This is a genomic window from Aurantimonas coralicida DSM 14790 (assembly GCF_000421645.1).
Classification (GTDB): Bacteria; Pseudomonadota; Alphaproteobacteria; order Rhizobiales; family Rhizobiaceae; genus Aurantimonas; species Aurantimonas coralicida.
In genome coordinates this window covers 56,704-140,304 of sequence record NZ_ATXK01000012.1, presented here as the reverse complement: position 1 = coordinate 140,304, position 83,601 = coordinate 56,704, and the positions used below count along the sequence as shown (strand labels likewise).

The following is an 83,601-nucleotide window of genomic DNA, read 5'->3' as shown; positions in this document are numbered from 1 at the left end:
GGTGATGTCGGGTCTGGCCTTCACCTTCTCGACGATGGCGAGCCGATGCGGCCCGAGCTTGCCAGATCCAGCAGGACGACCCTGTTTGGCCGGCTCCACGGAACCCGTGCGGGCGTAACGGGCCTGAACTCTCACCGCGGTCGATGGCGCAACCTGAAGCCGCGCCGCCGCCGCACGCCGCGTCTCGCCAGCCGCAACACCACGAACTATCCGAAGCCGCAAGTCCGATGAAACCGATCTTCCCATGGTGCGTATCCTCCCGCACGCAAGGAATCAGAATACGCGGCCAAGCGGAACCATCCGATTCACACTTATTACCGGACGCTCTAACGGCCTTCGGACCCTTGCCGCGCTTGTCCGGCTCGGTGTCGTAGGAGACCTTCTGGTTCTCCTCGAGCCCCGGCAGGCCGGAGGCCTGAACGGCGGAGATATGGACGAAGATGTCCGCGCCGCCATCGTCGGGCTTAATGAAGCCGAAGCCCTTTTCGGTATTGAAGAACTTGACCGTACCGGTCTGTGCCATCGTCGGTATCCCTTATCCTGGCATTACGAGTCGCCGTTTGGCGGTGGCAGGCAAGTCTTGACTAGGAAAGGAACCGATACATCGTGGCCTGAAATTGTACCGCAGACCACCCGGAGGATGCGCCTCCGATACGCAGTTCGTCCATGACCCTTGTTCGCGAGATTGCCCGAAGCCTCCTTCATTGCTATCCCGTTTCCGGCCCGACGAGCGACGTATTCAGGGCGCGTGTCGCGTGCCATTTCGGGACAGGCAATACAGCTTCCACCATCCAAAACCCGCTGTAAAGACGGATCGACGCCGCGATCGGCGGGCTCTTCCCAAGGCATTCATCTCAAATGAAAATACTCGTTTGCGGATTTTCCTCCTTCCCCGGTGCGCCCCACAATCCGACGGAAGCGATGGTGCGAACCCTCGAATCCGACCCGCGCCACGGTGAAGCGTTTCGCGCCGCCGTCCTGCCGGTGGAGTGGGAAACGAGCTGGCCGCGCCTGCGAACCCTGATCGAGACCCTGGCACCGACCAGCGTCGTCCTGTTCGGTCTGCACAAGCGGGCCGAGCGGCTGCGCATCGAACGGGTCGCCCACAACCGCCGCAAGCTCGGACAGGCCGATGCGACAGGCGCGTTTCCCGCCGGGCCGGCGGTGCTCGACGGACCGGAGGCGCTCGCCTGCCGGATGCCATGGGAGACCGTGACATCGGCACTGCGCGGCGCCAGCGTGTCCTTCGAATGGTCGTCGGATGCGGGCGGCTATCTCTGCAACGACACGCTCTACCGCTTGGCCTTCAACGCCGATGCGCTCGGGGTGCGCAATTTCGGCTTCTTCCATGTGCCGCTGAGCGACGAGGCGGCGGCGCAGGCCGACGAGATCGACGGGATGCCGGAGATCTTCTGCAGCATGCCGGCGGCGCGGATTGCCGCCGCGGCGCTGGCCCTCGTGAACGAACTGGGCAGCGGCACGGCCGCCGTCTGATCCACAGAGCCATGCGGGTCGGCTGTCGCCGGCCTAAACTTTGCCCTAAGAGGCACCGCGACACCCATAGGAGCGGCAATGAGCGACACCCCCATCGACGAGGCGGCCCTGGCCGAAGCCTATGAAGAGGCGCTGGCGCTGGAGAAGGCCGGCGACCGCACTGCTGCGGCCGACGCGTATCGCCGCTGCCTGGCGCTCGATCCGGACGACCATGCCGGCGCCGCCGTGCGGATGGCGGCGATGGGCGAGGGCGAGACGCCGGCCTCGGCGGGCGACGCCTATGTGGCGACGCTGTTCGACCAGCATGCCGACGATTTCGAGGACATCCTGGTGCGCCAGCTCGGCTATGGCGTGCCGGGCCTCATCGCCGAGCGGCTGGCGGCGGTCGCGCCGGGACCCTATGAGCGGGCGCTGGATCTCGGCTGCGGAACGGGTCTGGCCGGCGAGGCGCTGCGGGACCGGATTGCGACGCTGATCGGCGTCGATCTGTCGGAAGGCATGATCGAGACCTGCTTCGACAAGGGTGTCTATGATCATCTCTATATCGGCGAGGCGGTCGGCTTCCTGGCGGAATTCGACGAGCCCGAGCCCTTCGATCTCGTCGTGGCGACCGACGTGCTGCCCTATCTTGGCGGGCTCGATCCGCTGTTTGCCGCGACCTCGGCGCGAATGAGCGGCGGCGGCATCTTCGGCTTCTCGACCGAGACCATGCCGGACGCGACTTTTGGCGCACGGGACTTCATGGTCGGGCCGCACCAGCGCTTTCACCACAAGGAGAGCTACGTGCGCGACCGGCTGGCGGCACATGGCTTCGAGACGCTGGAGGCGACGTCGATCGTCGTGCGTCGGCAGGAGGGCGAACCGGCGCCCGGACATCTGGTGCTCGCCCGCAAGCGCTGAGGGCGCCGTTCACGCAGGCGTGCGTCACATCGCGGCAACTCCGGCGGGGCCGGACCGTTCTGCGAGCAGATCCAACCTGCCGGAGACCGTCATGCGAAGAATTCTTACCATCACCACCGCCTGCGTGCTTCTGGTCGCGGCCGGCTGTCAGGGCACGCGCTCGGCCAACAGCTCCGCCGATCGCGGGACGCCGTCGGGCGGGATCGTGCCGGGGCAGATCTCCGACTGATGGCCTGCAACGCGGATGGCCGCTTGCGCGTTGTGGCCGGTATCGAAACAGGAAGGACTCCCACTATGCGCCGCATGCTTGCCGCTCTCCTTGCCACCGCGCTCATGACACCGGTGCTGCCGGCCGCCGCCCAGGAGCCGGTGGGCGTGCGCCTGTCGGAGCGCGAGAAGCAGCAGTCGCGCCGTGTCGTGCTGCCGGACGGGCGCGTCGTGCTGCGGCCCTACAGCCCCGGCTTGCCGTGGCTCTACGGTGTGGGCAGCGTTTACGGCAAGGCATCGGCTCAGCCGCTGGTGAACGGCGTGACGCCCTCGGTGATGGCTGACACGCCGGCCGGCGGCATCGTGCCGGGACAGAACCCGCACTGACCGGGGCGCCGCCGCCGATGCTGCTGGACAGGGGCAGGGCGCCGGGCGAGATTGCGCGACATTCCTCCTTCGGACCGCCCCGATGACCGCATCCGCCTGCTTCCTCCGCCTCCTCTCGGCGCTCACAATCCTCGCCCCGGCCTTGCCCGCCGCCGCCGATCCCGGCGCCGAGGCGGCGGGGCGCGCCTTCTATACGCCGCCCTTCGACGCCGAGCGCGAGTCGGACCGTTTCACCGGCGCCGCGCGGGAGACCCTGGAGCGGCACGAAGCCGAGGCGGCCGGTGGCGACATCGGATGCCTCGACTTCTCCTTCGTCATCGACGGGCAGGATTTCGTCGACACCGAAGTGACCGAGACGCTGACGCTCGCAAGTACTCCGACCGGCGATGACGCGGTGGAGGTGACGGCGCGGTTCAGCAATTTCGGACAGGCGCAGGCGATTGTCTGGACCGTGACCGAGACACCGGCCGGCTGGAAGATCGCCGACGTGGCGAGTCCGGCCGGCGGCTGGCATCTCGCCGAACTCTGCCGATAGTTTTCCTTCAGGAGCCGACCCGATGAAATTCCTTCCCCTTCTTGCCCTGTTGATGCTGGGCGCCTGCGCGACGCCGTCCGACGAGGTGCGCAGCGCCCGCTGGGAGAACAATGCCGCGATGATGGACGGCGCCGTTCCGCGCTGACGGCCGGTGGTGCCGTCGTCAGCGTTGGCGGCGGTGGTGAGGGTTTGGCATGGGTCCCCGGGTCAGGCCCCGGGGATGACGCCGGAGGGGGACTGCTTCCGGGACGCTTCGAGCGGCCGGTTTCGGGCGTTCAGGCGGTTGAAACGGCGGCTGGTCCGTGCGAGGGGCGCGCCCAACTTCCCTGACGACACCGCCATGGAGCCGCCCGTGTCCGACCTTGCCCTTCGCGCCAATGCGCCCTTCGACCTGGCACCGCTCGCCCGGCTGCTGGTCGAGGCCGACGACCTCGCCCTGGTCAATCCCAACGCCAAGCATCCGTTCGACCCGCTGGAATGGCGGGAGAAATGGCTGAACGAGGCCGACGACGCCTCCTTCTACCTGGTCGACGCGACCGGCCGCGAGGTCGGCTTCTTCGCCCTGCGGGTCGGCATCGGGCCGGAGGTGCGCCACCTCGTCTATGTCTTCGTCGAGGAGGCGGCCCGCGGCGGCGCCGGGGCGCAGCTGGCGGCGCTGGCCGAACAGGCCGCCCGCGATCTCGGCGCCATCTCGGTGACGCTGAAGGTCGAGCTCGACAACGAGCCGGCCTTGCGGGTCTACGAGGCCGCCGGCTACGAGGAACTCGGCCGCCGCAACGGCATGGCCACCATGCGCCGCGACTGGGGCTAGGGGGGCGCTCCCATTCCTTTGCAGTAGCCCCTCATCCTGAGCCTGTCGAAGGGCGAGGGGCGCTTGGCGCTGTGTTCGGCTGGAGGTGTGATCCCCGATCCTTCGACAGGCTCAGGATGAGGGATCAGGGGGCCGTGGGCCCGTCGCCGTCCTACCGCCCCGGGCGGCCGGTCTTGCCGGGCCGGCGCTTGCGCTTCTGGTCGGCGGGGTCCTCGTAGGAGCCGCGGCCGATGCGTTCGCGGCGGATGGGGGCGGCGTCACCTGAGGTGGTGCGTGGTTCGACAGGCTCACCATGAGGGGCGTTGGGGCCCGTGCCCCTGCCCATGCCCGGACCCGTGCCGGAGCCGGTGTCCGCCGCGGGTGAGGCTGTGTCCGTAGGCTTGCGGGTCGCCGGCTTTTTCGGGGCGGGCTTGCCGACCGGCTTTTCGGTGCGACCGACGGTCATTTCGTCCAGCGAGTTCTTGCGGAACAGGCCCGGCCGGTCGGGACGCGCCGTGTCGGTGCCCGGGCCCATGTCGTCGAGGGACGGCTTCTGGAAATACGAGCCGGCAGTCGTGTCGCCGCCCGGCTGGCCCGACGGGCCGTCGGTCGGCGCGCTGGCGTCATGGCCGGCGGGGGAGGCGGCGGCGTCGCCGGGCCTGGGCGGGCGGGCCAGCGGCGCCGGGCGGCGGTCGGAGCCTTCGCCGCGGGGTTTCAGCGGTTCGCCGCGCGGGCCGAACCGTTCGCCGCCGGCAGGCTGGCGGTCGCGCTTGGTCTTGCGGCCGTATTTGGAGCGGCCGGTGACCGGGGAGATCGCCTCCTCCTCCAGTTCGGCGGCCATCGCCATGGGGTCGGCGGCGTCGATGACATTGCCGCCGCCCTTGGCCTTCTTGCCGCCGGAGCCGGAATCGCCGCCGGGCAGGCCGCCGAATTCCAGCTCCTTGGCCTGCAGCCGCTTGATCTCGTCGCGCAGCCGGGCGGCGGTCTCGAAGTCGAGATCGGCGGCGGCGTCGCGCATCTGCTTTTCCAGATGCTCGAGATGGCTCTTGAGATTGTTGCCGACCATGGCGCCTTCCTTGGCGCCCGGGCCGACATCGACCCGCACATGGTCCTTTTCGTAATAGCTGTCGAGAATGTCGGCGATCTGCGCCTTCACCGAGGCCGGGGTGATGCCGTGATCGGCATTGTAGGCCTCCTGCTTCTCGCGGCGCCGGTTGGTCTCGGCGATGGCCCGCTCCATCGAGCCGGTGGTGCGGTCGGCATAGAGCACGACCTTGCCGTCGACATTGCGCGCGGCGCGGCCGATGGTCTGGATCAGCGAGGTCTCGGAGCGCAGGAACCCCTCCTTGTCGGCGTCGAGAATGGCGACGAGACCGCATTCGGGAATGTCGAGGCCCTCGCGCAAAAGGTTGATGCCGACCAGCACGTCGAAGGCGCCGAGGCGGAGATCGCGGATGATCTCGATGCGCTCCAGCGTGTCGATGTCCGAATGCATGTAGCGGACGCGGATGCCCTGCTCGTGGAGATATTCGGTGAGGTCCTCGGCCATGCGCTTGGTCAGCACCGTGGCGAGGACGCGGTAGCCCTTGTCGACGGTGTCGCGGATCTCGCCGACGAGGTCGTCGACCTGGCTGCGGGCCGGGCGGATCTCCACCGGCGGGTCGATCAGGCCGGTGGGGCGGATGACCTGTTCGGCGAAGACGCCGCCGGCCTCCTCCATTTCCCACGAGCCGGGGGTGGCCGAGACCGCGACGGTCTGCGGCCGCATAGCGTTCCACTCCTCGAAGCGCAGCGGCCGGTTGTCCATGCAGGAGGGCAGGCGGAAGCCGTATTCGGCCAGCGTCGCCTTGCGGCGGAAGTCGCCGCGATACATGGCGCCGATCTGCGGCACGGTGACGTGGCTCTCGTCGATGAAGACCAGGGCGTTGTCGGGCAGGTATTCGAACAGGGTCGGCGGCGGGTGGCCGGGCTGGCGGCCGGTGAGGTAGCGCGAATAGTTCTCGATGCCGGGGCACGAGCCGGTGGCCTCGATCATCTCGATGTCGAAGCGGGTACGCTGCTCGAGCCGCTGGGCTTCCAGCAGGCGGCCGGCCTTTTCCAGCTCGACGAGGCGGTGGCGCAGCTCCTCCTTGATGAGGCGCACGGCCTGGTTCAGCGTCGGCCGCGGCGTGACATAGTGGGAGTTGGCGTAGATCTTCACCGACTTGAGGTCGTCGGTCTTCTGGCCGGTCAGCGGGTCGAATTCCTGGATCGACTCGATCTCGTCGCCGAACAGCGAGATGCGCCAGGCCCGGTCTTCCAGATGGGCCGGGAAGATCTCGATCGTGTCGCCGCGCACCCGGAAGGAGCCGCGCTGGAAATCCATGTCGCGGCGCTTGTACTGCTGGGCGACCAGGTCGGCGAGGAGCTGGCGCTGGTCGAGCCGGTCGCCGATCGACATCTGGAACGTCATCGCCGTGTAGGTCTCGACCGAGCCGATACCGTAGATGCAGGAGACCGAGGCGACGATGATGACGTCGTCGCGCTCCAGGAGGGCGCGGGTGGCGGCGTGGCGCATCCGGTCGATCTGCTCGTTGATCGAGGATTCCTTCTCGATGAAGGTGTCGGAGCGCGGCACGTAGGCTTCCGGCTGGTAATAATCGTAATAGGAGACGAAATACTCGACGGCATTGTCCGGGAAGAACGCCTTGAACTCGCCGTAGAGCTGCGCCGCCAGGGTCTTGTTAGGGGCAAGGATCAGCGCCGGGCGCTGGGTCTTCTCGATGACATTGGCGACGCTGAAGGTCTTGCCCGAGCCGGTGACGCCGAGCAGCACCTGGGTCTGGTCCTGGTCTGTGATGCCGGAGACGAGGTCGGCGATGGCGGTCGGCTGGTCGCCCTGGGGCGTGTAGTCCGAGGCGATGCGGAACGGCACGCCGCCCTCGGACTTGTCGGGCCGGGCCGGGCGGTGGGGCACCCAGATCTCGCCGTTCTTCAGCAGCGGATTGCCCTCGGAGATCAGCTTGGTGAGGGCGTCGACCGTGGCGGTGACGCCGCCCTCGGGCAGGCCCTTGGCGTCCTCGAGGCTGAGATCCATGCCGGCGACCGGATTGAGCCCGGCGGCGGCGCGCTGCTTGGGATCGCTGGTGCCGCCCATCGAGGTGCCGCGCGACGTCTTGCCGGGCCGCGCGCCGGCGTTGGCCGCCGTCTTGCCGGACTTGGCGGCGGGCTTCGCCTTGGCCTTCGCGGGCTCGGGCTCGGCGGGTGCTTCGCCGTCGGCGACATGCTCGGCCGTGGTCTCCAGCCCCTGGGCGATCTCGTCGGCCCAGCCGGAGACCGGCCCGGCAAATTCCTGCGCCGCCGCGAAATCGGCCTGCGGGGCTTCCGCGAAGCCGCCGCGCCGCGCCGGCGCGCCCGGATCGAAGGGCGCCTCGTCCTCGGCGGTGTCGGAGGCGGGACGCGAGCGGGTGGTGCGGGATCTGGAAGCCATGGCGGAACATATAGGGACCGGCCCCCGGGGTTGGAAGCCGGGCGAACGGGGCAAATTGCGGCGGCGTGCCGGCGTCTACGCGGCGCGCTGCCGCAGCAGCCAGGCGCGGACCTCTTCGACCGCCGCCGACTGGCGGGCGCGCGGCGTGACGACGTGGAAATCGCTGTCGCCGCGCAGCGATTGCGGCACGGCGAGGACAAGGCGCCCGGCGGCCAGATCCTGCGCGACCAGGAAGCGGCTGGCGAGGGCGACGCCCTGTCCGGCGATGGCGGCGTCGATGGCCAGGGCGGTCTGGTTGAAGCGTACGTGCCGGGCAGTGTCGGGCAGGCGGGTTCGCAGGATCGTGTCGGCGAATTGCGGCCACAGATCATGGGCGTCGTCGAGCAGCACCATTCCGTCGAGCGGTGCGGTGCCGGAAGACGCGGCCAGCGCCGTCGCCAAGGCCAGGGCACAGACCGCGACGATCTCCTGGGCGAACAGCGGATCGGCGCGCAGGCCCGGCCCGAAGGGCGGGCGCCCCTGCCGCACGGCGAGATCGACGCCGTCGGACTGGAAGTTCGCGAGGCGGTCCGAGGCGGAAATCCGCAACTCGATGTCGGGATGGGCGACCGCGAAATCCGGCAGGCGCGGGATCAGCCATTTCGCCGCGAAGGTCGGCGTGACGCTGATGGTCAGATGGCGCGGCGCCGATTTGAGGGCGGCCGTCGCGTCGGCCATCAACTCGAAGGCCCGTCCGAGCTGGGCGGCATAGGCCCGGCCCTGGTCGGTCAGCGCCAGGCCGCGCGGCAGGCGGTCGAACAGCGACAGGCCGAGTTCGGCTTCGAGCCCGCGCACCTGCTGGGCGACGGCGCCCTGCGAGACGCGGAGCTCCTCGGCCGCCTGCCGGAAATTGCCATGGCGGGCGGCGACCGCGAAGGCGCGCAGGCCGTTCAGCGGCGGCAGGCGGGGAGAGCGTCCGTGCATCCAGTAGATTTCCTGCAGTGTGACAGCCGAACTTCTGCATAGTCCCGATCGGAGGGCGGTGCCAGAATTGCCCGATCGAAGCCCCGCCGCCCGGCGCGGGCCGAACGGAAAGGCATCCAGATGACCCAGAAGGTAGCGATCGTCACGGCCGGTGGCAGCGGCATGGGTGCGGCGACGGCGCGACGCCTGGCGGCGGATGGTTTTCGCGTCGCGATCCTGTCGTCCTCCGGCAAGGGCGCGGCGCTGGCCGAGGAACTGGGCGGCTTCGGCGTGACCGGGTCGAACCGCTCGCCGGACGATTTGCAGCGGCTGGTCGACGGGACGATGGATCGCTGGGGCCGCATCGACGCGCTGGTCAACAGCGCCGGCCACGGCCCGCGCGGGCCGGTGCTGGATCTCACCGACGACGACTGGCACGAGGGCATGGAGGTGTATTTCCTCGGCGCGGTCCGGCCGATCCGGCTGGTGACGCCGATCATGGTCGCCCAGAAGGCCGGCGCCATCGTCAACATCTCGACCTTCGCGGCCTTCGAGCCGGATCCGGTGTTCCCGACCTCCGGCGTCTTCCGGGCCGGGCTGGCCGGCTTCGCCAAGCTCTTCGCCGACCGCTACGCCGCCGACAATGTGCGCATGAACAACGTCCTGCCGGGCTTCATCGACAGCCTGCCGGAGACCGACGCGCGCCGCCAGCGGGTGCCGATGGGCCGCTACGGCACCAGCGCCGAGATTGCCGCGACGGTGGCGTTCCTCGTCTCGGAGGGCGGCGGCTACATCACCGGCCAGAATTTGCGCGTCGACGGCGGCATCACGCGGTCCGTCTGAGGGGCTGTTCGCTGAATTCGATCGGAAGAACCGGGGGCCGTAACCGCCGTCGCGCCGCGCGCGAGGCGGCCTCGCGGGCGGCGGGTTGCAATGCGCGATCGGTGCACGGCTAAGTTATGTAAGGTCTTGGTAACCATGAGAATTAGCACGTCGGATATAATCTAAGGCGCACTTATAGTTCAAGGCAGGGCGGGAGAGAAAGTCATCTCGCAGACATGATGTCGTCCTGTCTTTCCGGGGAGCCGGAATGTCCCTTCAAACCTGTTATGCGTATGGGACTTCGAACAGATGACCTCGATCAATACCAATACATCGGCCATGACGGCGCTGCAGAGCCTGTCGATGATCAACAGCAACCTCGACCAGACCCAGAACCGGATCTCGACCGGTTACCGGGTGGGCGCAGCCTCCGACAATGCCGCCTACTGGTCGATCGCGACCACGATGCGGTCCGACAACAAGGCGCTGGGCGCCGTCGAGGACGCCCTCGGCCTCGGCCAGGCCAAGGTCGACACCGCCTATACCGGCATGAACGCCGCCATCGACGTGGTCGACGAGATCAAGGTCAAGCTGGTCGCGGCCAAGGAGCCCGGCGTCGACCGCAACAAGATCCAGTCGGAGATCGGCGAGCTGCAGAAGCAGCTGGCCTCGATCGCCACCTCGGCCTCCTTCTCCGGCGAGAACTGGCTGAGCTTCAACGACGTCGAAGGCACCTCGAAGAGCGTCGTCGCCTCCTTCAACCGCTCGTCGGCCGGGGCCGTCAGCGTCGGCACCATCGACATCGACACGTCAGGGCTCAAGCTCTTCGGTGACAATTCGAGTGCTGTCCCGGCGACCCTCTACAAGAACGGCATCCTCGACGTCCGCACCCTGGGCACGACGATCCTGGACAATGACGGCAATGAAGCGACGTTGGGAGATCAGTTGATCCTCAACGTCTCCGGCCTGGATATCTCGACCACGGCGCTGAACCAGGCGAAGGTGAACGCCGCCACGGGCGAGGCTGTCGCTGGCCAGCCCAACTACCTCTCGGTCGATGACGTGCTCAGCAAGATGATCACCAATGTCGAGACTGCGCTCGGCAAGATGACCACCGCCGCTTCCAACCTCGGCGCCGCCAAGAGCCGCATGGATATCCAGTCGGAGTTCGTCTCGAACCTGCGCGATTCCATCGAGAAGGGCGTCGGTACGCTGGTGGATGCGGACATGACCGAAGAGTCGACCCGCCTGAAGGCGCTGCAGACCCAGCAGCAGCTGGGCGTCCAAGCCCTGTCCATCGCCAACAATTCCTCGCAGTCGCTGCTGTCGCTCTTCCGTTAAAAGGCGGCAACCGGACGCTGAGATTGACGGGTCCGGCCGCAAGGCCGGGCCCGTTTTTGTGTGCGGGGCGGGCAGGACCAACAGCCGTCAACTTGGGCGGCTTCGGGCGATATCGTCGTTCACCACTGCGGTATGCGCTGTCCGCTTCAAGCCGAAAGCCGACCGGCAGCTCTGGGGGGGCGCCGAGCAGCTGCCCTTCCGCTTCCGACCACAGCTGACATGGATCCGATCCGCGAACTCCCATACGGGCCCGCAGCATGGCGCTGCATCATGAGGCCGGACAGATGGCAGCGCCCGACTACGCCAATACCCACTTTGCCTCTTGCTTCTTCGGGGGCGTCCACAGATGTCATTCTGCAAATCCTTCGCGCGTCTTACTCCGTTTGATCGCCGGCTCCCGCAGCCGAATACCGGATTTCCCTACGGTGCCGCGCTGGCCTGACGACGTCACCACCCACCTCGCCGCAATGTGGCAACGGAATGGCGTTCGGGCCGTTTGTCCTGCGAATGGACGAACCAAGGAGCGCAATTGATGACGAGTGATACCCGGAACGCGGCGGGGCGGGCCGACCAGGCGGGCAGGGGGCGCGGGGCCGTGCGGCCGTCGCAGATTCCCGCCGCGGGCTGGAAGGACGTGGCCTGGCGGGTCTTTGCCGAGATCAGCGACGACCGGGTGATGCTCGTGGCGGCCGGCGTGACCTATTACCTGCTGCTGGCCTTCGTCCCGGCCCTGTCGGCGCTCGTCTCGGTCTATGGCCTGTTCGCCGATCCCGCCACGGTGCAGGAGCACGCCGCGATGCTGCAGGCGCTGATCCCCGGCGGCGGCATGGAGATCATCAACGAACAGCTGACGCGGCTGGCCTCGCAGGGCAACACCACGCTGGGCTTCACCTTCGTCATCTCGCTGGCCATCGCTTTGTGGAGCGCCAATGCCGGCATGAAGGCGCTGTTCGAGGCGATGAACGTCGCCTATGACGAGGCGGAAAAGCGCAGCTTCGTCACGCTGACCCTGACCTCCTTCGTCTTCACGCTGGGGGCGATCGTCGCGGCGATCCTGTTCATCGGCCTCGTCGTCGGCCTGCCGCTGGCGCTTGACCTCCTGGGCATCGGCACCGACACGAAATGGCTGGTCAGCATCGCCAGCTATGCCGCGATCTTCCTGCTGGTGTCCTTCGGCATTGCGGCGCTGTACCATTGGGGCCCGAGCCGCACCCGCGCCAAATGGCGCTGGATCACCCCGGGCACCGTGCTGACGGTGGTGGTGATCGTCGTCGTCTCGCTGCTGTTCTCCTGGTACGTCGCCAATTTCGGCTCCTACAACGCCACCTACGGCTCGCTGGGCGCGCTGATCGGCTTCATGACCTGGATCTGGATCTCCACCACGATCCTGATCGTCGGCGGCGAGGTGAATGCCGAGATGGAGCACCAGACCGCCCGCGACACGACCCGCGCGCCGGCGCAGCCGCTGGGCTCGCGCGGCGCCACCATGGCCGACACGGTTGGCCGGGCGTCGGTGTCGCTGGAGGAGCCGGACCTGCCGACCCGGCGCGAGGAACTGGAAGACTTCCTGCACCGGCGGCGCGGCACGGCGAAGATCGTGGCCGTGGCGCTGCCGACCGCCCTGTTCCTGACCTGGATCATGCGCAACCGCGAGCGCGCCTGAGGCATGCCGGCCGCGGCGGCGCGGCCGGATGACGGTCAAACGTGGGGGATCGGCTCCGTCCCGGCCCGCCCGGACGCCGGCCTGGCGCCCGCGGCCAGCGATGCGGGCGTCAGGCGGCGCTGTAGCGCTTGCGATAGGCGGCGAAATCGTCGCTGCGATATAGCGCGTCGACCTCGTCCATGGTCAGGGAGGTCTCGTCGGTGTCGATCGAGACGCTGTAGCGGGGCGTGTCCTGGTCTTCCATCGCGCTGCAGATCGCCTCGGCCAGCGTGTCGAAGCGCTTGTGCGAGACGCCGCCGCGCGGGCTGACGCGGCGCGCCGACTTGGCCCAGAAGAAATCGGCGGGCAGATCGAAATTCAGGGAAGACATACGTCAGCTCCGTTGGTTGGACGCCGCGCGCGCCCGTCGGGCGCTGCGTCCCCCTCATATAGGGCGCCGGTTCGCATTGACCTGTAAATGGCCGGCCGGCGCCGCGCCGTTCAGCCGAGGTTCAGCCGCCTGCCACCATGCTGGCGGCCATGATCACCATTCGTCATCGCCCCGCTTCGGCTCCAGACCGCCGGTCGCTCCGCCCTTCGCGGACCGCACCGGGCCGGTCGGTCGCGCCGTCCTCCGGCGAGCGCTGCGGGGCGGCCGGGGGCGTGCCCGGGCCGCTCTCCGCCGAACCGCCCATGGCCCGCGCCGCCCGGCGGCTGCGCCAGGCCGAGGCCGGCTGGCTGGCCACCGCGCTGCGCGACGACGGCCGCGCCTGACCCGCCGCGTCGGCCGCTTGCGGGCGGGCCGCGCTGTTCCATCCCGGCACAAAGCGCCGCCTGTTCATTCTTCGCTTACCAAACCCGGCTAGCTTTCGGCTGTCCGCTCGAGTTTCGCGGAAGACGAAAGGCCATCGCATGGTATCGCGTATTCGCGAATGGCGCTTCGCTGCGCTCGCCGTCGCCTGTATCGTGACGGCGAGCCTTTCCTCGCAGCATGCCGCCGCCCAGACAGGCTTCGCGCCCCCGGTCCCGCCCGGCGACATTCCGCAATCGGGCGGCATGGTCTGGGGTGGCCACGTTCCGTCGGCCGGCGAGGGCTACCGGCCGAGCGTCGCACGGCCGGATGGCGTCGCCGCCGCGCCGCCGGCGGCCCCCGAACCGCTTGCCGCGACCCAGCCGATCGTCCGCGCCGCGCCGGCAGCCCCAGCCGCCGCCGCGTCGTCGGCCTCGACGACGAGCTCGCTCTATCAGGATCTTCTCGGCCGCCGCGCCAGCGTGCCCGCCGCCGCGCCGCTGCAGCCGGCCGGCAATGGCGCCCTGCCGCCGCTGGACGCGCCCCGCAGCGTCGGCGGCGAGACAAGCTCAGCCGCGCCGGCCGCCGATCCCTGGACCGGCCTAAAGGCGGTGACCGCCGCACCGCCGCCGCAGCGGCGCGACGCGCCGGCGACCCCGAAGATCGTGCCGCAGCGCAGCGTCGTCGCCTCGCTGGGGGAGGCGCGCAAGCCGGCCCCCCAGAGCCCGGTGCCGGGTCGCGGCGCGCTGGAGAACCAGACGCCGAGCGGCTACCGCGCCATGCCGCGCTCAGAAGCCATGTGCCGGACGGCCCTGCGCAAGATGGGCGTGAGCTTCGTCGACATCGATCCGGTCAGCAGGGGCAAGTCCTGCGGCATCGCCCATCCGGTGAAGATCACCGCGATCGCCAAGGGCGTCGCCATGAAGCCGGCCGCGACGATGAACTGCGCCGCCGCCGCGCGGATCTCGCAATGGGTCGAGGACGAGGTGAAGTCCGCCGCGCGTTGGAAATTGTGGAAGCGGCCGACGGCGGTGCTCAACGCCTCCTCCTATCGCTGCTCGCGCATTGCCGGTTCGCGCACCGTCTCCGAGCACGCCAAGGGCAACGCCCTCGACGTGCGCGGCTTCGCCTTTTCCGACGGCTCGGTGGTGGCCGTGGAGAAGAAAGGCTTCTTCTCCTTCCGCGAGAAGGGTTTCCAGAAGGCCGTGCGGCTTTCGGCCTGCCGCTATTTCGGCACGGTGCTGGGGCCGGGCTACAATTACGACCACCGCGACCATCTGCATCTCGACGCCAAGAACCGCCGCCGCGTCGTCTGCAAATAGGCGCCGGGACGGGTTGCGGCGGCGCCGGCCCGGATCGTAGGGTCGCCTGACTTTATGAACCTGCAACCGGACGAGACATGCCGGGAGGCATCATGGCCGATGATTTTCCGCAGGGGACGGTCCACCGGGCCGGCGAGGACATGCAGGCGGCGCTGACGGCGGAGCCGGAGGTGCTGGGTCTGTGGCAGAAGCTGACGCCGCTCGGGCGCAACGAGTTCATCTGCTGGGTCGAGGACGCCAAGCAGGCAAAGACGCGGCAGCGGCGCATCGAACGCACCATCGACGAATTGCGCGAGGGCCGGAAGCGGCCCTGCTGCTGGGCCGGCTGCATCCACCGCACGGACAAGGCGCCGAGCCCGTGGCAGCAGGCGGTGCTGATCGACGGGAAGACACGCAAGGGGTGATCCGGGCGGCGAAGGGCTGCGGCAGGCCGGCTTGGCGGACGGCGCCTCGGGCTAGCCCGCGTCGGCTGCGCGCTTGTCGCGGCGCTTTTCCTTCGCCTCGTAGATCGTCTTGGCGAGTTCGCCGAGGGAGCCGAGGAACATGCCGGTGGAGCCGGCAACGAACATCCAGACGGCCAGCGTGTACCACTCCTCGAAGGCCTTGAAGAACAGCACCGAGCCGATGACGAAGAGGAGATTGCCGACGAGGCCGATACCGAGATGGATGTAGCCGAAGTCGCGAACGAGAATTTGCAGCATGTTGGACCTTCGGAATGCGTGGCGTCTGTGCGGTGACGACGGCAGGGCGACACCCGCTGGCTTGCCTGTCTGAGGCGGCCGGCGCGCCGATCCCTGCCGGTACGGCATAACGGTCCCTGCCACGACAAGGCAACCGGGCGGCGGTGTCCTTGCTGCGGGATCGACCACCAGGAAGGGGTCGCCGGCTTGTCCGGGTGATGCTGCGCCGTGCAGGGCAGGCGGCTTGCCGGCCGACGCGGCGGTGACATCCCTGCAGCCGTCGCGGTCTCGCGGTTGCGGGCGGCTTGCCGCTGATGCAATGCGTCTGGGTCGCGCAGCGCCGAGCCGAGCTGGGCCGCGTTCCGCGCTAGGGGAGATCCGATGACGCCCGCATTCACCGCCGTCACCTATGTCGCGGCCGCGCTGGCCGAGATCGCCGGCTGCTTCGCCATGTGGTCATGGCTACGGTCCGGTGCCTCGGCGCTCTGGCTGGTGCCGGGTCTGGCCAGCCTGGCGCTGTTCGCCTTCCTCCTGACGCTGGTGCCGGTGGAGGCGGCGGGACGGGCCTATGCGGCCTATGGCGGCGTTTATATCGCCGCCTCGCTCGGCTGGCTGTGGCTGGTGGAGGGCAGCCGACCGGACCGCTGGGACATGGCCGGCGCCGGGCTCTGCCTCGTCGGCGCGGCGATCATCCTGTGGGCGCCGCGCGGTGCCTGACAGCGGGGCTCAGTCGGCGATGGTCTCGGCCGGCACGGCGGTCGGGCGGCCCTCGTCGTCGATCGCCACCATGACGAAGGTGCCCTCGGTGACCTTGGTGCGCTCGTGGCGGGCGCGGCCCTTGGCCCAGGCCTCGATGGACAGGGTGATCGAGGTGCGGCCGACCTTGTCGATGGTCGAATAGACGCAGAGCGTGTCGCCGATCTTCACCGGCTTCTTGAAGATCAGCGTGTTGACCGCGATGGTGGCGACGCGGCCGCGGGCCCGCTCGGCGGCGCGGATGCCGGCGGCCAGATCCATCTGCGACATCACCCAACCGCCGAAGATGTCGCCATTGGCATTGGCGTCGGCCGGCATGGCCGGCAGCCGGATGGTCAGTTCGCCCCGGGGCTGTTCGTCGGTCTCGTCCATCGCGCGTCTCCTCATTGGCCCGAATGGCATAGCAGACGCGGCGGGACTTGGCAGCGGTGACGGACGGATCGCGCGGGGGTGCGGGCGAAGCGGCATCCTGGCCGAGCCTGCGGCGGCGTTCGGCCGCGATCAGCTCTGGCAGGGCGGGGCGCCGCTCTCCGGCTCTTCCGGGACCAGATGCCCGTCGGGCTGGCGGATCAGCACCCGGCGCTGGCCGCGATAGCGGAAGACTAGCCGGTGGCGCCCGGCATCGGCGCCGACGCCGCGCTCGACCGTGCCGCGGACATTGCCGCGGCGCAGCTCGGTCCGGAAGAAGGCCACCGGCAGGCCGAAGGCGGCGGCCACCGCCGTGCTGTCGACCTCGACGTCACCGCTGTCGTCCTGGGGAGCGTGGTCGGCCATCAGGCGCGCGCCGCCACGCGCGGCGCATTGCCCGCCTCGGCCAGCGGGAACAGCGACAGGATGTCGATCTCGCGTTTCGGCAGGTCGGCGAAGCTGTAGCGGTCGAGGACGGCGAGGAAGGCGGTGACCGCTTCGGCGAGGACGCCGCTCATGCCGCAGGCCGGCTGGATGATGCAGCGGCCGCAATCGGCGAGGTCGAACCCGTCCTCGGTCGCCCGCACCAGCTCGCCGACGGAGATCTGCGACGCGGGACGGGCAAGGCGGATGCCACCGGCGCGCCCGCGCAGGGTCGTGACATAGCCGGCCTTGCCCAGTTCGTGGACCACCTTGGTCAAATGGTTGCGCGAAATGCCGTAGGCCTCGGAAATGTCGGCCACCGAGGAGAGGCCGTCGGGCCGCGCGGCGAGGTAGATCACGACGCGCAGCGCATAGTCGGTGTAGCGGGTAAGGCGCATGCGCCGGGCTCCCTTTCGCTGTGCCGATAAAACATATATCAGAAATACATATTTAGCCAGCGGCGTCGTCCGCCGGCCTGCCGCGAGGTCGCCCCATGTCCGAGGACCGCATTGTTTCGCCGATCGTCGACGAGGATTCGCTGCGCCTGCTGGTCGCTGATTTCTATGACCGGGTGCGCGCCGACCCGGTGCTGGGGCCGGTGTTCGAGGGGGCGGTGACGGACTGGCCGGCGCATCTGGAGCGGCTGACGGCCTTCTGGTCGTCGGTGATGCTCACCTCGGGCCGCTACAAGGGCAATCCCTTCGCCGTCCACCACCGCCATCGCGGCGAGATCGATCTCGCCATGTTCGACCGCTGGCTCGGCCTGTGGCGCGAGACGACCAGCCGGCGCTTTCCGGCGGCGACGGCCGCGGTGTTCCACGAGAAGGCGGAGCGGATCGCTGACAGCCTGAAGGCCGGGCTGTTCTTCCGGCCGGAGCTCGCCGATCTGCGGCCGGCCCATCCGCGCAGCCAGTGACCGTCAGTCGGTGTTTTGACGGGTCTGCCGCTCTAGGGCGTCGTCGTCGCTGTCGCAGCGATTGATCGCCTGCCAGTACCAGCCATCGCTCTGGACCAGCGACAGGAGCAGGCGGCGATCGACCGATCCGGCATGGCCGGCGGGCACCCCGTCCATGCCGGCGGCCGGCGCGGGGCGGGCGGCATCGTCGCCATGCAGCCGCGGCGGCTCCTCACGCGACAGCTTGATGTGGCCGGAGCGCAGCGACCAAAGGAACGAGGTGATCGCCGACTGGCAGCGGATCATCGACAGCCGGTCGGGCTGGCGGTCGGCGGGAACGGTGGCGGCGATGCTGTCGATGGCCTCGCTGAGCGCGGCGAGGCGCAGCGGCAGCGCCGCCGCCGCTTCGCCCGAGTGGAAGTAATGCAGCGCCGGATAGGCCAGATGCTGCTGGCCGAGGGTGATGATGTTCGGGGACAGCGTATCGAGGATGCTGGCGAGCCGCCCATAGCCGTCGCCGTCCCGGCACTGGCTCAGAATTCCGTCCGGCGTGCTGCCGAGGCCGTGAATGGTGATCGCCAGCTGGCGCTTGGCGACCGCCGCCGAGATCACCGGCACGAGATAGGTGACCGACAGGGTCAGGGCGAGAAGGCCGTTGGCGGCGCAGAGCGCGGTGAGCAGCTGCCACAGCGCGCCCGACGGCTGGAAATCGCCGAGGCCGAGGGTCGTCAGCGTGTAGCCGGCGACATAGAGCATTTCCACCGCATCGGCCGGCGCCTTGGTCTGGGCGTTGACGATGCCGTCGCCGCCGCCGAGGAAGATCAGCCACCAGCCGAGCCACAGGCCGACAAACCAGACCAGCGCCGAGCCGGCGAGAATGAGCGGGCCGGCGGCCGACAGGAGCCGATGGCCGCGCTCGCCGCCATCGGAAATCCGGAGCGCCAGCCGCCACGCCCCCTGCATGGACCAGGCGGTGAGCGGGCCGGCGCCGCGGGCCGTCAGGGTGGTCAGGCCGATTTCGATGATGGTCCAGGCGACGAGGGCCGCGCCGAGAAGCGAGAGAAGGATCATGGCGAGTGTTCCGGATCGGGGCCGTGAGGGAAGCGGTGAAGAGGACGCGTCCAGCGCCAACGCGGCACGCTGCGATCCGATCCCGAAAACGTGAAGCGGGTTGAGGCGGCAGCGGCGGGAAGGCGGTGCGCTGCGCCGATCGCGGCAATCCTGCATGGCTGCCTTGCACGCGGCCCGGTGCCACGTGCCCCCGGCGCGGCCTATCTGTTGCATTGCAACATGAAACAGACCGGAGACCCATCATGGCCCCTCAGACTTCTCCCAGCCGTCCCCGCCGCTTCCACCAGCGCGTTGCCGGCTTCTTCGTCGAGGCTGCCGCGGTTATCGAGGATGCCCGCCGCATGCGCGACGAGTATCGCCGCAACCATCGCGGCATGATCGAGTAGGCAGGATCGACACCGGCGCCGTCTGGCGCCGGGCGGACAATCGCGGCTGAGACAACGCCGCGCGATGCCGAGCCGTGTGCCGTCAGGCTTCGGCGTGCCGCGCTTTACCCCAGCGCCGCATTGACGACATCCGCAAAGCTGTGTCGCCTCGGCCTGCAAGTGCCTGATCCAGAGCCAAACTTCCCCGTGGCGATTCCCAAAATCTCATAGTTGTGTCGCCAGCGAAGGAATGGTGCAGGTGATGTTTCCGGTCGGCAGACGACTTATATCGCGATAGGCGAGGTCAAGCCACCAGCCGGTGCCTATCGTGATCGCTCCGAGAACCTCCATCCACAGGCCGAAATGATCGGAATTGGACAGATTGCGCTGGTTATTCGATCCATTTAGAATATCGCGCAGATACCGTCGCGAACAAGCTTTAAGTCTCCATCCGCACTGTCGTATAGATTACCCAAGTCAGCCGCAAAACCCACCGCGTCGGATCTGTAGCGGTTGATCGTGAAATAGCCATAAAAATTTCCAGAGTCATCGACCAAAACCGGGACATCTTTGCTGGATGTGTACTCATTCCAAGGGCTTTTTGAGCTGTACTGACTACCGTAGCTGCCATATTCATTAAAAAGACCGCCACTGGAATACTCACTACCATGCGACCCATATTCATTACAGAGAGAGTCAGGAGAATATTCCGAACAATCTAGACAACCGAGATAATCATCATGCCCAACTCCGCCAAAAAGCATCATTTTAGCTTGAGGTGGTGAAATCGCACCGAACATAACGATAAATGTAATTACGATTCTCAATATGTTCATAGGTTGTACGCCCGTTTACAGAGGTGCCAAAATCTCCTCCCATGCATAGTACATGATTCGCTCATCGTGTTACCGCTGGATTTTCGGTCTTGATGCGTTTCGCTCTACAAGCGGCTGGTACATCGCACTATCGGCGTGCTGTCTTGCCCCATGCAGCCTGTCCGTTCCCAACCTCTGATGGCGTTCTCTAGGCGCTCACCTCGGCTGGTATACGGAAAGCTCGATGCAGCCTCCTCGGCACCGGTTCCGATAGGCGCCACGTGACGGTTATGGGGCTCTCCCCTTCCCAGCGCTCGAAGGCGACGGGTCCGCAGTAGACGAAAGGTGCCGCCTTATTGTCTGGCCCCAGTTTCTTTTCCCGCACGAAGAGTTCGACCGTGTTCCCTGTCCCAGCCCTTCTGAGCATCTGGCCAATCAGGGACGCCATCTTGGTCCTGGTCTGACTGTGCCAGCTCATCGTTTGGGCATCGAGGAACTTGTCTGCATATGCGGTGCCAGCTGCCATGTTTCTTTTGTCGATCGTGACCAGCAGGATGAGCCGATCGTCGACCCGGACGACACCGACATTCCAGGATTGGGCATTGAAGACCGCTCCAACGAGTTCTGCGATCCGTTCCTTCTTGTAGGCCTCCCAGAGAACCAATTCGTCAGAGACCTCGGATGGAAGCTGCGACCTGAATTCGGCACGCCGCCATTCGGCGACCTCGGCGATCATGCGGCGCACCGAGATCGTGAACCGCTTCGGCACGCCCGTCAGGCCAATTCTGGCGTCCCTGACTTCGAAGCCGGCGAGGGCACCGATCGTCTCGAGGGCCTGCGCAAAGCGATGCGGATCCAACTCCCTTTCGTTGGGGCGGGCATCCGGATCGCTTCCGATCATCTTCACGACGGACTTCAGGCCGGTCACGCCGGAAAGCGCCGCGACGAGGAGCGCAAAAGTGTCGATGTCTCCGAATTTGGCCTCGGAAAGCTTCCGGATGAGGCCGCGGCACACTAGCAGGGCGTCGCCATCCACCTGCTCCCCCATGGCGTCCAGGAAGCCGAACCACCCGCCGAATCCGACGGCCCGGGGGTTCTCGCCCGCCTCGAACGCCTCGCGGGCGGTCGGGCGGCGTTCTTCCTTGCGCCGGAAATCGAGAAACCACTCTTCCAGGGTCTGGTCGGGCTCGGTCTTTTTCAGGAGGCCCGCCAGAAGGTCGATGACCTCCAGATCGATGTTCACGGAGCAGCCGGCCGGTAACTGCCTGGTTCCGGACCGGACCTGATCGACGGCGATCGAGAGTGTCGCCGGCGAATCCCCGACGCCAAGAAGCGCAGCGATCCCCTTGAGGAACGAGCGGTGGTTTCCGATCCAGTCGATCACGACCAGTCGATCCTTGCCCTCGTATATCCGCAAGCCGCGACCGACCTGCTGGAGCCACACGATGATGCTTTCCGTGGGCCGGAGCAGCATGACCGTTCCGACCACGGGGATGTCGACCCCTTCGTTGAACATGTCGACGACGAACAGGACGTCAATGCGACGCTCCTCGAAGTCCAGGATCGACGCGGTCCGCGGCGCCGATGTCTTCTTGTCGGAGTGAACCGCGACAGCTGTGATCCCCCGCCGCCGGAAATACTCCGCCATGAAGTCGGCGTGCCTGGTTGACGAACAGAAGCCGATGGTGGGCCCGACGGCGCGCTCCCGATATCGCTCCAGGACATCAGATGCCCGGGCGTCGGTCGAAAGGGCTTCGGTCAGCAAGGCCTCGTCGAAATGATCCCGCCGCCATGGAATCCGGTCGTACTGAACCTTGTCGGGGACGCCCCAATACTCGAAGGGCGAGAGCAGTCCCTCGGCGATCCCGCGGCCCATATCGCATCGATAGGCAAGGTTGCCGTCACACAGCGCGACCACGTCCTGTTCGTCCGGGCGGTCTGGTGTCGCGGTCAGAGCGAGAAGGAATTGAGGCCGGAAGTACGAGAGGATCTGCCTGTAGGTCTCGGCAGCGGCATGGTGGAACTCGTCGATCACGACGTAGTCGAATTCGGTCGGGTCGAAGCGCTGCAGGTGCTCAAGGCGACCGATCGTGGCCACCGAGGCGAAGACGACGCTCCCCTCCGTATCCTTGGAATTTCCGTCATAGCGCCCGAAGGTCTCGTTCGGTCGGAGCCGCCGGAACACCGCGGTCGCCTGAGAGAGTATCTCCTCTCGGTGGGCGATGAAGAGAACACGCCGGGCGCGGGCGCTGTCGAAGGCCGCCAGCCACGTCTTGCCCAGGCCGGTCGCGAGGACCACCAGAGCGATGATCGCGCCGTTGTCCCGGATTTCGCGCAGCCCAGCGAGGGCCTCCATCTGGATGATGTGGGGATTGGGGACCTCGGCGGGCGGATCACTGCGGACGATCTGCTCAGCCTGTGGTGATAGGGGCGAACTGGCTCGCCGTTCTGCGTAGGACTCGATCCAAGCCTCGTCGAGGGGGCGGACCTGGCTGGCCTTCAGCAGATCATCGAATGCCGCTCCCACCTCGCGCCAGCCATTGCCGTTCGGTTCGGTTGCGAGGTTCCATTCGATCCCCTCGCGGAGGGCTGTCCTGGAGAGGTTCGAACTTCCAACGATCGCTCTTCCCGAGCCGTCCTCGGCGCGGAAGACCCACCCCTTGGGATGAAAGCTGCTTTTTGCTGTCTCATAGACGTGGCGCTCTACGTCGCCATTCAGATCCATCAGGGAATGGAGTGCCTCCGGCTCCGTGACGTCAAGGTAGTCTCCGACGATCAGCCGGAGGCGCCCCTGGCGGTCCAGTAGATCCTGTAGGTGCGGTCGCAGTATCTCGACACCGCTGACCAGCGCGAAGGCGACTGCCAGATCGACCTGCATCGCGTTGGCGATATGCCGGATCAGATGGCTGAAGAAATGATCGTCGCCTCCACGCGCCAGGAGGCGCTCGTTGGGAAGGGCGATGACCGAAGGCGCTTCCGCTACACGGACGACCAGATGACCATCCTGGGTGGTGACCGTGATGTCCGTGGCGCGATGACCCTTCGCCAGTTCGACGCCGATCTCGGACAGCAGGGCGAGCGCTTCCGCAGGTGCGAGGTGCGACCACCCTTCGACATGCCGGGCAGGCGCGAACGTCGCGCCTTGATCGACAGACAGTCGCAATACGGTTCGACCATCTCCCGTCGCGTCGAACTCTCGGCAGATCAGGCACGACCCGCCGTCTTCAAGGAAATCCATTCAGGCACTCGGCTTCGATTGAATTCCTGCCAGGAGGATGCTCCTGGCGATTCGAGTCAATCACTGGCCAACGGGATCTCATTCTCAAGAAGGATATTGAATGCTCGACCAGACGAAGAATGAGACACCTCTATCCTTGCCGGAACGGATCAGAGGCGAGATCCTCGGCATTCCAGCAAGGAGCTGGCCCGGGGTTTCGGTACGTGATGCCGAATCGATTCGTCTAAGGTACTCTCACACCAACACCAGATGAATTCGAGCGTGGAAGTGCGTGCGCAGGATGAACACCGGAAGCTTTCGAAACGTCCTACACGACGCTCCTTCATCTGAAGACGAGTTTACGGGCAGAGGACACAAGCGCACCGCTGACGCTCTAGTCGAAACGATTACCCGCGCAAGAGACAGCGATATAGCCATCGGCTTAGACGGGCCTTGGGGCAGCGGAAAATCCACAGTTGTGGAGATCGCCCAGCGGGTACTCGCTGACCCTAACAAAGATCGCGACGTCGAACACAAATTTTTCACCTTCGATATCTGGCAATCCCAAGGATCATCATTCCGACGCTCATTCCTTGAGCGCTTCATCGCATGGTGCCACCTTAAGTACCCCAACAAGTACGAGGATCTTCGGGGAGTCGACAAAAAAATAAAAGGGAAAGAGAGACATGTTGAATCGAGTAATCGTCACATTCTCGACGTCTGGGGCATTTGTGTAATATCCATACTTCCATTCCTTCCAATATATTATTTTTGGGCTAAACACGAGTTTGACGCCGCAGGAGGGTCATCCGACTATTTCTCTGCAACATCGTTTAAGATCTTAGTAATATTTATTCTTATCACGGCCTATTGGTCCATATATCGCTGTCGTGGCGTGCTAAAGTCTCCTTTGTGGAGGAATCGATTTCACAACATCGAAAAAATCAGGGAGTCTCTATCTGGAACCCTGTTGATTTCTTCAAAGCAATTTGAAGATCAAAAAGTTACTCAATTTATAAGAGAAATTGACCCAAACGATTTCGAATTCCAGTCCACCCTAAGGGAGATACTGAGCATAGTTCAGTCGGACAAATCCCGAGTGGTTATCGTCCTTGACAATATAGACCGCCTTCCGGCCGAAGAGATAAGCGATTATTGGGCTCAAGTTAGAGCGGTTTTTTCACACGGATCTAATATCGATTCTATCACTGGTTATCATTCCGTGACGGTAATTGTCCCCTATGATCGGCATTTGGTCGACGGTGCCGACCGTAAAATCCCGCACGATTCCGGTTCGACGATCAGTAAATCAACTTTAATATCCCCGATCGCTTCTCGCGAGATTTTTGCGAAGACGTTTGACGAGATATTATCTGTTTCTCCCCCAGTGCTATCAAACTCACGCGATTTCTTCATGAAGAAGGTCCGTGAGGCTCTAACTTGCGATCTTAATTCGGATGACGTTTTCCGGTGTTATCTCATCTTCAACAGGATACTGAAGGAGGACGGGAGAGCTGCTACGCCTCGAGAGATTATTGCGTTTCTGAATGAACTGAGCGGCATCTATGCCCTTCATAAACGGCAGTTCAGCCTGACCACAATTGCCGTCTACATCTGCTACCGCGACGCCCTTGAATCGCGTCCTGAGACGTTGAATACGGATGATTGGCTCGATCCCAAGTTACGGTCTTTGGCGACGGACCCGCACCTGGAACGTAACCTTGCAGCGATAATCTTCAACGTCGACGCCGAACTGGCCTTCCAGATCCTCCTCGACGATCGCATCCGAGACGCTGCGGTGGGTGAGGCAAGCGAACTCATCGAGATCGCGAAGGCGCCAGGATTCGATGATCGGGTGAATGATGTCATCGAAGGTAAAGCGCAAGAGTGGCAAAGCTCTGCGGAGTTCGATGTCGTCGTCGCAAATTTCGCGGCGCTCTCGAAATCTCACACGGGTCATTCGAGGAATCTGTATGCCCGTTCCTTGGTTCGAGCCTTCCTCAGCGTTTCGGAAATTGCGTTGGAGCCTGCGGTCTATGATCGGCTTTTCTCGATCTTTGCCTTCGCCGAAAACAATGACATTTCGCTGCTTGTCGAACGGTTCATTCGCTCCGGATACGAATCTTTTGAAGATACGCCTGAGAACCTGATGGAGCTTGGCCAAAATTGGTCCAATTATCTCATAGCAGTACACCAACAGCTGGCGACGATGGGACATCCAGAGGCTATCAATCACAAAAATATCGTGCTGCCGTTTTATCAAGCTCCGGAGTTTATATTTGGGCTCGCTTCGGGACTGGAGGGGACAGGTCTAGAGTTGTCAGACCTGATAGTCGACGAGGAATATATGAACGATGATGGCGGGGTCCTACCATCGCTGGCTGTTAATTATCCCACACGTTCGGTTGCAACCTTCAACCACCTTCATCGTAATCGGTTCGTTAGTGATGAGCAGTGGACCGCCATAGGCAATGCCGTCGTCACCGCATTGCGCGAGCCGACAGATAAAGCAGCAACGCTTTTCGGACCGTACATCACTCTTCTGACTAGCATCGTCGGCCATACCGACAAGGATCATCGGTCAAAAATTGAATTGGACGAACTTTATGCGGAAGAGGTATTCTTCGAGAGATTAAAAGCTGCGGCAGGCGCGTCAGATAGGGTAGTCGCTCTCGCTGTCTTTATGGCGATCGACCGGTTTGGACCGGAAGGTTTGCCGGTTGTGTACCGCACTCAACCCAATCCGCAAAGAAGACAGATAACTTCTGAAAATTTTACGTGGTTTCATAATATATATAGTGGCGACACTGACATGAATCCGGAATTCTACATGTCATTTTCAGAGATGGTGATTAAATCACGGCTCGTCACCAAATTCACTGAACTTGGAGAATCGGCCGATAACAATCGAATTCTGATTCGTGTTACGAAAGAAATATTCTCTTCAAGAGATTTGCCACGGTTCAATATACGATTTGTGGTAGATCACTTCAATTACATAGCCGCATGCGTAGGTGGTGAATTTAGGACAACGGTGGCTGAATACTCTTTGCGCGGAAATAGGTCTGAGTTGGATGACTTAGCAGTCAGAGACATCCCCGCAGAGCTGATAGAATATACGGCTGCGCATGCGGATGGCAATTGGTCCGTTCTGCACGAACACGTTGATGCAATGCTTGATGCCGTGCCTCCGGAAGATTGGCTCGGACATATGTCCGCTGGGGATAATCACGCCAAGCTTCTATTGGTCAAAATTCAGTTCACTGGCTTTAGCCCGAGTAGCCCTGGTTTCCGTGAGGCACTCAAAAAATTCCTTCTTGGGGTATTGGGGGGCGAAGTTGAAATCGTTGATCATGCGCTCAATTACGACCTGGTACTGAAGGCCATCGATCCTGCCTATCACGCAGACATGTTCAGGGAACTGAGGGAAGAAATAAAGGGCGTCAGCCCCGCAAGCCTTGCGGCGGCCACAAGCATTTTTCCAACGATTGTCCAAGATTTGATGAGCGCGGATCGCCTCTCGCACACTGAGAAGGACAATATTGTCAGGTTCATTCTCTGTCCGGCGCTCGAGGGGAACAACGAGGCCGTCCTGGCGAACTTCGAACAGATCGGGAGACGCAAGGTCCGAGATTACAGAAATAATTCTCAGGAGAGCACTCGCGGTAAGCTTGCTGGAGCATACGAGGCTTACGCAAAAAGTGGTGTTGGTAGGGAACGGGTCAGAGCAATCGGCGACCTGTTCAATGAAAAGAAAAGCACATCAAGCCTCATTGAGTTCTGGTTTGGCGGCTCAAAAGAGGCTGAAGAAGATTAGTTCGATCGCATAAATTTTTCAAGATCCTATCACCTTCCGTTTCAACGCCTGCTTGTCATATCGCCAGAATTCGGGGTTCTCCTTCGCCGCCGACTCGACGTCCGCCCGGCGATAGAAGACGCTCCAGAACTCCGCGACGCCGAACACCTCTTCGATCCCATGTGCACGCATGATCAGCCCGACCTGGCTCCGGTGTAGGCCGGTGTCCTGGCACATCTCGCCCAGGGAAATGTAGATGTCACGGAAGGCCTGGACGCTCTCGACGGAGATCGTGCGGTGGGTGGTGCCGGTGACGGGATGCTTCTCCTTCGACGCCTTGAGGTAGCCTCGCTCGACGAAGATCGGGATCGACTTCCTGTCCATGCCCCGAATGATGTCACGGACGCCGTCGGCCAGGAGCCCCTTCATCTCTGCACCCTTGGGCACATTGGCGCGGACCTCGTCGACATCGACGAGCAAGGCACCGTAGTCGTGACGATCGGCGAGGCGTCCTTTCCATGTCAGCCGGCCATCGAAGACGACCCGTAGCACCTCTTCCATGGAGCAGAGGGCCACCTGACGGGCGAAATCGAGAGTGACCTGATGCGGTTCCGGTTCGTCGACCGGCTCCGCGCCCGCGAAGAATGCCTGGAACATCGCATCGACATCTTCCTGGCCGACGCGGTGCTTGGCGAAGGCGACATTGGCGGATTTCGAGCGGGTCTTGAGCCACCCGTTCGCGATCATGGTGTCGAGCGTCCGCTTTTCGATGCCGGTCATCCTGGCGACGGCTGGCACGGTCATGGCGCCCTTGTAGCCGCTCACGATATCGGCGGCGATCTCCGTGGTCACGGTCAGGCGATTGTCGCTGACATCGGACTGGCCAGAATCCGGGTGCCGGCGCTCCAGGATGGTGCGAAGTGTCCGCTTGTGGATGCCGGCCGTGCGGGCAAGGGAATAGAGAGTGTGGACCTGCTGATCCTCGATGATCTCGCCGAGGACGACCGTGCCGGCCGACAGAGGCATGGTCTCGACGGCAGCCTTTCGGATGATGGCTCTGATCTCGGCGAACTCCGGTCGGTCTTTGGTCCTCTCCAGGAAATGGTAGCACCAGCCATAGGTATCGCGGGGCGTCCAGTAGCCGCGGCGATCGACCTCCCGGGCATTGAGGCGATCGAGAAGGGCACGGATGGAATCCGGTCCTTCTGACGCAATAGCAAAGCCCTCTTCCGCAGCGTCGGCCCAATCTGCCTCCAACAGCGATGAAATCTGGACCTTCGGATCTTGCAGGGCGGAGACGCCCAGCGCCTCGCAGAAATCCGCCGCGGCATCGAGGGGCAGGGCGTCGAGCCAGTTCGGATCGGCAGTGTCGCCATCGAGCCGGCGCATGAACCAGGCCTGGAACGCGGACGCAGGCCACATGCCGACGTCCTGCGCCTCGCGTTCAACGTTCTCCAGGAGCGGCCGCATGGTCTCGATGAAGTCGAAGGGCGCGAAAGGGCGCCGCGTCGGATGGGTGACGACGAACGGCATGCCGTGGCGATCACAGGATCGGATCCATGAGAGCGTCCACTCGAGACGCAGCCAAGGGCGGACGTGGCGGGGTCCGTCGAACTCGTTCAGGTCCTCGAGGATGCAACAAGGGCAATAGCGAAAATAGGTCCGGCTGATCGCCTGGCGGGAGACGTTCCGGCCGGCGACCGCCCACGTCTTCTGCGTGATCTTCCGCGGGCTGTAGAAGAGCAGCGGATCCGCCTCCGCCGAACCGAGATAGGCGATCTCCCGGATCGCCTTTTCGTCGCCCTGGTCGATCATGCGGGGATGGATCGCCATGTCCCGAAGGAGCGCATCGACCGGGCGGCCGTTCAACCAGGCGAGGCGGGACGCGAAGCCGGCCACCGTCTCGCGGTGCTGCAGGGCATGAGCGAAGCCCAGTCGAGCTGCCTTGGACTGCTCGAGAACACTCATCGGGACTTCTCCTTGTCCGGAAAATAGAGTCCGGGCGGCAGGCTCCGGAAGTCATCGGCGAGAAAGGGGTTCTTCTCGTCTATTTCGTAGGCATGACAGGCATTCCTGAAGGCCTCGGCGAAGTGATCGCGATCGAGGCAAGCGGCTTCCTCGCTCACGGCGACATGGATTGCATCGACGACGACCTGGCAGACGCGGCCAAACCGATAATTGGCGGCATGGGCGATACGCTCGAGCATGGCCGGCGTATCGATGTCCTCGCAGTCGAGTTCGCCGGCCCTGCACAGCTGCCGGAGGACCTTTCCGACGAGAGGAAGTTCGTGGGGAGCGCGCAGCGGCGGCAACTCGACGAGGCTGCACCGGCGTTCGATCTGCTCGTCCCGGGCAAGTTTTGCGGCGATGGGCATGCCGGACAGGATGAAGCTGATCGGCCAGGGCTCGTAGTTCATGACGTCCTTGATGGCGTCGGCGAGGTCCTTGCGGGCTTTCTCCTTGGCGGTCTCGCGGATGATGTGCTGGACCTCGTCGATGTGGACAAGGAAGATCCGGCGGTGATGCAATTGCTCGGGCAGCATGTCCCAGAGGTCGCCCTGATCGATGTTGCGACGGAAGGGGTAACCCGCCTGGTCGAGGATGCGCTTGCCCACCAGCTTGAGTGTCGTAGGGCCCTGCAGTCTGATCGACACGAATGGCCGGACTTCGCCGAAGGAGGTCTGGACGGGGGCGACCTGGGGCAGCCGCGATAGGGCGCGGGCGATGGAGGAGGACTTCCCAACCCCACTCTCTCCCGAGAAGATCAGGGCGCCGCCTTCCTGTCGCTCGCCGGTCTTCCTCGATAGGACGTGCCGCAGAAACATCGTGATGGCTTCCGTTACCCGGCGATCCTTTCCGGAGGCGACATACTCCGCCTTGACGGCATCGAGACGCCGCATCGTGTGCTGGTCGGTCTCCGAGAAGCGCCCACGGATCATGTCGAGGAAGTCGTCGCTGCTTTCCTCCAGATGCGTCGTCGCAGGTTCGCTCCGGACGACTGTCTCGTGCGGGCGCCTGTCGGTTCTCCTTCGCTGGGTCATTCGTCATCCTCCCCGATCATATTCGTCCATCGCTGACGGGGCGGCCGGCCTTTCGGACTGTGTGGCTTCCTGTTGGCGGCGGGCTTCGCCCGACGGATCGGGGAAGATGGTTTCTCGATGGTTGCCGGGACGCCCTCTTCGGGGTCGGCAGCGAAATCGATCAGCTGATCGGTGCTGGCGGGGGCATCCGCCTGGACGGATTCGTCGGTCGTCACGAGGAAGCCAATCGCGTCCTCGCTCATGTCCATCGCCTCGGCGGCGTGGTTGACCTTCCCGGCCGATGCCCGCTCGCTTCTTTCAATCTCGTCGATCGCCCGCTGGATCTGATCGGGCGTTGCCCCTCCAAGCGGGATATGCAGCCTTGCCGCGGAAACGTTGCCGAGATCGTAGAGGTCGCGGTGAGCCGCCATCCGCGTCGCCAGGCCGTCTTCTTCCGCCGACTGCGCCTCGATCCGCTCAAGGCGATACCGGGAGACGACCTGCGCCATCATGGTCTCGCCCTCGTCGAGGTTCATGCAGGGCACCGCCAGATAGTGCCGGCTGCCGAAGATGGCCGGATGCCGGTGCTCCTTCGGGATGAGGACGTACGCGGTCGTGACGTCGAAGGGATCGATCCGGACCTTGACCTTGCCACCACCGATCATCCGGTCGAGACGGGATAGCTCTTCCGACCAGTAGCGCAGGTTCATCACCCGAACGCCGGCCTGGTCGAGAGTGGCTTCCCTGCGGATGCCGAAGGCGACGGCCAGGGTTTCGGGGGAGGGCGTGTCGGCGAACCCGGGCGAACGCGAACACTCCCGAAGCCATGCTTCGTAGGGGGTCAGTCCGCGGAGTCCGGAATGGGGGCGTTGGTGGTAGATGTCGACGATCCACCGGATCAGCGCCTTGTGGAACTCCTCGACGGTGAGGCTGGCATAGAGTTCCGACGGGTAGTCCCCGCGCTCGATGACGTTCGAGAACGACCGCCCGGCGAAATAGGCGCAGACCTGGCGAAGCCCCTTGAAGAAGGATTCGACATGGCCCCGCTTGCGAGGGTTCTTCTCCGGAATGCTATGGCCCATCCCGATCCCTCTGAGGACGTCCTCCACCTTTCCGCGCATGGCCGGGCCGCCGTCAGTGATGAGGCGGGTGAACGGGCCATACATGTCCCATTCCGATTCTGCCCCGGCCCACGCCGCGATCTCCGTCTTGTCGCTGAGGATGGTGCGGATAGCAGTGCTGGTCGTGGTCGAAGAAGGGGAGACCGGCGCGACCGCAAGTCCGACGACGCAGCGTGTGCAAATGTCGATGGCGACCGTGACGTTGAGGCGCACACGGGGAATGAGGCTGCGTTCCTTTTTCGACATGTGCCGAAGCACCTTGCTCTGGCGCATCAGGGCAAAGAGATCGGCCTCCCAGTCATCGAGCATTACGTACTGGAGCGGGCGGGTGGCGGTGAGGCCCTTGCCGCTGCCAGCATAGCGCATGCGGGCGGCATCCCGTCCGAAGCGGCCGAGTTCGCGAATGTAGGGAGCGGTCTTCCTGATGCGGCGGCGAACCGCCGATCGGCTGACCTTCATCTTCTGGGGAAGCTTGCGGTCGGCGTCGGCCGGCGCCTTGGCAATGGCGGAGCGGTTACGTCGATCGAGATCGCAGGCGACATCCATGTAGATGTGCTCCATCGTCGGCTGCTCCAGAGCGCAATACCGTTTCACATGCTGGTCGACGATTTCAGCGACGATGGGCGAGAGCTGGTGCCTGTTTCCGCATCGATCGGTCTGAGGCGCCAAGGCCTCGAGCCGGCATTCGCCGCTTTCGAAGTCGTTCATCCACTTTCGCAACGCGGAGGCCGAGGGCCAGTCGAACGTCTTGCGCTCTCGGTCCTTGTACGCTCGGCCCGGCGGCCGAGGTTCGCCGATTTTCTCGATGTACCAGCGATGGACTGCTTCGCGATTTTCCTCGATGAAGATCTGCATGTCCTCGTTGCGGAAGCGGGGAGACCACTCACCCGTGCTGTCGCAGTGGGCTTTCAGGAAGCGGGATATCCATTCGGCTTTCCAGAGCACCGTTCGCGCCTGGTCGGGCCGCAGGTCATCGAGGACGCCGCTCTGGATCCGGAATCGAAGCTCGTTGCGTGCCCGTGAGAAGAAGCCCTCCTCGACCTGGAGGGTCCGCGACTTGACCTTCTGGGTGATCTCCTCGTCGGAGAATGCGCGGGCGAAATCCTCGATACTGCCATCGATGACCCGCTGGAACACATGCCTGCCGGCCTCGCTCCTGACATGGACGTAATAGCTGGCATCGATCCGGATGCGGTCGTTGGCCTTGAAGCGCCAGCGGCGGCCGGGCCCTGAATTGGGTCGTGGGACATGGATGTTCATGACGCTCTCTGCACTAATCCCGGACCCTATCCGGTGTCATGGCTGGACAAGGCTTGGGATGCCGGGTCTGCCCCGACATCCCGTCACATGTTTCCGAAGAAACGGTTGAGCCGCAGGTTGTAATCTGCCTGCAGCACCACCTCCGCATCGACGCCGATCCGGCTGTTGCTGTCCGCGAGGGACAGCGCCCCGGTGCCGAGCATGCCGACGGCGACCTGGTAGCCGGCGTTGTCGAGGTCCTCCCGCCGGGCCAGATCGCCCAGCCTGACGGAGCCGGCTTTTCCGATGATGTCCCGCACCACCAGCTGGCAACGCCGGACCGAGAGTGTTCCCGCACAGGAGATGATCTCCTCTGCGTTCTCGTACTGCTGCAGACTGAAGCTCTCTTCGGTCAGAAGCCCGTATGCGCCGGCGTAGCCCTGTGCGTACCGCCTGAGGTCGTGGAGCCGCCGCTGAATGCCGCTTTTCTCGACCTCTTCCCGATACTTCATTTCCAGTGCCAGCCTGGCACCGCTCCACCAGATCGTCAGCGCGTCGAGCCGAACGGTGCTCTTTCCGCCGGGGGCGAGAAGCGTGACGTTCTGCTGCTCACGGATTTCCCTGATGTCCGGGTTGACGATCATGAGGGCGAGGCACTGACGCTCGAGCCCGCTGTTGTAGATTACCTTCCGCCGGCGAAACCGGTCGCTCCAGTACCCGACTTCGGACCCACGGTTCCTGGGAGCGAAGCCGACATCAGCAACACTTTCCTCAATGTGAACGGCATGCCGCTCCGCCTGGGCGAGAGGCCTTGCAGCCGACAGATATTTTAGACCTCCGTCCTTCGGCGTTGCCGCGACGGCCGGAGATGGAGTGATGGATATGGCCGCGTTCGGCGGCGCTCTTAGACTGAGCGTGAATCATGGAAAGCCTTCTCGACAACACGTTGAGCACAGACAGCAGCAAAGCTGTCAGAGCTACCGACACAGCAGGGATTTGGCTTTGGAAACTGGCAGGTCAGGTTGCCGGATGGCGTTCCCGTTACTGCAAGACCAGAGCACTTAACATGCCGACTGGCAGGGCGGCTTGCATTAGTGCGTCGCGGTTGGTCTTAGTCAGGAACACAGTCATCTGCTCGTCTTTCGCGCCTGGCCCACACGGCCATTCGAGGAGGTCATAGTAACCATAAAAAGCTTATGGCCCATTGAATGCGGCAGGCTGCTTTTTAATCAACAAGCAATCTGTCCGCGTCACTCAGAATTGTGGCGGAACGTCAATATGAAAAGAGCAGCAGATCAAGCTTCTCAGTAACATGGTTAATTAGTGCTGAATGGTAGCTTGTAGAGCAGAGCCGGCGCTGGGGTTCCTCGGAGTATGTACAAGCTACCCCGAGGCCCGTAATTACGGGAGTTTACCTGAGCAGGGAGCCACCGCAGGCACAACTTTGGCTTATTGAGTCACAGCTTTGCGACTCTGATCACGCATCGGCACCAGTTCGACCGCCAGCATGGCGGTAAAGATCAGGGCGCAGCCGACGAGGCCGATGGCCGCGATGCGCTCGCCGAGGATGATCGCGCCGAACAGCGCCGCGAACAGCGATTCCGACGACAGGAAGATCGCCGCCTGCGCCGCCGTCGTGTGACGCTGGCCGATGATCTGCAGGGTGAAGGCGAGCCCGGTCGACAGGACGCCGCCATAGACGATTTCCGGCCAGGCCTGCCACAGGCCGGCAAGGGTCGGCGCCTCGAAGGCCAAAGTGCCGAGGCCGGCGAGGATCGCGGTGACGGCGAACTGCACGAAGGACAGCGTGTAGGGTCGGCCGCTCGGACCGGCGAACAGCCCGACGAAGACGATCTGCAGCGCCCAGAACACGGCGCAGACCAGCATCCACACATCCCCGACATTCAGCGCCGCCAGGCTGCCGCCGCCCAGAAGGGCGATGCCGGTCAGGGCGGTGAGTGCCGCCGGCCAGACCACCCAGTGCGGCCGGCTGCGCAGCAGGGCGAGGCCGAGGATCGGCGTCAGCACCACATAGAGACCGGTGAGGAAGCCGGCATTGGTCACGGTCGTGGTGACCATGCCGATCTGCTGGGTGATGGCGGCGAGAAACAGCAGCGCGCCGATGCCGACGAAGCCGATCCTTGTGCCCGGCGGCACCGGCACCGCCGCGCGGCGGCCTTCGGCGATGGCGAAGGGCACGAGGGTCAGCGCCGCGATGCCGAACTTCGCCGCGGTGAAGGTCCAGGGACCGACCGCGGCCATCGCCGTCGACTGGGCGACGAAGCCCATGCCCCAGACGGCACCGGCGAGAAGCAGCAGGCAATTGGCGCGAAGGCGTGTCATGGCGACCGGAGGCAGGATGGGAGAGAGGTTCGCGAAGGCCGATGGAGCGCCGCGAACCGATCGCCTTGCTGACTATCGGAGCCGGTGGGGCGAGGCAAGGCAGGCACCGTGCGCCGCACCGGCGATCGGCGCGGGCGGGATCAGCGGGCGGCGTTTGCCAGGAGCTCCGCCCAGCGGCTCAGGCGCCTGGTGTTGGCGCCGAGATCGGAACGGCCGAGCAGCGCGCGCGCATAGATCCGCATTAGCGTGCCCTCCGGTGCGCCGAAGGCATCCACGTCGATCGTGTCGGGAAAACGCAGGACGGCGCTGCGCGCGACATAGCGGCGGTAGTTCGGCGTCTGGCCGTGATCGACCCGCACGACGTCGCCATCCTCGGCGAGGGCCGCGTCGAGACGGGCGAGGAGGGCCTGCGGCGGGATCGCGAAGACCGGCAGGGCGACATCGACCCGTGCCGCGGTGGCGCCGGGCGACGCCGCGACGCTGTCGTTTGGCACGGAGCGCCGCGTCAGCTTCGCCAGATCGACCGGTCCCTGGTCGGCGGGCCCGCCCAGCCGTGTCCAGAGCGCCTCGAGAAGATGGGCCATGCCTTGCCTTTCCGTACCAATGCCTGCGGGCAGCCGGCGCGCTCACGCCTGGCTGATCAGAGCGGAACGATCGCCGCCGGGCGGTCGTTGCGGGGGGACGACACTAAGGCCTGCGGACCAAATCTGGCGCGGGCCTGCGCAACCGGAAGGAACCGTCCCATGCTTCGCATCGCGACACTCGCTCTTGCCACCTCCGCCCTGTTCGCCGTTCCGGCGATGGCGCAGGATTCGACGCCGACCCCGACCGACAAGCCGGCCAACGCGCCGTCCGACGGCATGAATGCCGGCATGCAGAACGATATGGAGCCGATCACCGTCGAGATGAAGGGCGCCGATGGCGGCTCGGCCGGCACGGTCACGGTGACCCCGACGCCGCACGGCCTCCTGCTGTTGGCCGATCTCGCCAATCTCGCCGATGGCGACCATGCCTTCCACGTCCACGAGACCGGCGTCTGCGAAGGCGATTTCTCCTCGGCCGGCGGCCATTACAACCCGACCGACAAGGAGCATGGCTACAAGGTCGAGGGCGGCCATCATGCCGGCGACCTGCCGAACTTCACCACCACCGACGGCTCGGCCAGCTTCGAGAGCTTCGCGCCGGCGCTGACGCTGACCGGCGGCGAGGCGCCGCTGAACGATGCCGACGGCTCGGCGATCGTCGTGCATGGCGGCACCGACGATTATTCCTCGCAGCCCTCGGGCGACGCCGGCGACCGCATTGCCTGCGGCGTCGTCTATTCGGGCCAGTAAGCCGTCCGCTGACAGAACGGGTTGCCGGCATGGGCCGGCAGCCGGTGAAGATTGAGTCCGGCGCTCAGGCGCCGGGCAGCCAGCCGATCGGCCGGTAGTCGGGAAGCGCTTCGATCCGCGTGAGCCAGGCCCGGATGACGGGATAATCCGTCAGCTCGAATCCGCCTTCGCCGGCCCGGTAGGTATAGGCATAGAGCGCGATGTCGGCGAGGCTCGGCGCGTCGCCCACCAGCCATTGCGCCCCGGACAGGCGCTGCTCCATCACCGCCAGGGCCTTGTGACCGCCGGCCAGTGTGTCGGCCAGACGCTGCGGCGTTGCGGCCTCGCGCATCTGCGGATAGACCAGCAGCGAGCGCCGCACAGCGATGTGCGGCTCGTGGCTGTATTGCTCGAAGAACATCCAGCCAAGCATCTCGGCGCGCGCGAAGCGGTCGTCCGGCACGAAGCGTGTGCCGTCGCCGAGATAGCAGAGGATGGCGTTGGATTCCGGCAGGGTGCGGCCGTCTTCCAGTTCAAGCAGCGGCACCTTGCCGTTGGGATTGGCGGCGAGGAACGCGGGCTGCTTGGTGCCGCCGTCGAGCGTGCTCACCTCGACATGGCGAAACGGGCGGCCGAGCAGCGCCATCAGCAGCCGGGGTTTGTAGCAATTGCCGGAATCGGCCATCCCGTGGATCGTCAACATCGCGTGCCTTCTGTGCCGCTTGCCTGAAGGCGCAGCATAGCATTGGCCACCGCCGGCAATGAAGGCGTGGTGCGGACCGTCGAGCACGGGCCGGGCGTATCGTCCGCTCGTATCGAGAGGGCTCAGTTCGGCCCGGCAATGCGCTTGGTGAAGCGGGGGCGGACGGCTGCTACCGAACTGTGGGTCATGCCCTTCAGCCGGACCACGTCGAACATGGCGTTCTGGGGGATCATCGTCTCGGTGACGAGGATCGAGTCGCCGATGGCAACCGACGGCAGGAGGTCGACGGGGATTGGGCGGTCCGCGAAGGCGGGCGAGGCGTCCGGCGGGTAGCTCCAGTCGGTGTCGAAGCCGCGCGACGAGCGGGTCAGGCTGGAGATCCGGACTTCCAGCGCGCCGTCGGGTTGCGGCACCAGCGCCTTCAGCGTGGCGATGATGCGGTTGTCGAGCACCGATCTCGGCAGTTCGGTCTGGCGGGACATGTAGTCGCTCATCGAGGCGGTGGCGCGTTCGAGCGCCAGGCTTTCCCGGTAGAAGTCGAAGAGCGTGACCGTGCCGAGCAGGACGAGGACGAGTAGCGGCGCGATCAGCGCGAACTCGACCGCCGCGACGCCGGACCGGTCGCCGAGGAGGCGGCGATGGCGAGCGGGCGGCGGTGCGCCATCTGTGGGGGCAGAATCGGCCATCATTGCGGCTCGTTGACGAAGGCGGCGTAGGAATTGATGCCGTAGGCGCCGGTGTCGCCGTCGGGCAGTGCCACGGCGAGGCCGAGCATTGGCGTCATTGGCCGCACCGAGGTGCAGACCCGGACGAACATCAGCTCCGAGCGTTCGCCCGGCCGATAGGCCGGCACGGTGCCGCGATGGACGCAGCGCGCGACGGTCTCCGGGATCGTGTCGGAGGCATTGCTGAGGGCAATCAGCTCGACCGTCGTGTTCGCCGCGCAATCGGTAAAGACCATCGCCTGGGCGCAGATCCGTTGCTTGAGGTCGTCGGCCGAGATCGCCGCATTGTCGGCGATGCGCAGCTGCCGCACGATCCGGTTCAGCGCGCCGTCCTGCATGATCGTCTGGGTCATCAGCCAGCCGGCCTCGAAGATCGAGAAGACCATGGCGAGGAACAGCGGCACCACCAGCGCGAACTCGACGGCGGTCGCGCCGCGCCGGTCGCGGGCAAGGCGCAGCGGAGCCTTCAGGATCGGCAGGGGGCGTGTCATCCGATCAGCTTGATCTTCTGGATCGCCGTGGCGATCGACTTGAACGCGTCCTGGATGTCGAGGGCGTTGACCCGGTAGAAGCGCTCCGCGCCGCTGGCGCAGTTCGACATCTGCTTGGCCGCTGTGTCGTTCACGTCGAAGCCGATGGTGAAGACGATGACGTTCTTCTGCTTGGCCGCGGTGCACAGGGCCGCGGCGAAGCGTTCGGCGTCGCCGACGGTATAGAGGTCGGTGTTGAGACTGCCATTGTTGTAGTACTGGACCGGCTTGCTCGCATCCTTGGGAATGCGCTGGCTGCTGATCGCGCCGTCGGTCATCAGCACGAGGAACTTCATCGTGTCGGGATCGGTGAAGCTGGCCGGCCGGTTGCTGAAGCGTGCGTCGATGTCGAGTTCGTCGGACAGGGCCCGGTAGCGCGCCGCCTCGCGCAGCATCGGCTGGATCGCCGGATCGAGCAGCAGCAGCCCCCATTTCAGCGCGATCGGCGTGCCGGTGCCGTCATAGAGCTTGTAGTTGTCGATCTGCCGCTTGAGATATTCGCGGTCGTTGGAGAGGAACGAGACGCTGGTCCGGTCGGTGTCCTTGCCTTCGCCCGCGACGAAATCGTGCGTCGTGCCCGGCCGCGGATCGTGGGGATCGTCCGGGCACCACCAGGGTTCGGTGATCTGCGCCTCGCCGGCCTTCTTCAGCGCGTCGTGATGGTTCGCCTGGGTAAAGTGCTGGGTTTGGGGAAGATTGGCGAAATCCGGCACGCCGAGGGTGAAGTCGCTGCGCCCGAACTGGAAGCAGGACGAACGGTCGTGCTGGCGACGGTTGCGGGTCAGGGCGTCGAACAGCACCGGGCCGATGCTGACCTGGCCGGCATAGGGCACGATGCTGACGGTGGTGTAGTCCTCCGCGCCGTCGGCCAGCACCATGTCCATGAAGGATTTGGCGGCCGGGCGCAGGTAGTTGATGCGCATGGCGCCGCTGGGGCCGGGATAGCTGCCGGACTTGTCGAAGCGCATGGAGCCGGACATGTCGAGCAGCAGCGAGATCTCGATGTTCTTGCGCTTCTCCTCGGCCTCCGCATGGGCCACCACGGTGAGCTGGTCGATGCCGATCAGCCGCAGGAAGGCCGTGTCGGTGACGGCGGTGGCACTGGCCTCGACCCGCTTGGCGTTGCTGAGCTCGTCGGCCTTCACGTCGAGGGCGTAGCTGCCCTTCGTCACGGCCGCCTTGAGGAAGCTCTCGATGGTCTCGCGCGGCGGGCGCGTCTGGGTGAGGGAGGCCGCCGCCAGCACGCCGCGATCGAGACCGTCCTGCAGCACCGAACGCAGCCGTTCATGGGCGATGAGGTCGATGGCGCCGCCGGAGATGACGATCATCGGCACCAGCATCAGGGCCGTCATGACGGGGATGCTGCCGGCTTTGGCGCGCAGGAATCTGGACCGAAAGGCGGAGGGTTTCATCGAGCGCCAATGCATGGACTATAGGGCTGTCTTATTATTGAGCCGATGAGATTTAAAACGCCTTAAAAATAAGCGCTTATAGCGAGGCATCGGAAAATATTCCGCAGCCATGGCGTCCCGGATCAGCGCGGCACGGCAGGCAAGGGCCGGGCGGCGGGCGGTCTCGCCGCCATCGTCGCGGCGACGGTCGTGGCCGGTGAATAGCGACGGGCTCGCGCGGGGCCCGGCTTGCAGCCCGACGCGGCTGGCATTAGGGTCCGCGCGCCCGCAGGGGCCTTCCCGCAGCTACGATCGGAGTTCAGCACCCATGGCATTTCTTGCCGCCGCCCTCGACCGCGTAAAGCCGTCAGCGACCATCGCCGTCACCCAGAAGGCGCGCGAGCTGAAAGCGCAGGGGCGCGACGTCATCGGCCTGGGCGCCGGCGAGCCGGATTTCGACACGCCGGACAACATCAAGCAGGCGGCCATCGAGGCGATCAACCGGGGCGAGACCAAATACACGCCGGTCTCGGGCATTCCCGAGCTGCGCCAGGCGATCGCCGCCAAGTTCAAGCGCGAGAACGGCCTCGACTACAAGCCCGAGCAGGTGATCGTCGGCACCGGCGGCAAGCAGATCCTGTTCAACGCCTTCATGGCGACGATGAACCCGGGCGACGAGGTGATCATCCCGGCGCCCTACTGGGTCAGCTATCCGGAGATGGTGGCGATCTGCGGCGGCACGCCGGTCTTCGTGCCGGCCGGCATCGAGACCAATTTCAAGCTGACGCCGGAAGCGCTGGAAGCGGCGATCACGCCGCAGACCAAGTGGTTCCTGTTCAACTCGCCGTCCAACCCGTCTGGCGCCGCCTATACGCGCGACGAGCTGAAGGCGCTGACCGACGTCCTGATGCGCCACGAGCATGTCTGGGTGCTGACCGACGACATGTACGAGCACCTGGTCTATGGCGACTTCACCTTCACCACGCCCGCCCAGGTCGAGCCGGCGCTCTACGAGCGCACGCTGACCATGAACGGCGTGTCGAAGGCCTATGCCATGACCGGCTGGCGCATCGGCTATGCCGGCGGCCCGGTGCAGCTGATCAAGGCCATGGACATGATCCAGGGCCAGCAGACCTCCGGCGCCTGCTCGATCTCGCAATGGGCGGCGGTCGAGGCACTGAACGGTCCGCAGGACTTCATCGACACCAACCGCGCGATCTTCCAGGGCCGGCGCGACCTCGTCGTGTCGATGCTGAACCAGGCCAGCGGCATCGACTGCCCGACGCCGGAAGGCGCCTTCTACGTCTATCCGTCCTGCCAGGGCCTGATCGGCCGCAAGACCGAAGCCGGCACGGTGATCGACAGCGACGAGACCTTCGTCTCCGAACTGCTGCAGGCCGAGGGCGTGGCGGTGGTGCATGGCTCGGCCTTCGGCCTCGGCCCGAACTTCCGCATCTCCTATGCGACGTCGGAAGAGGCGCTTGAGGAAGCCTGCAAGCGGATCCAGCGATTCTGCGCCAGCCTCAAGGCCTGACATTCCGAGACATGATTGCGTGATGAAAGGCGGCTCCCGGAGCCGCCTTTTTTCGTGGGCGGTGGTCAGAAGCGCAGGTGCGGGCAAAGCCCGGACAGAAAAAAGCCGGGTTCGCGAGAACCCGGCTGAATTAGGAAGGATTCCGAAAAACCCTTGGGAGGAAACAGCCAGTGCCAAACGGCGGGAGGAGGTGCCGTCGGCGGCTGACTGCGGTGGAACATAGTCATCGGCGGATTCGGCACCACGTCCAATTCGGTATGTGAGCCATGCGTTTGATGCATGACTTGTCGCGGGCGCTCTGCTTGGTCGTCATAGCAAAACCCGATCGGTCGATCGGCAAAACCGATGGAGCTCGGCGCGGCGGTTAACCGCATGCGCAGCTTTCGGCGGCACCCGGCTACCCGCCAACATGCGATAGCCCTAATGTCGGGTTAACAACGCTGAGCGGCTCGACCCGCATCGACGAATGTCTGAAGGGCCAGGGGCCGATGAGCGCATCGCAATCCTATACGCTGCGCGGGCAGTTGACCCGCCTCGACACGACAACCCGCATCACGCTGGCGGTGCTGGCGCTGGCCAGCGGCGTCTACACCTATCTCGGCGTGCGCGAGCTGCTCGACGGCACCGCGACGACGGTGTTCCTCGGCGCCATCGTCTATTCCTCGGCGGTCTCCGTCGCGATCTACGCCTTCTGGTCCTATCTGATGCGGTTCATGCCGCATGTGCGCCAGCCGGGCAGCCGGCGGATGCTCTATGTCGCGATGGGCCTCGGCGCGGCGATGATCATCGCCATGTCGTCCTGGCTGAACGCCGCGGCGCTGGCCGGCGCGGCGGCGCTGGAGCAGCATCTGGCGGTCACGACCGAGGAGTATCAGGGGAAGCTGAACGAGGCGCATGAGAACGCGCTGGCGGCCCAGAGCCTTCTGCCCGACATCCAGCTCGCCTCGCAGCGCTTTGCCCGGCTCTCCGAACAGGAGGCCCGCTCGGGCATCCTCACCGGCACGTCGGGCTCGGGCACGGTGGTGCAGCTGCTGCGCCAGATGTCGAACCAGCTCACCGGCCTGCAGGGCGAGATCACCGCCTCGCGCGAAGACGTCAAGACGCTGTTCGGGGAGGGCGGCGAGCGGCTGTCGGCGATGCGCCAGCTGGTGTCCTCGCAGGGGCCGATCGCCGACCGCGCGAATGCCTATGCCGAGCAGGCGGTCGCCCTGTCCGGGCTGATCACCGCCTTGCAGCAGACCTCGGTGGCGCCGACCGTGCGCCGCGCGGCGGAGGATCTCGGCCGCACCTTCATCGCGCCGATCGCCGACGGCGCCGACGACGATCTGCGCACCCGCCAGAGCGAGGTCGTGGGCCGGGTCGAGACCGCGGTGCAGGCCCAGAGCCAGGCCCTGGCGGCGGCCGCCGACGAGATCCTGGCGCGGCCGGTGGTGGTGCCGGTGCGCTTCACGCCGCTGTCCTCGCCCGAAGCTGTCATCCGCTACGCCCGCGACTTCCTGCCGTCCTGGGCCGGCGCGATCTCCATCGACCTGTTGCCGGCGGTGCTGATCTTCATCCTGTGCATCGTCCAGGACGTGATCCGCCGCGAGGACGGCGAGGAGATGGAGACCGGCGACATGAGCGCGGCGGAACTGATGCGGGCGATCCGCATCCAGAAGAAGCTGCGCACGGCCGAAACCGACGAGGCGCTGCCGGCGGCGGCGCGCGCCGAGATGGCGGCCCACGATCCGCGGGAGGTGCCGGACGACGACATCGTCCAGGCCAACACCGCCGGCGGGCCGACGCCGTTTCCCAAGACCGTGGTGCGCTGAACCGCGATGATCGGCGAGGAGGCATCACCGGGACGCGTCGAACGGCTGATCCGGGCGATCCCTGAGGGCGCGGTCCTGCGCGGCGTCTTCGTGGCGCTGCTCGTCATCGCCGGCTCGATCGCCTTCCTCGACTACCGGCAACTGGCCGAGGCATCGGCCGACCGCGAGCGGATCAGCCGCACCGAACCGATGCCGCTGGCGCGTCCCGAGCCGGGTGACCAGGTTCGCCCCTATCTGCCCAGGACGATCCCTGTGGCGCCCGACCGGGGCGTGCCGAGCCTGCCGGGCTGGGACGGTCCGGTGGACGGCGAGGCGATGGCCGAGCGCATGCGCTTCGTGGCCGGGCCGGACGGCGCGATCAGCGCGATCGGGCGGATCGAGATCGGCACGGCGGGCGATTTCCGCGATTTCCTGGCGAGCCCCGAGGCGGCCGGAGCCCGCACGCTCTACCTGCATTCGCCGGGCGGCGCTGTGGACGATGCGATGTTCATGGCGCGCGAGCTGCGCGAGCGGCGGCTGTCCACCATGGTGCCGGCCGACGGCTATTGCGCCTCGGCCTGTCCGCTGGTGCTGGCCGGCGGCCTGACGCGCAAGGCGGGGCAGGGTGCCTGGGTGGGCGTCCACCAGGTCTATGCGCTGCCGCTTTCGGACGTGTCGCGCGACATCGACCGGTCGATCGCCGGGGTGCAGGAGACCATTGCCCGGTGCCAGGAGCTGCTGGTGGCGATGGGCGTCGATCCGGCGGTGTGGATCAAGGCGATGCAGACCCCGGCGGACAGTCTCTACGTGCTGACGCGGGACGAGCTGATCGCCTTTCGCATGGTGCGTCCGTTCCCCGACGACGCCAGCTTCATCGGCCCGCCGGCGCCGCCGGCCTTGCCGGTTTCGACCTTGTCGGTGGCGGGTGACGGGGCGGCGGACCCGGCCGCACCGGACAGCTCCGGCTGACGCGGCGGCGTCTTCGCTCAGCTAACCTGACGAATCGGCGACCGTGACATGCAGCGGAAGCTGCTGTTTGCGCTTCGCATTCGGTGAAGAAACCGTTAATTCTTGCGTTCAGTGATTCGCGAAACGAAGCGGCGACGGGGCACGCATGGATTCGGAGTTCTTTGCGCTGGTCATGGACCACGATCCCAACCTCGTCTTCGTGAAGGACGAGAACAGCGTCATTCTCTACGCGAACCGCGCCTTTCTCGAAGTCTTCCCCCCGCAAAAGCGGGCCGGCATCATCGGCACCACCACCATCGAGGATTTCCAGCCCGACGAGGCGGCGCTGTTCCTCGCCGAGGACCGCCGCGCCATGGCGCTCGGGCGCAGCGAGATCGTCGAGGACGTGAGCGACTATACCGGGCGCAAGCGCGTGCTTCTGACCCGCAAGATCGCCTTTACCTGCGTCACCGGCGCGCCGCGGCTTCTGGCGATCTCCACCGACATCACCGAACTGGCCGAGCGCGAGCGGCATCTGGCCGAGGCCAACGACCGGCTGGCCCAGTTCTCGGCCTTCGCGGCGCATGACCTGCGCTCGCCGATCAGCAGCATCGTCAGCGCGCTGGACATGATCCGCCACGACCGGGAGACCACGCTCAGTCCGCGCGCCGAGAGTTATGTCGACCTGATGATGAAGAGCGGCCACGGCCTGGCCCGGCAGGTCACCTCGCTGCTGGAATCGGCCAAGGCAGAGAACCGGGCGGAGCTGGCGACCCGCGAGACCGACCTGAACCTCCTGATGAACGAGATCCGTTTCAATCTCTCGTCGCAGCTGGAGGCCGCCGGCGCGACGCTGCACAGCGCGCGTCTGCCCAATCTCGACGTCGAGCCGCATCTGTTCCGGCAATTGCTGCAGAACCTCATCGAGAACGCGCTCGCCCATCATGGCGACCGCCTGCCCATGGTGATCGTGCGGCACGAGGAGACCGGGGCCGAGCACATCATCTCGGTGGAGGACAACGGCATCGGCATCGCGCCCGGCGAGATGGAGAGCGTCTTCGAGGAGTTCGAGCAGGGCGAGCGCGCCGAGGGCGGCACCGGCATCGGCCTCGCGCTCTGCCGCCGCGTCGTCGGCCTGCATCAAGGGCGGATCAGCATCGATCCGGCCTATCGGGACGGCTGCCGGGTGGTGGTGGCGCTGCCCAAGGAGGCGGTGGCCGCGGGAGCGCTGCGCAACGTCGCCTGAGGGCGGGGTCGCGAACGCCTATTCCAGATGCTTGACGACCCGCAGGATGATCAGCGTCATGACGACGGCGATCACCGCGAGGAGATATTCGCCGAGGCCGCAGGCGAGACCCACCGCACCGGCCAGCCAGAGCGAGGCACCGGTGGTCAGCCCCTTCACCCGGCCGCGCGCCTGGATGATGACGCCGGCCGCCAGGAAGGCGATGCCGCTGGTCACCGCCTCGACGATGCGGATCGGGTCGGCCCGGGTCGAGTCGCTGTCGAAGCGGTCGATCAGCACGACCATCAGTAGGGTGAAGAGGCAGGCGCCGATCGCCACCAGCATGTGGGTGCGCAGGCCCGCGGCATGTTCGCCGCTCTCGCGCTCGTAGCCGACGATGCCACCGAGAAACGCCGCCGCGAAAAGTCGCGCGGTCTGCTGGAGGACCTCCCGAAGGGCCGGCTCGCTGAAGAGATCGGTCATGGCATTCTCCCCGCTGTCGCGACCCCCCGGCGCGCGCCGGACATGAGGTCGCGATGACGAATTCCTACATGCAGAGGAGAATGCGACGGGCATGCGCGCCGGCAAGGGGCAGCGCGCAGACGGCGTGCGTTCAGGCGGGCCGGGGCGCGGTGTCGCCGGCCGGCACGATCCGGTCGAACCAGGCGAAAAGCCCGGCCAGGGCCGGGTCGCGATAGAGCGGCACCTCGTTCAGCGTCTCGTGGCGGGCCCCCTCGACGATCTGAAGGGTGACGTCCCTGACGCCGGCGAGGCGCAACCGTCCGGCCAGCACCGTGACCGCTTCGCCCTTGTCCGTCGCCGGGTCGGCGGTGCCGCCGAGGCAGTGGACGGGGAGCTCGGCCGGCAGCATCGCCAGCCCGGCCTCCGACCCGCCCTGGAAGATCAGCGCCATGACGTCCTCCATCATCGACAGGGTCGGCGCAAAGCCGCAGAGCGGATCGGCGATGAAGGCGTCGACCGCCGCCGGATCGTGGGACAGCCAGTCCTGCATGGTGCGGCGGGGCGAGATCGCCTTGCCCCAGGCCTCGAAGGTGGCGCGCTGCAGGATGCCGCTGGGCACGTCGGAACCCTTCAGCGCCTTCTCCACCTTGAGCGCCAGCCGGCCGACGCGCTCCTCCAGTCCGGCGGTGAAATTGGCGTTCCAGACGGCGACGCCGGCCAGGTCGCGGCCATGGCGCTCGGCGTAATTGAGGGCGATGAGGCCGCCCATGGAATGGCCGAAGACGATCACCGGCAGGCCCGGATGGCGGGCGATTGCGTCCAGATGCACGGCGCGGCAGTCGGTCAGCACCTTCTCGGCGCCGTTGCGGCGGGCGAAGCGGCGCAGCGGCGCATCCGCCGCCGTGGTCGAGCCATGGCCGCGATGATCATGGGCAAGGACGTGACAGCCCTTCGCGGCGAGCGCCGCAGCGAATGCGCCGTAGCGGCCGGCATGTTCGGACAGGCCGTGATGGACGAGCACGATGGCGCGGGCGGGGGCCGTTGCCCGCGCATGATGGACATGGAGCGCGGCGCCGGTCTTGGTGTCGAGTGTGTAGCTGCCGTCGAACATGTCGTCTCTCCGCGTCGCAATGCCGGACGATAGCCGGATTCGCCGGGTCGCGCACGGCGATCGGGGGCGCAATGGAGGCGGGAATGGGCGGCCGGTCCGTTGCGCGCGGGCGATGCCGGGCGACGATGCGGGTTTCGCCTTTCGTCCGCCGCGGTTCCGCTCTATCGCCGGGACCATGACACGCACGGTTCTCGCCACCCTCCTTCTTCTCGCGACCTTGCCGGTTGTCGCGCAGACGCCCGTGACCGGCCGCTTCATCGCCGAGGCGCGCTGTCCGGCGCTGGCCTCGCTGACCGATCCGTCCAATCCCGGGACCGTCGCCACCGAGCCCGGCAAGGCCTATGCGCTGATCGCGCGCAGCGGCGCGCCGGCGACCCATTATCTCGTCCGCATTCAGGGCGCCGAGCCGGACCGGCGCTGGGTCGCGGTCGGCTGCGGCCGGATCGAGGCCGCCGCCGACAACGCGGCGTCCTGACCGCAAGCCGCCAGGCATGTGTCGCGGACCCTGCGGTGGTTGGCCGATCGCCGTCCGGCGTGCACAATCAGGCTCGGGCTGGAGGGGAGAAGGACGCCGCATGAACGGCTTCGCACGGAACGGCATGATCGCAATGGGGCTCGCGCTGATCCTGGCATGGCCCGGGACGAGCGGCGCGCGCGCGCAGGAGCCGCTGGAGGGCTTCGTCATCGCCCGCGAGGCCTGCGACGCGACCTTGTCCATCCGCGGTGGTCCCGACCGGCAGAGAGAGCGGCTGGTCGTCGACCGGGCCTACAAGCTGATCGGCGAGAACCGCCGCGACGGCAGCCATTATCAGGTGGAAATTCCGGGCGCCGATCCGGCGCAGCGCTGGATTGCCAAGACCTGCGGCGAGCGTGTGCGCCGCGTCGAGTCGGCGGGCGAAGGAGCCGCGCCGGCCCGCCGGCGGGATTCGGATGCCGGGCGCAATGCCCATCGCGATCTGGTGCTGGCGATCAGCTGGCAGCCGGCCTTCTGCGAGACCCGGCCGGGGCGGCCCGAATGCCGGTCGCAACGCCCGGGCCGCTTCGATGCCGACAATTTCTCCCTGCACGGCCTGTGGCCGCAGCCGCGCGGCACCGAATATTGCGGCGTCGCACCGGCGCAGCAGCGGCTCGACAAGGCCGGGCGCTGGTCCGACCTCGCCCCGTTGCCGCTGGAGCCCGACACCGCGGCGGCGCTGGCCGAGGCGATGCCCGGCGCCCGCTCCGCCCTCGACCGCCACGAATGGCTTCGCCACGGCACCTGCTACCGGGCCGATGCCGAGGAATATTTCGCCGACTCGCTCATCGTGCTTGGCGCGATCAACGCCTCGCCGGTGCGCCGGCTGTTTGCCGGGGCGATCGGGCGGGAGGTGAGGGCGGCCGAGATCCGGGACGCCTTCGACGCGGCGTTCGGCCGCGGCGCCGGCCAGCGGGTGCGGGTCGGCTGCGTCAATGACGGCGGCCGCCGGATCGTGCGGGAACTGATCGTCGGCCTGAAGGGCGAGATCACGCCGGAGGCGGATGTCGGCGCGCTGATCCGGGCGGCGCCACGCATGCGGGGCGGCTGTGCCGCCGGGATCGTCGACCCCGTCGGCCTGCAATGAGAGGCGCGCGACCGCGTCGCCGGAACGGACCGTGTGCTTGCGTCACTATTACTGAGACGCCATGATCGCGAGCGGAGCGGGATACCGGCGCAGCAGGAAAGTTGCTTGAAGCGTGCAGACTGATTTGCAGAAAGACGTCGACGCGATCGGCAGGATTCCGGCGGTCCCGACGATTCTCGAGGTCCTGGCGCGCGTGACGGGCATGCGCTTCGTCGCCGTGGCCCGGGTCACGGGCGAGCGCTGGGTCACCTGCAGCGCCCTCGACCGGATCGGCTTCGGCCTCACCCCCGGCGACGAATTGCAGGTGGAGACCACGATCTGCCACGAGATCGAGGAAAGCCGTCAGGCTGTCATCATCGACGACGTCGAGCAGGACGGCATCTACTGCAATCATCCGACGCCGAAGATGTACGGCTTCCGCAGCTATATCTCGGTGCCGATCATCCGCGCCGACGGGGCGTTCTTCGGCACGCTCTGCGCCATCGATCCGCTGCCGGCGACCCTCAAGGATGAGACGACCGCCGGCATGTTCACGCTGTTTGCCGACCTGATCGCCTCGCATCTCGACGGCCAGGAGAAGCTGGCGACGAGCGAGGCGGAACTGGCCAATGCGCGGGAACTGGCCCATCTGCGCGAGCAGTTCATCGCGGTTCTCGGCCACGATCTGCGCAACCCGCTCGCCTCCATCGACGCCGGCGTCAGCATGCTGGCGAAGCGGCCGCTGGACGAGCGCGCCCGGAACATCGTCGGGCTGATGCGCGGCAGCGTCGTGCGCATGGGCGGCATCATCGACAACGTGCTCGATCTCGCCCGGGCGCGGCTCGGCGGCGGCCTCAGCCTGTCTCGCGACGCCGATGTGCCGATCGAGGAGACGCTGCGCCAGGTAGTCGACGAATTGCGCTCCATCCGGCCGGATGCCCGGGTCGAGGTGGATCTGACGATCGACCGCCCGGTGCCCTGCGACCGCTCGCGGGTCGGCCAGCTCCTGTCGAACCTTCTCGGCAACGCCTTGACCCACGGCGCCGAGGACCGGCCGATCATGGTCGAGGCACGCACCGACGACGGCGGATTCGAGCTGTCGGTGCGCAATCACGGCGCGCCGATCCCAGACGCGGCGATGGGCAATCTGTTCCAGCCGTTCTTTCGCGCCGACACGCGTCCGAGCCAGCAGGGACTGGGCCTCGGCCTCTACATCGCCTCGCAGATTGCCGAGGCCCATGACGGCACGCTGGACGCCGCCTCGACGCCGGACGAGACCCGCTTCACCTTCCGCATGCCGATCTGAGAACGCCCCTCGGGCAATCTGCCAGCGATGCCGGTCCGCGGGGACGAAAGCACGCTCGGCATTTGATCGATAGCCGGGTGTGGAACCCGCCCGGCCTGCCTCTTGCGTCGTCCGACATTCTGTGACCGATAAGCGGGATCGAAGCGGCCGCTCGAGACGGCCTGCGGAACACACGATCCGGACAATTCGCGCCTCTCGGCTCTCCCAGCCGTCGCTCCCGCCCTTCGGCAAGGACGGTGAGGGGGGGCGGGGATGGCGGATTCGGCCACGGGCACTAACTGGTGGCCGGGGTGAGCAGAGGCGATGTTAAGAGCATGACAGATCAGCAGGTTGGCGACGCCTCTTCGGCCATTCCGGCATTTCTGGCCGGCGGCGGCGCGACGGGCGAATGCCTGCGCACATTCCCTTGGGCCGAAACGCCGCTCGGGCCGCCGCGCCACTGGCCGCCGGCGCTGAAGACGCTGGTCGGCGTCATGCTGTCGTCCAACCAGGCCATGTTCATCGCCTGGGGGCCGGACCGCACGCTGCTCTACAACGATGCCTATTCCGAGATCCTCGCATCGAAGCACTCCGCAGCGCTCGGCCGCGATTTCCTTGACGTGTGGCAGGAGATCCGCGCCGATCTCGTGCCGATCGTCGACCAGGCCTATGCGGGCGAGCCGGTCCACATGGACGACATCACGCTGCACATGCAGCGCCGGGGCTATCTCGAGGAGACGCATTTCAGCTTCTCCTACACCCCCGTGCGCGACGAGACCGGCACCATCGCCGGCTTTTTCTGTCCCTGCAACGAGATCACCGGCCAGGTGCTGGCTGAACGCCGCCTGCGCGAGAGCGAGGCCCGCGCCAAGGGCGTTCTCGACGGAATGGGCGAGGGCTTCGCGCTGCTCGACCGCGAGTTCCGGGTGATCGACTTCAATGTCGAGGCCGAGCGTCTGGAAAGCCGCCCGCGCGAGGAACTGATCGGGCGCTCGCACTGGGAGCTCTATCCGGGGACCGAGGACGGCGAACTCGGCCGGCTCTACAAGAAGGCGATGAGCGAGCGGGTCCCGGTCGCGCTGGAGCATCGCTATGTCTGGCCCGACGGCCGGGCGATCTGGGTCGAGGCGCGGGCCTATCCGGTCGAGGACGGGCTCGCCGTGTTCTTCCGCGACGTAACCGAGCAGAAGCAGACCGAGGCCGTGGCGCGGGAAACCGCCGAGCGCTACCGCCTGGCGATCCGCGCCACCAACGACGCGATCTGGGACTGGCACTTCGCCACCAATCACGTGCTCTGGAACGAGGCGCTGGAGACCGCCTATGGTCACAAGCCGGACGATGTCGAGCCGACCGGCGAATGGTGGATCGGCCATATTCACCCGGAGGACCGTGCGCGGGTCGACGCCAGCATCCATGCGGCGATCGACGGGACGGAGACCAGCTGGGTCGACGAATACCGCTTCCTGCGCGCCGATGGCAGCTATGCGGATGTGCTCGACCGCGGTCATGTGATCCGCGACGAGACCGGCCAGGCGGTGCGGATGCTCGGGGCGATGCTGGATCTGACCGAGCAGCGCCGCAACCAGGCGGCGCTCCGCGAGAGCGAGGCGCGGTTCCGGACCTTCGCCGAAGCGCTGCCGCTGGTGCTGTTCACCACGGACGCCGACGGGCGCTACGACTACACCAACCCGTTCCTGCAGGCCTTTACCGGCATGTCGGCCGAGGCGCTGGCGGGCTTCGGCTGGAGCGAGGCGCTGCATCCGGACGACAGCGCCCGGGCGCTGGCCGTCTGGGCCGAGCGGCGCGCCGCCGAGGAGCCGTTCGAGATCGAGTATCGCCTGCGCCGCGAGGACGGCGTCTATCGCTGGTTCCTCGGCCGCTGCGTGCCGGCCCGTGCCGCGCAGGCGGGGGCGGCCTTGCGCTGGATCGGCACCTGCGTCGACATGCAGGACATCGTCGAGGCGCGCGATGCCAAGGCGCGGCAAAGCGAGGATCTGGAACGTCTGGTGGCCGAGCGCACGGCGGACCGCGACCGCATGTGGCGTCTGTCGACCGACCTGATGCTGGTGGCGCGGTTCGACGGCACCATCCTTGCCACCAACCCGGCCTGGACGACGCTGCTCGGCTGGGACGAGGCGGACCTCGTCGGCACCTCCTTCCTCGACCTGATCCATCCCGACGATACCGAAGCCACGAAGGCCGAGGCCGGCCGGCTTTCCGACGGTCTTTCGACCCTGCGCTTCGAGAACCGCTACCGGACCCGCGACGGCAGCTATGTCTGGCTGTCCTGGACGGCGGTGCCCGACGAGCAGTTCATCCACGCGGTCGCCCGCGACGTGAACGCCGAGAAGGACGCCGCCGCCGAACTGGAGCGGGCGCAGGAAGCCCTGCGCCAGTCGCAGAAGATGGAAGCCGTCGGCCAGCTCACCGGCGGGCTGGCCCATGATTTCAACAATCTCCTGGCCGGCATTTCCGGTTCGCTGGACCTGATGGGAACGCGCCTGGCGCAGGGGCGGCTGAGCGAAGCCGACCGCTATCTCGTCGCCGCCCAGGGGGCGGCCAAGCGCGCCGCAGCCCTGACGCACCGGCTGCTCGCCTTCTCGCGGCGCCAGACGCTCGATCCCAAGCCGACCAACACCGGTACGCTGATCAGCGGCATGGAGGAGCTGATCCGGCGCACGGTCGGCCCGGCGATCGGCGTCGAGAGCGTCGTCGGCGGCGGCGTGTGGAGTGTTCTCGTCGATCCCAACCAGCTGGAAAACGCGCTGCTGAACCTGTGCATCAATGCGCGCGACGCCATGCCCGACGGCGGCAAGATCACCATCGAGACGGCGAACCGCTGGCTCGACGGCCGCGCGGCGCGGGAGCGCGATCTCGCCCCCGGCCAGTACATCTCGCTCTGCGTCAGCGACAATGGCTCGGGCATGACGCCGGACGTGGTGGAAAAGGCCTTCGACCCGTTCTTCACCACCAAGCCGATCGGCATGGGCACCGGCCTCGGCCTGTCGATGATCTACGGTTTTGCCCGCCAGTCGGGCGGCCAGGTGCGGATCTATTCCGAGCTCGGCCAGGGGACGATGGTGTGCATCTACCTGCCGCGCTATCTCGGCACCAAGGACGACAGCGAGGACGCGGCGCTGCCGGTGCCGGCGGTCGCGCCGACCGAGACCGGCAGGACGGTGCTGGTCATCGACGACGAGCCGCTGGTGCGCATGCTGGTCGTCGACGTTCTGGAGGAACTCGGCTACACCGCGCTGGAGGCCGGCGACGGTCCCTCGGGCATGAAGGTGATCGAATCCGAGGCCCGCATCGACCTGCTGATCACCGATGTCGGCCTGCCGAACGGCATGAACGGGCGGCAGGTGGCCGAAGCGGCGCGGCAGGTACGCGCCGGCCTGAAGGTGCTGTTCATCACCGGCTATGCCGAGAACGCCGTCCTCAACCACGGCCATCTGGAACACGGCATGCAGGTGGTGACCAAGCCCTTCGACATGGGCGACCTGACCCGGCGCATCCAGACGATCATCGCCGACGACTGAGCCCGCGCGGCGGAGCCGATGTTTCCCGCCACGCGACGCCGGGTGATCGGGTGCGGACGCCCGGACGTGCAATCCGGACGCCGGGGCATGGTCACGCCCTGCCGGACGCGCCACTCATGGCGGGACGCCGGCACTGATCCGGCGTCACGCACAGGAGTTCAGGGCGATGCTGCGATCCGCGACGATCTCGGGAGTGGTGCTGGCCATGCTGGCCGTCGGGGCGGGCACCGCGCCTGCCAATGCCGCCGAAGTGTGCGGCCTCGATCCCAATGGCGACTATTACCTGTCGGTCCGGGAAGGCCCGGGCTCGCGCTATCCGGAACTGACCCGGCTGGGGCAGCGGACCTATGTCGACATCATCGATTCAAATGACGACGGGTCCTGGTACGTCGTCGAGGCCGATGGCGAGCCGACCGGCTGGGTCTATGCCGGCTATATCTGCCAGTAGGCGCCGGTTCCCGGGCTCAGCAACAAGCGCCCGTCGGATTGATCGCGACAAGCCGGCCCAGCAGCGCCCGCCGAGAGGGGCGCTGCAGGGGCAGGGCATTACACCACGCGCAGGTCGTCGTAGGACACCATGACGTGCTCGCGATAGGCCGGGCGCTCGGTGAGGCCGGCGTAGTAGCGTTCGATGGCGGGGTGCGACGGCCGGTCGATGGGCAGGTCGTAATAGCGGTAGAGCAGGTGTCCGAACTGCAGGTCGGCGAGGGTGAAGTCCTTGCCGGCGATGTAGCCGTGTTCGGTGATGCGCGCCTCGGCGATGTCGAAGCGCGGCTTGAGCGCCTGTACCGCCGCGGCGATGGCGGCGGCGTTGCGGTCGGCCTCCGGAACCCGGACGATCTGCCAGAACACCGGGCCGCTGAAATTCAGCCAGATGTTGAGCTTGGCCCATTCGGCCCATTTGTCGATCTGGGCGCGGGCCGAGACGTCGTCCGGCCAGAACGGCGCGGCACCGTAGCGGCTGGCGAGATAGCGCAGGATCACGGCGGATTCGAACAGCGGCTCGTCGTCGCCATCCTTCAGCACCGGCACGAGACCATTGGGGTTCATCGCCCGGTATTCCGGCGTGTCGGTGCCGCCGTATTTGTGGCCGGCATCGTGGCGCGTGGCTTGGAGCCCGAGTTCGGCGATGCCCCACATCACCACCTGGACATTCGACGAATTCCGGCGTCCCCATACGGTCAGCATGTGTCTTCCCCTCGCTTGCGATCCCTCGTGGCGCCAGTGATGCGGCAGGGCGTCGCGCTTGGCAACCGCGATGCCGGGGACGGCGCGCCCGGTGCCTCGGCGCGCGCCTGCCGCGGTCAGAAGCGCTCGACGAAGGGGCGCAGCTCGATCTCCCAGCTCCAGGCCGAGCGATGCTGGTCGATGAGCGCCAGATAGGTCCCGGCGATCGCGTCGGGATCGAGCATGGAATCGGGCTGGTCGGCCGGCTCGCTGCGACCCGGATTACGGATCGCGCCGTCGATGACGACGTGGCCGACATGGACGTTCTGCGGATGCAGCTCGCGGGCCATGGACTGGGCGAGACCGCGCAGGGCGAACTTGCCCATGGCGAAGGGGGCCGACCGGGCAAAGCCCTTCACGCCGGCCGAGGCGCCGGTGAACAGGATGGTGCCGTGGCCCTGTGCGAGCATGCGCCGGGCAGCGGCCTGGGCGACGAGGAAGGCGCCATAGGCGGTGACGTCCAGCGCCCGGCGGACCTCGGCGGGATCGAGATCGACCAGCGGGCCGCGCACCCGCGCCGACGGATTGTAGATCGCCACCGCGAGGTCGCCGTCGATGCCGTCCACCTGTTCGAACAGCCGGGACACGGCGGCCGGATCGGCGGCGTCGCAGGTGGCGGTCGTCGCACCCGTCTCGGCTTCGAGATCGGCGAGCTTGTCGGTGTTCCGGGCGGCCAGCACCAGATGATGCCCGTGGGCGGCGAGCTGGCGGGCGAGCGAGGCGGAAAGGCCGTCGCCGACCCCCACGATCAGGGCGATGGACATGGGCTGGCTCCTCGGCAGCGTTGCGGCTGGCGACAAGGATAGGCGAGCGGTGCGCTGTTGCGAGGGAGCGTCTGCCGCGCCTCTTCGCGTCGCGGCCGTTGCTCCGCCTGCTCCGATGGCTTACGTACGGCGCAACTTCTCTTTCCATCTCGATACGGAGCGGCAGCGCGCAATGGCACGCCAGTTCATCTATCACATGTCCGGACTTTCGAAGGCCTACGGCAACAAGAAGGTCCTCGAGAACATCCATCTCTCCTTCTACCCCGACGCCAAGATCGGCATTCTCGGCCCGAACGGCGCCGGCAAGTCGACGCTGCTCAAGATCATGGCCGGCGAGGACAAGGACTTCACCGGCGAGGCCTGGGCCGCCGAGGGCGCGACCGTCGGCTACCTGCCGCAGGAGCCGCATCTCGACGAGTCGAAGACGGTGTTCGAGAACGTCATGCTCGGCGTCGCCGACAAGCAGGCGATCCTCGACCGCTACAACGAACTGATGATGAACTACTCCGAGGAGACCGCGGAGGAGGGCGCCAAGCTCCAGGACGTCATCGACGCCCAGAATTTGTGGGATCTGGAGAACCAGGTGGAGATGGCGATGGACGCGCTGCGCTGCCCGCCGCCGGACGCCGAGATCGCGCCGCTGTCGGGCGGTGAGAAGCGCCGCGTCGCGCTGTGCCAGCTGCTCCTATCGAAGCCCGACATCCTGCTGCTCGACGAGCCGACCAACCATCTCGATGCCGAGACGATCCTGTGGCTGGAAAAGCACCTGCGCGAGTACGAGGGCTCGGTGCTGATGATCACCCATGATCGCTACTTCCTCGACAACGTCACCGGCTGGATTCTCGAGCTCGATCGCGGCCATGGCGTGCCCTACGAGGGCAACTACTCGGTCTATCTGGAGAAGAAGCAGAAGCGCATGCAGCAGGAGGGCCGCGAGGACGACGCCCGCATGCGTGCCATCACCCGCGAGCGCGAGTGGATCCAGCAGGGCGCCAAGGCCCGCCAGACCAAGTCGAAGGCGCGTATCCGCGCCTATAACGAGCTGGTCGAGGCCGCCGAGAACCGCAAGCCGGCCGACGGCAAGATCGTCATCCCGACCGGCGAGCGCCTCGGCAACCGGGTGATCGAGGTCGAGAACCTGACCAAGAGCTACGGCGACCGGGTGCTGATCGAGAACCTCTCCTTCAAGCTGCCGGCCGGCGGCATCGTCGGCATCATCGGCCCGAACGGCGCCGGCAAGTCGACGCTGTTCAAGATGCTCACCGGCCAGGAGAAGCCCGACAGCGGCGAGATCAAGATCGGCGAGACCGTCGATCTCGGCTATGTCGATCAGAGCCGCGACGACCTGACGCCGAACAACACCGTCTGGGAGGAAATCTCCGGCGGCGTCGACATCATGAAGCTCGGCAAATACGAGATGAACAGCCGCGCCTATGTCGGCAACTTCAACTTCAAGGGCCCGAACCAGCAGCAGAAGGTCGGCACCCTGTCGGGCGGCCAGCGCAACCGCGTGCACCTCGCCAAGATGCTGAAGTCCGGTTCCAACGTCATCCTGCTCGACGAGCCGACCAACGATCTCGACACCGAGACGCTGACGGCGCTGGAAGATGCGCTGGAGGAATACGCCGGCTGCGCCGTGGTCATCAGCCATGACCGCATGTTCCTCGACCGGCTGGCGACGCACATCCTCGCCTTCGAGGGCGACAGCCATGTCGAATGGTTCGAGGGCAATTTCGAGGATTACGAGCAGGACAAGATCCGCCGCCTCGGCCCCGAGTCGGTCAATCCGAAGCGTCCGACCTACAAGCGCCTGACGCGCTGACGGGTTCGCGCCGGTCCGGTTTCCGGAAGGGAGCCGGACCGGCGTACGGGACCGGACGGTTAACAGGGTGTTAGCCGGCTATCGGTCGCGGTTGTGTCCTGCTATTTTGTCCTCGCGCAATGGGCGCGAGGGAGGCAGCCGTGATGAACAGACGTCTATCCACGATCGCGACCCTCGCCGGAGCGGGGCTTCTGATCCTCGGCCATGCGGGTGCGCAGGCTAAGCCCGCCGACTGCTACAGCTCCGACGACGGCTATTTCGACTGCGACTTCCAGATGACCGATTCGGCCGGCAGCTTCACCATCACCGGGCCGGACGTAACCTATATCCTCGTCATCGACAGCCCGGGCTACGCCTCGGGCTTCGTCAATCTGGGCCATCGCAACGTTCCCCTGCCGGGCACCTATGTGCGCGAGCGCGGCGACCCGGCCTGCTGGTCGAGCGCCGCGACCGATACGCGCATCTGCGCCTGGTAAGGTTTTGTTCGCGCTGTCGCTTCCCTGTGAAGATTCATCATGGCATCAGCAACCAAATGGCAGGGATGGCATTTTAGGATGACGGGGGACGAGGGGTGGAATAACGGTGCATTGCGGCGCCGGTGTCCGTCCGGCCTCCATTGAAGACGAGACGAATTCGCACGGCGCCGGCCTCCCGGGTTGCCTGCCGTCAACAAGGGCGCGGATGTGCCGACAGACAAGCCGAACCCTACCAAGGTGTCCGCCCGATACCGTCCGACATCTCCTCACGATCCGGCCGGACCGGGGCGCGGACCCGACGGGATGACGGGCATGGATCGCAGGTCCTCCGCGCTGGCATGAACGATCTCGTCTTCGCCCATATCTTCGACGTGCTTCCCAGCCCCTACATGGTGCTGGACCGGGAGCTGCGATACGTCTCGGTCAACCGCGCCTATGAGCAGGCCGTGCTGAAGCAGCGCGAGGAACTCGTCGGCCGGCAGCTGTTCGACCTGTTTCCCAATGAGGGCGAGAGCGGCCGGCGGCTGCGGGCGTCCTTCGCCGAGGTCCTGGAGACCGGCGAACCCGACACGATCGCCTTCATTCCCTACGAGATTCCGCGGCCGCAATCGGAAGGCGGCGGCGTCGAGGAACGCTACTGGACCGCCACGCACACGCCGATCCTGGACGATGACGGCGCGGTCGCCTTCATCGTGCAGAACACCGTCGACGTGACCGAGATCGTGCGGCTGAAACAGGCGAGCACCGTGCCGAGCGCCGCCGTGCCGGGCGAACTGGCGCTGCTGCGCAATGCCCGCGAGGTCGAGGAGGCCTATCAGGAGACCCGCTCCGAGAGCGAGGAGTTCCGCCGGCTGTTCCGGCAGGCGCCGGGCATGATCGCGGTGCTGCAGGGACCCGACCATGTCGCCGTCTTCGCCAATGACAGCTATGCCCGCTTCGTCGGCCATCGCGACGTGATCGGCCTGCCGATCCGGGAGGCGCTGCCCGAAGTGGCGGGGCAGGGCTTCTTCGAGATGCTCGATGCGGTCTATGCCGACGGCAAGTCCTTCACCGGCGAGGGCGTGCGCCTGCTCATCCACGGCGAGGGCGACGAGGGGCTGAGCGAGACCTTCATCGATTTCACCTACAATCCGATCCGCGATGCCGAAGGCCGCGTGACCGGCGTCTTCGTGCAGGGTGCCGACCGGACCGACGCGATCCGCGCCGCCGATCGCCAGCGGCTCTTGATCGACGAGCTCAATCACCGGGTGAAGAACACGCTCTCCACCGTCCAGTCCATGGCGCGCCAGAGCTTCCGCAAGCTGCCGCAGGCCCAGGAGGCGCGGGCCGCCTTCGACGCGCGCATCCTGGCGCTGAGCCACGCCCACAATGTACTGGCCGAGCGGCGCTGGGAGGCCGCGGGGCTCCGCGTGCTGCTGCGCCAGGAGCTGTCGCCGTTCCCGCGCAGCCAGGTCACCATGTCCGGGCCGGAGGTGCATCTGACCGCCCGCTCGGCGATCGCGCTGAGCATGGTGTTCCACGAGCTGGCCGCCAATGCGGCCGCCTACGGCGCGCTGTCCAGCGACGAGGGCGAGCTGGTGGTGAGCTGGCAGGTCGCCGGCGAAGGCGCCGGCCGCCATCTGTCCATCGCCTGGACGGAGACGGCCGGAGCGCCGGTTTCCGCGAACCCGCTCGTCGAGGGGTTCGGCATGCGCATGCTGCACCGTGTGGTCGAAGGCGAACTATCCGGTACGCTGTCCCTTGACCTTGCCTCCGGCGGCCTCATCTGCCGTATCGAACTGGCCCTGTCCGAGGTGGAGGAATTTGCAAGCACAGCCGCATAACACTGCTCGTGACGTCGCCGGACTGAAGGTGTTCGTGGTCGAGGACGAGAGCCTCGTCGCCATGCAACTGGAAGACATGCTGTTCGACCTCGGCTGCAAGGTTGTCGGACTGGCCATGCGGCTGAAGCGCGCCCATGACATGCTGGATTCCGGCATGGCGATCGACGTGGCCATTCTCGACGTCAATATCGGCGGCGAGAAGATCTATCCGGTCGCCACGCGGCTGCGGGAGGCCGGCATTCCGATCGTCTTCGCCACCGGCTACGGCCGCGAGGGGCTGGAGACCGAATGGCGGGTTTGCCCGGTGCTGCAGAAGCCCTACAGCGCCAGCCAGATCGAGCATTCCATCCTGGCCGTCACCGACTGAAAACAACCGGTTCGCGTCCAGGCGGGCGCCAAGGGCGAAGGCGGGAGCCATGCGCTCCCGTGCCGTGTCCTGTCAGGAGCTGCTCCCCGAGCCTGCGAGCTCAGTGGGCGTTTCGCCATATTCCGCAAAGGCTTGGCGCAGGATCGTGACAGACGAGGTGAGGAACAGGCCGGCCATGACCGCGGCAACCGCGAGGTCGGGCCAGGCCGAGCCCGAACCCCAGACGCCGAGGGCGGCGACCATCACCACTACATTGCCGATCGCGTCGTTGCGCGAGCACAGCCAGACCGAGCGCACATTGGCGTCGCCGTCCTTGTAGCGCATCAGGAGGCCGACCGAGGCCAGGTTGGCGGCGAGCGCCAGCAGCCCGATCAGCCCCATGATCTGGGCGCTGGGAACGCCGAGCACCAGCACCTGATAGGCCGTCGAGCCGAACACCCACAGCGCCATCAGGCTGAGCGAGACGCCCTTGAACAGGGCCGCCGAGGCGCGGATCTTCAGGCTCGCGCCGATGACCGCCAGGCTGAGGCCGTAGGTCAGCGTGTCGCCGAGGAAGTCCAGCGCATCGGCCATGAGCGCCTGCGACCCGGCGATGCGGCCGGCGCCCATCTCGACGAGGAACATCGCGCCATTGATGGCGATGACCGTCCACAGGATGCGCTTGTAGCGCGGATCGACGCCGTCGAAGACGGGCACGCCGCCCGAGCAGCCGCAGGCGGCGGTCGGTGCCGGTTCGGCCGCGGCGGGCTCGGTCGGGGCGGCGGGTGTGGCGGTGCTGGCGCAGCAATGGTCGGCCATCGCGGGGCTCCTTTTCATGCGTTCGGCGCGACCCTACAATCTCCAGTGACTAGAGAAGCAAGGGTGAAATCCGATGAATCTCGCAATCGGCGACTTGTCGCGCCGCACCGGGGTGAAGATCCCGACGATCCGCTACTACGAGGAGATCGACCTGCTGCCGGCGCCGCCGCGCAGTGCCGGCAACCGGCGGCTTTATGGCGAGGCGCATCTGCGCCGCCTCGGCTTCGTGCGCCATGCGCGCGAACTCGGCTTCGACATCGAGGCGATCCGCGAGCTTCTCGACCTGGCCGGTCATCCGACGCGGCCCTGCGCCAAGGCGGACGAGATCGCCACCGAGCACCTCGCCGACATCGACCGAAAGATCGCGCGGCTGACCGCGCTGCGGGCCGAGGTCGCGCGCATGACCCGCTGCCGGAACGAGACGGTCGAGCAATGCCGGGTGATCGAGGTGCTGGCCGATCACGACCAGTGCCTGGCGGACAGCCATCCGGCCCCCTGACGCGGGCGGCTGGCGGAACTGGGCCGGGCAGCAGGGCGCCGCGATTGTTTGGGGCCTCTGGCGGGAAGGCGCGCGGCCTATTCGTCGGCGGTGCCGGTCAGCAGCATGACGAACTGGCGTTCGCCGAGGTCGAGGCCGGCGACGCGGGCGCCGGGATGGCGGGCCCGCAGCGCGGCGTGCCGTGCGGGCTCGGCCAGCAGCATCAGATGCAGGCCCGCGGCCGCGAACTGCGCGTGCAGGGCCTCGTCGATGCTGGCCTCGCCGGGCAGGGCGACCACCGCGAGGACGAAGGCGCGGCGCAGCATGCGGTCGCGCGCCGCCTCCACGCTGGCGACGCGGCTTGCGCGGGCTCCGGCGGCGTCGAGCGCATTGGCGGTGCGAAGGCCCCGCGCCGCGTCGGGGTCGAGGACAAGCACGTCCCGGCCGGCGAGGAGGTTCGCCCAGCTGAAGTCGTCGAATGTGTCGAGACCGGTCGTCATCCGGCCATGAGATCACTCCCCTAGCGTACCGGCAAGCGCGGCGGCTTACGCCCGGCAGACGGCCGCCTGCCGCATGCGGGGCGGAACCCGAAACGCCATGCGGGGCTTTCTGCACGGTGAACGGCGCCCTGCGCGGCGAGACTGAACGGAGACGACATGGACGCCTTTGTCCGCAGCATGATGGAAACGCTCGGCCCCTTCGGCATCGCGCTCCTGATGTTCCTGGAAAACGTCTTTCCGCCGATCCCCTCCGAACTGATCATGCCACTGGCTGGCTACCAGTCGGCGAGCGGGCAGATGTCGCTGGTCACGGTGATCCTCGCCGGCACGGTCGGGTCGCTCCTCGGCGTCATCCCCTGGTACTATGCCGGCCGCTTCGTCGGCGAGCGCCGGCTGAAGCGCTTCACCGAGCGCCACGGCCGCTGGCTGACCATGGCCCCGGAGGATGTCGATGCCGCCGACCGCTGGTTCCGCAAATACGGCATCGCCGCCGTGCTGTTCGGTCGCCTGGTTCCGGCGGTGCGCACGCTGATCTCGGTGCCGGCCGGCATCGCGAAGATGTCCTTCCTCACCTTCCTGGTCTTCTCCGCCATCGGCAGCGCCGCCTGGACGACGCTTCTTGCCTATGCGGGCTATGCGCTCGGCCAGAATTACGAGGCGGTGGAATCCTATGTCGGGCCGGTTTCCAACGCCGTGCTCATCGCCATTGTCGGCTTCTACATCTATCGTGTCGCCACCTTCGACCGCAGCCACACGCGGGCGGAGACCACCGACGATTCGCCGCGCTAGGCGGGCCGTCTCCGCCAACACGATGCCGGACGACACCGACGGATGCAGATGCAACGCACGCGGGCGCGCAAGCTCGCCGCCACGATCGACGGTCTCTTCCGCACACAGGGTGATGGGTTCGCCACCGTGCCGGTCGATCATCTCGACCTCGGCTTCGACGGCATCGACGGCGACCGCCATGGCGGGATGACGCGGCGCTCAGGGGGACGCGAGCCCTGGTATCCGCGCGGCACGCGGATGCGCAACGAGCGCCAGCTCTCGCTGCTGGCTGCCGACGAACTGGCCGAGGCCGCCGCAGCGCTGGACATTCCCAAGATCCGGCCGGAATGGATCGGCGGCAATCTGCTCGTCGGCGGCATTGCGCGTCTCACCTGGCTGCCGCCGCGCACGCTTTTGATGTTCGCCGGCGGCGTGACCCTGCGGATCGACGGCGACAACCGCCCCTGCCGGTCCTCCGGTGCGGCGATCGCGGCGCATTACCCGGATCGCGGCGACATAGAGCTGGGTTTCGTGAAGGCGGCCATGCACCGCCGCGGCCTCGTCGCCTGGGTGGAAAAGCCCGGCCGCATCACGGTCGGCGAGGCCGTCGAGGCGCGCATTCCCGAGCAGTGGATCTACGCCTGAACTTCATTCGTCGTCCGTCTCGTCGGCTTCGTCGGCCACGGCGCCGGCATAAGGCTCTTCATCGATGGCGTCGGGGTCGAGATGGCGGGTGGCGCCCCAGCCGTCAAGCACCGCATTGGTGTCGTCGAGGACGAAGAAGCGTGCCGCGTCCTTGTCGTAGCCGTCGTCCATGAGTTCGTCATAGTCGGTATGGGCGTGGCGGATATGGGCGACCGCGGCGAGCCAGACGGCGCGTTCGGGCGGCAGGGAGCGCATGTGCCGGGCGCGCGCCGCCTCGCGGATCGCCTCGGCGTCAATGAAGGGCGCGCGGGGGATCAGGGCGGTGAGGGCGCGGGCAACTCTCTTCTGGCGTTCGGTGGCCAAGGCAGGGTCGGTCCCGTCAGGCCGGCGGCGCGTCGACCGACGCGAGATAGGGCTTGATGTCGAGGAGCGGCGTGCCGTCGAGGACGTCGATGGCATCGATGCCGATGATCCCGGTCTCGCGGTCGAGGGCGACGATCTGCACGAGATGCAGGCCGACCGGATTGGGCCGGACCGGCGAGCGCAGCGAGAAGGTGCCGCGCGGCGCGTCGGCATGGCGCGGCATCTGCAAGGCGAGATCGCGATCCGCCTGGTCGAGCCAGGTCAGGAGCAGCACCCATTGCCCGGCGCCCAGACCCGCAAGGCCCTCGCGCCAGCGCGGTTCGAGCCGGATTTCGGCGGGTTGGCCCGCCTCGCGGGCGCGGCCGACATTCTTCGGGCATTGCGATCGCTCGGTCCAGGGCGAGCAGATGCGGCCGATGAAGACCAGTCCGGCATCGTCATAGGCCGGCGTGGGCCCCTCGAAGCGGCGCTCGCCGGGCCGCGCGACGGTGGCGTCCGGGGCGGCCGAGGAAACGGGAGGCGGCGTCATGGCGCTGCGACGGCCATCGGGGCGGGGCGGGCGCTCCGACCATTCGTCAGCGGCGCATGGTATCGCTTGCATCGGTCCGTATTTTCACATAAAGATATCTTTATATCGAAATCGAGACGGAACATGCTGGACATTCAGAAGCTCTCCTTCGGCCGACTGGTCGATGCCCTCAAGGCGGTCGCCGAGCCGACCCGCCTGCGGCTCGTCCTGCTTCTGGCGCGAAGCGATCTGACGGTCAGCGACCTTACCGCGATTCTCGGCCAGTCACAGCCACGCATCTCGCGGCACCTGAAGCTCCTGGTCGAATCCGGCGTCCTGACCCGCTACCAGGAAGGCGCCTGGGCCTATTTCCGCCTGTCGGAGGAGGCGAGTGTCTCCGGTCTCGTCCATGCCGTTCTGAACTGGGCCGACGAGGCCGATCCGGTGGTGGAGCGCGACAGCGAGCGGCTCGATGCCGTCCGGGTCGAGCGCGCCCGCCGCGCCGCGGACTATTTCGCCCGCAATGCCGGAAGCTGGGACACGATCCGGGCGCTGCATGCCTCGGACGCCGAAGTCGAGCAGGCGCTTCTCGCCGCGCTCGGCAACAAGCGCATCGGCACGCTGCTCGATGTCGGCACCGGCACCGGCCGCATGCTGGAGGTGCTGGCGCCGCGCTGCGAGCGCGCGGTCGGCATCGACGCCTCGCGCGAGATGCTGGCGATCGCCCGGGCCAAGCTCGACAGTGCCGGGATCGGCAATGCCGTCGTGCGCCAGGGCGAGGCCTATCACCTGCCGGTCGAGCGTCAGGCCTACGACCTCGTCACCATCCACCAGGTGCTGCATTACCTGGAAGACCCGCAGGCCGCCGTGGCCGAGGCGGCCCGGGCCGTCGCGCCGGGCGGCCGCCTGGCGATCATCGACTTTGCGCCGCACGAGCTGGAATTCCTGCGCGCCGAGCATGCGCATCTGCGCCTGGGCTTTTCCGACGACACGCTGGCCGGCTATCTGGACGATGCCGGCCTCGAACTGGTGTCCCTCGACCATCTCGTCTCCAGCGGATGCGAGACCGGCGAACTCACCGTGACCATCTGCATCGCCCGGGACCCCCGCCTGCTCGTGGCAGGCGACGGCCCGAACCGCACAACCCTCGTCAGCTGATAGAGAGCCCCGTCATGAGCCAGACCCCGCCGCTTGCCGGTTCCGGACTTCGCGTATCCTTCGAGTTCTTCCCGCCGAAGACCGAGAAGATGGAAGAGAATCTCTGGCGTTCGATCGAGCGCCTCGCGCCGCTCGGCCCCAGCTTCGTCTCGGTGACCTACGGTGCCGGCGGCTCGACCCGCGAGCGCACCCACCAGACGATCGAGCGGATCCTTAAGGAGACCACGCTGACCCCGGCCGCGCATCTGACCTGCGTCGATGCCTCCCGGGAAGAGGTCGACGAGGTGGTGCGCCAGTACTGGGAGACCGGCGTGCGCCATTTCGTGGCGCTGCGCGGCGACGGGCAGAACGGCGTCGGCGGCAAATATGTCCCGCGCGAGGACGGCTATCGCAACGCCGTCGAGCTGGTCGCCGGGCTGAAGGCCTTCGCCGATTTCGAGATCTCCGTCGCGGCTTATCCGGAGAAGCATCCGGAAAGCCCGGACTTCGCTACCGACATCGACCTGTTGAAGCGCAAGGTCGACAATGGCGCGACCCGTGCGATCACCCAGTTCTTCTTCGATAACGACGTCTTCGAGCGCTACGTCGAGCGGGTGCGCCGGGCCGGCATCTACATTCCGATCGTCCCGGGCATCGTGCCGATCCACGACTTCGTCAAGGTCGCGCGCTTCTCCAACGCCACCGGCGCCAAGATCCCGTCCTGGCTGGCCGAGCGTTTCGACGGGCTGGAGGAAGATCCGCAGACCCGCAGCCACGTGGCGGCAGCGGTCTGTGCCGAGCAGGTGCTGGACCTGCAGAAGCGCGGCCTGTCGGACTTCCATTTCTACACGATGAACCGGGCCGACCTGGTCTATTCGATCTGCCACATCCTCGGCATGCGGGCCGGAACGGCCGCCGCTCCCAAGAGCGAGGCCGCCGCGGCCTGAGCAGCCGCGGCCGAAAGACATCGACCGAAACGAGAAAAGCCGGGGCAGGGCCCCGGCTTTTTTGTCGATGGGGCACCGTCAGGCGCCCGTCGGACGGATGGGATCAGGGCACGACGCCGATCACCATGGCTCCGACGAATGCAAACGCGGCACAGATCATCAGCAAATTCAGCGGACGCGTCAGTTCCATTTGCATTGCCTCCTCGTTGACGGACAACACGAAGAGTAACGGCGTGACACAGTGGGTAAATGCGAATTCGTCGCTGCACTGCGGCAGCGCGGCGCGCCAAATCCCCGCAGCCCCTATGGGCGCGGCGATGCACTGCGCCATCCGGCCTGTGTTTTTTTGGGACAGTGGCGAAGGCGCGAGCCGCTGCGTGTAGCCGGGTCGGGCCTTCCGGGGAGGGTCTGAGCCAAAGGAAGGCCAGCGTGATCAGGCGATTGGCGCCGGTCGCGGCCTCACGGCACAGCGAAGCGGCGCGCGGGCCCCAAACGGGGCGAATGTGGCGAAGCTGCCAGATTTGGGAATAGTCCCGATCGGAGACGCCGCCGGGGGACAGCGGCGTCGCGACGATCAGGGAAAGAGGACGATCGCGCCGACGGTGGTGATGCCGCCGAGCATTCCGAAGAACACGACGGTGCCGAAGATGGTGACCAGAGTCTCGATCCGCATGTGGCGTTCCCCTCGTTGATATGCGGGGTGTGAACGGCACTGCAGCACTTCGGTTCCCGTATTTGCGGACGGTCGGTGGGTTCGTGGTGAATCCTCAGATCGCCAGCCGCTCGCCCAGCATGGCGGCGATGGCGAGCGCCCGCGCGTCGCGCCCGAAACGCGTGACGATGGTTAGGCCCACCGGCAAGCCGTTGGCGGCGTGCAGGCCCGGCACGTTGACGCAGGGATTGCCGGTGATGGTCCACAGCTTGTTGAACATCGCGTCGCCGGTCGAGCGGAGGCTGTGTGGTGCCGCGCCGATCGCGGAGGGCACCAGCAGGGCGTCGGCATTCTCGAACAGGGTGGTGGCGGCCTTGCGGCCGATCCGGGCCGTGCGCCGCGCATTGTCGTATTCTTCCGGCGTCACGCTCGCGCCGTGGTCGAGCTGTTCCAGCACCTTCGGGCCCATCAGGGCGCGGTGCCGGGTGCGCTCGTGGAACAGCGCCTGCGCCGCCTCGAAATTCTGCAGCGGCGCGTGGATCTCGCGGGCCGCCGAGAGCGAGGCCGGCTCGGCGATCTCGATCAGCTTCGCCCCGGCCGCCTCGATGACGCGGGCGGCCGTGTCCCAGGCGGCGGCCATGTCGGGCTCGAGCAGGTCGTCGACGGCCGAGCGGTAAAGGCCGATGGTGAGCCCCAAGGCGTCGGCGGGCGGCGTGTCGGCCAGCGGCCGGCCGCTGATCAGCGCGGCGAGCAGCGCGACGTCGGGCACCGTGGCGGCGAAGAAGCCGACCGTGTCGAGCGACCAGGAATAGGTCTTCACGCCGACCGTCGGGAACAGGCGGAAGCTCGGCTTGTAGCCGGCGACGCCGCAGAAGGAGGCCGGGCGGATGACCGAGCCGCCGGTCTGGGTGCCGCAGGCGCCGGCGAGGTAGCCGGCGGCAACCCCCGCCGCCGAGCCGGAGGAGGAGCCGCCCGGCGTGTGGTCCTGATTGTGCGGATTGCGGGTCGGGGTCGGATCGAGCGAGGCGAATTCGGTGGTCGCGGTCTTGCCGACGATGGCCGCGCCCTGGGCCCGCGCCAGCGCGATGACCGGGGCATCGGCGGCCGGCTGGTGGCCGCGATAGATCGCCGAGCCGTGCTCGGTCGGCATGTCGAAACTGTCGAAGACATCCTTGGCGCCGAAGGGCACGCCGGCCAGCGGACCTTTGGTCGCCGCCGCCTCGGCGCGCGAGGCTTCGGGTGCGCGGTGGGTGAACACCCCGAGCGTGCCGTCGCCCGCGTCGATCCGCTCGTTGGTCGCGGCCAGCACCGCCTGCGGCGTCGTGCGCCCGGTCTCAATGTCGCGGACGATGTCGGTCAGGCGAAGCGGGGCGGCGGGCATGGCGATGGTTCCTATTGGCGGGTGTCCCTGTTTAGAGCGCTGTCCGGCTGTCGGACAAGCGCCCCTGTGAGTGGGCGGGCGAGCCGGCTGTCCGCCGCCGGAATGGCCGGTCTTGTGGGCCGGTCCGCAGGCCGGCCACGGGCAGGGGCGCTGACAACGCCGATCCATGCTCTAGTTGCGCCGCGATGACGGGCAGTGCGGGTGATTCCCTTATCCGCAGTTCGTCCGACCCGTCCCGTGACCCGAGCGTCACCCGTGGAGAACCGCCTGTTGCAGACCTTCAAGTCCGCCAAGGATGCCGCCCTGACGCTTCGGCCCGACGTGCCGGTCTATTGCTTCCGTCCCGCCGTCCTGACCGCCGATGCGGAGCGCTTCATGGCGGCGTTTCCCGGCGACACCGCCTATGCGGTGAAGACCAATGGCGAGCCGATGGTGCTGGAGACGCTGAGCCGGGCCGGCGTGCGCATCTTCGACGTCGCCTCGCCCGGCGAGTTCGAGGCCGTGCGCGCCGCCCAGCCGGATGCCGAGATGCTCTACATGCATCCGGTGAAGGCCCAGTCCGACATCCGCCTGGCGCTGGAGACCTACGGTATCCGGGTGATGTCCCTCGACCACGAGGACGAGGTGGTGAAGATCCTGCGCGTCGTGCGGGCGCTGGATCTCGATCCCGGCAAGATCACCCTGTTCATCCGCATCCAGACCAAGGGCAGCGCCGCCTACGAGCTGTCGAAGAAGTTCGGCGCGGCGCCGGCCCATGCGGTGGAGCTCCTGCAGCGCTGCCACCGGATCGGCTTCAAGGTCGGCATCTGCTTCCATGTCGGCTCGCAGATCGAGGACCCGGACACCTACGAGCGGGCGCTCGCCTCGGCCGACTGGGTGCGCAACCGGGCCGACGTGCCGCTGGCCGGCATCGATGTCGGCGGCGGCTTTCCGGCCGAATACGGCCACGACCCGCGCCGCAAGAAGAAGGAGATGCCGGGTTTCGGTCAGATCATGTCACGCCTGACCTCCGACATGGAGGAATGGGGCTTTTCGGACATGCCGATGGTCGCCGAGCCGGGCCGGGTGGTCGTCGCGCGGGCCTTCTCGCTCATCGTGCGGGTGCTGCTGCGCAAGGGCAAGCGGCTCTACATCAATGACGGCATCTGGGCGTCGCTGTCGGATTCCTGGACCGGCAAGATCACCCTGCCGGCGCGCTTCATCCCCGATCCGGCCCGCCAGAGCCGCAATGGCGACCCGGCGAACATCCAGGCCTTCAAGGTCTGCGGCGCCACCTGCGACAGCGTCGACATCCTGTCGCGGCCGTTCTGGCTGCCGGAAACCGTCGACACCGGCGACTGGATCGAGATCGGCCATATTGGGGCCTATTCCCTCTCCCTGCGCACCCGCTTCAACGGCTTTTACCCCGACACCTTCGTCGAGGTGGAAACGCCCTTCGACCATGGCGACGCGGCCGAGAGCTACGCCAGCCTGGAGACCATGGCTGACTGACTGATCAATCAAGAGGGGCGGCGCGAGGGAATTCTTAAGTGTCGCGCTCTAGAAATGTGGCGTGATCGCGACCGAGGAACCGTGACCCGCCATGCCGACTGACGTGCCGAGCCTGCCCAGCGTCGAAACCGCCGCGACAGATCCGGCGGCGTGCGGGGCGTGTGCTACGGTGCGGCGCCCGATGCCGGGCGGGGAGGCGCCCCGATGATCTATCGCGGGAACAGCAGCGCGCGCATCGCGCGCCTGTCTTCGGCGCTCGAGGCCACCTCGCGCCTGTTGCGCCAGAAGAACACCCAGCTCGCGCACATGACCAAGATCTTCGACCGGGCGTCCGAGGCGGCGCGGATGGGCGTGTGGGAATGCGCCTTGCCGCAGAACACGCTGCGCTGGACCGACGTCGTCTACGATCTCTACGACTTGCCGCGCGGCGCGCCGCTCGACCGCGACACGATCCTCAAATGCTATCCGGAAAAGTCCCTGCGGATCCTCGAGGAGATCCGCAGCGAGGCGATCGCCACGCGCGGCGGTTTCGGCCTCGACGTCGAGATCACCACCGCCACCGGTCGCCACCGCTGGATCCGCATCACCGCCTCGGTGGAGTGCGAGAACGGCGAGCCGGTCCGCATCTTCGGCTTCAAGCAGGACATCACCGAAGAGAAGCTGCTGGCCGACAAGATGCGCTATCTGGCCGAATATGACGTGATGACGGGGCTCGCCAATCGCAGCCAGTTCCAGAGCCGGCTGGTCGATCTGGCGGGCACGACGGCCGGCGACCGTGCCGTCGGCGCGCTGCTGCTGATCGATCTCGACGGCTTCAAGGCGATCAACGACACCTATGGCCACGCGTTCGGGGACGAGTGCCTGAAGGCGACGGCGGCCCGGCTGCGGCAGGTCTGCGACGATGCCGAACTGGTCGCCCGCGTCGGCGGCGACGAGTTCGCCGTGCTGCTCGGCAGCCATCTCGATGCGGCCGCCGCCGAAACCCTCGCCGCGACCATCGTCGACCTCCTCAACGGTCCTGTCGCCGACGCCACGGCGTCCGATCTCGGCGCCTCGGTCGGCATTGCCATGGCCGAAGCCGGGATGGAGCCGGACACGCTGTTCTGCCGCGCCGATTCGGCCCTTTACGCCGCCAAGGCGTCCGGCCGGAAGACCTACCGGATGTTCAGCCAGACCATGCAGAACCCGCTGCGCTCGCGGGCGGCCTGACCGGCCCGGCGCTCTCGTGAGCGCCTCATCCCCATCACATCCCACCGCATGCCTGAGCCAGCCCGCCATGTGCTGCCCGGCCGAAGCCCGGCCGCAGGGCCTCGTGCCGGGCCGCGCGGCGCCCCATATGCAGAGCCGGCGACGAAACCAACGGAGACGACCATGTCGATGAAGCGCGATTTCCCGGACCTTCCGCCGGTCTGGGCCTCCGGCTTCCTCATCGCCGAGGTCGTGGCGGCATCGGTGCTGCCGATCGCCGTCTTCGTGTCGGCGCCCGCGACGCTGATCGGCATCGCGCTGATCGTGGCGGGCGTCCTCCTCGCGGCATGGTCGGCCCTGTGGTTCCGGCGCAAGCGCACCTCGATCGAGCCGCGGGACGTGCCGAAGGCGCTGATCGTCGAGGGCCCGTTCAGGATCAACCGCAACCCGATCTATACGGGCATGGCGCTGGTGCTCGTCGGGCTCGCGTTCTGGATCGGCGCCCTGTCCGCCGTGGCGATCGCCCTCGTCTTTCCCTTCGTGATCACCGACCGCTTCATTCGCGGCGAGGAGGCGGCCCTGCGGTCGGCCTTCGGCGCCGAGGCGGAGGCCTATATCGCTCGCACCAGGCGGTGGTGACACCGGTGCGGCGTCAGGCAGCGGCGGTCTCGGCGATGCGATTGCGGCCGCCGTTCTTGGCCCGGTAGAGGTTGGCGTCGGCCGCACGCATCAGCCGGTCGAAGCTGGCTTCGCCTTCGGCGGAATGGGCGATGCCGGCACTGAGCGTCAGCCCGAAGCTGCCGTCATCCGCCGCAATCCGCGCGGCCGCGACGGTGGCCCGCACCCGGTCCGTCAGCATGAAGGCCTCGGTCGGGGTGACACCAGGCAGGATGGCCGCGAATTCCTCGCCGCCGATCCGCGCAACGAAGTCCTGCTGGCGGAGCACCGAGGGGCAGATGTGGGCGCAGCGCTTCAGCCCCGCGTCGCCGGCGGCATGGCCGTAGCGGTCGTTGATGCTCTTGAAATGATCAAGATCAAAGACAACCAGCGCGAAATGGCTGCGGTCCCGCAGCGCCTTCTCCAGCCGCTGCTCGAAGGCGCGGCGATTGGGCAGTCCGGTCAGGGCATCGTGCATTGCCGCGTGGCGCAGGTCCCTCGCCATCCGCTCATAAGCGATCGACAGGACGAAGGCGCCGCTGGCGGTGGTGTGGATCACCGCGATCAGCAGATGGATCTGCAGCACGCTGTCGAAGACCAGATGTGCAGTCTCTGCGGTATGGGCGTTGATGCCCTGCGCGATGCGACCGGCGAAGGATAGCGCCATGACGCCATAGGCGATGAGCAGGCCGTAGCGTGAAGGGAGGCCAGTCTCGCGATCGGTGTAAAACTCCCAAGCCGTCGCGGCGGCGAACAGCATCAGAATGGCATTTACGGTGTAATAGGCCACGGGATAGTCGAACCAGCCGGGAAGGGCGAACATGGTCGCAACGACCAGTGGCGGCAGGACGAGCAGGGACCAGTAGACCCGACGCCGGGCGAACAGGCGGGCCGCCGTCCAGCGCAGCCCGAAGCCGATGACCAGCAGGCTGTTGGGCAGCGCGAGGCCGAAGCTCGGCTCTTCGCCGGGAAAGGCCATGTAGGAGAACAGCGAGGCGGCGATGACGAAGTTCGCGCCGATCCAGGCCGGCCAGTAGGTTTCGTCCGGCTGCTTGCGCCAGGCCGCGTAGAAGGCGAGGCCCATGACGATGAGGATCATGGCATTGGTCAGGAACAGCGTCTGAACATCGACGCCGATATCCATGTCGACCCGCGAATTCATCCCCATCCCCCCACCGGCATCGCGCCCACGCCTGCTCTCGATGGTGACAAGAATGCCATGGGTCGCTTAAGGGATTGCTATGATCCGATCACGGCTTCGTTGACGTTGCTGTGGGCTAGGCGATGGCGATGCTGGCGAGGGCGCAGGCGAGGACCACCGTCCAGGGCGGCGCCTTCCAGACGACCAGCGCCACGAAGCCGGCCAGCGCCAGGGCGAAATCGGCGGGCCCGCGCACGGCGTTGACGAAGACCGGATCGTAGAGCGCCGCGCCGAGAATGCCGACGACGGCGGCATTGGCGCCGCGCATGGCGGCCTGCGCCGTGACGCGGCGGCGAAATTCGTCCCAGAAGGGCAGCGCCGCCACGACGAGCAGCAGGCCGGGCAGCGAGATCGCCACCAGCCCGATGACCGCCCCCGGCAGGCCGTAGCCCTGCGGCGAGGCGATGGCGCCAAGATAGGCGGCGAAGGTGAAGAGCGGGCCGGGCACGGCCTGGGCGGCGCCGTAACCGGCGAGGAAGGCGTCGTCGCTCGCCCATCCCGGCTCGACGACGAAGGCCTGCAGGAGCGGCAGGACGACATGGCCGCCGCCGAAGACCAGTGCGCCGGCCCGGTAGAAGGCGTCGAACAGCGCGACGGGACCGGCACCGGTCGCCGCCGGGTCCATGGCGGCGAAGACCGGCAGCAGGATCAGGAGGACGGCGAAGACGGCGAGGGCGACGAGCCCGGCGGTGCGCGAGACGGGGACCATGGGGATCGGCGGCAGAACCGCCGCCTCAGTGCGGCAGAACCAGAGGCCGGCGAGCCCGCCCATGACAATGGCTGCGATCTGGCCGAGCGAACCGGCCAGGGCGACGACCGCCACGACGGCGACGACCGCGATGGTCGCGCGCGTGCGATCGGGGCAGAGGCTGCGCGCCATGCCGAAGACCGCCTGCGCCACCACGGCGACCGCGACGATCTTCAGGCCATGGACGATCGCCGCGCCGATGCCGCTGTCGAAGGCGGAGGCGCCGGCCGCAAAGAGGATCAGCAGGATGGCCGAGGGCAGGGTGAAGGCGGTCCAGGCCGCCAGCCCGCCCAGCGGACCGGCCCGCATCAGGCCCAGCGCGAAGCCGACCTGGCTGGAGGCCGGGCCGGGCAGGAACTGGCACAGCGCCACCAGATCGGCATAGCCGGCCTCGTCGACCCAGCGTCGCCGGGTGACGAACTCGTCGCGGAAATAGCCCAGATGCGCGATCGGCCCGCCAAAGGCCGAGATGCCGAGTTTCAGGAAGGCGCGGAACACCTCGCCGGGCGAGCCCTGCGAAGCGTGGGCGGGGCGGTCCGATCCCGCGATTGCATCCGCTGCCCGGTCCCCGCGCACTGCCGCATCTGCATCCTTCACCCGTCGTCCCCCGCCTTCGTGATCGCGGCCAAGGGTGGCACGGATGAATGTCGGCGCGAAGACGCGAAAGCGGTCAGGCGCGCTTCGGCGTGATGTCCTTCATCGGCGGATCGCGCAGGGCGTCGCCATAGGCGGTGCCGGCCTCGCCGAAATGGTCGAGGACGATGTCGAGATTGCGCCGGTGCGCCTTGTAGAAGACGTCGAAGACGTCGCCGAGCAGCGGCACGGCGCCGACGGCGAAGTCGATGCCGAGATTGCCGGCCATCTTGACCAGCTTGTGCTTGGGCACACCGAGGCGCCGCGCCTCGTTGAGGATGTAGATGCCGACGAGGCTGCCGGCGGCGTCGCCGACGCCCGGAATCAGGCCCAGCACGGAATCGCCGCCGAAGCGGATGCCGGTGCCGGGAATGCGGATCGCCGTGTCCATCAGCCGCGCGACCCGGCTGATGCGCGTCAGGCGCCGCTGGTGGTCGGCGTGAAGGGAAGGGTCGGCGGCATTCATGGACGGGTCTCCGGTTCAATGGCTGGTTTCCATATGGGAACGCCCGAGCGGCGAAACAGATGCGTGGGCAGGGTGGCAGGGTGATCGCGACCGTCGCCGCCCGGCCAGAACCGAGAAAGCCACGACGCGCTCCGGCGCCGGACACAAGCGGGCCAAGGTTCTCGCCTTTCGTGCCGCAACTGCGAATCAGGCAGGCGGATCAAGGGAGACGACATGGAGGAAGCGGTCACCGAGGCCACGGCGACGGTCGAACACGCGGTCGCGGAGGTGGCCCAGGGCGCGCAGGGCGGCCACGGCGCCGACACCGGGCTGACCGCCATCGCCTTCGTGATCGTCGTCGCGGTGACCGCCGGCCTCGGGCTGATGCGGCTGCGGCAGCCGCCGCTGGTCGGCTTCATCCTCGCCGGCGTGCTGCTCGGCCCCTCGGCGCTGGGCGTCATCTCCACCTCCAACGAGAACGTCACCATGCTCGCCGAAATGGGCGTGCTGATGCTCCTCTTCTTCATCGGCATGGAATTGTCGCTGAAGGCCTTCGTCGCCTCGCTGAAGCCGGCGGTGCAGATCGCCGGCGGCCAGCTCATCGCCGCCATGGTGATCTCCTTCGGCCTGATGGCGATCTCGGAGGCGACGCTGGCCGAGGCGATCATCCTCGGCTTCATCATCGCGCTGTCCTCGACCGTTGTGGCGATGAAGATGCTGGAGGATATCGGCGAGCTGCGCCAGGAACCGGGGCGGATCGCCGTCGCGGTGCTGATCGCCCAAGACCTGGCGGTGGTGCCGATGCTGATCGTCGCGACCTCGCTGGGCGGCGAGGAAGCGGTGAGCTGGGTCGATGTCGGGCTGAAGATCGCCGTCGCCGTCGCGGTTCTCGGCGGGCTGTTGTGGTTCCTCGGCCGGCGGCCGAAGCTGAAGCCGTCCTTCGCGCCGGCGGTGGAGAACAATGTCGAGATCCTCGCCCTCGGATCGCTGGCCTTCTGCTTTGCCGCCGCCTCGTTCTCGGGCCTCGTCGGCCTGTCGCCGGCCTATGGCGCCTTCATCGCCGGGCTGGTGGTCGGCGCCTCGACCCTGCGCTCGCCGGTCATCCACGTGGTGGAGCCGATCCAGGCGCTGCTGCTGGTGGTGTTCTTTCTGTCCATCGGCCTCCTGATCGACCTGAACTACATCGTCGAGAACTGGGTGCTGGTGCTGGTCGCCTCGCTCTTCGTGATCCTCGCCAAGACCGTTCTCAACATCCTGCTGATCCGGCTGGCGGGCCTGCCGCACAAGACCGCTGTGGAGGCGGGGCTCTCCATGGCGCAGATCGGCGAGTTTTCCTTCGTGCTGGCGGCGGCAGCCTTCGCGTCGGGTGCGATCGGCGGCGACGTCTATCGGCTGGCGCTGGCGGTGACCGCCGTGTCGCTGCTGGTCTCGCCGGCCTGGATGGTGGTGATCCGCCATCTGGAGGGCGAGGCGCGCTTCGGCTACGCCGAGTTCCGCGCCGCCCTGACCGAGCTCTATGGCGACCGGATCGAGACAGTCGAGGATTTGGGCGTCTGGCTGAAGGTGCGCGGCCGCGCGTTGCGCCGGGCGATGACCCGGCGACGGGTCGCGCGCCGCAATGGCAAAGCGGAAGCCGTGGACGAGACCGGCGAGCCGGCGCCGCGCGAATAGGGCGCGGTCCTGAGGCCCGCCGTCAGTCGCGCGCGCCGATGCGGCGGGCGACGAGGCGGGCGATCGGCGGGCCGGCAATCAGCACGATGACGAAGCGCACCGTCTGCAGCGCCATGACGAAGGGCAGGTCGACATTGGTCGAGGCCGCGATGATGGCGATGGAATCCATGCCGCCGGGGCTGGTCGCCAGATAGGCGGTGACCGGATCGATGCCGAGCCAGACGTGCAGAAGCGCGGCGATGCCGCCGCAGAACGCCATCAGGAGAAGGATCGAGCCGACGATCTTGGGCAGCGCCTGCCAGGCATGGGCGAGGACGGCGCGGGTGAAGCCGAGGCCGATCTTCCAGCCGAGAATGCCGTAGCCGAGGACCAGGAACCACTCCGGCAACTGGAATTCGACGACACCGCCGAGGGTGAGCGCGACGGCGATGGCCATGGGCAGCAGAAACGGACCGGCGGGTATCTTTAGAAAGCGGCCGACCAGAATGCCGAGGCCGACGAAGCACAGCGTCGGGCCGAAATGCGCCCAGTCGAGCGCCGGAAACCAGACGATCGCCGCGCCGGCGGAGGCCGCCGCCTCGCCATTGGTCCAGAACCCCGCCATCAGCGCGGCGGCGAAGGCGACCAGGATCACCCGCAGATACTGCATGAAGCCGACGAGCCGGGCGTCCGCGCCGAAGGCCTCCGCCATGACCATCATCGCGGTGGCGGCACCGGGCCAGGAGCCCCAGACCGCCGTCGTGCCGGGCAGGACGTGCCAGCGGCTCATCAGGCCGCCGAGCACGCCGCTGGCGGTCACCACGGCGAGGACGACGCCGACATAGAGCGGCCAGTCGCGCAGGAAGGTGGCGAGGATCTCCAGCGTGATGGACGAGGCGACGAGGCAGCCGATCGCCGCCTGGGCGCCGTGATAGGGTGCCCTGGGCACGGCGATGGTGGTGCCGAGCACCGCGATGACGATGGCGGCGATCATCGGCCCCAGAAGCATGGCGGCCGGCATGCCGACGAGTTCCAGCAGGCTGCCGATCAGGATCGAGAGCGCCAGCAGCGTCAGCCATTGCAGCGGCACGGGCATCCGGCTCGCCGCGCCGGCCGTCTCGACGGGCGTCTCTAGGGGCGGAACAGTGTCGTCCCTCACGGGCGGGGCCGCGGGGCTTGCCGGGCGGGCTGCCGATCCGCACCGGCCCCTCGTGGGAGCGATGGATGGAAAAGCGGGGAGGTGGGGTCGGGTCACGGGCGCGTCCTGCCGCCCGCGCCGCCGGTGGTTGGGTCCCGGCACGGGCATCGATGGAGATAAGCCGTGCTTAGCGTCTTCGGGGCCGGATGGCGAGGGCGCCCGGCCCATCGGCAATCCGGCAGGGCCCCCGCGGAGAGTTCGCCGGGGCGTCGTCGCTATCAGAGCGCGCGGAGAAGGTCGGGCGTCGGCCAGCCATCGGCCGGCAGGCCGAGGCGCATCTGCTCCTTGCGGACGGCGGCGCGGGTGTTCTCGCCGATGATGCCGTCAATGCCGCCGGTGTCGTAGCCGAGATCGGTCAGGCGCTGCTGCAGCTGCTTGGTGCCCTCGAGGTCGAGGCCCGGCTGCGGATTGCCCATGTCGACCGGCGGGGCGCCGGCAAGGCGGGTCGAGAAATAGGCCGCGGTCAGGGAATAGACGAGCGACTTGTTCCACTTCAGGTAGATGTCGAAATTCGGATAGGCGAGGAAGGCCGGGCCGCCGCGTCCCATCGGCAGGATCAGGGAGGCCGGCAACTGGTCGGACGGCAGCGCCGATCCGTCGGCCTTCGTCACGCCGAGTTCGGCGAAATTGGCGCGCGGCTCCTTGTTGACCAGCGCGGCGCGGTCCCACGGGAATTCCAACGGCACCTGCACCGCCTCGAGCCACGGCTCGCCGCCGCGCCAGCCGAGCGACTGGATGTATTTGCCGGTGGTGAACAGGACATCGGCGGCGTCCTGGCGCAGGTCGATCCGGCCATTGCCGTCGCCATCGGTGCCGAATTTCAGATATTCCTCGGGCAGAAGCTGGGTCTGGCCGATCTCGCCGGCCCAGGCGCCCTTCATCTCGGACGGGGTCAGATAGCCGCGATCGACGATCTCGATTGCCGCCAGGAGGTGCGGGCGGAAGAGTTCGGGACGGCGGCAATCATGGGCGAGGGTCGCCAGCGCCGCCAGCGTGTCGAAATTGCCGAGGACGGCACCGTAATCGGTTTCCAGCCCCCAGAAGGCGGCGATGACCGGGCCGGGTACGCCCGTCTCGGCTTCGATGCGCGACAGGACGCTGGCGTATTTCTGCAGGTTTTCCTTGCCCTGCTGCAGCCGGTAGCCATTGACCATGCGGGTGGCGAATTGCTGCCAGTCCTGGGCGAAGACGCCCTGGGCGCGATCGGCGGCGAGCACCTTCGGGTCCTGCCGCATGTCGGCTACGGCCGCCTCGATGGCGCCGGCCGACAGGCCCTTGGCCTCAGCCTCGGCGCGCACGCCCTGGAGGAAGGCGCCGAAATCGCCGCCGCATTGCTGGGCCGCCGCGAGGCCGCTGCCGGACAGGAGAAGCGACAGGGTCAGGGCGAGACGGCTGGCAACGGGCATCGGCGAGTTCCTCCAGAAGTGGGGCAAAGTGAATTTGACCCGCGCTAGGCGATCATCATGGCGCTTTGAAGAAGGTCAACGCCGCATGCGCGCCTGCAGCCATTTCGCCCAGTCGGCCCGCGATCCGGCAAAGGCGTTGCGGTCGACCTCGCCGCGGATGCCCGGCACCGATCCGGTGGCGGTGTACTGCCAGAAGCGGAATTTGCGGTCCTCATAGACATTGTCGGGATGGTCGGCGACGGCGCGCACCCAGAATTCGTGGCGCGGGAAGGCGGCCACCAGGCGTTCGCGATGCACGTCGATCGGCACGTAGAGGATCGGGCGCTGGCCGTAATGGCGCTCCAGCGCGTCGGACATCGCCATGACCTCGCGGATCAGGTCCTCGCGCGGCGGCCGCTTGGTGCAGGTCGGCGAGAAGGGCGTCCACTCGACGTCGATGACCGGGGGCAGGGCGCCCTTTTCGCGCGGGACATTGTCGATGAACCAGCGGGCCTGCTCGATGCCCGGCCGGCAATGGTACCAGAAGTGATAGGCGCCACGCGGCACGCCGGCTGCGCGCGCCTCGCGCCAGTTCTCGTGGAAACGGTCGTCGAGCCGGTCGCCGCCCTCGGTCGCCTTCAGGAAGGCAAAGGCGACGCCGCCCTGGCGGGCCGCGGTCCAGTCGATGTCGCCCTGGTACTTGGCCACGTCGATGCCGTGGATCGGGTATTCGTGCGAGGCCTCGACCGTCATGTCGGACAGGCCGAGCTCGGCGACGCTGAGCGCCGTGGAGCGGCAGCCGGCGAGCGCCAGAACCAGCGCCATGCCGGCCATGGCCAGGTGGCGTCCGGTGCGGCGGCGCGCGGCGGGGGAGGAATTGGTCTCGTGGCGGTCGCGCATCGGGTCACTCGAATTTAAAATAAGGAAGGTCGCCGCACGGCCCGGATCGCACGCAAGGGTCCCGCATCGGCGACAGCGGACGGTCTGCGCCGCTCTCCCATTGATCACGGCTGGCTGGAACGGGGCTGGCGAAGAGATGCGAAATTCCGGCGCAGGCGCACGAAACCAACGGGCGATGGCGTCGTTTGGCACGAGCCGGCGCTGTTTTGTGGCGGTGACGGGCTGTTCGCAGGCGTTCGGCGCCCGTTGGTTTGCGTCGCAGCGAACGATCGCAGATAATCTCGATTCGACAACATGGCCGGCGGGGCGGCGCGATGAACATTCTGACGAGCCTCAACACGCTGCTGCAGGGCATACCCGCCGGCAGCCGCGCGACGCTGGACGCCATCTTCGAGAGCATCCGTGCGATCTTCGGCGGCGATCGCGACACGCGCAAGCGCGTGGCCTTCGGCGTCGCCGTGATCGCCTTGTCCGCCAAGATGGCCAAGGCCGACGGCATCGTCTCGCCGCGCGAGGTGACGGCGTTCCAGGAGATCCTCGAGATCCCGCCGGAGGAACTGCGCAACGTCTTCCGTCTCTACGACATCGCCAAGCAGGACATTGCCGGCTTCGACACCTATGCGATGCGGCTGAAGGGGCTGTGCCGCGAGGAAGGCGAGACCTGCGAGCTTCTGACCGACGTTCTCGACGGGCTGTTCCACATCGCCAAGGCGGACGGGCTGGTGCATGAGCGCGAGCTGAAGTTCCTGGCCGAGGTCGCCCGCATCTTCGGCCTGAGCGAGACCGAGTTCACCGACGTCAAGAACCGGCACATTCTGGGACCCAGCAATCCCTATGCGGTGCTCGGGCTCGACCCGGACGCGGCGCCGTCGGAGACCCGGGCCCGCTATCTGACGCTGGTGCGCGAGAACCATCCCGACCGGCTGGCCGCCCGCGGCGTGCCCGACGAGTTCATGTTCATCGCAACCGAGCGGATGAAGGCGATCAACAACGCCTACAGCCAGATTGCAGGAAAGACCGCGGCGTGATTCCAGACCATGCCGGCGTCGACGAGATCTGTCCGTCGCCGAACCATACCGAACGCCGCGACGGGCTGCGGCCGGACATGCTGATCCTGCACTATACCGGCATGGGCACCGGGGAGGCGGCGATGCGCTGGCTCTGCGCCCCCGAGAGCGAGGTGTCCTGCCACTATCTCGTCCACGAGGACGGGCGGATCGTGCAGATGGTGCCGGAGGAAAGGCGCGCCTGGCATGCGGGGGCGGGGAGCTGGCGCGGCCGCGACGACATCAATTCGCGCTCCATCGGCATCGAGATCGTCAATGTCGGGCACGGCAACGGCTATCCCGATTTCCCGGCCGCGCAGATCGATGCGGTGACGCGATTGTGTGCCGATTGTGTCGCGCGGTGGGCGATCCGGCCCGAATTCGTGCTGGCGCACTCAGACGTTGCTCCCGCGCGAAAGTCCGATCCCGGCGAAAAGTTCCCCTGGCTTCAACTTTTTTCCGCCGGCATCGGCCACGCAGTGAATCCGGCGCCGCTGAGGGGCGGACGCTACTTCGGCCTCGGCGATCGGGGCGAGCCCGTCGCCGCCTATCAGTCGCTGCTGGCGGCCTATGGCTACGGCGTGCCGTGCGACGGAACCTTCGACGATGCAACGCGTCAGGCGACCGTCGCCTTCCAGCGGCATTTCCGCCAGGAGCGGGTCGACGGTGTCGCCGACGCCTCGACGATCGAAACCCTGCACCGGCTTCTGACCAGCCTGCCGCGGTCGCCCTTCGACCTCGATGAAAGCGCAACCACAGGCGTCTAATTCACGGTGTTTGTTGCAGCCTGAAATGTTGCGTGATCGGCCCGTCACAATCCCGATGGTTTTGCGCCGCACACAGCGGTCCTTCGCAACTGCGGTGCGCCGCTTTCGAGGGAAATAGCGCCGGCCCTGCAAGGGGATGGCCGGCATCGATCACTTGGGGTTTTTATGTACAGACTGACTGCCGTGGCTCTCGCCGCGACGCTTGCATTCGGCCATATGACGACTGCTTTCGCCAACGACACGACATCCGAGATCACGTCCGCCACGCAGGTCGCAGCGCTCGAGCGCTTTGCCGACCGGCCGTTCGCGACGATCATTGCCAAGGAAGCCGCCGCCCATGGCGTGCCGCTGAACCTGGCGCACGCGGTCATCAACATCGAGAGCAGCTACCGCTCCTCGGTCACCGGCGCGGCCGGCGAAGTCGGGCTGATGCAGATCAAGCCGGCGACGGCGCGCGGCATGGGCTATCGCGGCAGCACCGAGGCGCTCTACGACCCGGCGACCAACATCAAATGGGGCATGCGCTACCTGGCCGGTGCCGTGCAGCGCGGCGGCGGCACCACCTGCGGCACGATCCTGAAGTACAATGCCGGTCACTACGCCAAGCGGATGAACCCGATCTCCCAGCGCTATTGCTCGAAGGTCAAGCGCGAGCTCGCCCAGGCCTGATCGGCCTTGCATGCGATGGAAGCGGCCGCGAGGGGGTTGCGGCCGCTTCCATCGGGATCGCGGCGGGCAGAGGGGTGACAATGCCCGCCCGCGCTCCCGTCAGGCCTCGCCTCGATATGTGGCTTCGAGGGACGCCAGGTCCAGTTTCACCATGCCCATCATCGCCTGCATGACGCGGGCGGCCCGCGCCTTGTCCGGATCGTGGGTCATCCGCTTGAGGGCGGCCGGCACGATCTGCCAGGACAGGCCGAACCGGTCGGTGATCCAGCCGCATTGCTGCACCGTGCCGCCGTCGAGGAAGCGCTCCCAGAAGGCGTCGATCTCGGCCTGGTCGGCGCAGGACACGAACAGCGACACCGCCGGCGTGATCTTGAAGCTCGATCCGCCGTTCAGCGCGATGAAGTCCTGTCCGGCCAGCGTGAAGCCGATGGTCAGGACGCTGCCCTCCCGGTCGGGGAAGGCTTCGCCATAGAGCAGCGTGTCGCCGAGCGAGGCGGTCTGGCCGCAGGCGCGGAACGTCTCGACGTAGAAGCGCGCCGCCGCCTCGGCCTCGGTGTCGAACCAGAGGCAGGGGGAAATCTTCGACATGGGCTCAGCTGTCCAGAATGACCTGGAAGCCGCCGAAGATCATCCGCTTGCCGTCGAAGGGCATGTCGCCGCCCGGCTGCATGCGCGGATCCTCCATCACCCGTTTCATGCCGGCGTCGCGGGTCGCCTTGTCCGGCCAGGTGATCCAGGAGAAGACGACGACCTCGCCCTCCTCGGCCTGCACCGCGCGGCGAAAGTCGGTGACCTTGCCGTCGGGCACGTCGTCGCCCCAGCATTCGACCATGCGCAGGGCGCCGAACTCCTTGAACAAAGGCGCGAACTTCACCGCCATCTCGCGATAGGCGTCCTTGTTGGCGGCGGGGACCGGCACCACGAATCCATCGACATATTCCATGCGTTCCTCCTTCGTTGCGGGCTGTCTGCGTTGCGGCAGGGCGAGGGTCGCCGTGCCGGGGGCCGGATGGCCGCGACGGTGTCCGGTTCGCGCCGATGCCGCGGCGGGCGAGGGGCAGCGCGCCGGGCCGAGCCGGCGATCCGCCCGGCGGCGTGTCAGGCCGTCGCCATCTCGCTGTCGGCCGGAACCGCGGCCGGATCCATCCAGGAGATTTCCCAGATGTGACCGTCGGGATCCTCGAAACTGCGCATGTACATGAAGCCGTGATCCTGGCTGGGCGTCGGGTCGGCGACACCGCCGGCCGCGCCCGCCCATCCGACCACCGCATCCACCGTCTCGCGGCTGTCCATCGTCGTGCAGAGCAGCACCTCAGTGGTGGCATGCGCGTCGGCGATCGGCTTGTGGGTGAAGTCGGCGAAGCGCGCATGGGTCAGGATCATCACGTGGATGGTCTCCGAAAACACCATGCAGGCGGCCGTCTCGTTGGAGTATTGCGGATTTCGCACGGCGCCGACGGCCTCGTAGAAGGCAATGGCGCGGGGCAGGTCGGCCACGGGCAGATTGACGAATATCAGGCGGGACATGAACACCTCTCGCGATCTCGTATTTGCGATTGATGACCCATCACGTTATAAAAGACAACAATGAAGTTAGAAAAAATAACCAAGAATCCTGACACCCGCCAGCGCCGTCGTTATGAAGATGCCTGTGCCGCGGCCCACGCCATGGACCTGCTCGGCGAGCGCTGGGCGCTGCTCGTTGTGCGCGAGCTGATGTGGGGGCCGCGCCGCTTCTCCGATCTGCGGTCCGCCCTGCCGGGGCTCAGCGCCAATGTCCTCACCCAGCGACTGGAAGGGCTGGAGGCGGCGGGCGTGCTGTTGCGGCGAAAGCTGCCGCCGCCGGCGGCCTCGCAGGTCTACGAGCTCACCGAATGGGGCTATGAGTGCGAGCCGATCTTCCAGGCGCTGGGGCGCTGGGCGGTGCGCTCGCCGGCGCACGATCCGGCGATGCCGTTCAGCGCGTCTTCGCTTATGCTGTCGCTGCGCACCATGTTCGATCCCGAAAAGGCCGACGGCTTTGCCGCGCGGCTCGGCTTCG

83 protein-coding genes and 1 pseudogene (1 of these 84 only partly in view) are annotated in these 83,601 nt (G+C 66.8%); 43 read left to right on the top strand and 41 right to left on the bottom strand.

The features are described 5' to 3' along the window. Positions 1–246, bottom strand: a 246-nt coding sequence (locus tag H536_RS25515) for a helix-turn-helix domain-containing protein (protein WP_155898378.1), incomplete at its 3' end; no start/stop codon positions are given. Between the two features lie 82 nt (positions 247–328). Then, positions 329–523, bottom strand: a pseudogene (locus tag H536_RS23900) (cold-shock protein); the annotation flags it as partial. A 335-nt stretch (positions 524–858) separates the two neighbouring features. Between H536_RS23900 and H536_RS23435 the strand changes: the two are divergent. The 7 genes from H536_RS23435 (at position 859) to H536_RS0119690 (ending at position 4,334) form a co-directional block, all read left to right on the top strand. Then, positions 859–1,494: a pyroglutamyl-peptidase I gene (locus H536_RS23435; protein ID WP_081651998.1), complete on the top strand. Its 636-nt coding sequence runs from the start codon at positions 859–861 to the stop codon at positions 1,492–1,494. A gap of 78 nt (positions 1,495–1,572) precedes the next feature. After that, the gene (locus H536_RS0119715; RefSeq protein WP_024352084.1) at positions 1,573–2,394 is read left to right on the top strand and encodes a class I SAM-dependent DNA methyltransferase; all 822 of its coding nucleotides are present in this window, start codon (positions 1,573–1,575) and stop codon (positions 2,392–2,394) included. Positions 2,395–2,485: 91 nt separating this feature from the next. Next, complete coding sequence (locus H536_RS24565; RefSeq protein ID WP_155898565.1) at positions 2,486–2,623, top strand: hypothetical protein; 138 nt, start codon at positions 2,486–2,488, stop codon at positions 2,621–2,623. A 65-nt stretch (positions 2,624–2,688) separates the two neighbouring features. Then, positions 2,689–2,988: a hypothetical protein gene (locus H536_RS0119705; RefSeq protein ID WP_024352083.1), complete on the top strand. Its 300-nt coding sequence runs from the start codon at positions 2,689–2,691 to the stop codon at positions 2,986–2,988. A gap of 82 nt (positions 2,989–3,070) precedes the next feature. Then, complete coding sequence (locus tag H536_RS0119700) at positions 3,071–3,523, top strand: hypothetical protein (RefSeq protein ID WP_024352082.1); 453 nt, start codon at positions 3,071–3,073, stop codon at positions 3,521–3,523. 22 nt (positions 3,524–3,545) lie between these two features. Then, positions 3,546–3,668 carry a hypothetical protein gene (locus tag H536_RS25385; protein ID WP_266102081.1) on the top strand — a complete coding sequence of 41 codons (123 nt, stop codon included), beginning with the start codon at positions 3,546–3,548 and terminating at the stop codon, positions 3,666–3,668. 207 nt (positions 3,669–3,875) lie between these two features. Continuing rightward, entirely contained in the window at positions 3,876–4,334 is a 459-nt protein-coding gene (locus tag H536_RS0119690) for a GNAT family N-acetyltransferase (RefSeq protein ID WP_024352081.1), read from the top strand. A 151-nt stretch (positions 4,335–4,485) separates the two neighbouring features. Here H536_RS0119690 and uvrB read toward each other — a convergent pair whose 3' ends face one another. Together uvrB and H536_RS0119680 are read right to left on the bottom strand one after the other, a co-directional pair. Further along, positions 4,486–7,782, bottom strand: coding sequence for an excinuclease ABC subunit UvrB (gene uvrB / locus H536_RS0119685; protein WP_024352080.1), 3,297 nt, complete (start codon positions 7,780–7,782; stop codon positions 4,486–4,488). 75 nt (positions 7,783–7,857) lie between these two features. Further along, entirely contained in the window at positions 7,858–8,745 is an 888-nt protein-coding gene (locus H536_RS0119680) for a LysR substrate-binding domain-containing protein (protein ID WP_024352079.1), read from the bottom strand. A gap of 120 nt (positions 8,746–8,865) precedes the next feature. Between H536_RS0119680 and H536_RS0119675 the strand changes: the two genes are divergently transcribed. The 3 genes from H536_RS0119675 to H536_RS22835 all read left to right on the top strand — a co-directional run bounded on the left by H536_RS0119675 (position 8,866) and on the right by H536_RS22835 (position 12,550). Next, positions 8,866–9,567: an SDR family oxidoreductase gene (locus H536_RS0119675; RefSeq protein WP_024352078.1), complete on the top strand. Its 702-nt coding sequence runs from the start codon at positions 8,866–8,868 to the stop codon at positions 9,565–9,567. Between the two features lie 288 nt (positions 9,568–9,855). Then, positions 9,856–10,887, top strand: coding sequence for a flagellin N-terminal helical domain-containing protein (locus H536_RS0119670; protein ID WP_024352077.1), 1,032 nt, complete (start codon positions 9,856–9,858; stop codon positions 10,885–10,887). A 532-nt stretch (positions 10,888–11,419) separates the two neighbouring features. Next, complete coding sequence (locus H536_RS22835) at positions 11,420–12,550, top strand: YihY/virulence factor BrkB family protein (protein WP_024352076.1); 1,131 nt, start codon at positions 11,420–11,422, stop codon at positions 12,548–12,550. A gap of 109 nt (positions 12,551–12,659) precedes the next feature. Here H536_RS22835 and H536_RS24560 read toward each other — a convergent pair whose 3' ends face one another. Beyond that, entirely contained in the window at positions 12,660–12,920 is a 261-nt protein-coding gene (locus H536_RS24560; protein WP_024352075.1) for a hypothetical protein, read from the bottom strand. Between the two features lie 521 nt (positions 12,921–13,441). Between H536_RS24560 and H536_RS22830 the strand changes: the two genes are divergently transcribed. Next, entirely contained in the window at positions 13,442–14,641 is a 1,200-nt protein-coding gene (locus H536_RS22830) for an extensin-like domain-containing protein (protein ID WP_244495464.1), read from the top strand. A gap of 92 nt (positions 14,642–14,733) precedes the next feature. Then, entirely contained in the window at positions 14,734–15,045 is a 312-nt protein-coding gene (locus tag H536_RS0119645) for a YdeI/OmpD-associated family protein (RefSeq protein ID WP_024352073.1), read from the top strand. A gap of 51 nt (positions 15,046–15,096) precedes the next feature. Here the strand turns inward: H536_RS0119645 and H536_RS0119640 are convergent, their stop codons facing one another. Continuing rightward, positions 15,097–15,342 carry a YrhK family protein gene (locus H536_RS0119640; RefSeq protein ID WP_024352072.1) on the bottom strand — a complete coding sequence of 82 codons (246 nt, stop codon included), beginning with the start codon at positions 15,340–15,342 and terminating at the stop codon, positions 15,097–15,099. A gap of 360 nt (positions 15,343–15,702) precedes the next feature. Between H536_RS0119640 and H536_RS0119635 the strand changes: the two genes are divergently transcribed. Continuing rightward, entirely contained in the window at positions 15,703–16,038 is a 336-nt protein-coding gene (locus H536_RS0119635; protein ID WP_024352071.1) for a YnfA family protein, read from the top strand. A 9-nt stretch (positions 16,039–16,047) separates the two neighbouring features. Here the strand turns inward: H536_RS0119635 and H536_RS0119630 are convergent, their stop codons facing one another. The 3 genes from H536_RS0119630 to H536_RS0119620 all read right to left on the bottom strand — a co-directional run bounded on the left by H536_RS0119630 (position 16,048) and on the right by H536_RS0119620 (position 17,306). Next, complete coding sequence (locus H536_RS0119630) at positions 16,048–16,449, bottom strand: acyl-CoA thioesterase (RefSeq protein ID WP_009210213.1); 402 nt, start codon at positions 16,447–16,449, stop codon at positions 16,048–16,050. 129 nt (positions 16,450–16,578) lie between these two features. Beyond that, positions 16,579–16,851 (bottom strand): DUF6522 family protein, encoded by a 273-nt coding sequence (locus H536_RS0119625; RefSeq protein WP_024352070.1) that lies wholly within the window; start codon positions 16,849–16,851, stop codon positions 16,579–16,581. After that, positions 16,851–17,306: an Rrf2 family transcriptional regulator gene (locus H536_RS0119620; protein WP_024352069.1), complete on the bottom strand. Its 456-nt coding sequence runs from the start codon at positions 17,304–17,306 to the stop codon at positions 16,851–16,853. The genes H536_RS0119625 and H536_RS0119620 overlap by 1 nt, the downstream gene beginning before the upstream one ends. A 95-nt stretch (positions 17,307–17,401) precedes the next feature. Here H536_RS0119620 and H536_RS0119615 point away from each other — a divergent pair, with 95 nt between their 5' ends. Then, a complete protein-coding gene (locus H536_RS0119615) occupies positions 17,402–17,824 on the top strand; it encodes a group III truncated hemoglobin (protein WP_024352068.1) in 423 nt (140 codons plus the stop codon). A 3-nt stretch (positions 17,825–17,827) separates the two neighbouring features. Here H536_RS0119615 and H536_RS0119610 read toward each other — a convergent pair whose 3' ends face one another. Further along, positions 17,828–18,874 carry an ion channel gene (locus H536_RS0119610; RefSeq protein ID WP_024352067.1) on the bottom strand — a complete coding sequence of 349 codons (1,047 nt, stop codon included), beginning with the start codon at positions 18,872–18,874 and terminating at the stop codon, positions 17,828–17,830. 242 nt (positions 18,875–19,116) lie between these two features. On the opposite strand from H536_RS0119610, the gene H536_RS24555 reads away from it, so the two are divergent. After that, a complete protein-coding gene (locus H536_RS24555; protein ID WP_154653370.1) occupies positions 19,117–19,260 on the top strand; it encodes a hypothetical protein in 144 nt (47 codons plus the stop codon). A 383-nt stretch (positions 19,261–19,643) separates the two neighbouring features. On the opposite strand, the gene H536_RS24550 is transcribed toward H536_RS24555, so the two are convergent. Together H536_RS24550 and H536_RS0119600 are read right to left on the bottom strand one after the other, a co-directional pair. Then, positions 19,644–20,075 carry a hypothetical protein gene (locus H536_RS24550; RefSeq protein ID WP_155898563.1) on the bottom strand — a complete coding sequence of 144 codons (432 nt, stop codon included), beginning with the start codon at positions 20,073–20,075 and terminating at the stop codon, positions 19,644–19,646. 187 nt (positions 20,076–20,262) lie between these two features. Continuing rightward, positions 20,263–23,292 carry a DUF3427 domain-containing protein gene (locus H536_RS0119600; protein ID WP_024352066.1) on the bottom strand — a complete coding sequence of 1,010 codons (3,030 nt, stop codon included), beginning with the start codon at positions 23,290–23,292 and terminating at the stop codon, positions 20,263–20,265. 280 nt (positions 23,293–23,572) lie between these two features. On the opposite strand from H536_RS0119600, the gene H536_RS23890 reads away from it, so the two are divergent. After that, the gene (locus H536_RS23890; protein ID WP_081651995.1) at positions 23,573–27,088 is read left to right on the top strand and encodes a P-loop NTPase fold protein; all 3,516 of its coding nucleotides are present in this window, start codon (positions 23,573–23,575) and stop codon (positions 27,086–27,088) included. 18 nt (positions 27,089–27,106) lie between these two features. On the opposite strand, the gene H536_RS0119580 is transcribed toward H536_RS23890, so the two are convergent. The 6 genes from H536_RS0119580 to H536_RS23430 form a co-directional block, all read right to left on the bottom strand. Next, positions 27,107–29,035 (bottom strand): TniQ family protein, encoded by a 1,929-nt coding sequence (locus H536_RS0119580; protein WP_024352063.1) that lies wholly within the window; start codon positions 29,033–29,035, stop codon positions 27,107–27,109. Beyond that, entirely contained in the window at positions 29,032–30,108 is a 1,077-nt protein-coding gene (locus H536_RS0119575) for an ATP-binding protein (RefSeq protein WP_060576986.1), read from the bottom strand. Before H536_RS0119575 ends, H536_RS0119580 begins: the two co-directional genes overlap by 4 nt. Then, positions 30,105–32,468: a Mu transposase C-terminal domain-containing protein gene (locus tag H536_RS0119570; RefSeq protein WP_024352061.1), complete on the bottom strand. Its 2,364-nt coding sequence runs from the start codon at positions 32,466–32,468 to the stop codon at positions 30,105–30,107. The genes H536_RS0119575 and H536_RS0119570 overlap by 4 nt, the downstream gene beginning before the upstream one ends. A gap of 83 nt (positions 32,469–32,551) precedes the next feature. Beyond that, positions 32,552–33,091, bottom strand: a complete 540-nt coding sequence (locus tag H536_RS0119565) for a hypothetical protein (protein ID WP_024352060.1) — start codon at positions 33,089–33,091, stop codon at positions 32,552–32,554. Positions 33,092–33,896: 805 nt separating this feature from the next. Next, positions 33,897–34,790 (bottom strand): DMT family transporter, encoded by an 894-nt coding sequence (locus H536_RS0119555; protein ID WP_024352059.1) that lies wholly within the window; start codon positions 34,788–34,790, stop codon positions 33,897–33,899. 140 nt (positions 34,791–34,930) lie between these two features. Next, on the bottom strand, positions 34,931–35,374 hold the full coding sequence (locus H536_RS23430) for a DUF1499 domain-containing protein (protein ID WP_024352058.1): 444 nt from the start codon (positions 35,372–35,374) through the stop codon (positions 34,931–34,933). A 159-nt stretch (positions 35,375–35,533) separates the two neighbouring features. Between H536_RS23430 and H536_RS0119545 the strand changes: the two genes are divergently transcribed. Next, complete coding sequence (locus tag H536_RS0119545) at positions 35,534–36,124, top strand: superoxide dismutase family protein (protein WP_029703715.1); 591 nt, start codon at positions 35,534–35,536, stop codon at positions 36,122–36,124. Positions 36,125–36,188: 64 nt separating this feature from the next. Here H536_RS0119545 and H536_RS0119540 read toward each other — a convergent pair whose 3' ends face one another. From H536_RS0119540 to H536_RS0119525, 4 genes are all read right to left on the bottom strand, one after another. Beyond that, on the bottom strand, positions 36,189–36,806 hold the full coding sequence (locus tag H536_RS0119540; protein WP_024352056.1) for a glutathione S-transferase family protein: 618 nt from the start codon (positions 36,804–36,806) through the stop codon (positions 36,189–36,191). 122 nt (positions 36,807–36,928) lie between these two features. Beyond that, complete coding sequence (locus H536_RS0119535) at positions 36,929–37,495, bottom strand: TadE/TadG family type IV pilus assembly protein (RefSeq protein WP_035695239.1); 567 nt, start codon at positions 37,493–37,495, stop codon at positions 36,929–36,931. Then, on the bottom strand, positions 37,492–38,022 hold the full coding sequence (locus tag H536_RS24545; RefSeq protein ID WP_024352054.1) for a TadE/TadG family type IV pilus assembly protein: 531 nt from the start codon (positions 38,020–38,022) through the stop codon (positions 37,492–37,494). Before H536_RS24545 ends, H536_RS0119535 begins: the two co-directional genes overlap by 4 nt. After that, entirely contained in the window at positions 38,019–39,473 is a 1,455-nt protein-coding gene (locus H536_RS0119525) for a TadE/TadG family type IV pilus assembly protein (RefSeq protein WP_228239822.1), read from the bottom strand. Before H536_RS0119525 ends, H536_RS24545 begins: the two co-directional genes overlap by 4 nt. A gap of 307 nt (positions 39,474–39,780) precedes the next feature. Between H536_RS0119525 and H536_RS0119520 the strand changes: the two genes are divergently transcribed. From H536_RS0119520 to H536_RS0119505, 4 genes are all read left to right on the top strand, one after another. Beyond that, entirely contained in the window at positions 39,781–40,986 is a 1,206-nt protein-coding gene (locus H536_RS0119520; RefSeq protein WP_024352052.1) for a pyridoxal phosphate-dependent aminotransferase, read from the top strand. A 488-nt stretch (positions 40,987–41,474) separates the two neighbouring features. Then, entirely contained in the window at positions 41,475–42,797 is a 1,323-nt protein-coding gene (locus tag H536_RS0119515) for a hypothetical protein (protein WP_024352051.1), read from the top strand. A gap of 6 nt (positions 42,798–42,803) precedes the next feature. Next, positions 42,804–43,745 carry a COG3904 family protein gene (locus tag H536_RS0119510; RefSeq protein ID WP_024352050.1) on the top strand — a complete coding sequence of 314 codons (942 nt, stop codon included), beginning with the start codon at positions 42,804–42,806 and terminating at the stop codon, positions 43,743–43,745. Between the two features lie 145 nt (positions 43,746–43,890). Next, positions 43,891–44,970, top strand: coding sequence for a sensor histidine kinase (locus H536_RS0119505; protein ID WP_024352049.1), 1,080 nt, complete (start codon positions 43,891–43,893; stop codon positions 44,968–44,970). Between the two features lie 18 nt (positions 44,971–44,988). Here the strand turns inward: H536_RS0119505 and H536_RS0119500 are convergent, their stop codons facing one another. Further along, positions 44,989–45,432 (bottom strand): MgtC/SapB family protein, encoded by a 444-nt coding sequence (locus H536_RS0119500; RefSeq protein ID WP_024352048.1) that lies wholly within the window; start codon positions 45,430–45,432, stop codon positions 44,989–44,991. Between the two features lie 130 nt (positions 45,433–45,562). After that, positions 45,563–46,522, bottom strand: coding sequence for an alpha/beta fold hydrolase (locus H536_RS0119495; RefSeq protein WP_024352047.1), 960 nt, complete (start codon positions 46,520–46,522; stop codon positions 45,563–45,565). A gap of 175 nt (positions 46,523–46,697) precedes the next feature. On the opposite strand from H536_RS0119495, the gene H536_RS0119490 reads away from it, so the two are divergent. The 5 genes from H536_RS0119490 (at position 46,698) to H536_RS0119470 (ending at position 53,374) form a co-directional block, all read left to right on the top strand. Then, positions 46,698–46,997 carry a hypothetical protein gene (locus H536_RS0119490; RefSeq protein WP_155898562.1) on the top strand — a complete coding sequence of 100 codons (300 nt, stop codon included), beginning with the start codon at positions 46,698–46,700 and terminating at the stop codon, positions 46,995–46,997. 100 nt (positions 46,998–47,097) lie between these two features. After that, the gene (locus H536_RS0119485) at positions 47,098–48,123 is read left to right on the top strand and encodes a ribonuclease T2 family protein (protein WP_024352045.1); all 1,026 of its coding nucleotides are present in this window, start codon (positions 47,098–47,100) and stop codon (positions 48,121–48,123) included. Between the two features lie 112 nt (positions 48,124–48,235). After that, entirely contained in the window at positions 48,236–49,408 is a 1,173-nt protein-coding gene (locus H536_RS0119480; protein WP_024352044.1) for a GAF domain-containing sensor histidine kinase, read from the top strand. A 314-nt stretch (positions 49,409–49,722) separates the two neighbouring features. Beyond that, a complete protein-coding gene (locus H536_RS0119475) occupies positions 49,723–52,926 on the top strand; it encodes a hybrid sensor histidine kinase/response regulator (protein ID WP_024352043.1) in 3,204 nt (1,067 codons plus the stop codon). 166 nt (positions 52,927–53,092) lie between these two features. After that, on the top strand, positions 53,093–53,374 hold the full coding sequence (locus H536_RS0119470; protein ID WP_024352042.1) for an SH3 domain-containing protein: 282 nt from the start codon (positions 53,093–53,095) through the stop codon (positions 53,372–53,374). 98 nt (positions 53,375–53,472) lie between these two features. Here H536_RS0119470 and H536_RS0119465 read toward each other — a convergent pair whose 3' ends face one another. Together H536_RS0119465 and H536_RS0119460 are read right to left on the bottom strand one after the other, a co-directional pair. Next, positions 53,473–54,114 (bottom strand): glutathione S-transferase family protein, encoded by a 642-nt coding sequence (locus H536_RS0119465; RefSeq protein WP_024352041.1) that lies wholly within the window; start codon positions 54,112–54,114, stop codon positions 53,473–53,475. 116 nt (positions 54,115–54,230) lie between these two features. Then, positions 54,231–54,917 carry an SDR family NAD(P)-dependent oxidoreductase gene (locus H536_RS0119460; RefSeq protein ID WP_024352040.1) on the bottom strand — a complete coding sequence of 229 codons (687 nt, stop codon included), beginning with the start codon at positions 54,915–54,917 and terminating at the stop codon, positions 54,231–54,233. Between the two features lie 172 nt (positions 54,918–55,089). Between H536_RS0119460 and ettA the strand changes: the two genes are divergently transcribed. The 4 genes from ettA to H536_RS0119440 all read left to right on the top strand — a co-directional run bounded on the left by ettA (position 55,090) and on the right by H536_RS0119440 (position 59,405). After that, positions 55,090–56,739: an energy-dependent translational throttle protein EttA gene (gene ettA / locus H536_RS0119455; protein ID WP_024352039.1), complete on the top strand. Its 1,650-nt coding sequence runs from the start codon at positions 55,090–55,092 to the stop codon at positions 56,737–56,739. A 143-nt stretch (positions 56,740–56,882) separates the two neighbouring features. Beyond that, entirely contained in the window at positions 56,883–57,215 is a 333-nt protein-coding gene (locus tag H536_RS0119450; RefSeq protein WP_024352038.1) for a hypothetical protein, read from the top strand. Positions 57,216–57,553: 338 nt separating this feature from the next. Further along, a complete protein-coding gene (locus tag H536_RS0119445; protein WP_024352037.1) occupies positions 57,554–59,038 on the top strand; it encodes a sensor histidine kinase in 1,485 nt (494 codons plus the stop codon). Beyond that, entirely contained in the window at positions 59,019–59,405 is a 387-nt protein-coding gene (locus H536_RS0119440) for a response regulator (protein WP_024352036.1), read from the top strand. The genes H536_RS0119445 and H536_RS0119440 overlap by 20 nt, the downstream gene beginning before the upstream one ends. Before the next feature lie 72 nt (positions 59,406–59,477). Here the strand turns inward: H536_RS0119440 and H536_RS0119435 are convergent, their stop codons facing one another. Beyond that, positions 59,478–60,203: a cation efflux transmembrane domain-containing protein gene (locus tag H536_RS0119435; protein ID WP_024352035.1), complete on the bottom strand. Its 726-nt coding sequence runs from the start codon at positions 60,201–60,203 to the stop codon at positions 59,478–59,480. Between the two features lie 73 nt (positions 60,204–60,276). On the opposite strand from H536_RS0119435, the gene H536_RS0119430 reads away from it, so the two are divergent. Next, positions 60,277–60,702 carry a MerR family transcriptional regulator gene (locus H536_RS0119430; RefSeq protein ID WP_024352034.1) on the top strand — a complete coding sequence of 142 codons (426 nt, stop codon included), beginning with the start codon at positions 60,277–60,279 and terminating at the stop codon, positions 60,700–60,702. 77 nt (positions 60,703–60,779) lie between these two features. Here the strand turns inward: H536_RS0119430 and H536_RS0119425 are convergent, their stop codons facing one another. Beyond that, entirely contained in the window at positions 60,780–61,181 is a 402-nt protein-coding gene (locus H536_RS0119425) for a hypothetical protein (protein ID WP_024352033.1), read from the bottom strand. Positions 61,182–61,337: 156 nt separating this feature from the next. Between H536_RS0119425 and H536_RS0119420 the strand changes: the two genes are divergently transcribed. Beyond that, the gene (locus H536_RS0119420) at positions 61,338–61,970 is read left to right on the top strand and encodes a DedA family protein (RefSeq protein ID WP_024352032.1); all 633 of its coding nucleotides are present in this window, start codon (positions 61,338–61,340) and stop codon (positions 61,968–61,970) included. Between the two features lie 42 nt (positions 61,971–62,012). Beyond that, entirely contained in the window at positions 62,013–62,594 is a 582-nt protein-coding gene (locus H536_RS0119415) for an MOSC domain-containing protein (RefSeq protein WP_024352031.1), read from the top strand. A gap of 3 nt (positions 62,595–62,597) precedes the next feature. On the opposite strand, the gene H536_RS0119410 is transcribed toward H536_RS0119415, so the two are convergent. Then, positions 62,598–63,053 carry a DUF2293 domain-containing protein gene (locus H536_RS0119410; RefSeq protein ID WP_081651993.1) on the bottom strand — a complete coding sequence of 152 codons (456 nt, stop codon included), beginning with the start codon at positions 63,051–63,053 and terminating at the stop codon, positions 62,598–62,600. After that, a complete protein-coding gene (tsaA, locus tag H536_RS0119405) occupies positions 62,974–63,486 on the bottom strand; it encodes a tRNA (N6-threonylcarbamoyladenosine(37)-N6)-methyltransferase TrmO (protein WP_024352029.1) in 513 nt (170 codons plus the stop codon). The genes H536_RS0119410 and tsaA overlap by 80 nt, the downstream gene beginning before the upstream one ends. Before the next feature lie 123 nt (positions 63,487–63,609). Between tsaA and H536_RS0119400 the strand changes: the two genes are divergently transcribed. Both H536_RS0119400 and metF read left to right on the top strand, forming a co-directional pair. Beyond that, positions 63,610–64,623 (top strand): ArsR/SmtB family transcription factor, encoded by a 1,014-nt coding sequence (locus tag H536_RS0119400; RefSeq protein WP_024352028.1) that lies wholly within the window; start codon positions 63,610–63,612, stop codon positions 64,621–64,623. A gap of 14 nt (positions 64,624–64,637) precedes the next feature. Next, the gene (gene metF / locus H536_RS0119395) at positions 64,638–65,549 is read left to right on the top strand and encodes a methylenetetrahydrofolate reductase [NAD(P)H] (RefSeq protein WP_009210182.1); all 912 of its coding nucleotides are present in this window, start codon (positions 64,638–64,640) and stop codon (positions 65,547–65,549) included. Between the two features lie 103 nt (positions 65,550–65,652). Here metF and H536_RS0119390 read toward each other — a convergent pair whose 3' ends face one another. After that, positions 65,653–65,880, bottom strand: coding sequence for a hypothetical protein (locus H536_RS0119390; RefSeq protein ID WP_024352027.1), 228 nt, complete (start codon positions 65,878–65,880; stop codon positions 65,653–65,655). Between the two features lie 436 nt (positions 65,881–66,316). Next, on the bottom strand, positions 66,317–67,582 hold the full coding sequence (locus H536_RS0119380; protein ID WP_024352026.1) for an amidase: 1,266 nt from the start codon (positions 67,580–67,582) through the stop codon (positions 66,317–66,319). Between the two features lie 270 nt (positions 67,583–67,852). Here H536_RS0119380 and H536_RS0119375 point away from each other — a divergent pair, with 270 nt between their 5' ends. The 3 genes from H536_RS0119375 to H536_RS0119365 all read left to right on the top strand — a co-directional run bounded on the left by H536_RS0119375 (position 67,853) and on the right by H536_RS0119365 (position 70,900). Beyond that, positions 67,853–69,073 carry an alanine racemase gene (locus H536_RS0119375; RefSeq protein WP_024352025.1) on the top strand — a complete coding sequence of 407 codons (1,221 nt, stop codon included), beginning with the start codon at positions 67,853–67,855 and terminating at the stop codon, positions 69,071–69,073. 204 nt (positions 69,074–69,277) lie between these two features. Next, the gene (locus H536_RS0119370; RefSeq protein WP_024352024.1) at positions 69,278–70,282 is read left to right on the top strand and encodes a diguanylate cyclase domain-containing protein; all 1,005 of its coding nucleotides are present in this window, start codon (positions 69,278–69,280) and stop codon (positions 70,280–70,282) included. A gap of 162 nt (positions 70,283–70,444) precedes the next feature. Continuing rightward, positions 70,445–70,900 carry a methyltransferase family protein gene (locus H536_RS0119365; RefSeq protein WP_024352023.1) on the top strand — a complete coding sequence of 152 codons (456 nt, stop codon included), beginning with the start codon at positions 70,445–70,447 and terminating at the stop codon, positions 70,898–70,900. Positions 70,901–70,913: 13 nt separating this feature from the next. Here H536_RS0119365 and H536_RS0119360 read toward each other — a convergent pair whose 3' ends face one another. The 3 genes from H536_RS0119360 to H536_RS0119350 form a co-directional block, all read right to left on the bottom strand. Continuing rightward, complete coding sequence (locus H536_RS0119360; RefSeq protein ID WP_024352022.1) at positions 70,914–72,080, bottom strand: GGDEF domain-containing protein; 1,167 nt, start codon at positions 72,078–72,080, stop codon at positions 70,914–70,916. Positions 72,081–72,195: 115 nt separating this feature from the next. Further along, positions 72,196–73,416, bottom strand: coding sequence for a chromate efflux transporter (gene chrA / locus H536_RS0119355; protein ID WP_024352021.1), 1,221 nt, complete (start codon positions 73,414–73,416; stop codon positions 72,196–72,198). A gap of 121 nt (positions 73,417–73,537) precedes the next feature. Continuing rightward, complete coding sequence (locus H536_RS0119350; RefSeq protein WP_024352020.1) at positions 73,538–73,966, bottom strand: DUF4112 domain-containing protein; 429 nt, start codon at positions 73,964–73,966, stop codon at positions 73,538–73,540. 213 nt (positions 73,967–74,179) lie between these two features. Between H536_RS0119350 and H536_RS0119345 the strand changes: the two genes are divergently transcribed. Continuing rightward, entirely contained in the window at positions 74,180–75,616 is a 1,437-nt protein-coding gene (locus H536_RS0119345) for a cation:proton antiporter (protein WP_024352019.1), read from the top strand. A 22-nt stretch (positions 75,617–75,638) separates the two neighbouring features. On the opposite strand, the gene H536_RS0119340 is transcribed toward H536_RS0119345, so the two are convergent. The 3 genes from H536_RS0119340 to H536_RS0119330 all read right to left on the bottom strand — a co-directional run bounded on the left by H536_RS0119340 (position 75,639) and on the right by H536_RS0119330 (position 79,078). After that, complete coding sequence (locus H536_RS0119340) at positions 75,639–76,754, bottom strand: AbrB family transcriptional regulator (RefSeq protein WP_029703708.1); 1,116 nt, start codon at positions 76,752–76,754, stop codon at positions 75,639–75,641. 257 nt (positions 76,755–77,011) lie between these two features. Continuing rightward, positions 77,012–78,199, bottom strand: a complete 1,188-nt coding sequence (locus tag H536_RS0119335) for a lytic murein transglycosylase (protein WP_024352017.1) — start codon at positions 78,197–78,199, stop codon at positions 77,012–77,014. Between the two features lie 75 nt (positions 78,200–78,274). After that, the gene (locus H536_RS0119330; protein ID WP_024352016.1) at positions 78,275–79,078 is read right to left on the bottom strand and encodes a glycoside hydrolase family 25 protein; all 804 of its coding nucleotides are present in this window, start codon (positions 79,076–79,078) and stop codon (positions 78,275–78,277) included. Between the two features lie 314 nt (positions 79,079–79,392). On the opposite strand from H536_RS0119330, the gene H536_RS0119325 reads away from it, so the two are divergent. The 3 genes from H536_RS0119325 (at position 79,393) to H536_RS0119315 (ending at position 81,560) form a co-directional block, all read left to right on the top strand. Continuing rightward, positions 79,393–80,106 carry a J domain-containing protein gene (locus H536_RS0119325; RefSeq protein WP_024352015.1) on the top strand — a complete coding sequence of 238 codons (714 nt, stop codon included), beginning with the start codon at positions 79,393–79,395 and terminating at the stop codon, positions 80,104–80,106. After that, entirely contained in the window at positions 80,103–80,891 is a 789-nt protein-coding gene (locus H536_RS0119320) for an N-acetylmuramoyl-L-alanine amidase (protein ID WP_024352014.1), read from the top strand. Before H536_RS0119325 ends, H536_RS0119320 begins: the two co-directional genes overlap by 4 nt. Positions 80,892–81,056: 165 nt before the next feature. Continuing rightward, on the top strand, positions 81,057–81,560 hold the full coding sequence (locus H536_RS0119315; protein ID WP_024352013.1) for a lytic transglycosylase domain-containing protein: 504 nt from the start codon (positions 81,057–81,059) through the stop codon (positions 81,558–81,560). Between the two features lie 99 nt (positions 81,561–81,659). Here the strand turns inward: H536_RS0119315 and H536_RS0119310 are convergent, their stop codons facing one another. The 3 genes from H536_RS0119310 to H536_RS0119300 form a co-directional block, all read right to left on the bottom strand. Next, positions 81,660–82,148, bottom strand: coding sequence for a VOC family protein (locus H536_RS0119310; RefSeq protein ID WP_024352012.1), 489 nt, complete (start codon positions 82,146–82,148; stop codon positions 81,660–81,662). A gap of 4 nt (positions 82,149–82,152) precedes the next feature. Beyond that, positions 82,153–82,503, bottom strand: coding sequence for a DUF1428 domain-containing protein (locus H536_RS0119305; RefSeq protein WP_024352011.1), 351 nt, complete (start codon positions 82,501–82,503; stop codon positions 82,153–82,155). Between the two features lie 155 nt (positions 82,504–82,658). Further along, positions 82,659–83,087, bottom strand: coding sequence for a VOC family protein (locus H536_RS0119300; RefSeq protein ID WP_024352010.1), 429 nt, complete (start codon positions 83,085–83,087; stop codon positions 82,659–82,661). A 60-nt stretch (positions 83,088–83,147) separates the two neighbouring features. Here H536_RS0119300 and H536_RS0119295 point away from each other — a divergent pair, with 60 nt between their 5' ends. Next, positions 83,148–83,601, top strand: the 5' portion of a protein-coding gene (locus H536_RS0119295) for a winged helix-turn-helix transcriptional regulator (RefSeq protein WP_024352009.1). Its footprint extends 266 nt past the window's final position; the window shows 454 of its 720 coding nt (coding positions 1–454); the start codon lies at positions 83,148–83,150; the stop codon falls past the right edge of the window.

What these genes read in the sequence shown, in the direction of transcription:
- H536_RS23435 (WP_081651998.1), top strand. Translation starts at nt 859, where the DNA reads ATGAAAATACTCGTTTGCGGATTTTCCTCCTTCCCCGGTGCGCCCCAC.
- H536_RS0119715 (WP_024352084.1), top strand. Translation starts at nt 1,573, where the DNA reads ATGAGCGACACCCCCATCGACGAGGCGGCCCTGGCCGAAGCCTATGAA.
- H536_RS24565 (WP_155898565.1), top strand. Translation starts at nt 2,486, where the DNA reads ATGCGAAGAATTCTTACCATCACCACCGCCTGCGTGCTTCTGGTCGCG.
- H536_RS0119705 (WP_024352083.1), top strand. Translation starts at nt 2,689, where the DNA reads ATGCGCCGCATGCTTGCCGCTCTCCTTGCCACCGCGCTCATGACACCG.
- H536_RS0119700 (WP_024352082.1), top strand. Translation starts at nt 3,071, where the DNA reads ATGACCGCATCCGCCTGCTTCCTCCGCCTCCTCTCGGCGCTCACAATC.
- H536_RS25385 (WP_266102081.1), top strand. Translation starts at nt 3,546, where the DNA reads ATGAAATTCCTTCCCCTTCTTGCCCTGTTGATGCTGGGCGCCTGCGCG.
- uvrB (WP_024352080.1), bottom strand. Translation starts at nt 7,782, where the DNA reads ATGGCTTCCAGATCCCGCACCACCCGCTCGCGTCCCGCCTCCGACACC.
- H536_RS0119680 (WP_024352079.1), bottom strand. Translation starts at nt 8,745, where the DNA reads ATGCACGGACGCTCTCCCCGCCTGCCGCCGCTGAACGGCCTGCGCGCC.
- H536_RS0119675 (WP_024352078.1), top strand. Translation starts at nt 8,866, where the DNA reads ATGACCCAGAAGGTAGCGATCGTCACGGCCGGTGGCAGCGGCATGGGT.
- H536_RS0119670 (WP_024352077.1), top strand. Translation starts at nt 9,856, where the DNA reads ATGACCTCGATCAATACCAATACATCGGCCATGACGGCGCTGCAGAGC.
- H536_RS22835 (WP_024352076.1), top strand. Translation starts at nt 11,420, where the DNA reads ATGACGAGTGATACCCGGAACGCGGCGGGGCGGGCCGACCAGGCGGGC.
- H536_RS24560 (WP_024352075.1), bottom strand. Translation starts at nt 12,920, where the DNA reads ATGTCTTCCCTGAATTTCGATCTGCCCGCCGATTTCTTCTGGGCCAAG.
- H536_RS22830 (WP_244495464.1), top strand. Translation starts at nt 13,442, where the DNA reads ATGGTATCGCGTATTCGCGAATGGCGCTTCGCTGCGCTCGCCGTCGCC.
- H536_RS0119645 (WP_024352073.1), top strand. Translation starts at nt 14,734, where the DNA reads ATGGCCGATGATTTTCCGCAGGGGACGGTCCACCGGGCCGGCGAGGAC.
- H536_RS0119640 (WP_024352072.1), bottom strand. Translation starts at nt 15,342, where the DNA reads ATGCTGCAAATTCTCGTTCGCGACTTCGGCTACATCCATCTCGGTATC.
- H536_RS0119635 (WP_024352071.1), top strand. Translation starts at nt 15,703, where the DNA reads ATGACGCCCGCATTCACCGCCGTCACCTATGTCGCGGCCGCGCTGGCC.
- H536_RS0119630 (WP_009210213.1), bottom strand. Translation starts at nt 16,449, where the DNA reads ATGGACGAGACCGACGAACAGCCCCGGGGCGAACTGACCATCCGGCTG.
- H536_RS0119625 (WP_024352070.1), bottom strand. Translation starts at nt 16,851, where the DNA reads ATGGCCGACCACGCTCCCCAGGACGACAGCGGTGACGTCGAGGTCGAC.
- H536_RS0119620 (WP_024352069.1), bottom strand. Translation starts at nt 17,306, where the DNA reads ATGCGCCTTACCCGCTACACCGACTATGCGCTGCGCGTCGTGATCTAC.
- H536_RS0119615 (WP_024352068.1), top strand. Translation starts at nt 17,402, where the DNA reads ATGTCCGAGGACCGCATTGTTTCGCCGATCGTCGACGAGGATTCGCTG.
- H536_RS0119610 (WP_024352067.1), bottom strand. Translation starts at nt 18,874, where the DNA reads ATGATCCTTCTCTCGCTTCTCGGCGCGGCCCTCGTCGCCTGGACCATC.
- H536_RS24555 (WP_154653370.1), top strand. Translation starts at nt 19,117, where the DNA reads ATGGCCCCTCAGACTTCTCCCAGCCGTCCCCGCCGCTTCCACCAGCGC.
- H536_RS24550 (WP_155898563.1), bottom strand. Translation starts at nt 20,075, where the DNA reads ATGAACATATTGAGAATCGTAATTACATTTATCGTTATGTTCGGTGCG.
- H536_RS0119600 (WP_024352066.1), bottom strand. Translation starts at nt 23,292, where the DNA reads ATGGATTTCCTTGAAGACGGCGGGTCGTGCCTGATCTGCCGAGAGTTC.
- H536_RS23890 (WP_081651995.1), top strand. Translation starts at nt 23,573, where the DNA reads ATGAACACCGGAAGCTTTCGAAACGTCCTACACGACGCTCCTTCATCT.
- H536_RS0119580 (WP_024352063.1), bottom strand. Translation starts at nt 29,035, where the DNA reads ATGAGTGTTCTCGAGCAGTCCAAGGCAGCTCGACTGGGCTTCGCTCAT.
- H536_RS0119575 (WP_060576986.1), bottom strand. Translation starts at nt 30,108, where the DNA reads ATGACCCAGCGAAGGAGAACCGACAGGCGCCCGCACGAGACAGTCGTC.
- H536_RS0119570 (WP_024352061.1), bottom strand. Translation starts at nt 32,468, where the DNA reads ATGAACATCCATGTCCCACGACCCAATTCAGGGCCCGGCCGCCGCTGG.
- H536_RS0119565 (WP_024352060.1), bottom strand. Translation starts at nt 33,091, where the DNA reads ATGATCGTCAACCCGGACATCAGGGAAATCCGTGAGCAGCAGAACGTC.
- H536_RS0119555 (WP_024352059.1), bottom strand. Translation starts at nt 34,790, where the DNA reads ATGACACGCCTTCGCGCCAATTGCCTGCTGCTTCTCGCCGGTGCCGTC.
- H536_RS23430 (WP_024352058.1), bottom strand. Translation starts at nt 35,374, where the DNA reads ATGGCCCATCTTCTCGAGGCGCTCTGGACACGGCTGGGCGGGCCCGCC.
- H536_RS0119545 (WP_029703715.1), top strand. Translation starts at nt 35,534, where the DNA reads ATGCTTCGCATCGCGACACTCGCTCTTGCCACCTCCGCCCTGTTCGCC.
- H536_RS0119540 (WP_024352056.1), bottom strand. Translation starts at nt 36,806, where the DNA reads ATGTTGACGATCCACGGGATGGCCGATTCCGGCAATTGCTACAAACCC.
- H536_RS0119535 (WP_035695239.1), bottom strand. Translation starts at nt 37,495, where the DNA reads ATGATGGCCGATTCTGCCCCCACAGATGGCGCACCGCCGCCCGCTCGC.
- H536_RS24545 (WP_024352054.1), bottom strand. Translation starts at nt 38,022, where the DNA reads ATGACACGCCCCCTGCCGATCCTGAAGGCTCCGCTGCGCCTTGCCCGC.
- H536_RS0119525 (WP_228239822.1), bottom strand. Translation starts at nt 39,473, where the DNA reads ATGAAACCCTCCGCCTTTCGGTCCAGATTCCTGCGCGCCAAAGCCGGC.
- H536_RS0119520 (WP_024352052.1), top strand. Translation starts at nt 39,781, where the DNA reads ATGGCATTTCTTGCCGCCGCCCTCGACCGCGTAAAGCCGTCAGCGACC.
- H536_RS0119515 (WP_024352051.1), top strand. Translation starts at nt 41,475, where the DNA reads ATGAGCGCATCGCAATCCTATACGCTGCGCGGGCAGTTGACCCGCCTC.
- H536_RS0119510 (WP_024352050.1), top strand. Translation starts at nt 42,804, where the DNA reads ATGATCGGCGAGGAGGCATCACCGGGACGCGTCGAACGGCTGATCCGG.
- H536_RS0119505 (WP_024352049.1), top strand. Translation starts at nt 43,891, where the DNA reads ATGGATTCGGAGTTCTTTGCGCTGGTCATGGACCACGATCCCAACCTC.
- H536_RS0119500 (WP_024352048.1), bottom strand. Translation starts at nt 45,432, where the DNA reads ATGACCGATCTCTTCAGCGAGCCGGCCCTTCGGGAGGTCCTCCAGCAG.
- H536_RS0119495 (WP_024352047.1), bottom strand. Translation starts at nt 46,522, where the DNA reads ATGTTCGACGGCAGCTACACACTCGACACCAAGACCGGCGCCGCGCTC.
- H536_RS0119490 (WP_155898562.1), top strand. Translation starts at nt 46,698, where the DNA reads ATGACACGCACGGTTCTCGCCACCCTCCTTCTTCTCGCGACCTTGCCG.
- H536_RS0119485 (WP_024352045.1), top strand. Translation starts at nt 47,098, where the DNA reads ATGAACGGCTTCGCACGGAACGGCATGATCGCAATGGGGCTCGCGCTG.
- H536_RS0119475 (WP_024352043.1), top strand. Translation starts at nt 49,723, where the DNA reads ATGACAGATCAGCAGGTTGGCGACGCCTCTTCGGCCATTCCGGCATTT.
- H536_RS0119470 (WP_024352042.1), top strand. Translation starts at nt 53,093, where the DNA reads ATGCTGCGATCCGCGACGATCTCGGGAGTGGTGCTGGCCATGCTGGCC.
- H536_RS0119465 (WP_024352041.1), bottom strand. Translation starts at nt 54,114, where the DNA reads ATGCTGACCGTATGGGGACGCCGGAATTCGTCGAATGTCCAGGTGGTG.
- H536_RS0119460 (WP_024352040.1), bottom strand. Translation starts at nt 54,917, where the DNA reads ATGTCCATCGCCCTGATCGTGGGGGTCGGCGACGGCCTTTCCGCCTCG.
- ettA (WP_024352039.1), top strand. Translation starts at nt 55,090, where the DNA reads ATGGCACGCCAGTTCATCTATCACATGTCCGGACTTTCGAAGGCCTAC.
- H536_RS0119450 (WP_024352038.1), top strand. Translation starts at nt 56,883, where the DNA reads ATGAACAGACGTCTATCCACGATCGCGACCCTCGCCGGAGCGGGGCTT.
- H536_RS0119445 (WP_024352037.1), top strand. Translation starts at nt 57,554, where the DNA reads ATGAACGATCTCGTCTTCGCCCATATCTTCGACGTGCTTCCCAGCCCC.
- H536_RS0119435 (WP_024352035.1), bottom strand. Translation starts at nt 60,203, where the DNA reads ATGGCCGACCATTGCTGCGCCAGCACCGCCACACCCGCCGCCCCGACC.
- H536_RS0119430 (WP_024352034.1), top strand. Translation starts at nt 60,277, where the DNA reads ATGAATCTCGCAATCGGCGACTTGTCGCGCCGCACCGGGGTGAAGATC.
- H536_RS0119425 (WP_024352033.1), bottom strand. Translation starts at nt 61,181, where the DNA reads ATGACGACCGGTCTCGACACATTCGACGACTTCAGCTGGGCGAACCTC.
- H536_RS0119420 (WP_024352032.1), top strand. Translation starts at nt 61,338, where the DNA reads ATGGACGCCTTTGTCCGCAGCATGATGGAAACGCTCGGCCCCTTCGGC.
- H536_RS0119415 (WP_024352031.1), top strand. Translation starts at nt 62,013, where the DNA reads ATGCAGATGCAACGCACGCGGGCGCGCAAGCTCGCCGCCACGATCGAC.
- H536_RS0119410 (WP_081651993.1), bottom strand. Translation starts at nt 63,053, where the DNA reads ATGCCATCGACGTCCTCGACGGCACGCCGCTCCTCGACATCAAGCCCT.
- tsaA (WP_024352029.1), bottom strand. Translation starts at nt 63,486, where the DNA reads ATGACGCCGCCTCCCGTTTCCTCGGCCGCCCCGGACGCCACCGTCGCG.
- H536_RS0119400 (WP_024352028.1), top strand. Translation starts at nt 63,610, where the DNA reads ATGCTGGACATTCAGAAGCTCTCCTTCGGCCGACTGGTCGATGCCCTC.
- metF (WP_009210182.1), top strand. Translation starts at nt 64,638, where the DNA reads ATGAGCCAGACCCCGCCGCTTGCCGGTTCCGGACTTCGCGTATCCTTC.
- H536_RS0119390 (WP_024352027.1), bottom strand. Translation starts at nt 65,880, where the DNA reads ATGGCGCAGTGCATCGCCGCGCCCATAGGGGCTGCGGGGATTTGGCGC.
- H536_RS0119380 (WP_024352026.1), bottom strand. Translation starts at nt 67,582, where the DNA reads ATGCCCGCCGCCCCGCTTCGCCTGACCGACATCGTCCGCGACATTGAG.
- H536_RS0119370 (WP_024352024.1), top strand. Translation starts at nt 69,278, where the DNA reads ATGATCTATCGCGGGAACAGCAGCGCGCGCATCGCGCGCCTGTCTTCG.
- H536_RS0119365 (WP_024352023.1), top strand. Translation starts at nt 70,445, where the DNA reads ATGTCGATGAAGCGCGATTTCCCGGACCTTCCGCCGGTCTGGGCCTCC.
- H536_RS0119360 (WP_024352022.1), bottom strand. Translation starts at nt 72,080, where the DNA reads ATGAATTCGCGGGTCGACATGGATATCGGCGTCGATGTTCAGACGCTG.
- H536_RS0119350 (WP_024352020.1), bottom strand. Translation starts at nt 73,966, where the DNA reads ATGAATGCCGCCGACCCTTCCCTTCACGCCGACCACCAGCGGCGCCTG.
- H536_RS0119345 (WP_024352019.1), top strand. Translation starts at nt 74,180, where the DNA reads ATGGAGGAAGCGGTCACCGAGGCCACGGCGACGGTCGAACACGCGGTC.
- H536_RS0119335 (WP_024352017.1), bottom strand. Translation starts at nt 78,199, where the DNA reads ATGCCCGTTGCCAGCCGTCTCGCCCTGACCCTGTCGCTTCTCCTGTCC.
- H536_RS0119330 (WP_024352016.1), bottom strand. Translation starts at nt 79,078, where the DNA reads ATGCGCGACCGCCACGAGACCAATTCCTCCCCCGCCGCGCGCCGCCGC.
- H536_RS0119325 (WP_024352015.1), top strand. Translation starts at nt 79,393, where the DNA reads ATGAACATTCTGACGAGCCTCAACACGCTGCTGCAGGGCATACCCGCC.
- H536_RS0119315 (WP_024352013.1), top strand. Translation starts at nt 81,057, where the DNA reads ATGTACAGACTGACTGCCGTGGCTCTCGCCGCGACGCTTGCATTCGGC.
- H536_RS0119310 (WP_024352012.1), bottom strand. Translation starts at nt 82,148, where the DNA reads ATGTCGAAGATTTCCCCCTGCCTCTGGTTCGACACCGAGGCCGAGGCG.
- H536_RS0119305 (WP_024352011.1), bottom strand. Translation starts at nt 82,503, where the DNA reads ATGGAATATGTCGATGGATTCGTGGTGCCGGTCCCCGCCGCCAACAAG.
- H536_RS0119300 (WP_024352010.1), bottom strand. Translation starts at nt 83,087, where the DNA reads ATGTCCCGCCTGATATTCGTCAATCTGCCCGTGGCCGACCTGCCCCGC.